The sequence below is a fragment of the Flavobacterium sp. CECT 9288 genome (assembly GCF_918731615.1).
GTDB lineage: Bacteria > Bacteroidota > Bacteroidia > Flavobacteriales > Flavobacteriaceae > Flavobacterium.
The window spans coordinates 3373943-3489285 of record NZ_OU957226.1 but is presented as its reverse complement, the minus strand read 5'-3'; the positions used below and the strand labels follow the sequence as shown (position 1 = coordinate 3489285).

Here is a 115343-nt window from a genome sequence, read left to right as displayed (position 1 = left end):
ACAAATATTAGCGTCTCTTACAAATACCATGTAATTTCCTGCTGGAACATTAGTAAAATCTCTACTAGTATTAAAAGCGGTAATTACTGAAGTACCATTGCTATCACGCAATTCATATTGATAGGCTGGAGTTCCTCCTCCGCCGGTTGCACGTATGGTTGCTCCTGTGGTACACGTTGCCGGAGTAAGTATTGCAGCAACAGCGGTTACAGCAGCAGGCGCAGTGATGTTTACTGTAAATGATTTAGAACAAGCCGTAACTGTAGAACCTACAGGACGAACCAAAACATTATATGAATTAACGCCTAATGTATTTATAACTATAGGAGAAGTTAACTGAGCAGCACTCCATGCACCACCATTATTTAATGAATATTCAAAACCAGTAGTGGCATCAAAATTTTGAGCCGTGATGGTAAATCCGCCATCAGCACCTCCTGCACAAGACACATTGCGTTGTCCATTAACTTGAGCTTCAAACGCACGACCTGTAGGTACTTCGATATTTATAGTTCTTGAGGTAACGCATGCTCGTGGCAATTGATATACTTCTATATCATCGACCGCAAAATCGATACCGTTAACTTGAGCAACTTCTAGGCGCAATACAAAATCTAAAATAGTATTATTTCCTGGATTTATTTCTCTTTCATACATGACCCATCCATTAGTTTTTGGTATTCCACCAGTAGAACTTGAAGACAAAGAAACACCTGCGGCATTTTGTAACTCAACAGTTAAGGAAGCATCTGGTTGGTTGTTCCCAACTCTTAATAAATTTGTAGCATAAAAACGAACTCTAATGGGTTGATTAGGTATAATATCTCTAATTTGTTTTCTATACAAAACTGCGTTATTTGGTATTGCATTTCCTGCATCAACAGCTAAATAACGTCCTGTAGCACTACCCGAAGTATGATCCACTGGATTATGCCAGCCACCAAATGGATTATTACGTAAACTACTTGTTACAGTATACTCTCCATTTCCAAACAATCTATTATTATTACATCTAGTAGCATCTATTTGACGTTCCCAACAAAAAGCAGGATTAATTCCAGGAGATGATGCATCAGGAGACGAAGTATTTGTATAAACGGATGAATCTCTACCAAAATCCTCAAACAACAAATTACTAAATGTAGTTACAGTAGACAATTGATAATCTATCCTTATGTCATGAGGTCCAGGGGTAACGTTTAAGAAAATATTACTTGGAGTATTAGGGTTTTGTATACCATCAATAAAATAATTATAGGTGTAATTGATATTACCTGGATTATTTACTGTAACTGTGCTTGTGGCTGTTCCGTCACAATTAAAATCAACTGGTGTAGCAATACTAATATTAGGTGGAGATGGTGCAGGATCTACCGTTACTGGAGCTTGAAAAATACAATTGTTGCGGTCTCTTACATACAGAATATAATTACCTGGCGCTTTCAAAGCATTATTTACAGTGGTCCAAGATCCTTGGTTGTCAAAACTAAATTCATAAGGCGCAACTCCTCCTTGGACATTAGTTATACGTACCCTTCCTTCGCCGGCTGGTCCACAACCTGCTAACTCAGATACCCCCGCTGAGGCTGTTAAAGCTGTTGATGGTTGGGTAATGGTAATAGGTCTCATAGGTTCCAGACACTCTACTCCATTCAATGTGTATTTTAAGATGGTATTGTAAGTCCCTGCAGCTAAACCAGAAATTAGTCCTGACGTACCATAGTTCAAGCCGTTATCTATACTATAGGTTACGGTATACCCATTATCAGCAGTCATGTTAAAATTAATAACACCTGTAGTATCACCATAACAATTTACATTAGTACCTACTGTGTTGTAGACTGGTGTAGGAACACTTGCTACGTTTATTGAAGTTGTGGTTCTACAGCCGTTTGCATCTATAATCAATAAATCATATAATCCCGCTGTAGGTGCATTTATTTGATAAGCAAATTGTGGAGTAGTAGCTCCATTGACATATATAGCATAGGGTAAAGTTCCTCCTACTGGTGCAACGGTAATCTCACCTGATTCACAAGTAAGAGATTTAGTAAGACTAACTGTAGCTGTTAAGATATCTGGCTCTCTTATCTCTATAGATCCTGTTCCAAGACAACCATCCTCTGTTGTAACTTCATAAGTGTAGGTACCTGATGTTAAATTCGGGAAATCAAAAAAGTTATTATTTGTTAAAATAGAAGAGTTTACAATAGTTCCATTTCTTCTTAAGATATATGAATATTGTCCTCGCACATCATTAGCAGCTAATCTTATGGTTCCACGATCTCCATTACATAAAGGTTGTGTTACAAACTCACTAACTGTGAAATTTCGTCTTCGGATATCAATTCCTGGTACTTCAAACAAACATGGATTTGATACCACACCTTGTTGTCTGATATAAACGGTGTAAGCTCCAGGAGTAGAAATTGGAAATACATTACTGGTTTGAAATGGACCAGTTGCATTTAAACTAAACTCATAGCCCGTTGCTGGAACACCACCCACTGTAATTTGTCCTGTGGTATTACAAATGATATCTCTAGAATCAGCTGTTGGATCTAATAAGTTTTTAAAAACATTAAAATAAAAAATATTAAAACATCCCCCTGCATAATTAAACACTACTCTAAATTGACCTGAGGTGTCGGCAGTATAATTCTGTCCAGTAGCTACTGTGGTCCAAGTACAACTGGTTTGTTCATTGGCACAATCATCTGAACCCACGGGAGGACAACTGGCTTCGTTCAAGCGTTGCCATTGAATGGAAATAGCATCGGAAACTCCTGTTGTTATTAAACGGCTGGCATTGGCTCCACACAAAAATATTTTAGGTAAAAGTTTACCATTGTTAGGACAGGTTACTGTTTGTGTTGCAAAAGGAATAACTGGGTTAGTAACTGCTGAACCTGCAGGAGAAACCGTAACAACTTGTCGTATGGTTCTACACGGAGCAGTAGCAAAATTAGTTACATAAAAGGTTCCGGTTTGAGTTACTGTAATAGATTGTGTAGTTCCTATTACTGGAGTTCCTGATGGGCTGGTTGACCATGAATAAGCATCGTATCCGTTGGCTGCAGTTAGTACTACACTGGCACCACACAACTGGTAATTTCTTGTGTAAATACAATCATCAAGACCTACTAAGAAATTGGTTGGAGCTGGAGTACCTAAAAAACACGCTCCAAAAGTAGCTAAACTTCTTTGATCATCAACCCTAATACCACTGGCTTCTCCTTGATAATCTGCAAACGCTTGATTTTGGATAGAATTAGAACATACATCACTTAATTCATTACACTCTGATACCACACGCACTTTAAAACGTATTCTATATCTAGGAGCACTAACTACGACCAAATTTTTAGGAACAGTAAAAACAATAGTTCTTGTTGCTGCAGTATAAACATAAGTAATTCCAGAATTATTAGGGACTACAATGTCATTTGGATCAAAATTAATATTAATAGGTAATACGTCGGTAATGGTAAAATTTTCGGCATTATCGTTTCCTATATTTTGAAAACCAATTGCATAATGCAATTCTTGACCTCTAGTTACATTTTGATTACCAACATCATTGGTTAAAGAAGCATCACTAAAAACCTGCTTGGTCAAAACAATGTTAGGGGCAATAATATCTAAGGCAATTGCATTAAAGTAATAAAAATACACGTCTTGACTACTCCTAAGCCCAATCAATGCGCTGGTATCATTATTGTCAATGATTACATTTCCATTATTGGGTATGTTCAAAATACCCGCATCATAACCCAGCGTATTGGAGCTGTTGGGGGTTCTATTGAGATAATTTTCAGTGAGCCCTGTTGCAGGGTCAATATAAGTTACCGAGCTATTAAAAAAATTAGTGTTAGGACGAATATCGGTTGGTACACTATTTGCAGCTGATAAAAGAGTACCATTTATAGAAAGGTTATCTCCTGGAATATCCCCATCACCCTCTAAAGCGGAGAAAGCAAATTTACCTCGAACTGGTCCCGCTGGGATTGTTCTAAAATTAGTAACTGCAATATCTAGGTTCACCGTACTACTTATCGCACTAAATCCATCGTAAGAAGTGATTGATTTTGCAGGCAATTTAGGATCTTCATATACAATGTATAACGACCAACCTGCCGAAAGACCTGTACCACCACTAGTTGTATTTGCAGGCCTATTAGTACCTTGAGCTGTAGAAACGTTTGCTAATGTATAAGTCCCCTCTGGATTTGGATTACCGGTTCCAGTCACTAAGCTAGTAACATCAGCCACACAGGCATAAGGCAAACTGGTTCCTATAGGTGTAGTTGAATTATGGATAACGGTTCCTACCACGTCATTATAACCACCAGAAGGCATTCTAAATTTCACATTGGTCACCGGAGTGGTTCCTCGTGTTACAGCACCCCAATACAAAGCAGCGTATACAATTTTATAACAAGGTGCAGAAGTGGCTACCGGATTAGGAACAACTAGATTAGCACTACTAGAATTAAAAATACCTGGAGTGGCACCGTTATCAACATTGATGTACTCCATACTAAAATCAGAGTTCAAATTGTTACCATTATAAGGATCGTTTGGATTCCTGGTAGCTGATCTCCTATTCAAAATACTATTACCTATTAGTAACATATCTCCTTTGATGTCTTGATCAAATCGACGTGTAAAAGGAACTACGTTTTGAGAAATAGACAAAAAACTTTGCAAAAACATAAAAGTAAGTAGGATTACTTTTAAAAAAGTAGTTTTTTTCATAGTAGTGGTATTTTAATGAAGTAACAATCTAGTACTCTGGGGGGAAGCTACTAGACTGTTCCTTCGTATTTATTTTTAAATTCCAATTTTAATATTCTCTAACGGCTGTTGCATTTAATACATTAATCAAAGATCCCAATCTTCATTCATGATTAATTTTCAACTTTTATAACAACCATTTTGGCATTGTACGGCTTGCTTCCTCTTGACTCTATTGTTTTAGTCGCCTCATCTAAATTATCAAAACGTGTGGTATAGATGAAATAATTAGAAGACTTCACATCAAAGAAGAAATTCACCTTATTTTCTCCTGCCGCAACCGTTTTGGTTAAGAATGCATCACGTTTTGCAACGTCTGCATGAACCGCATACACTATATAATATCCTGTTTCCACATTTTTAATGTTCTTGATAATCTGCATGTTCAACTGCTCGTTACCAAAATCAAAATCTTCTGGTTTCAATGGTGTTGCACTGAGTTTAGTTGTCTCCTTAATACGTTTTAAGGTTTCCTGATCTCTGGCAAAACGATCGTCTTCATTCTGGAAATTCGCACGCTTGATACGGCGTTTTTTCTCTATTTCTGTATCTACTTTAATTTGTTCTAGCGTAGCTAACAAGTTTTTGTTAGACAATTCCGCTTTTGCTTGCTCTGCTTTTAATTGCTCTATACTTTGCAAGTAGCTTAAAGTAAGGGCATCGTTCTTGTTTGGCACTTTTTTAATACGCTCTTCATACAATGCCTTAAAGTTACTCAATAATTGATTCTGATTTTGATTTACTATTGCAATTTCTGCTTTTAAGTTATCAAGCTCAGCATTTTGAGCAGCGGCGCTCTTAAATGGTTTTGGGGCACTCGCAATTCCTTTATCACTTAAATCGTTTTCCGTTTTTAAATCCTGGAGTTCTTTCTCTTTCAGTTTCACTTTCTCGTTCAACTGAGACAATAATTGTTGTTGTGTTTTACCGGCCATATCAAGAGTCTCGGCAATTTTATCCATTGATTTGGAATTCTCATCCTTAGGTTTATTTAGAGCGGCCAACTTAGCTTGAGCTTCGGCATCTGCTTTTGCTTTTGCGTCGGCTTCTAGTCTTGCTTTGGCCTCTGCTTCTGCTTTGGCTTTAGCTTCAGCAGCTTGTTTTGCAGCTTCGGCATCTGCTTTCGCTTTAGCATCTGCAGCTAACTTCGCTTTGGCCTCTGCTTTGGCTTTGGCTTCAGCAGCTTGTTTCGCAGCTTCGGCATCTGCTTTCGCTTTAGCATCTGCAGCTAACTTCGCTTTGGCCTCTGCTTCTGCTTTGGCTTTGGCTTCAGCAGCTTGTTTCGCAGCTTCGGCGTCTGCTTTCGCTTTAGCATCTGCAGCTAACTTCGCTTTGGCATCTGCTTCTGCTCTGGCTTTGGCTTCAGCAGCTTGTTTTGCAGCTTCGGCATCTGCTTTCGCTTTAGCATCTGCAGCTAACTTCGCTTTGGCCTCTGCTTCTGCTTTGGCTTTGGCTTCAGCAGCTTGTTTTGCAGCTTCGGCATCTGCTTTCGCTTTAGCATCTGCAGCTAACTTCGCTTTGGCCTCTGCTTCTGCTTTGGCTTTGGCTTCAGCAGCTTGTTTCGCAGCTTCGGCATCTGCTTTCGCTTTAGCATCTGCAGCTAACTTCGCTTTGACCTCTGCTTCTGCTTTGGCTTTGGCTTCAGCAGCTTGTTTCGCAGCTTCGGCGTCTGCTTTCGCTTTAGCATCTGCAGCTAACTTCGCTTTGGCCTCTGCTTCTGCTCTGGCTTTGGCTTCAGCAGCTTGTTTCGCAGCTTCGGCGTCTGCTTTCGCTTTAGTGTCTGCAGCTAACTTCGCTTTGGCCTCTGCTTCTGCTTTGGCTTTGGCTTCAGCAGCTTGTTTCGCAGCTTCGGCGTCTGCTTTCGCTTTAGCATCTGCAGCTAACTTCGCTTTGGCCTCTGCTTCTGCTCTGGCTTTGGCTTCAGCAGCTTGTTTCGCAGCTTCGGCGTCTGCTTTCGCTTTAGTGTCTGCAGCTAACTTCGCTTTGGCCTCTGCTTCTGCTTTGGCTTTAGCTTCAGCAGCTTGTTTTGCAGCTTCGGCATCTGCTTTCGCTTTAGCATCTGCAGCTAACTTCGCTTTGGCCTCTGCTTCTGCTTTGGCTTTGGCTTCAGCAGCTTGTTTTGCAGCTTCAGCGTCTGCTTTCGCTTTAGCGTCTGCGGCTAACTTCGCTTTCGTTTCGGCTTCTGATTTTGCTTTAGCTTCAGCAACTTGTTTCGCAGCTTCGGCGTCTGCTTTCGCTTTAGCATCTGCAGCTAACTTCGCTTTCGTTTCGGCTTCTGCTTTTGCTTTAGCTTCAGCAACTTGTTTCGCAGCTTCGGCGTCTGCTTTCGCTTTAGCATCTGCAGCTAATTTAGCTTTCGTTTCGGCTTCTGCTTTGGCTTTAGCTTCAGCAGCTTGTTTGGCAGCTTCAGCATCTGCTTTCGTTTTAGCATCTGCAGCCAACTTCGCTTTCGTTTCGGCTTCTGATTTTGCTTTAGCAACTGCTGCTTGTTTCGCAGCTTCAGCATCTGCTTTCGATTTAGCATCTGCAGCTAATTTGTCTTTGGTTTCCGCTTCTGATTTTGCTTTAGCTTCAGCAGCTTGTTTCGCAGCTTCAGCATCTGCTTTCGCTTTAGCATCTGCAGCTAATTTAGCTTTCGTTTCGGCTTCTGATTTGGCTTTAGCTTCAGCAGCTTGTTTCGCAGCTTCAGCATCTGCTTTCGCTTTAGCATCTGCGGCTAATTTGGCTTTGGCAACCTCTTCAGGTTTAGGTTTATTTGCAGCTTGTTTAGCAGCTTCGGCATCTGCTTTCGCTTTAGCATCGGCGGCTAGTTTGGCTTTAGCAACTGCTGCTTGTTTCACAGCTTCAGCATCAGCTTTGGCTTTGGCATCAGCAGCTAGTTTCGCTTTGTTTTCTGCTTCTGATTTTGCCTTAGCTTGCGCAGCTTGTTTGGCTGCCTCAGCATCCGCTTTCGCTTTTGCATCTGCAGCTAGTTTTGTTTTTGCATCTGCCGCAGAAACAGGAACAACTACTTTAGCCTTGGCATCAGCCAATTGTTTGGCTCTTGCTTCAGCAGCATCAGCAATTGCTTTCTCACGGTTCAATCTATTCTCTTCTGCTTTTGCTTTAACTTGTGCTTCTTTATCTTGTCTGGCTTTTTGAGCAGCATCTGCTACGGCTTTAGCCTTAGCAGCTTTTAAATCATTTTCTTTTTGTATATCTGAAGCTGATTTTTGTGTCACTTTAGGTGTTGACGGTGGATTTGGAACCGATTTAGGTTCTAATTTAGGGAGTATCGAACCTTCTTCCTCATCCTCATTACTATACTTGCCATTGAACTTGTAGGCTAAAACAATTTCATGCGAAGGTCCAAATTGAGTAAAATTACCCAATGCTTTTTCATAGTTATATTCCAAAGCAATTCTGGATGTAAGATTAAGTCCTATCCCCGCTGAAACACCGTGAAATGAATTGTAACCTGCTTGTGCCCAAACTCCGTTAGGAATACTGAACATCATTAAACCAGAAAGTATAGTTTGTTCTTTTTTAATCTCAGTACGAACAAGACCCGAAAATTTACTTCGATCAAAGAAACCATTACTGTCTATAAAACCCGTATACATTATATGTGCTTGTAGTGCTCGTTGTGGGTCATCTTGCACCATTTGTGATGTTTCTAAATTATACAGAACCGCATTGTTTAGAGCAAGTCCAAAATCAAAAAAAGCGGTTCCGTAGTTGATCCCTGGACTTACAACTAGTAATGAATTTGAAGGAACTAATCCTAATGCAGGGTCGGTATAATTACTAACTACTTTACCTGTATTAATTCCACTTTTATAAAAACCTAGATTTAAACCAAAAGTAAGATTATTGTCTTCACTGAGATATACATTTTGTGCAAAGTTGGCCACTCCACCAAATGTTGTAAGTACGCCATAATTTTGTTGAAACAATCCTATACCAATTCCTTGATTTTCACCAAAACGTCCAGAATAACTAGCCAAATAGGTTTGCGGCGCATTTTCAAATTGTACCCATTCCCGTTTGTTAAAAATGGTCGCGTATGAGTTTTGCTCCCTAGCAAAACTAAAAGCAGGATTGATTAAAAATTTATGAAACTTAAGTGAATTTCTAACTGGTATATTGAAAGAGACCACACCATTATCTTGTGAATGGATAGTCTGAAGTAAACAGAAAAAAAAACAAAAACTAAAAAAAATATTTTTCATGTTACCTAATTACTGTGATGGAACCCTTTTTAATCGTATTATCTTGTGTTGTAATGATATAGTAATAAATGGGATTCACAGATTTAAAATCCAGTTGCTCTTCTGGCCAATTATTTTGATAATTTGTAGTATTCAAAACCATTTCACCCCTTGCATTCAAGACCACCACCGATGTGTTTGTACCACTTATATATTGTTGTGGTATAATCCAAGTATCATTGATACCATCATTATTAGGACTTATTATATTTGGAATTAAAACCACATTAGGATCTACGAAAGGAAAACGGATTTCAAATGGTAATTCTTTTTTTGAAATGCAACCGGTAGTTTGTGTTATAGTTAAAGAATAATTTCCTTCTTGATTTACATTCAATGTATTTGTAGTGGCTGAAGGTATCAAAGTACCATTCAAGAACCATTCAAACGTAGGATTATTTGCGGATGTAGTTGCTACAATTTGCTTAGTTTCTCCTTCATTGATAATGGTTGTTCCTGTAACATTTAAGGAACTTGTAAAAGGTACATTTTCTAGATTGATGGCACCTGTAGAGGTACAGCCTCCAAAATCAACTCTAACTGTATAATTCCCAGCTGTAGTGGTACTATAATTTTGGCTAGTGGCACCCACGATGGCGACATCGTTTAAAAACCACTGGTAGGTATTTCCAGCTTGTGTACTTAATGTTGTTGACCCTTCTGACGGACAAAATGGATTTCCTTTGCTTGACGTAACCGTTGCTACTGTACCCGCAGCTTCTCCAACCGTAACTCTGTTAGAAAAAGAATCAGAAGTACATGTACCATAATTTGTTTCAACATAATACCTTCCTGGTGATGTAACTGTAAGGCTAGGTGTTGTGGCTATAGGCACTAAACTTGGTTCTTTGAACCATTTAAATGTTAGTGATGGATATTTTAAAGGGGAATCATTAGTTCCCGTTCCCGGATTGTCAATAGTCAATACATACGAACCACCTCTACAATACGTGGCGCTTTCATTGAAATTATTGATAGAAAATTGGGTGTCTTGTAACTTGTAATAAGCCGCGAATGCGTTAGAACTAGGACTAGTTGCTGCAGGAGCAGTACTGCGTACTCTAATTCTGAAATTTTCACCTCCCGTTGTGGTTGGAACAGCAAAAATAAAAGTTCTTGAGGAGAGTGTGGCAGAATTTGGTTTCTCTGTGAAACTAAGAGCTATTGGAGTGGAAAAACTTCCCACTCCATCGGACAGCTCTAGTATAAATTGATTTGAGGCGCTTAATGATCCCGGAGGATTGAATGAAAAACTAACCTCAAAAGTATTAAAATTACTGTTTGCACATATTTGGGTAAAACCAAGCGAAGGCTTGTTTATAGTGAATTGTGCGTGTAAGGAATTAACTGCTAATAAAAACAGCAATAAAAATAAAAATTGATAGGCTTTAAAAATAGTAGGGGGGCGTCTACATTTCATAATTAGTTTTGCATCAACATGACAGCTATAACATTACAGCATCCTTAATTAGATGCTGTAATTTTAGATAATTGTAAACGGAAATCCGGTCTTTTTTCATTGGCAAAGTCAATAAAAGTCTCTGCGTTATTACTGTTTGGAGAAAAGTAATTAAAAAGATTCGTTTGACCGTAAAAAGACTCTAAATCTTCATTATTAGAGTTGTCAACAATAAAGATGTTTCCTTTACAGTTATTAAAGTACATAGATTCTAACTTAATTCTAGCTAAGTTCTCATCATTCAATTGAATTTTACTATCCAATAAAACTGCCGGTTTGAAACCAGAAATTACAGTACGCTTACAGTTAAGTGAAGCATTTTCAGCAATATAAACGGCCTCTTTAACTAAACCTGATTCAATATCAGCATTAATATTAGCGCTGTTGTTCACAAGAGTTAAATTAGTGGCTACCACCAAAGTCTGTTTTTTAGCGAAATCTACCTCTTCTTTCTTATTGTAAGAAGCAATATCTAAACATCTTGAACCATTTTTACTTGATAAAAAAGAAGAACGAATGGCAAGAGAGTTTGTCAAGTTACTTTGAGCACCATAATTAAAACGGTAATCATCATTACTAGACTTGTATGAAACAACTTGAGATAAATTAGTATCACCACCAAAGATTTCAAATGAATTCCCTCCAGAGAAACTAATCATTATATTTTGTAGGATGGTTTTGTTTCCAACACCTGCCAAAAATAGAGAATTTAAATTTCCTCCACCTGTTGAAAGCTTTGATCCAGCAAACTCAATACGAACGTATCTCATAATACCAGAATTAGCAGCAGGATTATTACCACCGTAAGATGTTAAAGTTGGGATAAAATCTGTGTTACTACCAGTATTTACAGAAGCAACACCTCCAAATTTATTTAAAGGAGCATCACCTAATATTACTATACCACCCCAATCTCCAGCTTTTCTCAAACTGCGATTAGAAGTAAATACAATAGGATCTGTTTCTAGACCATCTGCAATGATACTAGCCCCTTTTGTAATTATTAAAGTTCCTTTGGTATCAAAGTCACCAATAATTTTGGTTCCAGGTTCAATAGTAAGCACGGCGTTGTTAGTCACATACACATTACCTTGAAGCAAATAAACATTTTTCTTGTACAATTTAGTATTTGCAGTTATGTTAACTGCTAATATTTGATTGGCTTCTCCGTAGTCTACTTTGTTCGGCTTAAACTCGGTCCAGTTATTCAACCAGTTATTAAGGCCAATAATTCCTTTTTCTTGCTGAGCGTGAGCAGCTGAGATTACCAATAGAAAAATTGTTAAAATTTTGGGGAAATTTTTCATGGGATTAAAATTTAATTATTATTATAAATTTGAATAGGAAAGAAAGTATTTATTACAATCCTTCAAATTCATGCAATGATTTCATTGTGGTTTCAAAAAACAATATAGCAGCAACTAACGTATTTTTATCGGCATAAGGCAACATTTTCTTTTGGAAATCAGTAGAAACAGTTAAAAAATCTTGTGTTCCTTGAGCTACATCTTCTAATGCTTTTTTATTTACTGCATCATTAGGAATTCCTAAATCAGAAATGGTTACTCCAGGTAGTTTTGCTAAAGCGATGTTTGGCAATATTTTAACAAGCACTCTAACACGTTCTGTGTAAAGTTCAATTAACTCTCCTTTTTGCATCGATTTCAATTGATCTAAATCGTGAAATGTTCTTATGGAAGCATCTTTACTAATTATGCTTCTTTCTACAACTTTCGCTTGTGAAAAGGCAGCACCCGTCGACATTAAAAAAAAACTTAAAACAATAACTTTCGCTTTCATAATATTATATTAAAAAAATTTATTTAAGGTAACAAATCTAAACAATTAAACTTAAAACAACATACGTTTTTATTTTTATTTTGGTTTTGGTGTTGAATTGTTAACAATTTTTGGTTAATAAGTTCCCAATGCCTTTGTTTTATTGGTTTTTTTTAATTAGAAACATTACAAATAATGTGGAGTTTGCTAATTTTCGTTCAAAACTCAAGTGCATTTAGGGTAAATTTAACATTTTTTAACAATCCATACCGTATTAAAAACAAATCAAAACGCCTGTAACCACGTATTTATACCTATATGATTCTTAAAAGTAATAAAAGTTGCTTAATTATTACGTTTTTTTAAAAAAAATCTTTAGTTGCTTCTTAGCTTTTCAACTTGTGCTTCCCTTTTAAAATAAAATATGAAAGTACAAATACATGTTACAAAGCATATTACAAAATGAATGCCAAAAAATATAAAACCCTAAAAATAAATTAAAAAAAAGTTAAAAACTCGTGTCAGCTCCCATAAATGTTAAATAAAAAAAAATTTCTTAAAATTTAAAAAATATTAACATCCTTTATTTACAATTCATTTGGTAGTGTTCATGTTCAAAAAATAAAAAATGTTTCCGCACTTGTTAAAAAGTAATTTTGAAAAACATATATCATAACAATAACTTTCTGGATTTAGAAAACCAAAAAATACAAAGTGAAGTAGGCATTATATAATGTAAAAGAATAAAGACCACTCTTTTTTAAAATTAAAAATTGAAAAATTTATGTCTCAATCATTTTCTATTATCTTTGCTTCATGCAATTTTCAGATATATTAGGGCAAGAGCACATTAAAGATCACTTGACAAAAAATGCTAGTTTGGGAAGGATTCCACACGCGCAACTGTTTGTTGGGCCTGAGGGATCTGGGACATTACCCATGGCTTTAGCTTATGCACAATACATTATTTGTAATAACACACAAGGTGAAAACGAGGGAACTAATGCAGCTTGTAACATCAAATTTGAGAAATTTGCACACCCTGATTTGCATTTTATTTACCCCACAGTTAGCACCGATGCCATAAAAGGAAAACCCAAAAGCTTAGATTTTATTACGGAATGGAGGGAATTCATAGAAAAAAAACCTTATGGAAGCTTGTTTGACTGGTACCAAATATTAGACGTAAAAAACAAACAAGGGGAAATTAGAGTTGAAGATGCACAAGAGATTTTGAAATCACTAGCTTTAAAATCATTTGAAGGAGGTTACAAAATCATGATTGTATGGATGGCTGATAAGCTGAACATACCGGCCTCTAATAAATTGTTGAAATTATTAGAAGAACCTAGTGATAAGACAGTGTTTATTTTAATTTCTGAAAACGAAGAAGATATTATACAAACCATTAGATCCCGCTGTCAAGTATTGCATTTTAATGGTTTGAGTGAGTCTACAATAGCCCAAGCCTTAGAGAAAGAATGGGAAGTTGATTCCGCAACAGCGCAAAAAATAGCACATCAAGCCCAAGGAAATTATAATAAAGCCCAGCAATTGTTGCAACCCAATAGAGAAACCGATTTTTTTGAAAAATGGTTTGTTGACTGGGTAAGAGCAGCCTTTAGGGCAAAAGGAAATGCAGCAGCCATTCAAGATTTGATACAATGGAGTGAACAAATAGCCGTTTTGGGTAGAGAAACCCAAAAGGAATTTTTACAGTTTTGTATTGAAATGTTTCGACAAGCGTTGTTGCTTAACTATCAAACACCATCTCTTGTTTACATAGAAACTAAAGTTGAGAAATTCAAACTAGAGAATTTTGCTCCTTTTGTTAACGGAAATAACATTTTTGACATTTATAAAGAACTATCAGATGCCATGTATCACATTGAAAGAAATGGAAATGCCAAAATTATCCTAACCGACTTGTCTATAAAACTAACACGATTAATCCATAAAAAATAAAACCTATGAACAACACTACTTCAATTTTAATTTTAATTTTTTTGGCTATTACCTTTTTACAATCCAGTTATGACAAACTATTTTATTGGAAAGACAATGTGGAATGGCTTAAAGGACATTTTGCTGCCACACCACTTAAAAATCAAGTACCACTAGCTTTACTGAACGTTCTTGTTCTGGAACTAATTACGGGAATATTAAGTGTAGTAGGTTGTATTGAAATGTTCATTAATGGCGGAAAAATATTTGGGTTTTACGGTGCCGTTTTTGCCTGTATCACTTTGTTAATGCTTCTTTTTGGGCAGCGTTTAGCCAAGGATTATGACGGCGCAAGAACTATTGTAATTTATTTTATGCCCGCAATTTTTGCCGTTTATTTATTGAATTAATCCATTTGTTTTGAAATAAGAACTTTTATATATGACACCAAAAAATCCATCTGAGTCTTTAACAACACTCACCGATCTTGTATTACCTAGTGAAACCAATCCCTTGAACAACCTTTTTGGAGGAGAATTGCTGGCAAGAATGGATCGTGCTGCCAGTATAGCCGCAAGAAGACATTCACGCCGAATTGTAGTTACCGCATCTGTAAATCATGTTGCGTTTAATAGAGCAATTCCGCTAGGGAGCGTAGTTACTGTTGAAGCAAAAGTTTCTAGAGCTTTTAAAAGTTCTATGGAAATATATATTGATATTTGGGTAGAGGATAGAGAATCTGGAAATAAAACCAAAGCAAACGAAGCCATCTATACCTTTGTTGCAGTAGATGACACTGGTCGACCTGTAGAAGTTCCTCAAATTGTTCCCGAAACAGAACTAGAAAAACAACGTTTTGAAGCAGCACTTAGACGCAAACAATTGAGCTTAGTTTTGGCTGGAAAAATGAATCCGCATGATGCCACAGAATTAAAGGCTTTGTTTACCTAATAACGATAAATTAGAAAATAGATTTCAAATTTTTATCGAAAGGAAAAATTGTAATTGAAAAAGAAGTATTTTTACAAGAACAATATATCAATTGCAATAATCAAATTGTGGCTGCCAAGGTACACCACTTAAATTCATAGCGTTACAAACAAAAATAGATGAAAGAAAAGGTAAAAGAGAAGATGAGTACAGAAAAAGAATCTAAATTAAAAGCGTTACAACTTACGCTTGACAAACTAGACAAGACCTACGGAAAAGGTACTGTAATGAAAATGGGAGATAAAGCCATTGAAGAAGTAGAAGTAATTTCTTCGGGATCTTTGGGAGTTGATTTAGCTCTTGGCGTAAATGGATATCCGAAAGGAAGAATCATTGAAATCTACGGACCAGAATCATCAGGTAAAACAACTTTAACGTTGCACGCTATTGCCGAAGCTCAAAAGGCAGGAGGAATTGCAGCATTTATAGATGCAGAGCACGCATTTGATAGAAATTATGCAGAAAAATTAGGAGTAGATATTGAAAACCTAATCATATCTCAACCTGATAACGGAGAACAAGCCTTAGAAATTGCTGAAAATTTAATTCGCTCAGGTGCTATTGATATTGTAGTAATTGACTCCGTAGCTGCCTTGACACCAAAAAGTGAAATTGAAGGAGAAATGGGTGATTCTAAAATGGGATTGCACGCTAGATTAATGTCACAAGCTTTAAGAAAATTAACTGGAACCATAAGCAAAACAAATTGTACAGTATTTTTTATCAACCAGTTGAGAGAAAAAATCGGAGTTATGTTTGGTAATCCAGAAACTACAACGGGTGGTAATGCCTTGAAATTTTATGCATCTGTACGATTAGACATTCGTCGTTCTACACAAATAAAGGATGGTGATAATGTTTTAGGAAACAGAACCAAAGTAAAAGTAGTTAAAAACAAAGTGGCACCGCCATTTAAAGTAGCCGAATTTGACATCATGTATGGCGAAGGAATTTCAAAAACAGGTGAGATATTAGACTTAGCAGTAGAATTTGAAATAATTAAAAAAGCAGGTTCTTGGTTTAGTTACGGCGAAACCAAATTAGGTCAAGGTCGGGATGCTGTTAAAACCTTAATTAAAGACAATCCAGAACTAGCCGATGAGCTAGAACTTAAAATTAAAGCTAGAATTAAAGAATTAGCTGGAGAATAATTTTTTAAAAACCCGATTTTTTCGGGTTTTTTTTGCTTTAAACGCAACCTTTTTATCAAAGATACCTCTATTTAAAAAAACAAATGTTTGGGCCGAAACTACAATTCAACCCAAGCCTTTGAAATAAGTGTCAAATTCTAAAAATGTAAAAAGATGAAAAAAATTATTGCTTTAACACTATTATGGGCCTCATTCCTTTCTTGTAGCCCTGACAATGATTACCCAAATTACAGTTATGAAGTATTGCCTGTAGCTAGTTATGAAGTTCCTGCCTCTTTTAAGCTAGGAGAAACCTACACCATTACACTCAAATATCAAAAACCAACTAGTTGCCATGGATATCAAGGGATTTACTACGATAAAAACCTCAACGTAAGAACCATTGGCATACAAACTGTAGTAGATAAGGATCAAATTTGTAACCAAGCTTTACCTCCAATATCAGAAGTTTCGTTTCAATTTTATGTAACCAATACGGGTTCGTATATTTTTAAATTTTACAAAGGCAAAGACGCTAATGGGGTGTCTATATTTGAAGAAAAAGAAATTAAAGTAGACAACTAAATAGAACAACAAATTGTGGGGTTAGATCAAATCATTGCAAACTGTAAAAAAAACTGTCCAAAAGCACAAGAGGAGCTGTATGGACTGTTTGCAAAAAAACTTTTTGGAATCTGCCTCAAATATTCTAAGAGTTATTCAGATGCACAAGACAATTTGCATGATGGTTTTATACTCATCTTGAATAAAATAAATCAATTTAGTAACAAGGGCTCTTTTGAAGGTTGGGCCAAAAGAGTTATGATTAACAATGCCTTACAAAAATTTAAAGACATACGGTTTTTGAATATTGTGGATACCGACTTAGCTGAAGAAGAAATTACAATTGATGATGAACCCATAGCACTGGAAACGCTACTCAAAATGGTACAAGAATTACCTGATCAATACCGTTTAGTATTTAGTCTATATGTACTAGACGGCTATTCACACAAGGAAATTGCCGAAATACTCAATATCACTACGGGCACAACTAAATCAAATTTGGCCCGAGCCCGAATGATTTTGAGAGAAAAAATAAATTCTTATACCGGTAACCCTACTAGAACAAAATACAATGCACGATAAAAAAAATATTGACCGGTATTTTCAAGAACAATTTAAGGATTTTGAAGTCCAACCTGAGCCACAGGTGTGGGAAGCTATTGAACTAAGTTTACGCAAAAAAAAGAAAAGACGAAAGGTTTTACCGTTTTGGCTTAAAATAAGTGGAATTGCGGCCTCATTATTGGTAGGGTTATTGCTAGTTCAAAAAACACAATATGCGGGTTCAAAACCTGAAATAAAGATTGTAAACCAATCAAAAGCTAGAGAAAAAGAAACGCTCCAAAAAAAGAAGTTCATCACCAAACCAAACCTCATTGATAAGGAGCCGCAACAAGTAGTGACTAACCAACAACCAAACCAAACGAATTATGAAAAAGAAACTATACGAGTTACTGGACCTAAAATCAATTCGAACCAAAAGAAGAATAAAAAGGATTATCTCGTTCATATCCAAAAAAATAATACATCGGTAAGTGATAACGCTATAAAAGATTCAGAAGGGTTAGCATTAGCACAACAACAAGATAACAGTGTCGTTGCAAAAGATATCATAGCCGTACAAAATGCGCAATCAAAGAAACAAATTACTGACACTGAAATGTTTAATAAGACGCAAGCCGTTACAAATAAAGAAGTGAGCGCTGCCATAAACACTTTGGAAGAAATTTTAAAAAATAAAAATACAACTCCAGAATCTAACCCAACAAAGGGTAACAAATGGAAAATAACACCTACTGTTGCAGCCGTATATTTAAACACAAACAGCAGCGGATCTGCACTGGATCCTCAACTGGCTCAAAATAAAAAAACGAATGACAACTCATCAAGTTATGGGATTGGTATACACTATGCTTTGAACCAAAAAATGAGCCTGCGCAGTGGTATAAACAGGTTAGCCTTAGGGTACAATACAAACAATGTGTCCTATACAGCAGGACTAAGAAATAATACCGTATCAAACATTAACTTCAGGAATTCTTCATCCATTGAAATTACTAACAACAATGGCGCTACTACCCTATCTAGTTTTGAGAAAAACTTACAAAAAAACAATGTAGGAGCACTAAACCAACAGATGAATTATTTTGAAATTCCGTTTGAAATGTCCTATGCAGTAATTGATAAAAAAATAGGAATACATCTCATTGCAGGTGTTAGTACATTACTTTTAAAGGATAATGAAGTGAGATTGGAATCTGAAGGGTTCAATGGAACCCTTGGTAGCGCAACCAATTTAAATTCGGTACACTTTAGTACTAATTTTGGCTTTGGAGTACGCTACAAACTCATAAAATCATTTCAACTCAGTTTAGAGCCCATGCTCAAGTACCAAATAAATACTTTTACAAACAACAGCAGTAACTTTAAGCCGATGGTAATGGGAGTATATACCGGAATTAGTTATGAGTTTTAGAAGATCCTGCTGCAAATAACAACAACTGATGGTAAATGGTGGAACGCACTTGATCCCGAATTTCTTTTCGATCTACACCATCAACAGCTGTAGTGGGAACGTGATGGTGAATTTTAACACGCATTAAACCTGGACTACCACTCAAAAAAGTAAATGAAAATCGTTTTTTATTATCAGGTAACGTAATAGGCACAATAGGTAGTCCGTGATCTACTGCCAGTCTAAAAGCACCGTCTTTGAAAGCATCCAATACAATAGATTCATCATCAGGGACACCGCCTTCGGGAAAAATACAAATGCTTAATCCTTGTTGAATCCTTTTTTGAGCTCTATCAAAAACTTCTAACCTACTTTTTGATGAATTTCTATCTACAAGAATACACGTTCTTTTGTAGAAAAAACCAAATAAGGGAATCTTAGAAAGTTCTTTTTTACCAACAAAAACAAACGGGTTCTTGGTAATAGCAAGCATCAGCATAATGTCAGTCATAGAAGTATGATTGGCCACTAGCATATAACTCTTGTGAGGAATTAAAGCCTGGTCTTCATCAATTTTATAATAAAAACCCATACCAAATAGGATACACTTGGCCCAAATACGAGCCATCTTAAAAAAGTAAGGATATCCGCGCTCTGACACGATAGACAATACTAAAAAGGGAAACATGACCAGAATGGGTAGTGCCATTAGAACATAAAACCAAACACGCCACAGTACCCAAAAAATAATTTTGATTGCTTTCATAGCTCCAAAAGTAAGAAATCAGATGGTAAAACGCTCCATGGAAACCTTGTGTTTTTTTATTCAAAAATTAAAACAAAGTTTTCTATGTAAATCTATTTTGCAAAAAATGCTGATTTATGAAACCGAATCGTTTATTTCTTTTCAAAAAATAAGCAAATAACAATCGGGGCTCCTTATTTTAAAATTTACAATTTTGCGGTAATAAATAAAAAACTTTGCGAACTTTGCGGGAAAAGTTAAAATCATAATGGCAAAAATACTTACCGGGGTTCAAAGTACAGGGACACCACATTTAGGAAATCTTCTAGGCGCAATTATACCCGCAATAGCACTCTCAAACAAACCCGAAAATGAATCTTTTTTGTTCATTGCTGATTTGCATTCGGTTACTCAAATAAAAGACGGAACAACACTACGAACCAATACCTACAGCACAGCAGCAGCTTGGCTGGCTTGCGGATTAAATGTAGAAAAAGTGGTATTTTACAGACAATCAGATGTGCCACAAACGGCAGAATTGTCTTGGTACTTGAGCTGCTTTTTTCCGTTCCAGCGTTTGACTTTGGCACACTCTTTCAAAGACAAGTCAGACAGGCTAGATGATGTCAATGCAGGACTGTTCTCCTACCCTATGCTTATGGCCGCTGATATTTTATTGTATGATGCCGAGTTTGTACCTGTAGGAAAAGACCAGTTGCAACACCTTGAAATCACTCGTGATGTAGCTTCAAGATTTAATCACCAAATGGGCGAAACCTTTGTGCTTCCTGAAGCCAAAATTCAAGAAGACAGCATGTTGATTCCAGGAACTAATGGTGGAAAAATGAGTAAATCAGCCAACAACATTATCAATATATTTCTGGATGACAAAGCCTTACGCAAACAAGTCATGAGTATTGAAACCGATAGTACACCACTAGAAGATCCTAAAAATCCAGATACGTGTAATGCATTTGCTATTTATGCTTTATTGGCAACAGAAGAACAATTAGCAGCAATGCGTGCTAATTATCTAGGCGGCAATTACGGTTACGGTCACGCAAAGCAAGCCTTGTTTGAATTGATTTGCGAAACCTTTAAAACCGAAAGAGAAAAATACAACTACTACATGAGCAATCTTAACGAAGTAGATGCACTTTTAAAAATAGGTGCTCAAAAAGCTTCGGCTGTGGCCAATGGTGTACTAGCCAAAGTGCGCGAAAAACTAGGATTCGAAATATAATTACCTTTTTAAAATAACCGCAGATTCGCAGATTATAGTAATTTTTAATCTGCGAATCTGCGTTGCAATACAATATATAATGGCGCAAAGTCAGAGACATTCTCGCATCAGCTCGCAGTTTTTAAGAACGTTTTTTTAGAATACTTCGAGCAGCTGGGTACGGATTATGTTTGTGGCTCATTGTTATGGGCACGGATTGCAAATCCGCCTTTACTTTGTATTAGATAAAAAACACTAAATTTATTCAAAGGAAAACAGAGGTGAACTAACAAATCCGCTAAGTATGACTTATATCGCGCATTAGTCCTCTGTCTTCTCCTTGAATCCCGTTGAATTGCTTCAAATAGAATGATAGACATCGAGGTCTAATAAAGGCTCTAAAGAAGTTCAACATTTTGTTTATCCTAAATTCAAAGTTATGAAAAACTATTTATTTTATGTAGGTATTGACATTTCAAAATCGAAATTGGATGTAGTTATTTTAGAAAAACAGTCTCCCAATGTATCTAATCATTTCATTGTAGAGAATAATTTAAAAGGAATAAAGGAAATTTTAAAAAACTTAATAAAACAGAAAGTTGATTTGACTACTGTTTTATTTTGTTGCGAAAACACAGGCGTTTATACATTTCCTTTGAGTAGTCATTTATCTGATGAAAAACTGGATTACTGGATTGTTCCTGCCATAGAAATTAAGCGTTCTAAAGGTATTTCAAGAGGTAAAAATGATAAAGCAGACGCAAAGGATATTGCTTTATATAGTATTCGAAATATTGACAAACTTAAACTTTCAACATTACCCGAAACTGCAATTCAGCAACTAAAATTACTTTATACTGAACGAGAAAAAGTGATGAAATCCTTTAAGATTTTTGAAGCGACAAAAGAGAATATTGATTTTATGCCAAAACAAGTTTACAAATCAATTTCAGGAATAAATAATAAAACTGTAAAGTTTCTAAAAACGACATTAAAAGCGATTGAAAAAGAAATGAAAGCAATAATTTCAACTGAAATTGAATTAAAAAAACAATTTGAGTTACTAAAAAGTGTTCCTGGTGTTGGAGACAAAACAGCAATCTATATGCTAATTGCTACAAGAGCATTTACGGCTTTTGATAATGCTAGAAAATTTGCTTGTTATGCTGGAACCGCCCCTTTTGAATATAGTTCGGGTTCGAGTATTAAAGGACGAACCAAAGTGAATCATATGGCAGATAAAAAGATGAAATCAATATTACAAATGTGTGCTATAGTGGCAGTGAAACATGACCCACAGCTCAAAGAGTATTATGAACGAAAAAAAGGAGAAGGTAAAAATGCGATGCTAGTTTTAAACAATGTAAAATGTAAAATTATTGGTCGCGTTTTTTCTGTAATTAACAGACAAACTCCATACATAAACACATATAAATTTGCCTGTTAATTTTTAAAACATCACTTGTTTTTTATCATAGAATGCGCGATTGAGTTTTTAAAACCTGTTAGGTCGAAGTCTTTATATAATTGTAGGAAATTATTTTTTGCGTTACTGTATTTACATTAGGGTATTGGAGTAGGCGTGAAGTCAGAGACATTCGCGCAGCAGCCCGCAGTTTTTAAGTACGTTTTTTGTTAATACTTCGTGCAGCTGGGGCTCGCTCGCACGCGAAGTTATCTTACATACTATTATTCATCTTATTTATTTTAAATTTTATTTTATCAATTGTTTCTTCTAAATGTTCTATTTCATCAGCACTTAATTTTTCTTTAAGATTAATCAAATTGAGTTTTTCAACTTGTTGGTTAAATAAGTTAATCAATTTAATACTGATAGTTTTATCAAATGAAAACAAGACAGTTATATATTGAACTAAACTTACTAAGTTACTGAGTATATTTTCTTCTTCTGGAAAAAACCAAAAGTCTTCAAATACTCGATGTGTAGCATCTTTAATCGGGATACCCTGTTCAATTGAACCGAATAAAGCTTTATAAAACGTAACTATAAGCTGATAATATTTCCAATTTCCCATTTAAAAATCTGTTAATAAAACACCGTTATTATGAATTACTTCTACCTCAATTTTTGGATACTTTTTTGAGAAAAGCTCAATTACATTACTACAGCTTGAACAGGGGGCTCTTTCTGTAAATAATTTAATCTTTCCTGTAGCATTTATATTTTTCCCGATACCCGATAGCGCATTCTATGATAAAAAACAAGTGATGTTTTAAAAATTAACAGGCAAATTTATATGTGTTTATGTATGGAGTTTGTCTGTTAATTACAGAAAAAACGCGACCAATAATTTTACATTTTACATTGTTTAAAACTAGCATCGCATTTTTACCTTCTCCTTTTTTTCGTTCATAATACTCTTTGAGCTGTGGGTCATGTTTCACTGCCACTATAGCACACATTTGTAATATTGATTTCATCTTTTTATCTGCCATATGATTCACTTTGGTTCGTCCTTTAATACTCGAACCCGAACTATATTCAAAAGGGGCGGTTCCAGCATAACAAGCAAATTTTCTAGCATTATCAAAAGCCGTAAATGCTCTTGTAGCAATTAGCATATAGATTGCTGTTTTGTCTCCAACACCAGGAACACTTTTTAGTAACTCAAATTGTTTTTTTAATTCAATTTCAGTTGAAATTATTGCTTTCATTTCTTTTTCAATCGCTTTTAATGTCGTTTTTAGAAACTTTACAGTTTTATTATTTATTCCTGAAATTGATTTGTAAACTTGTTTTGGCATAAAATCAATATTCTCTTTTGTCGCTTCAAAAATCTTAAAGGATTTCATCACTTTTTCTCGTTCAGTATAAAGTAATTTTAGTTGCTGAATTGCAGTTTCGGGTAATGTTGAAAGTTTAAGTTTGTCAATATTTCGAATACTATATAAAGCAATATCCTTTGCGTCTGCTTTATCATTTTTACCTCTTGAAATACCTTTAGAACGCTTAATTTCTATGGCAGGAACAATCCAGTAATCCAGTTTTTCATCAGATAAATGACTACTCAAAGGAAATGTATAAACGCCTGTGTTTTCGCAACAAAATAAAACAGTAGTCAAATCAACTTTCTGTTTTATTAAGTTTTTTAAAATTTCCTTTATTCCTTTTAAATTATTCTCTACAATGAAATGATTAGATACATTGGGAGACTGTTTTTCTAAAATAACTACATCCAATTTCGATTTTGAAATGTCAATACCTACATAAAATAAATAGTTTTTCATAACTTTGAATTTAGGATAAACAAAATGTTGAACTTCTTTAGAGCCTTTATTAGACCTCGATGTCTATCATTCTATTTGAAGCAATTCAACGGGATTCAAGGAGAAGACAGAGGACTAATGCGCGATATAAGTCATACTTAGCGGATTTGTTAGTTCACCTCTGTTTTCCTTTGAATAAATTTAGTGTTTTTTATCTAATACAAAGTAAAGGCGGAATTGTATTCCGTGCCCACAATCAAAGTCAAATAATACAAGTAAAAACAAAAAAGCAACAAGTAAAATTGTTGCTTTTTTGTTTTTAATTTTCCCAATGGCTCTTATTTGTAACTATTGCCAACAACGGATACAATTCAAGTAGTGGTAGATTTCAAATTCACAACACCTAACAGGTTTTAAAAACCTGTTAGGTCTAAAATAAATATATGGTTATTCCCAACTGAGAATAAGCGCAGAAAACAAAGCAGAATGTGTTTACATCGCACATTTATAAAGCTAGAAATATAACTGCTCTTGAAAATTGAAGAGAGAATCGCTTATAAATCGACCATAATTTAGTATTTGATAAAAAGTTCAAAAAGTTTTAAAAAAATATCATACTATTGTAGTAAAAATCAACAGTATATATTTTATGAAAACAAAATTACTTTTGCTGTTTATGTTTTTGACAATTACCTTGCAAGCCCAAACTAATTTGGTGCCCAATGGAAACTTCGAAAACTGGACATCCTCCTCACAACCAAATAATTGGTTCAGATCTTTTAGCGGATTAGTATTCCAAAGTTCATCTGCTCAAAATGGTAGCTCGAGTACCAAAATGCAAATTACTAGCGGTACCTTTAACTTCATCAACAGTGAATTTTTTCCGGTTGTAGCTGGTAAAACGTATCGCATTACGATGTATCACAAACTCGTTACGGGAACTTTCTCGGCCATTGACCTAAGTTTGTATCACCAACCAGGTACTTTTAAAACAGAAATTGCCAAAAAAACAGATGCGGTAACTTCAAGTACCGAGTGGAGAAAAATAGAATTTGACTACACTCCCACCGTTAGTGAATCTATTGAAGTAGATATCTGGACAACCGGTACCCTGAACTCAGAAATTTTAGTTGACAATGTTTCTGTGGTTGATGTGGCGACAATTGGTGCTGCCTATACTTTAATCCCTGATGTAAATTTTGAGAAAAAATTAATTGCATTAGGTTACGATTCAGGTACTCCTGATGGCAAGGTGTTGACTTCAAATGTAAAGGCTGTAACATCACTCACTCTTGACGCAACTACCATAGCAGATTTAACTGGTATTGAGGATTTTGTTTCTTTAGAAACATTAAAATGTAGAGGTAATAGTTCTTTGGGTAGTGGCGGAAATGGATTATTGACAAAATTAGACGTTTCAAAAAATCTAGCATTAAAAGTTTTAGATTTTGGTTATAACAAACTAACAATTTTAGATCTTTCAAAAAATATAGTTTTAACCGATTTAGATTGTAGTGTAAACCTTTTCACTGCTATTGATGTAACTAAAAATAAAAATTTAACTAAATTAAATTGTTTCTTTAATAATATTACTACAATTGATGTTTCTCAAAACACAGGACTAACTGAATTGAATTGCTCTGACAACCTACTAACAGTTCTAGACATTTCTGCAAACTTGATGTTGACTTCATTAAGTTGCGGATTTAATAAATTATCATCAATAGATGTATCAAAACATATTAATTTAAAAAATTTATTTTGTAATTATAATCAATTAACAACACTAGATCTATCAAATAATTTAAATATCAATTCATTAGGGTGTGACAACAATAAATTACTCACATTAGACATTTCAAAGAATATAGCTCTAACTTATTTTGCATGTAATAATAATTTGTTAACCACAATAGACCTTTCTAGAAATTTGGCTTTAAATACCTTATATTGTCATACTAACAAATTTACTACACTTGATCTTTCTAAAAATGTGGATTTAAATACCCTATATTGTCATAGTAACAAATTAACTACACTAGATATTTCTAAAAATGTGGCTTTATCTAGACTAGATTGTAAAAATAACCAGTTAACTAGTTTGAATCTCAAAAATGGTAAAAATACTTTACTAAATAACATAAATATAAATCTTACTAGTAACCCAAATCTAAACTGTATTGTGGTAGACGATGTTGCCTACGCCAACACCAATTGGGCGAGTAAAAAAGATACTTTTGCTTTTTTCTCACCTTATGATTGTAGCTTAACAACACTAATACCTGATGCTAAATTTGAAGACAAACTCATTGCTTTAGGCATTGACACTGATGGTAAAAATGGTGTAGTCTTAAGTTCAAGTATTGCAACTATAACTACATTAGACGTTACTAATAGTGGTATTTTAGATTTAAAAGGCATCGAAGGGTTTAAAGCTTTGACTACTTTAAATTGTTCTGGAAATCAATTGAAAAAATTAGATCTATCCAAAAACACCACGATAGCAATTTTAAATTGTGCTAATAATTCAAGTTTAACTTGTATACAGGTAGCTGATATTGCTGCTGCTGAAAAATGGAACACAACCAAAGATGCTACAGCAAGTTTTAGTTTAGATTGTACTATTTACACGTTAATTCCAGATGCTAAATTTGAAGATAAACTGATCGCACTAGGGATTGATAAAGACGGTAAAAATGGCAAAGTGGCTACTCAAAGCATAACTTCTTTAACCTCATTAAATATTGCAGATAGCAACATAACAGATTTAACAGGAATTCAAGATTTTGCTGAATTACAGTTTTTGTATTGTGAGAGAAACCAAATATCAAATTTAAATGTTTCGAATAATTTGAAATTAATTTACTTGCATTGCTTTAGTAACAAGTTAACAAGTTTGGATGTTACAAGAAATATTTTACTAGAAAACTTGGACTGTAGCGCTAACCTAATGTCAAATTTAGATGTAACCAAAAATACAGCTTTACGCTTTTTAGCCATATCTAAATTTCCAATAAATGTAGGGGATTCAGGAAAAGGAAATTTTGAATCTATAGATGTTTCTAAAAATTTGTTATTAGAAAAACTATATTGTCAACAGAACAAAATACAAACCTTAGATCTTTCAAAAAACACTAAATTAGAATATTTAGAATGTGCTGAAAATTATTTAAAGGACTTAAACGTATCGAATAATACTCTCCTAAATTATTTAGAAGTTGATAAAAATCAATTAACAACTATTGATATATCAAAAAATATTTTGTTAAGAAATTTTTCTTGTGACCAAAACAAAATAACGCGATTAGATGTCTCTAAGAATCTATTATTGACAAATATAAGCTGTAGCGCAAATCAAATAAAAAATTTAGATGTTTCAAAAAATACCAAATTACAACAATTATTTTGTGGAGGTAACCAACTTAAAAGTTTAAATTTAAAGAACGGAAATAATACTATATTAAGGTATTCAGGTTTCCTAAATAATCCTGAATTGAGCTGTATTGAAGTAGATAATGTTGATTATTCGAATACAAATTGGATAACATACAAAGATTCAAATACTAGTTTCGGTACGAACTGCACTTCATATACCATCATTGCTGATCCTAAGTTTGAAGAGGAGTTAATAGCATTAGGTTTTGATACTGATGGAAAAAACGGAAAAGTACTTACCGCTAACATCGCTACTGTAACTTCGTTGGATGTATCCAATGCAGGAATAACAGATTTAACAGGAATTGAAGACTTTACTTCTTTACAAAGTTTAAGCTGTAACAACAATCAATTAACTAAGATAGATCTAAAATACAATCACAATCTAGAAAGTTTAAATATTGCAAATAACAAAATATCAGTATTGAAAATAGTTTATAATACGAAACTTAGAGATATTCAGTGCAATGACAATTTAATCAAAACATTGGACTTCTCAATGCTAAAAAACGTAACTCAAATTTTGTGTCAAAACAATAAACTGGTTTCCTTAAATTTAAAAAACGGCAGCAATAAACTTACTAATGGACCAAGTATTAAAAATTTTACCAATAATCCAGAATTAAGTTGTATTCAAGTAGATGATGCTACCTATTCAAACGCGAACTGGGCTTTCTACAAAGATGCCTCGGCAAATTATAGTTCAGATTGTGCCTACTCCACTTTGATTCCAGATTCAAAATTTGAGGATAAATTAATTGCATTAGGCATTGATACTGATGGAAAAAACGGAAAAGTGTTAACTGCAAGTATAGAGAATGTAACAGCACTTAACGTTTCTACAAGCTCGATTACTGATTTGACAGGAATACAAGATTTTGTTTCTTTAGTTTTTTTAAATTGCAGCATCAATCAAATAACTGCTTTAGATACTTCTAAAAATTTAGCTTTGACAACATTAGATTGCAGTAATAATAAGATAACCTCTCTGGACGTTTCTAAAAATATAGCTTTAACAAAATTTAATTGTTTTAACAATAATCTTCAATCTTTAAACCTAAAAAATGGTAAAAATAGTTTACTAATTAAGGATAATATTGCTTTAAGTAATAATAGAAACTTATACTGTATACTGGTTGATGATGTCGCCTATGCTAATACAAATTGGTCAACAAGGAAAGATGCAACGGCTGGATTTAATAGCGTAGAATGTATTGCATTATCATTACCTTCAAACAATTTTGCTATTGAATCAAAAGGTGAAACTTGCCTTAATACAAACAATGGCGAAATAAACATTACTGCAACAGCAGCTTATGGCTATAGAGCAACAATAAATGCAACTCCATATACATTTACCAATAACAGTTTAAAAGTAAACAATCTAGCACCTGGAACTTATAAAGTAACCATTACTATTCCTGGTGAAAACTTTGAGCAAATCTTTACTATCAATATTCCTAAAGGGGCAACTATAACAGGAAGATTAAGTAAGGTAACAGAAAAAATTGCGGTTGAAATTGCTACAGGAACGGCACCTTATACAGTTTTCTTGAACGGAGTGGAACAATTTGAAACCAATGCTACTTCTTTTACTTTAGATGCAAAAACAAGTGGTTTACTGGAAGTAAAAACAGCCAAAGCCTGTGAAGGAATTTTTGCAAAAGAAATTGCAACACTAGAGGGAACATTTTCTGCATTTCCAAATCCAACTTCAGGAGCTTTTGAAATAGAAATACCAACAACAAACAAGGAAGTTAGTATTAGTATTTTTACTTTAGAAGGTAAATTGATCTCCAACAAAAAATACAGTGTTGGAGATGGAAAAGTACAACTCTCATTAGACGATCAACCAGCTGGGATTTATATGACTAAAGTAGAGCTTGGTACTCCTCAATTTATAAAAATTATTAAAAAATAAAAAAATGAAACGTTTTCTATATCTATCCATAGCAGGACTTATGATTGCTGCTTGTAGTAGCGGTGGTGACGAACCAGAAGTTAAAAATTCGGCTCCAACTACTCCTGGTTTAACTGCACCAGACGACAATAAACTTTGCTTAAACACCTCGGTTGTGTTTGAATGGAAACCAGCAACCGATGTTAATAACGATGTTATTACCTATCAATTGCAAGTAGCCAAAGACAATCAGTTCACTCAAATAGTAAAAACTGAAGATATTCAAGGCTTAACTAAGAGCATTGATCTGGAAAAAAATACGGCGTATTACTGGAGAGTTAAATCTACAGATAGTAAAGGTCTCTCTAGTGCGTATTCCTCAACTTACAAGTTTTACACCTCAGGAGATGCTGTAATTAACCACCTTCCGTTTGTGCCTGATTTAGTTGCACCTACTCAAAATGTGGTATTGAATACTTCAACCACTACATTAAAATGGAACGCTACTGATGTTGATGCTACTGATGTATTAACGTATGACATCTATTTTGGAACTAGTGCAAATCCTACTACAAAAATCAAGGAAAATAGTACTTCAAAATCATTTGATATTACCTTAGAATCTAGCAAAGAATATCATTGGAAAATAGTGGTCAAAGACAACAAAGGTGGAGAAACTACTGGACAAATTTGGAAATTTAAAACCAATTAACACTTTCCAATTTTAGTAAAATAGCCCCGTTTTCTGTAAAAAGAAAATGGGGCTTTTTATTTTACACAAATAAAAATATACTTTTACTCCTCACTTTTAAGATTTCCATAATCACACTGTCGTTTGCAACGAGTACTTAATTAATTAGCTTATAAAAAATCATAATGCTTACAAAGTGGATCATTCACTCTATCAATAAATTATGTACTAAATTACTAGGTTAGATAGCGGTTGTATCTCCTTTCACTATAGCTACAAAATTTAAAGGGCCTTATTGCAATTGCTACGATTAAACTTTTAACTGAAATAGGCACTCTTTGAAACAAGCGCAAAGGTGAAAAACGTCTTTTATTTTTAAAATTCAATGTTATATAAGGACTTAGACCCAACAGGTTTTAAAAACCTGTTAGGTCTAAACAAAACGTAAAGTTTTCAACATGGCTTATTCAAATTGAAGTATTGCAATACGATGGCACTATTTTTTTGTACTGAAAACAAAACGTTCTCCCCTAGCCCCGATGGAAGTGGAAATCCTTTATTTCGTGAGGGTTTTTTACCCGAATCGTAATAAAGATTGAAGCATACAGCGGGACAACTCGTGTGCTGGCCAAAAATATGCTGCTCCTAGAAAAACACACAAATATGTCCGATGGACAGGCATCGGGAATAACCTTTAAAGGATTTGACACCGTTTTAAGGCGCTGTTTGAATAAAAAAACACTCGATTGACAAGATTTATATTGCTTCGAATAATTTGCCGGGTAATGGCCTTATAACGCCTTTTAGCTCCATATTTAAGAGCATTCCTGATATTTTGTAAATAGGGAAATCACAGTGTAATGCAATAATGTCCATCAATTCTTTTCCTGTTTTTAGGAGGTAATCGTATACTTTTTGTTCGTCATCATCAAGCGTTACAAACAATTGCTTTTGTACGGGTTTAGAATCCTGCTGAATATCCCAATTTAAGATATACACCAAATCAGCGGCGCTAGTGAGTACATTTGCTTTTTGGGTTTTAATGAGGTTGTTGCAGCCTTGGCTGTATTTATCGGTAACACGGCCGGGAACTGCAAATACGTCTCGGTTATAATCATTGGCCATATTGGCCGTAATCAAAGAGCCACCTCTATCTGCTGATTCAATAACAATAGTTGCCTCAGACATCCCTGCAACAATGCGGTTTCTGCGCACAAAGTTTTCTTTGTCTGGGTTGGTAGTACTCCAAAATTCGGTCATAAAACCTCCGTTTTGTTCAACTGCAGCTACGTATTTTTTATGGGTTTTGGGATAAATTTGGTTCAATCCATGAGCTACAACGCCTATGGTTTGCAACTGAAATTCTATGGCAAGTTGATGGGCCACGATATCAACTCCATAGGCAAAACCACTCACGATTATTGGATTAAGAGGAGCCAAATCTGAGATAAATTTTCTGCAAAATTCAATACCGTATGCAGTAATTTGGCGAGTACCTACTATGCTAATTATTTTTTTATTTTTTAAGTCTATATTTCCAGATTGAAACAATAATAAGGGTCCGTCAAAGCAATGTTTGAGTCTTTCTGGATAATCTTGATCTAAAAAACTGGTTGTTTTAATGGCATTGGCTTTTAGGAATGCTAATTCTTGATTTGCCTTTTCAAATACTGATTTGTCTTTAAGGTTTTTTAATAGCGTAGCTCCAACACCATCAATGGCAGCGAGTTGGGTAGTTTTTGTTTTAAATACTTCTTCGGCAGAACCACAATGTGATAGTAATTTCTTGGCCATAATGTCCCCTACTCCCTCTACACGTTGCAGAGCTAAAATATAAAATAAATCCTGTTCGTTCATGCTAAATATTTGAAAGTGAAAAGTATAAATTTTTGGGGGAATTGTTAATAAAAATTGTGAATAAAATTTTGATAACTATTTTCATTGTATAACTTTGCTACTATGAAAATCGAAATTTACATCGCTCAGCTTTTATACCGTTATCAATGTGTAACTGTTCCTGGTTTAGGGGCATTTTTGACTGAAATTCAATCTGCGAAACTTGAGCAAGGTTCTCATTCTTTTTCTCCGCCTACCAAAAAAATAGCATTTAATGCAAATTTAAAAAATAATGATGGCTTACTAGCGAATCATATTGCGCTAGCTGAGAAAAAATCTTATGATTATGCCGTGGGCGCTATACAATATGAAGTATTCAAATGGAAAAAATCATTAGAAGAAAATAAATATTTGACTCTTAATAACATAGGTGACTTACGTTTGAATGCAGAAAACAATATAGTGTTTACCCCATTTGACCAAACCAATTACTTGACTAGTTCTTTTGGTCTAGCTGCATTTGTTTCTCCCGAAGTAAAAAGACTAGTTGAAGAAGAAGTGTTCAGTTCTGAAGACAGTACTCAAACGATTACCTTTATACCAACAGAACCTAGAACTATTTCTCCATACTTAAAATATGCAGCGGTTTTTGTACTAGGTTTAGGACTTGTAGGTAGTGTGGGTTACCCTATGTATGAAAACCAAGTAGCATCACAAACCTTATTGGTTAAAACTGCGGTACAAAAACAAGTTCAAAATAAGATTCAAGAAGCTACTTTTATTATTGAAAATCCTATACCTGCAGTAACTTTGACTGTAAAATCTTCAGAAAAAGCTACCCTTCCTTACCACATTATGGCTGGAGTGTATAGAGATCAACATAATGCTAATGCTAGTTTAAAAAATCTTAAAAAGTTAGGGTTTCCTGCTAGACGTATTGCTCCCAATAAAAATGGATATTACCCTGTTTTATACGGAAGTTATGCCACATTTGCAGAAGCTGAAAAAGCTAAAAAAGAAATCAACAATTCGCACAATCCTGATGCTTGGATTTTGATTGAATCGCTTTAACTTACACTTTATCAATAATATTAAATCCCCTAAATAGTAAAATATATTTAGGGGATTTTTTTTAAAATTAAATTTACTCTTTGTCCTTAACCACCTGAATTCAATATTAAATTGTTTATTATACCGTTACAAGTTGCTGTACTTTAATTCTAGTTTGAGCAATCAAGATTTTTATCAATTTCAAACGCAAACTAAAGTTCCAGCGGGGCAATTGCGGGTGTTCCATGTGCTCACTAATCATTATAATTGTAACCACAATCATGGCTAAATTATGACCCGTAGGCAATAACATAGGAAACAACATTAAGACCCAGCCTGCTCCTACGCACCATAAACCATGGTAGATTCCGTAAACAAATGCATCTCGTTTTGCTGCCCATCCAAAGGCTGAAAGTGTCCAATGTTCGTGACCTCGGTTCAAACATTGCTGTTTTATAGGTGAAAATTGCCAAATTATAGCTACAATCATAAAGCCCAATGCCGGTAAATAAGACATAGGAAGTAACAAATTTAACATCATGATTATTGCAATCATGAATACACCTGTTACCATCCAAATTAGTACATATCCTAAAACAAATAACAAAGCATTTAAAAAACGATTCCGCTTAAGGCTTTGTATATAAATAAGTTGTATAGGTACGATTAATTTAGGTAACATCATAGCCACAACCATTAACCCCCAGCCTAATAGCTGGGAAGAAAATGGATTCATTTCTAATAACATTTTTAAGGATCCAGCGGAAGGACCAGATGCAGAAACATGACAATGTTCCATAGTCATAATATTCCCAGGATTAACTAATAGCAGCACCCAAACAAGTAAACTGATGCTTATAATTATAAAGTTAATGCTTATTTTACTGTATTTTGATAGTTTCATACTGTCCTTTTTTGGTTTATTTGCCAGAACGGTAAATTCCTATCCTGCCTACAGTAATTTCACTATTATTAGGCAAAGGATTTGATGTTTTTATCTCGACATGGAGCGCTTCCAAAGTGAGATTGTTAGCAAGATGCAGATCATCAACAATACTCGTAATATTAAATTTAAAAGTAAGACCAGAACCTCCGTGAGCAGTATTTTTCATGGATGCCATTCGAATACCAAAAAGTGAAACTGTTTTTACTAAGGTTCCGTTTACAAATACGGATAAAAAATTAGCATTATTAGTCCCTGTTACATTCTCTAATAAAAGATAAACTTCATCAGGCATTTCGCTTAAAGATGCTTTAAGTAAGCTCTTAGAGACTGTTTTCCATGCACTCGCATCAAGAGCCACACTTGCTTGAGTTGTACCACTATTCAATTTAATAGAATTGCTACTTGCGCCAACTAGCTCAGCATTACTTTTTGAAGGCATAGGATGATCATTAGGATTTACAGTAACTCCAAGTTTAGATAAACGCAAAACGGATTTTTCAACTGCGGTAGCTGGAGGTACTTTACTGTATGAAGTTAAGGAAAGGTCATCATAAGTATAGGAGTAAAGGGCTTGATTGTAATACTTTAAATCAGTAGTGCTATTAACATCTTCAGGTGTGTAGTACCATGATTTTCCACTTGAGTCCAGTGGCATAGCAAATTGAGAATTCCCCTGCGCTCTAGGTCCATGTAACCAATTTAAGTCCTTAGGGTTTTCATTTTTTCCAGTCTCATTCCAAGCAGCCCACATACGATCAATATTGGCATGATGTAGAAAGAAAATAGGGTCTAAACCTGCTAAACCTGGATCAGCCATTAAGCCTTCATATTCCTCACTTGGAGTGCTAGTAAGACTAATTTTAACAGCACCGGTATTATCTGTTAAACCAGCACCATATGCACCCGTTAAATCGTCATTTATACAAACCTCTAATAAACCACTACTTCCATTTGGTACAATAGCTCCATCTCCTATTAAAAAAGGGGTTCCGCCATTTACTCTCCCAACTAAAGCTCCCATGGCTACATTAACCATTGGATACAGCGGTTGATTAACTGGAACAACAATATCTGGAGAACCATTAGCATCATATAATTTACCGCCATTATCATTTGGATCTGCAGTCCAAGCTCCACTCACAAAGGACACTACAACTGTGGAACTTCCTTGCACAATATTTATTCCTGTAGATTGCCAAGGTTGGTTTGCTTGCACCGTAAAATTAGTACCTGAAAAAGACCAAAATTCTGAATTTAATCCTCCAACCATACCGTGCACAAAATTATGAGGATTCATTTCTAAATCTCCAAAACCACCATTGCTATGACTAAAACCTGTTTGTGCACCACCATAATGATCGCCAAAAATAGTTATGCCTTCTTGGTCAGTAGGTGTTTGTGGATCTTCCTGTGAATCAGCACCGCTACTGTATAAAGTATCCCACTGACATTCATCATTAATAGAATTAGTCAAACCCGTTCCCACTATTAAAAATATACCGTTCGTAGGGTTACCCGTAACTCCATATCGTTCTGGTACATACAAAGGATTTGCAGTACCATCTGGCAACTCTATAGCAGTAAATGCTGGAGGAATATAGTTTTCTTCAAAAGTTAGGGATTGACTCATGTAATTCCAATACGGTAAGGCCCAATCGCTTGGTCCTCCTAACTGAACAATTGTATCTCTAAGAAGATTTTCAAGAGCTACTAAATACCCTCTATGCCATGGAGGAAAAAACCACGTTCCATGCTGACATTGATTCCAAAACAAACTAATAAAATTTTGATCTGGCAATGTACCAAGTTTTGCTGATTCTGGTATTGAACTGATTTTAGTCCAATTAGGATAACCAGATGGTGCTGAATCTGTACCAAAATCACTCGTTAGATATTCTCCATGAATAGCGGCGTAGAACCACCAACTTGTAGGATTACTAATTGGTTTCAATTTCATTGCCCCTACTGCTCTTGCATACCACAAAAGATCTAAATTCTCAAAGGTACCTCCGTTGTTCCATGCATTCGCTCTTGTAAATGTTGTCATAGTTATTTTTAGTTTAATTGATAGTTTCTATTACAGTTTTTGAACCAAACTAGCGAACGATTTAGCAAATCATATTGCCTTTTGTTGACTGCTAGATGGCCACTATTTACTGAATCATTCCTAATTTTAGTTTGATATATCAATCTCTTTCGCCTAATTTAAGAACACACCAAAAATTTAATTTGGTTTATGGGCACTCAAAACTAAAACAATTATCACAACGGTAACTGCGTATTTTTACGTGTATTTATGATACTATAAAATGAATGGAGATTTAAAAGGGTATTTTTCTTATTAAATAAATGCTCTTGCAGGTGAATTCAGAGCGTCCAAAATTTTATTCCTGGGGATTTTTTTGAGAAGCAATTCCAGCTATCCGTTACAATCTTATACGCCAAAACCCGGCGCATAAGGATTTTCACTTCTATCTGGGCTATGTTATGGTTACCTCAAGGCGTATTACTTACTTTAGGCTACTTATAAACGTTCTTTTTAAAGATATTAATTCAGAATCAAAAGAGTATCAAACTATTCGCCTTAAATCAAAAAACCTTAATTCAAGCTCGCTTTAAACATGCGCGCTTCTTCCCATGAAAATTTTTGGCCGTTTTCTTCCATTAAAGCATTTAAAGATTCCTCTTTGTATCCCGCAAAAGCTTGCTCAAGATCTTGAAGTGTTTGCTCTGATAAAACCTCTTTAATAGAAACCGCCTTGGTTTGAATCAACTTAACAAAATGAGAATAGATAGTATTTACCGTAAGTACTCGCAATGCTGCAATTTCTGGTATGCTTTTCTTTTCTACCCACAGCTCATACGTTTCTTGATAGGTAGATTTCTTTACAACAGCTGTTTTATTTTTCTTTTTGGTGTAACGCTGCACATCTTGCTCATCTTCAATTAAAGTAACATTCAATTCTTTGAACTGTTTTTGAATGGCATCCGTTTTTCTAGTAATGTATTTTTGGATTTCGTCTGAAGTTAATTTTTCTTTAGAAATGGATTCGCCTGCAACCACTGTTTCAATTAAAAGTTGGGCTTTCATTAAACGAAGTACAGCTTTTGTTTGAAATTCCTCTAGCAAAACCAACTCTTCATAATAGGCTTTTACTTTCTTGATTCGCTTTATCTCTTCTATTTTCCAAAGGATTTCAAATACCAAGTCGTCCATTGGCTTAAAAAAATAAGAAAATGCTGCTTGCACTCGAGTTGCTACATGGTTTAGATCTACCGTTTCTGGAGCAAAAAGTTTATTTAATTGATTTATGAATTTGGTAGAAGGTTCAAGTAATTGCTCAACAATTTCCATTTGTTTTTTGGCCCAAAGCGCGTGTTTTGATTTGCCAGTACTTTCTGGGTTTTCAGTATAGCTAAACTTGTGGTTGCGCCATTGTTGCGCTAAATCATTCCAATTAAAACTGTTAACTAAGTATTGATGAATGAAATTCTTAGTTTCAAAGTGCAAGGCGTTTTCTAAAACAGTATCCGAAGCTTTGTTCAAAGAATAGTCCATTACATCTTGATCGTTTGAAATACCATTCATACGTAGCGGAGAAAGCAAAATAAGCCCATTTAAGGAACGTAAACGTGATAATGCTACATAAGCCTGCCCAGGCAAAAAAACTTGCGATACATCTAGCGCTGCTTTCTCAAAAGTAAGTCCTTGACTTTTATGAACGGTTATCGCCCACGCTAATTTGATCGGGTAATGCACAAAAGTGCCTAAAACCTCTTCTTCTATTTCCTTTGTTGTGGCATTTACGGTGTACCGTATGTTTTGCCATTCGTATTTTTCAACCTCGATGGTTTTGTTTTCTTCAGGAAATAAAATTACAATTTCTCTGGGCGCGAGAGATTGTACCACACCCATCTTCCCGTTGAAATAATGTTTATCAAATGACAAATCATTTTTGACAAACATAATTTGCGAACCCACTTTTAATTTCAAATCATGCTCCACGGGGAAAATTTTATCTGGAAAATCACCCGTGATTTCCGGTTGAAATACCTGTAATTTCCCTTCAAGATCCTCAAGCGCTTGTGCGTTGATGGCATCGGCTTTGTGATTGTGGGTAGTTAAAGTGATGTAACCCTTGTTAGCTTTTAAATCAAAATTAGGTTGTACGTATTGGTTTAAGGTTTGAATGTCAAGAACGGTGATTTGATTGTTTCTCAAATTGTTCAACACTGAAATAAAAGTATCATCTGTCTGTCGGAAAATTTTTGATAATTCAATATACAATGGTGGAAACTGCTGAATAACATGGGAATGAAAGAAAAATTTGCCTTTGTAATAATTCCTTAAAGTGCTCCATTCCTCATCCCGAATAACAGGTGGCAATTGCAACAAATCCCCAATGTACAAAACTTGAACTCCTCCAAAAGGGCTATTTTTAGAACGCACTGTTTGCATCATAAAATCTATAGCATCCAGTAAATCAGCACGTAACATACTTACTTCATCAATAATTAAAAGCTCCATATTACGAATGACCGATTTTTTTAAACCGCTCATTTTAAAATGCCTACGCAAAGTAGCCTTCGTTTCAAACTTGGTACTATCAGAAAATTGTGGCGCTGAATTATCTGGAATAAAACCTCCAAAAGGCAATTGAAACATGGAGTGAATGGTAACCCCTCCAGCATTTAAGGCAGCAATGCCTGTAGGTGCAACGACTACTGTGTTTTTATGTGTAGTAGCAATGATTTCTTTAAGTAAAGTGGTTTTTCCTGTACCAGCTTTTCCTGTTAGAAAAATAGAACGTTGCGTTTGATTGATAAACCGAAGGGTGTAAGCTGCTGCTTCAGAGATAGTTTGCATTAGGCGTGTATATAAAAAGCAAATATAGTAAACGAAAATTCAATTAAAAATAAGCTGAGTAATCTAAATTCGTATTTGAAACAAATTTTTAAATTTAATCAATCTATTAGTAAACAGATAAATAGCATAGTTACATAAGCCAGATTAATCACAAGGTATTAAGCTTTGATTTACTACAAATGAATTCTTTACCGATATAAAAAAGAAAGATAGCTTTGAAATAAGAAGCAAAAAAAAGCCTTCAATCTAATTATAGATGAAGGCGATTTTTTGAATCTCGATGGTAATTATTTTTTAGCTTCTGCTTTTTCTTCCGTTTTTGCAGGAGCTTTGTATTTGTCGTTCAATGCTTTAATGATATCTTTTGTTATATCAAATTTATCTTCGGCATATAGAATAGTAGCAGCATCGCCAGTTCCATAAATGTATGCGTACCCTTTTTCTTTACCGTAAGCTTTAATAAATTTCTTTACACCGCTTACTAGTGAATCCATTTCTTTACCACTTTCAGCTTGTAATTCTTGTGATAAAGCTTGTTGCGCATAACCTAGTTGTTGTTCTCTTTTTTGCAATTCAGCCCCTTTTTTCTGAGCCCATTCTTGACCGTTAGCTTGAGCTTGTGATTGAAAGTTTGCTGCTTCTTGCTTAAATCTATTAATTTCAGCTTCTAATTGTCTTCCCTTCTCCTCTGCTTTAGATTTGAATTTGGATTCAAGATCTTTAGCCTCGGTATATTGTTTCATTAATTCAGATGTATCAACATAAGCCGTTTTTACTTCCTTAGTTGCTTCTGCTGGTTTGTTACAAGATACAAGTGCAATTGTTAAAGCAACAAGTACTAACGCTTTTTTATTCATAGTAATTTTATTTATTATTTGAGATTGGTAATTATTAAATTTTGTTGTGATTGAAAATCAATTTTTAGTAACTGTGACAAAAATATAAAAAAATAGACAGCATTGACAAAAACTTAAAAAATTAGTCATTATAATCGCTATAGTATTTACTTATGCCACTCATTTAAAAAATAATTTTAGCCTATTAAAAACAAAGCTCACAATTGATTTTAAATTAAAAATTAAAAAAAAGCGATATTCTAGAGTATTTAAACTCAAAATAGCGCCTTAAAAGCGCTTAAATTGATTTTTGGTCGTTTTTAAGCACATAAATGTGCGATGAGTACTCTAAATTTTTCTTTCCGTACCAATTTGATTTGAGTCCTGTATAAATTGCCGAAAAATAATTCATTTTCCCAGTTTTGTATTTTTCAGATAGCAAGCTCACATAAAACGCATCAAATTTCATTGGAAGTACTTTTACTAATTTCATGCTTTCCTTTTCGAAAAGCATTTTTATAGCTGTTTTCGAAAAATGCCAAAAATGAATAGGCACATCATAAGCTGCCCAAAAGGTTCCGTACTGTTCTGCATCGAAAGATTTAAAATTAGGAACGGCAACAATTAAAGTTCCATTTGGCTTAAGCAATCGTTTCAGTTCTAAAATTTGCTCCTCTAAATTAGGAACATGTTCTAGCACATGCCACATGGTAATTACATCAAAAGAATGATTTTCTAATGCTACTGTTTTTTCAACAAAAGAAACACCTTTGTTTTTCGCAATTGCTTTAGCTTTTTCACTAGGCTCTACTCCTATTGTTTGCCAACCATTTTGTTTTGCAACAGATAAAAAATCTCCTGTTCCTGCTCCAATATCCAAAATCCTTCCTTTATTTGGTTGAAAGGAATTAATCAAATCTAACTTATTTTTTAATGCAATGTTTTTTACGAAGTGATATGCTTTTTCAAATAACGAACGCTTACTGTCAGTATGTGAAATATAATCTACGCTTTCGTAGTACTTTCCTAAATTTTCCAAACTAGGTTGTGGAGACGTAATCAACATATCCAAATCTTCGTCATGATACAACTCAAAAGTTTCTTTTGAAACGGAATAATCTTTAACGGTTAAAAAATGCTTTTTGTTTGAAATATCCATTAATTAAATCTTCTTTATGTTTTGTTTTTATACTAAACCCTGAAAACATTTATAAAAGATTTCAGGGTTGGAATTATACTATTCTAAATTATCAATAACAGCAAGACTTCACGCCGTAGTTTCACGTGGAACATTTTTTAGTATTAAGTATTCAAAAGCAATAAAATAAAAGATAAAAGATCAAACTGAAAACTGCTTAGTGAATACTGAACACTTACTTAACGACCCATATAAATCAACAATACAGAAATATCACTTGGAGATACACCACTAATTCTTGACGCTTGTGAAATAGTAACCGGTCTGATTTTGGATAATTTTTGTTTGGCTTCAATAGACATAGACTTGATTTTTTCATAATCAAAATTCTCAGGAATCTTAACATCTTCGAGTCGCAACAACTTATCCGCATTATTTCGTTCCTTTTCAATATAACCAGAATACTTTACTTGAATTTCTGCTTGTTCTAAAATTTCTTGATCTAAATCGTGCTCATCAATATAAGCAGTAACTTTTTCGAATTTTAAGATATCTTCTAAATCAATTTGTGGTCTAGAGAAAACTTTAAACATTTTGTCCCCTTGCGTAATCAATGCAGTATTTTTAGATTCTAAAATAGGATTGGCTTCAGAAACAGAAATACTAGTCTCTTTAAAAAAAGCAACCATCTTTTCAGACTCTTTTAATTTATGTTCCATTCTACGCAAACGAGCTTCAGAGGCAAGACCAATTTCAAATGACATTGGCGTTAATCTAAAATCAGCATTGTCCTGACGCAATAAAGTTCTGTACTCTGCACGAGAGGTAAACATTCTGTATGGTTCCTCAGTTCCTTTGGTAATCAAGTCATCTATCAAAACCCCAATATAAGCTTCATCTCTTTTTAAAATCAAGGGCGCTTTTTCGTTAATCTTCAAATGCGCATTTATACCAGCCATCAATCCTTGAGCAGCTGCTTCTTCATATCCTGTAGTTCCATTTATTTGACCAGCAAAAAACAAACCTGAAACTAATTTCGTTTCAAGAGTATGCTTCAATTGTGTTGGCGGAAAATAATCATACTCTATAGCATAACCAGGTCTAAAAAACTTTACGTTTTCAAAACCTACAACAGAACGCAACGCTTTAAATTGAATATCCTCGGGTAATGATGTAGAGAAACCATTCACATACACCTCACAGGTATTCCAACCTTCAGGCTCCACAAAAAGCTGGTGTCTTTCTTTATCAGCAAAACGATTAATTTTATCTTCAATAGACGGGCAATACCTTGGACCTAAACTTTTGATACGACCGTTGAACATTGGAGAACGATCAAAACCTTCTCTAAGAATATCATGAACATCCAAAGAAGTATACGTCATGTGACATGATTTTTGGAAAGCCAAAGGTTTAGTGAAATCAGAATAAGAAAACTTATCTGGCTTTGCATCACCTTTCTCTTCATTCATTTTCGAATAATCAAGTGATCGTCCATCTACACGAGGTGGAGTTCCTGTTTTCATTCGGCCAGATTCAAAACCAACCGCAACAAGATCTTCAGTAATTCCATAAGAAGCACTTTCCCCTGCACGACCTCCACCAAATTGCTTATCACCAATATGAATCAATCCATTCAAAAAAGTACCATTAGTAAGCACCACAGATTTTGAACGAATCTCCAAACCTAATGAAGTTTTAATTCCTTTTACAACTCCATTCTCAATAATCAACCCACTAACCATTTCTTGATAAAAATCAAGATTTGGAGTTCCTTCAAGCATCAACCTCCATTCCTCAGCAAAACGCATTCGATCACTTTGAACTCTTGGAGACCACATAGCTGGTCCTTTTGATTTGTTGAGCATCTTAAACTGAATTGCCGTCTTGTCTGAAACAATTCCAGAATAACCGCCAAGAGCATCAATCTCTCGTACAATTTGTCCTTTTGCTATACCCCCCATTGCAGGATTACACGACATTTGCGCAATGTTTTGCAAGCTCATGGTAACCAAAAGCGTCTTCGATCCCAAATTAGCAGCGGCAGCGGCGGCCTCAGAACCAGCATGACCAGCCCCAACTACAATAACATCATATTCTTGATAAAACATTTTTATAAAAGTTTAATCCTTACGGATTGAATTTAAAAATTCAGTGTGTGTTTCACGTGGAACTAAATAAACCCTTCGTTAAATTTGTGTTCCACGTGGAACTAATTTAAAACTTTAATTTTTTTCGGTTCAACAAAGAACCGAAAAAGAAGAGTTGTGTTCCACGTGGAACGATATGGTATTAATAAAAGATTAGTGTTCCACGTGAAACATAACAATCTTTTCGTCTTCTTTATTTCTCATTAATAAAGCTTCTGAATCGCTTTTATCTTTGTATTCACAGTAATGTAGAATACCATGAGCTAAGACTCTTTTTAATTCTTGATCAAAAGTTACCTCATAATCGTTAGCGTTATCTTGAACACGTTCTATGGAAATAAAAATATCACCATTCAATTCATTGCCTACAGAGTAATCAAAACTAATGATATCTGTAAGTGTATCGTGATTAAGGTACTCAAGATTAATTTTGTGAAGGTATTCATCATCACAAAAAATATAATTTATTTCTCCTTCTTTTCTATTTTCAGAAACTATCACAGCAGAAAGCCATGCAGCATAACTATCTTCGTTGTCTAATGTGAACGTGGACTCGTAATTAAAATTGATCATTTGTTATTAAAATAAACTTGAACTTTAGTGTTAAAATTTGAGCGCAAAGGTAAGGATTGTCTATTTAAAATCTCTTTACTATTTAAATAATCTAGTAACGCAGCTGGAATCCTATTTGAACTACCGTTAAACTCTTTTTGATTGGTCTCTGATTGTCTTTTAGTATCTTCACCTTGTTCTTGAATAGCTGACTTTAATTTAAGTAGTTCTTGTTTAATATTCAGAATACGTTGCATGTTTTCATTATTGAAACCCTTATTGAGTAACTGCTTTTCTAAAGCTTTCATTTGTTCTAAGGCATTCTGACCCTTAGCTCCAATGCCTTTATTGTTAAGTTCATTTTGAAGAGACTCTCTTAACTGGCGTTGTTCTTTATAAATGTCCATTATGTCTTGAGCTTCTCCCTCACCCGATTCACCTTTTGACCCCGATTGAGATGGCTTTCCACTACTACCTGGTTTAGGGGTTTTGCCACTCTTTTGACCTTCTTTCATTTTATCGGCTAAGCCATCCATCTTTTTAATAATATCAGGAAGTTGCATTCCATCATTGCTTCCGGGTTTAGGCTTACCTTGACCCATACCCGACATCTGTGATTGCATACTGCTTAAAATAGAACTTAAAAAATCAGCTAGTTTATTAGCACTCGATACCGTGTATTGCTGATGAGAGAGTCCTTTTGCAATTTGAGCATCGGTGAAAGTGCTAAGTGACTTATCTAAATTATAAGAAACGTTTCCAATTTCCTTAGTAATGTCATCAGTAAATTTTGGATTTCTAAGTGACATCGCAAACAAACTATCATCAGCATGTTTAAACTGTTGTTTTAAATCTTGTTGGATTTTAATATTTTTATTAAACGCAGGAGAACCAGGTTTAAATTTTTTAAACTGATACATTAGGTCTTCCTGAGTCAATGAAAAAGATAACAGATTATCTAAAATTTGTCTCAACATAGCAACGTCCTCCTCCATTTGTTCTTGTTCAGCAGACTCCATTTCTTGAGCCATTTCTTGAGCCATTTGTTTCATCTTTTTAGATGCGTTCTTTTGGTTGGATTTAGCTTTTTCTTTATTATTTTTTGATAATTCAGAAATAGCTTTATTCAATTCCTCATCAACATCTTTCTTTTTAGAATCAGAATTTGGAAAAGATAAAGGTGCTTTTAATTCTTTATTCTCTTTAGACAATGCATCCAGTTCTTTCTTTAAAGAATTAAATTCTTCATTAATCTCCTTTTGATTATCCGTTTTATTGAGTTTATCATCATTAGATAAATTCTCTTGCTTGTTAGCTAATTTTGAAAGTTGTTCTTGTAATTGTTCCGCTTTCTTTTCTACGTAATATTTTTTAGTAAGCTCAACTAATTGTTCCAAACTCTTAACTTGATTCTTACTGTTTTGTTTGAATTTTTCCAATTTAGAAAACAATTGATCGTTCTGAATTTTTTCAGTTAAGGATTTTAATTCGTCTAATAACTTATCATTTTTATCTAAATCTTTCTCGGCTTTCTCTAAACGTTTTTGAAGTTCTTCTTTAAAAGCATCTTTCTTTTCCGTTTTAAATTGAGAAAGGTTTTCATTCATTTTCCTTGTGAATTCTTTCATGACAGCATCTTGCTTCATTTGACGTTGCATAAAATCATCCAATTTTTGTTGGTCTTTAAAATCAAGAATGTCCTTTTCTTTGCCTAGTTGCTGAAATTTATCTAAAGAAGAAAATTGCTTGTCTTGTTGCTTTAAAGATTTAGAAAGTCCAGAAACATTACGGGACTGCGACTCTAAAGCTTCAGCTACTTTTTCCTCTTCAGTTACTACCCTATTTGAGAAAATAGAAGACTTTGTACTTTTGAAATTATGCAAAGCATCAGTATCAAATACTTCAAAATAATACTCATAATCTACCCCTTCACTAACAGGTAGATTGCTTGGAAAGGCAAAAACAAACTGATCAAAAGAAGCTTTTTTAATAGCAATAGTTCCACGTTTAATCTGAGATGGATTCTTTCGATCATAGTAAACAATTTGTAGTTTCGAAAGTCCGTAATCATCAGATACTTGACCAATAACAAAATTCTTACTAACATTGAGACTATCTGGAGCTTTTGATACCATAATAGAAGGAAACTGATCTGCTATTGTATTAATTTCATAATTAAGCTTCTCAAAGTTAGTAACAGCAGTATTAGAAATAGTAATTTGATAATCCAGATTTCTAGAAATTCGCTTTGACAATTGGAAAGTATTATTCGATTTAACGAAAAAAGATTTTTGATTATTTTCAAAAAACGATACAGATTGTGTTTTAGAAGTGTTCAACTTCCATGTAACCAATGTGCCTTCTGGAACCATAGCATTACCAGTTCCTTTAATAATTTCAGACTTTTTATTTAGATAACTCGGAAATTGTAAATACATTTCAAAGTCGGCAATAGAGGGAACTTCAATTACATTCAATTCATAATCTGGGGATAAAACTCCATTTGCCTCCACGTGAAACAATAAGGACTGAATAGGTTTAGTAATTTTAAATGAAAACTCTCCTTGGGCATCCTGTTCCATAAAATAAGTTTCATCATTTAAGAAAACGACTATGTTTTCGGGCACTACTTTACCAACTGTTTTCATGCGTAAAGTAAAATCAGAACCTTGCTCTACTTGTAAATTCTTGTTAAGAATAATAAATTTAAATGGGGCTGGTGGCTGAAAAGGTGAACTAAAGTTAACAACACGATTTAAACTTTGAGAAATTACAGCACTGTTTCCCGTGAAATAAATAAGAAAGACAAAAACTAAAGGTGCTAAAGCTAAAGGATAATACTTAGAATTAGCTTTAAAATTTATAGCATTCCCAAAAGGAATTGGCGACAGTGTATTGGATTTTTGTTCGATAGAAGCTAAAACTAATTCCGAAGATACTGAAGATTGATCTTGAGATAGCTGTAAAAAATTGATCAATTTGTCTTGAACTTCAGAAAAATGTGTTCCAATTATAGCTGAAGCTTCCTTATAATCAATACCCGATTTTAATTTAAAAAGCTTAAAAACAGGAATCAAAATAAAGCGAAAGAACAAAAAAGCTTCTACAATGATAAATAGAACAAATAAAAAAGTTCTATAACTAGGTTTAAGCCATAAAAGGTATTCAATAAAAAGGGTAACTAAAAAATAAATTAAACCTAAACCGATAAAGAAAAGAGATCCTTTAATGAGTTCATTGGTGTAATACTTTTTAATAAAAGCTTCTAGTTTATCGTAAATAACATGCTGACTTTTAAGCATAAAATTGGTATTTATTTAACCTATAAAACTAATAATTTTAATTGATGCAGAATATCAATTTAAGTTAAATAATATACCAAAATTAGAAAAGCATATTAAAAGTATAGAATTGTATCTTTGCAATAAAAAAAATCGATGTCTAAACAAGTTCGTGTGCGTTTTGCACCAAGTCCAACAGGACCTTTACATATTGGCGGAGTTCGTACCGCATTATTCAATTATTTGTTTGCCAAGAAAAACAATGGTGTTTTCTTTTTACGAATTGAAGATACAGACCAAAACCGATTTGTTCCTGGTGCCGAAGAATATATCAAGGAAGCATTAGAATGGTTAGGAATTGCTCCTGATGAAACCATTGGTAAAAACGAAAAATTTGGACCTTACCGTCAAAGCGAAAGAAAAGAAATATACCAAAAATATGCAACTGATTTGATCAATTCAGGCAATGCGTATTATGCATTTGATACGGCAGATGCATTAGATGCGGCTAGAAAATTAGAAGAAGAACAAGGAAAAACGTTTATATACAACCATACTAACAGAGAAAAATTAGATACTTCTCTAGTAATTTCTAGTGAAGAAGCTGCAAAAAGAATTGCTGCTGGAGAACATTATGTAATACGTTTTAAAACCCCAGTGAATGAAACTTTGCATTTACATGATATTATTCGTGGTGATGTAAAATTTGAATCGAATCTTTTAGACGATAAAGTATTGTTTAAAAGTGACGGCATGCCAACGTATCATTTAGCTAATATAGTAGATGATCATTTAATGGAAACTTCGCATGTTATACGTGGTGAAGAATGGTTGCCTTCAATGCCTTTACACGTTTTATTGTACAGAGCATTTGGTTGGGAGGCACCACAATTTGCACATTTACCGCTAATCATGAAACCTATTGGTAACGGAAAATTATCAAAACGTGATGGAGATAAAATGGGTTTTCCTGTATTTCCATTAGATTGGAAAACAGAAGAAGGGGTTTCATCAGGATACAGAGAAAAAGGATTTTTCCCTGAAGCAGTCCTAAACTTTTTAGCATTACTAGGTTGGAACGACGGAACCGATAAAGAATTATTCTCATTAGAGGAACTAGTCTCCTCATTTGACTTAAATAGAGTTCACAAATCAGGAGCAAAATTTGATCCTGAAAAAAATAAATGGTTCAATCACCAGTATTTAATTAAACAAGAGGATGCAACTTTAGCAGAAGCCTTCTCCCCTATTTTAATTGAAAAAGGTTTTAATGTTAAAGAAACAAAACTTACTAAAATAGTTTCCTTGATTAAAGAACGTGCCCATTTTGTATCAGAATTTTGGGAAATGAGTGATTTCTTTTTTGTAGCTCCAACCAGTTATGATGAAAAAGCAAGCAAAAACTGGAAAGCTGAAACTCCTGCTTTAATGCAAGAATTAATATCTGTAGTGGAAGAAATTAACGATTTCAAATCTGCAAATATCGAAACCATAGTAAAAGACTGGATGACGAAAAACGAAATTGGGATGGGAAAAGTTATGCAACCATTTCGTTTAAGTTTAGTTGGCGCCTTAAAAGGCCCACACCTTTTTGATATTGTGGAAGTAATTGGAAAAGAAGAAACTATTTCAAGAATTCACAAAGCAATAGAAAATTTGTAAAAACATATAAAACGCCTTAAATTTAAGGCGTTTTTTTATGCAAAATAAAGAAAGATAAATACGATAATTTGTAAAGTATAATTTGTAAATTTATAATTAAACTAAATCAAATTATTATGAACATTGCATTAATTGTAATTTTGGTCTTTGGACTATTCATTTTGTTATCCTCATTTTTTACGGTAAAACAACAAACGGCTGTAGTAATAGAACGCTTTGGAAAATTCTTAAGCATTAGACAGTCAGGATTACAACTCAAAATTCCTATTATAGATAGAATTGCCGGAAGAGTAAATTTAAAAATCCAACAACTAGATGTTATCATTGAAACTAAAACTAAAGATAACGTATTTGTAAAACTAAAAGTTTCGGTGCAATTTATGGTTATCAAAGAAACCGTTTATGATGCCTTTTACAAATTAGAATATCCACACGATCAAATTACATCTTACGTATTTGATGTAGTTCGTGCAGAAGTTCCAAAATTAAAACTAGACGATGTTTTTGAAAGAAAAGATGATATTGCAATTGCCGTAAAAAGAGAATTAAATGAGGCCATGACAACTTATGGTTACACAATCATAAACACTTTAGTCACTGATATTGATCCAGATATACAAGTTAAAAATGCAATGAACCGTATTAATGCAGCTGATAGAGAAAAAACCGTGGCAGAATTTGAAGCTGAAGCATCACGTATTAGAATTGTTGCAAAAGCCGAAGCTGAAGCAGAAAGTAAGCGATTACAAGGACAAGGTATTGCTAACCAACGAAGAGAAATTGCAAAAGGTCTTGTGGAAAGTGTGGATGTCTTGAATAGAGTTGGTATCAATTCTCAAGAAGCATCAGCGCTTATTGTAGTGACTCAACATTATGATACATTGCAAGCCATAGGTGCCGATACTAATTCGAATTTAATATTGTTACCAAATTCACCACAAGCAGGAAGCGATATGTTGAATAATATGATTGCATCATTTTCAGCTTCTAACCAAGTTGGTGAACTGATGAAAAAAAGAAATGAAAAAGATCACAGATCGAAAAATCATAAAATAGAAAATCACAGTTCAACTGATCATTCCGATATTCAGGATAAAGAAGAATAAAAAATTAAAAGAGGCCAAGTGCCTCTTTTTTTTGTGCCATCATTTTTTTGAAACTAAAATAAAAAATAAACTCCTCACCTACTCTTTCATTTTTAATAAAATCAGAACGAAAATTTTTCAACTTTTCAAAAAAATAAATTTCACGTGGAAAAACAAAAAAAAAGTGCATTTTCAAAATTCCAACAGCCTATTGGAACAAATATGTACAAAAAGTAACTATTTTTACACCAAAACCTAATTAAAGACTCATTATTAAACGAAATTTTTAAAAACATATAAATTGATGTCTAAATAAAATTAATTGCTTAAAATTAAAATATGAGCGTCAATTTTAATAGTTAAAAATAATAATTTTAAGAAATAAAATAGATACTACTAATAATAACAAAACTCCCGATTAAAGGAGTTTTAGTATTGGAAATATCTATAATTAAAAGGTGATTTTTCTAATTTAATAAAGCAAGTACTTTTTCGTTTTTTTCTACATTTTTCAATTCTGATAATACTGCTTCAAATAAAACTAAATTATCAGCATCATTTTTCAAATTCAAAATTGCAGCCATTCGAACGGAAGCCAATTGACTTTTTAATGACATGGTATAAAATTTTTGAACCACATCTGCATCAAACGAATTAATTTCAACTTTATCAGAATATTGAACAATCAAATTAGCAAACAACAAAGCATTGTTATCATTTTTGATATTTTTGATAACCGTTTGCACTAACAAACTGTAGTTATCAACACTCTTAATGTTTTCAATAATTGGTGTTAAAAGAGCAGCTGCGGCAGTTTCATCTTTTTCCTTAACGTACTTATTCAGATCTTTTTGAGTGTTCATCAAAAGATTTTCTTCTTTTTTGCCCTTTTCTTCCCAAGCATCTTTTAATCCAACCGTTTTGTTGAAAATAATGGTCTCAACAGAAGAGTCTTTATCAACATTAAAATATCCTAAACGCTGAAATTGAAATTTATCACCCGCTTTCACAGTAGCTAAACTGGGCTCTACATATCCTTTAACGACTTGAAGTGAATCCGGATTCATAAAATCTAAGAAGTTTTTATCTTTATGACTGTCAGGAGCTTGGTCTAAAAATAATCTGTCATATAAACGAACTTCCGTTTCCAAAGCATGAGCTACCGAAACCCAATGCAAGGTGCCCGCAACTTTACGTTGGCTAGCTTCACTTCCACTTCCACTCTTACTATCTGCATCATAGGTAGCATGAATTTCAATTATTTCTCCTGAATCATCTTTTACAACGGATTCACCTTTAATGATATAGGCATTTTTTAAACGTACTTCACGACCAATACTTAATCTAAAAAATTTAGCAGGAGCATCTTCTAAAAAGTCTTCTCTTTCAATAAACAAAGTCTTTGAAAAAGGTACTTTTCTGAAACCAGCACTTTCATCTTCTTGATTATTCTCAGCATCCAGCCACTCTTCTTGACCTTCCGGATAGTTGGTAATAACCAATTTAACTGGGTCTAAAACAGCCATTACACGTGGTGCAGTTTTGTTTAAATCTTCACGTAAGCAAAATTCTAATAACGAATAATCGATGATATTTTCACGCTTTGCAACTCCGATAATTTCACAAAATTTACGAATAGAATTAGCTGTATAACCACGTCTACGTAAACCAGAGATAGTTGGCATTCTAGGATCATCCCAACCGTTTACAATGTTTTCTTGAACCAATTGAAGTAACTTACGCTTACTCATTACGGTATAATTCAGGTTCAAACGAGCAAATTCATATTGATTTGGACGCACTTTCGTATCGTCATAAATTTGATCCAAAAACCACTTGTACAACTCACGGTGCATTACAAATTCTAGAGTACAAATCGAATGTGAAATTTGTTCTATAAAATCACTTTCTCCATGAGCATAATCATACATTGGATAGATTTTCCAATCATTACCTGTTCTATGATGATGGCGATGTAACACTCTATACATCAATGGATCACGCATTAACATATTGGTAGAAGCCATATCAATTTTGGCACGTAAAACATGACTTCCTTCCGGATAATCACCATTTTTCATGCCTTCAAATAAAGTTAAATTTTCTTCAACAGAACGATTTCTATAAGGTCCATCAACACCTGGTTGCGTTGGCGTTCCTTTTTGTGCAGCCATTTCTTCAGAAGACTGACTGTCTACATACGCCTTTCCGTTTTTAATCATCGTTACAGCCCAATCATACAATTGCTGAAAGTAATCAGATGCGTAACGTTCTTCAGCCCAGTTAAAGCCCAACCATTCTAGATCTTCTTTAATCGCATCAACATACTCCTGCTCTTCTTTGGCTGGATTAGTATCATCAAAACGTAGATTAACTGGCGCATTGTACTTTAGGCCTAATCCAAAATTCAAGCATATAGACTTGGCATGGCCAATGTGCAAATAACCATTAGGTTCTGGTGGAAAACGGAAACGTAATTTATCTTGAGGAAAACCGTTCGTTAAACTGTCTTCAATGATTTGTTCTATAAAATGGAGTGATTTTTCTTCAGTTGACATCTTTTTGTTTTATTTTAGCAAAGATAAAAAAAACTTTAAGGTTTGAGTTTAATGTTTACAACGAAACCAATTAATAGCTGGGATTTCAGCAGTATCTTTATACATAAAACTAACAATCAAAAATGGGAATAATAAAACTTAAAAATATCAGAACGTTCTCTTATCACGGTTGCTTAATCGAGGAGGGAAAAATAGGATCAGACTATCTCGTTAATCTTGAAGTAAAAACAGATTTACGTAAATCAAGTATATCTGACGATTTAAAAGATACAGTAGATTATGTGCTGTTAAACCGCATTGTAGTGGAAGAAATGGACATACGATCAGATTTACTGGAGCATGTGGCGCATAGAATAGTAAATCGTATTTTTAATGAGATTGCGGCTATATCAAGAATTGTAGTTCAGGTATCAAAACTAAATCCTCCAATTGGTGGTGACGTTGAAGCAGTTACTATTGAAATGGAAGAATATAGAAATTAATTTCTGTTATTCTTAATAAAGAAAATTACTTTGTAATAGAATTATATGTTTTATTTAGAAATTGAAACTTGCATTTAAGAAATTTTATAGTACATTTGCAAACCAATTAAATATTGGCGTCGTGGCCGAGCGGCTAGGCTGGGCTCTGCAAAAGCTCCTACTCCGGTTCGAATCCGGACGATGCCTCTAAAACCTTCAAGGAAACTTGAGGGTTTTTTTGTGATTTATTTTTAGAAAAAATAAAGTAAAATAATGGTTCGAATCCATCCCGCAGCTTCGGGAGATGCCTCGAAAACCTTTAAGGAAACTTGAGGGTTTTTTTGTGATTTATTTTTAGAAAAAATAAAGTAAAATAATGGTTCGAATCTGGACTATCCACAACTAAACATCAGAGAAAATTGGAAGTGTTTTTGTGATTTATTTTTAGAAAAAGTAAGGTAAATTAAGGTTCAAATCAAGACGTAAACAATTAAAAATCAATACAATTTGGAGTTTTTTTTTATGTCATACTTATTTCTAAAATAACATATAAACATTAAGCATTTAAAAAAACTTACTTTATAAAAGTAAAATTTATTTCAACGCAATTCATACTTCCACTTTTTTTCATTTGCTTCATAATAAATACCAATAAATTGTATGTATGAAATAGGAATTTTAGAAACTGGAATTCTCCTAATTTCCCATTTTTTTACATTTAATATTAACTCAATTGCATCTTTTGCAAATTCTGATATTTGTATAGTTGGGACAATCTGAATATCTTTCTTAAGATTATAAATTGAATCATAAATTGGAATCAATTGATTTTGCATATTAGCAGATTTAAGATTACCTTCTTTATCAATTAAAAGATAAAGTCCAATATATTTATCATCATATTCTTTTTTTAGACCATTCTTAAAAATAGAATCAACAGGTGAATATGAAACAGAAAAATTGGTTCTAAATTCATTATCGTAGATAAAATCATCCAATTTTAACTTCTTAACATTATCCAACCAACGTTGATAGCTATAATAAAGAGGAGAATTAATTTGTTGTGAATTTGAACAATGTTTTGAAAAGTACAGTTCACCATCACTGGATTTATTCACATAAACTAACCACTTTTCATTAATATTTACATCCCAGTTACAGGAGGTAACATTTTTTGTATATCTAGATTCAGAAGTTAAAACAAAACTTAAATTTTTTGGGTTGTTACCATTCTTGTAATGTTTAAGAATTTTAAAGGTAATTTTATAAGTTAAATAATCTTTACTATATTTTTTAGATACTACTATACCCTCAAAAACATAGTCAGAAGTTGTAAATTCCTCTACAGTCGAAGGTACATTGCATTCACACGCAAAAATTTTTAATGAAAAAGAAAAGAATATAATAAGAATGTATAAAAATTTCATAATTATATCCTTTGTAAAATTACTTATTCTCTATTTTTTCAAATGCTTTTTTAACCAATTCTTTTTCTTCAGGAAACCAACCTTGAGTGATTAGTACTATCCCAAAAACCATCATCACTACACTTATTCCTTTTTTAATTTTAAGAATATTTACTGGTGTAAGTTTAGTTTTTAATTGTTTGGCTAACAATATCTTAAAACAATCAATGATTAAATAACTCAATATTACAGATATAAAAAAAGTTATCATTCTAGACGTTTGCATCTCCAGTTTTGGTCCCACAGATATAATAATGGCAACCCAAAAACCGAGAACGCCTATGTTGATAAAGTTGAGTAAAAATCCTTTTACAAATAGACTTATGTAATTTTTTTTGACAATTTCTTTGTCAATAAGATCGGTATTTATTTTTTGTTCTTTTTTCAATTGTACAAATGAAATAATACCGTAAGCTAACATAATAACACCACCAAAAATGAATAATGCCGGTTGGTCTTTAATACTTTGTATCAATCTGTAACTTCCTAAATACGCAATAGCAATAAAAAAAATATCTCCTAATACAACACCTAAATCAAAAACTAAAGCGGCTCTGAATCCTTTTATAATACTGGTTTCAAGTAGTATAAAAAAAACAGGACCTATCATAAAACTAAGAAATATTCCCCAAGGAATACCCGCTAAAATATCGTTTACCATTCAAAATTAAAATTTGTTGCCTGTAAATATACCAAGGATTATCTACTTTTCTTGAATTTTACCACCTATGAAAACTTCTTTATTAATTTGTTTGGGTTTACCATAAATAAAAATAGAACCTCCAGCACGAACTTTTGCATCTACGAGCGTGGTAGCATAAACATCTGCTTCACCACCTGCAGAGACACTTATGGCGGTTTGTGTGGTAATTAAATCTTTGGAACTTAAAATACCTCCAGATGTAATTACAACGTCTTGATTTGTTGCTTTTCCAGTTAAGGTAACAATTCCACCAGCATTGACTTTTACGTTTACTTTTTCTACGTTTAAATCTAAAATAACTTCGCCACCAGATGTTGCATTTACTGCTAAGCTAGTTTGTTTAAAATCATATTCACTAGAAGCATAAGCACCTTCACTAACTGAAATTTCTTCAATTTTATTAAAATATAATTTTACAGTGATGTCATTACCTGAAAGTAATTTTGGGAACGGCATTCTTATTTTTAAAATTCCGTTTTTATTTACAGTCTCTAATTCTTCAGATCGATCACCTGTAATAACAATCTTGTTTTCCGAAGCTGGAATTAATAACACTTTAATCTTATCAAAAACTCTAACTTCATCAAAATCACCCAGATTTCTAGATACTTGAGCATTCGTAATTTGACTTAAAATTACAAATACAAGTAGCACTATTTTTTTAGTCCAATTTTTAAAATTACTTTTTTGGTATTCTTGAATCTTTGATTTCATTTTTTTTTACTTAATAGGTTCACTAACTCTTCTTAAAAAATTAAAATCCAATTGTTTTTTAACTAAATCGGCATTTTTAACTTTAACGAAAATTTCATCTCCTAATTGCAATATCTTACCAGAAGTTGCTCCTGTTAATGCATATTGTTTTTCATCGAAAGTGTAATAATCATCACGTATGTCTCGAATACGAACCATTCCTTCGCATTTATTTTCGATAATTTCAACATAAATTCCCCATTCTGTCACACCCGAAATCACACCCAAAAACTCTTGATCCTGATGATCTTGCATGTATTTTACTTGCATGTATTTGATAGAATCACGTTCCGCATTGGTTGCCAAACCTTCCATAGTTGAGGAATGTAAACATTTGGTTTCATACGTTTCTTCATCTACTGATTTTCCTCCATCAAGGTAAAACTGTAACAAACGGTGCACCATAACATCTGGATAACGACGTATTGGCGATGTAAAATGAGAATAATAATCAAAAGCAAGTCCGTAATGACCAATGTTATCAGTAGAATATTTGGCTTTACTCATACTTCTAATAGCCAGTGTATCAATTAAATTTTGCTCTTTTTTACCATTAACATCCGCCATTAATTGATTCAAAGATTTCGAAATATCGCCTTTGTTTCTGAAATCAATTTTGTAACCAAACTTAGCAATTACGGTTTGCATGGCTATTAATTTGTCTTCATTAGGCTCATCATGGATTCTATAAATAAAGGTTTTCTTTTGTTTACCAATGTATTCTGCTACTTTTTTATTTGCCAAAAGCATAAACTCTTCAATCAAATGATTGGCATCTTTTGAAACTTTAAAGTAAACTCCTTGTGGTTCACCCGCATCGTCTAAGTTGAATTTTACTTCGACTTTGTCAAAAGAGATGGCACCATCAGCCATTCTCTTTTTTCTAAAAATCTTAGCTATTTCGTCCATTTTAAGCGTTGCTGCAACAATTTCTGCAGGAACTTGATAAGATGCTCCAGTGATCGAAATTTCAACGGGAATAACATCTTGTTTCGTTTCTATGATGTGTTGCGCTTCTTCATAAGCAAAACGTTGATCCGAGTAAATTACGGTTCGACCAAACCACTGGTTTACAACTTGCGCTTTATCAGTAATTTCAAATATGGCCGAAAAAGTATATTTCTCTTCATGCGGACGCAAGGAACACGCAAAGTTTGACAACACCTCAGGCAACATAGGTACTACTCTATCCACTAAATAAACCGATGTAGCACGTTGATAAGCTTCATCGTCAAGGATGGTTCCTTCTTCTAAATAATACGATACATCAGCAATGTGAATTCCAATTTCGTAATTACCATTTTCTAATTGTTTGAATGATAGTGCATCATCAAAATCTTTAGCATCTTTTGGATCTATGGTAAAGGTCAATGTATCACGCATATCACGACGATTGGCAATTTCTTCTTCCGTAATCGAAGTATCTATTTTTTGTGCATAAGTTTCAACTTCAATAGGAAACTCTGATGGCAAACCGTATTCAGCCAAAATCGCGTGAATCTCCGTATCATGTTCGCCTGGTTTACCTAAAACTTTTACAACAGTCCCAAACGGACTATCAGCACGTTTTGGCCAATCTTCAATATGCACCAAAACTACATCACCTTGCTCCGCCTCTCCTATTTTATCCTTTGGAATAAAAATATCAGTATACATTTTTGGATTAGCAGTAGAGACAAAAGCAAAATTAGCTTGGATATCAATTACGCCTACAAAATCTGTTTTGTGTCGTTCTATGACTTCAATAACTTCACCTTCAGGACGTTTTCCTTTTCTGCGGTTGTACACATATACTTTTACGATATCTTTATCTAAAGCATGATTCAAGTTTGCGGTAGGAATAAAAACATCATCCTCAAGATCTGGACAAACAAAAAAGGCTGTTTTACGACCAGTCATGTCAATTTTACCTTCGTAATAATCTTGACTAGCAGCTTTTACCAAAAATTTACCTGGTTCCGACTCAATAATCTTGTTTTGCGAGGCTAAAATTTTTAAATCTTTTATAATTTGATTTCTACTCTCTGTATCATCAAGTTCTAGCTTGGCTCCTATTTGTTTATAATTGAATGCTTTATTAGCACTTTGAGATAGTATTTTTAATATTTTATCCGTGAAATCTTTCCCTTTCTTTATCGGCTTTCTTAATCTTTTACTCATAAATCTTGTTCTTAAAAGTCTAAAATTACGAAATACTAAAGTGTTATCACTAAAATAGCGCTAGATTTAAATAAAATATAACTTTACGTAATAGTTGTATCTTTATAAAAACTATACCAATGGAAGCATTTAAAACGATTGCCATTTTCAATTATGCTCACGAAATTGTGGTCATCAAACATTTATTAGAGCAAGAAGCAATTGCTTTTTTTTTCGAAAACGAAAATCTCGTAGCAGTCGATCCGTTTAGCAGTTTTGCCTACGGCGGAATCAAACTCAAAATTCATCAAAACGATTTTGAAAAAGTGCAAGCTCTTTTGGATCACTTGAACAACAATTTGAAAATCGTTTGAGATCAATTTTAAAAATTTTTGAATTTTCTTTTTTCAAAGTTGTGAACATATATTTAAATAAACAAAAAGAAAAATTAAATTTTAAATCCTTCTTGGTTGTTATTATAGTGTGTTAATAATGGCAATAAATTTTTTAAAAATGATATTGAAAATCAGTTTTAAGATGTTATTTAGACTTATCAACATACTTATATTATATTAATCTATTGATTTTAAAATAGTTTCTATTTTTAATTAACAACGGTTGATAATTACAAATGAATTGAATTTGTAAATAAGTAATTTTTTAAAATTAGTTAATAAAGTACTTTTGAGTATTGATAACTTTTCTAAAAATTCATCAAACTAAATTAGGAATTAATAAGTCAGTTTTGGATTAGTTATTTTTTTCATTTAACCAAAAAATAGTTCTTATTTTCTATCTCAAGTTATGAACATTTTATGTTAATTTAAAGTTATCTGAATATCAAGCATTTGCATTTTGGTATTAACAATGCAAAATTTTAACATTTTAATATTACTTTTTACACTGATTTACAAGTATTTATACACTTATTAAAATTGTTAATAACTGCTAAATATTTCATTACTAAGTCTTTAAATAATATTATAAAAATGGCCTGAAAATAGTGTTTATAACAATCAATTTTAGGCAACAAACTTAGCGGTATTTACTCCTTAATAGTTGAATAGTTTCTCTAAATTTGCAACACACAACTTAAAACATACAAAATGAAAATTTCAATAGGAAACGATCACGCCGGACCAGATTACAAAAAGGCAATTGTTGAAATGCTTATCGCAAAAGGACATCAAATAACCAATTACGGAACTGATTCAGTTGATAGTGTTGATTATCCTGATTTTGGACATCCAGTAGCTACTGATGTTACAGAAGGTAAAGCTGATTTAGGAATTGTAATTTGCGGAAGCGGAAACGGAATTGCAATGACTGTTAATAAACATGCTCAAGTTCGTGCAGCTTTGTGTTGGACTAAAGAAATTGCAGTTTTAGCGCGCCAACATAATGATGCTAATATTATTAGTATTCCTGCTCGTTTCACTTCAATTCCACAAGTATTAGAAATGGTTGAAGCTTTTATTACTACTGATTTTGAAGGTGGCAGACACCAAAATCGTGTCAATAAAATAGCCTGTCCATAAAATTTTGGCTGCTTCGCAGCTTTATAATTACATCAAGCTCAGTTTTTCACTGGGCTTTTTTTATTTTCTATTGACTAAATTAATGTTTTATCACTTAAAATTCCAAAGTTAAAACATAGATAGAGCAGTGCAATTTGTAAAGTAGCAAGTAACCAAAACTTCCATAAATAGCTTTTTTTGGCTGTTTTATGTCTAAAAAGTAGCATTGCAATTCCGGAACCAAATGTTCCCCCTAGAAATACAAAACTCAAAAGAGTTAGTTCTGAGATTCTTCTTTTTTGATTTTTAGCTAAAAATTTATCGTAACCTATACTCACAAAAGCGATTAGGTTAATCATAAAAAAGAAACAGAATAAAGCAGTCATTTGATTTAAATTAAAGTCAAAGATATTATTTTAGCCTTTAGAAAATAGAGACAATGACAAATATAGATTTCATTAAAAAACAGGTTGCTACAGAGGCCATAAACATTCAAAAAACAGTTCAACTTTTACAAGAAGATTGTACGATTCCGTTTATTTCCCGTTATCGAAAAGATACTACTGGAAATCTAGATGAAGTACAAATTGAACACATTGCCAAGCTTCAAAAAGAATACGAAGCGATTGTAAAACGCAAAGAAGGGATCGTAAAATCAATTGAAGAGCAAAACGGATTAACATCTGAATTAGACAAAAAAATACAACAAAGTTTTGATTTACAAGAATTAGAAGATTTGTATTTGCCTTTCAAAAAGAAGAAAAAAACCAAAGCTGATGTGGCTCGAGAAAATGGTTTAGAACCTTTAGCGAAAATCATCATGGCTCAAAATAAAGATGATGTTGAGTTCCTAGCAACGAAATATTTGAACGATAATGTGAAGAATGAAGATGCTGCTTTGCAGGGTGCAAGAGATATTATTGCAGAATGGATTAACGAAAATATTTTTGTTCGTAAACAATTGCGTCGTTTATACGAGCGCAAAGCAACCATTACAACCAAAGTAGTAAAAACCAAAAAAGACGAAGAAGGCGCTCAAAAATTCAATCAATATTTTGATTGGTCTGAACCGTTGACAAAAGCACCTTCACATAGATTATTAGCAATGCTTCGTGCCGAAAACGAAGGTTTTATCAAATTTAAAGTCGAAGTCGATTTGGACGAAGCCTATGATATTATTGACGAATTGGTTTTAAAAGGAGACAGTCCAGCCACGCCACACGTACAATTAGCCATTGAAGACAGCTACAAACGATTGCTAAACCCTGCTATTTCAAACGAAGCTTTGCAGGAAGCGAAAGCCAAGGCTGATGCCAATTCTATTCAGGTTTTTGCTACTAATTTAGGGCAGTTATTGCTTGCGCCACCGTTGGGTGAAAAAAGAATTTTAGCTATTGACCCAGGATTTCGTTCAGGTTGCAAAGTAGTTTGCTTAGACGAAAAAGGCGATTTGATTTACAATGAAACCATTTATCCGCATGCGCCACAAAACGAAACTGCTATGGCCATGAAAAAGATAAAATCGATGGTAAATGCCTACAATATTGACGCAATTTCCATTGGAAACGGAACGGCATCTCGAGAAACCGAATTCTTTATCAAAAAAATTGCTTTTGATAGAGCGGTTCAGGTTTTCATCGTTTCAGAGGCGGGTGCCTCAGTATATTCGGCATCAAAAATTGCTCGTGAGGAATTCCCAAATTATGATGTAACCGTGCGAGGTTCGGTTTCTATCGGTCGCCGATTGAGTGATCCTTTGGCCGAGTTGGTAAAAATTGACCCAAAAGCCATTGGCGTAGGCCAATACCAGCACGATGTGGATCAAAGTAAATTGAAAGAAGAACTGGATACAACGGTGGTTCGATGTGTAAACTCTGTGGGTGTCAACATCAATACGGCGAGTAAACATTTGTTGAGCTATGTGAGTGGAATAGGAGAGAAGTTAGCCGAAAATATTGTGAATTACCGTTCAGAAAATGGTCCTTTTGAGGATCGAAAACAACTCAAAAAAGTACCTCGTTTGGGCGAAAAAGCCTTCCAGCAAGGGGCTGCTTTTATTCGAATTAAAGACGGGAAAAATCCATTGGATAACTCAGCCGTTCACCCCGAAGCTTATTCAATTGTGGAAAAAATGGCCAAAGATTTAAAGTTGAAAGTAACCGATTTGATTGCTAACAAAGAGAAAACAGCCTTAATTAAACCAGAAAATTATGTTACGGCTGAGATAGGTTTATTGACTTTAAAAGACATTATTAAAGAATTAGAAAAACCCGGTTTAGACCCTAGAAAAGCTGCAAAGGTTTTTGAATTTGATCCGAATGTAAAAACCATTAAAGACGTTAGGACTGGAATGATTTTGAACGGAATTGTCAATAACATTACCAATTTTGGTTGTTTTGTAGACTTAGGGATTAAAGAAAGTGGTTTGGTACACATTTCTCAACTCAAAGCAGGCTTTGTAAGCGACGTAAACGAAGTGGTGAAGTTACACCAGCATGTTACTGTAAAAGTAACCGAAGTAGATGAAGATAGAAAGCGAATTCAGTTGACGATGGTTTTGTAAAATAAAAAAATCCCAAAATTCAATGAAAGATATTGAATTTTGGGATTTCTAAATTTGTAAGCAGACAGTTTTTATTTTCTAGCGATTATCCAAGAGCTCATTTTATCAAGAACTTTTGGTGAAATGGTTTGCTCAATGTCGGCATATTCAGCAAAAGAACCCGTTTTACATTCCTGAAAAAGATGATTCATGCCCTGAAATTCGTAGGTTTCGAAATTTTTGTTTTTAGCCTTGGTCAATGATTTTTTTATGGCTTCCAAATTTTCTTTTGCAGGTACTTGAAAATCTAAACTTCCGTTGATTGCTAAAACAGGAATCTTTACCTTAGAAACGTATTCGTCTGGATTAAAAGCGATAAAATATCTGAACCAAGCATTTTTCATCTGTTTTTTTTCATCTTCTGCTACTGCTTCTCCTGTGGTTTTAATAAATTTGTCAAAGTCGGCATCAAAAGAGGTGCCTTTGTAATTTTTAATAAAATCAAACTTGATTCGGTTGATTTTATTGCTATTTTGAAGCTCTTCTTCACTTATTCCCGCTAGTTTTCCACCCAAGTAAATTTGTTGTACCAAAAGTTCGTTTATAGGTTGACCTGGCCCAGCCATCAACACTAAAAATTTAACGTCTTTGTTTGTACTGGCCACAATGGGAGCAATCATGCCGCCTTCGCTATGACCAATTAAACCAATGTTTTCAAAACCTTTTGCTTTTAAAAATTGTACTGCTGCATTGATATCTGTTGCAAAATTTAATGAAGTATCTTCATTACTCCCTTTTGATGAGCCACCAATTCCGCGATCGTCTAGTCGGAGAGTGGCAATACCTTTTTTAGCAAAATCATCAGCGATTACTGCAAAGGGTTTGTGGCCAAAAAGCTCTTCATCACGATTTTGTTTTCCTGAACCCGTAATCATAATCAAAATGGGCTCTTTTTTATTGAAATTGTTCGGTTCAGATAGTGTGCCAGCTAAAGTATTTTTGTCTGAAGAATTGATAAAAGTTACTTCCTCTGTTTTATATGTAAAGGGTGCTTTTGGAGTTTGTGGTCTGTTCAATTTTGGCGCAAGCCCATCACCTTTAATTTTAGAAAGTATTAATGGTAATTCCATTCCACCTTGCTTAAAAGTACCGTTAATGCTTTCATTTGTTACTTTTCCGGAGTAGGAGATTCCCAATGCAGAAAGCTCAAGTGTTAATTGATCAGCAGTGTAGCTGGTTGTATTAACTGAAATATTTGTGGCCCCTTGTTTTGGACTGTCAAGAGTTGAAATAAGTTTTTCACCTTCTTTTTTAATGTGAAAAACCAGTGGCAATTTCATTCCTTGAACGTCTAGTTCACCTTGCCAAGAACCAGTTATTTCTTGTGCAAAAATAAACTGAATGCTTAATAGTAAAATGCTTAAAATTTTAGTTTTCATAATGATTAGTTAATTAAATTAGTAGACAATAGTTTTCTAACCTTGACAAATTTTGGTTTTTGTCAAAGTAAATTTTGAAAGGAAAAGAATTTTGATTTTTTAGTTTATATCACCAATAAATTTTGGATATAAACCTGGTGAAACAATATAAAAATGAATAATAGAACTACGAATAAAATAATATGATACCATTTCTTAAAATTTGTAGCTGTTTTAAAACCATTATAAATTAAAACAAAACCGTACATCGAAATACCAAGAACTATTAAAACAGAAAAAGTAAATTGAATTAAATCAACAGTTCCCCCAATTCCTGAATTTGTTTTTAAGTTTTTAGCCAATGCGTCCATTCCGCTAAATTTTATACAAAGTAGGACAATACAATTAAGCATTTGAGAAATTAATACGGTGTTTACAATGTCAATAAATCTGGTTTTCTTATTAAGTATTAGCGCAAATAAAAATAGAAATAGTATAGCAGATAGTATACTGATACCAACGAATATAAAGGCAAATTCAATAGTTAGATTTTTATTTTCAGAAAAATGAAAAATACTATCCATTTGTGTTTTAGTAAAAAAACAAACAAAACAATTTACAATTAAAAAGACGAAACCAACAACGAACAATTGTTTCTCTGAATATCTAGAAAAAGGATTAAAAATACTTTGCCAATTCATAACTAAGATTTTAAGTTTTTAATTTTTTCAATCAAATCGTCCATTTTATTGCGCATGGTAGGATAGGAGTTTCCGGCTTGCTTTGCCATTTCTTTTATACTACCGCTGGATAAAAAAAATTCTAAAACAAAATCTTGTTCATCTCTGGTCAATTTTAAGTAAAGTGGCAAATCATAATTTCCGTTTACTTCGGTTTCACATTGATCGCATTTCATTTGACTAACACGAAGTGCATTTTCGCAACTTGGACAAACAATTGGTAATTTCATTTTAATAAAGTTAAAAATATTTTTAACAAAATTAAAATAAATTTTATGATATAAAACTTATTTTTTAAAAAATTTTATAAAAAACATTTTTTATCCCATTAATAAAAAAATATTTTAACACAAAAAAAAGCCCAAACAACAAATTTTACTTGCTGTTTGGGCTTTTTTAATAAGTTTAAATGAGTTACTCTTTAGGAGTACTTTCGTCTTTTTTACTTAAAGTCTGGCTGTCTTCTTTTGCAGCATTCTTAAATTCCTTGATCCCACCACCAAGACCTTTCATTAATTCCGGTATTTTTTTACCACCAAAAAGAAGTAAAACAACAGCAATGATTAAAATCCACTCTGAACCACCCGGCATGAAACCTAAAGTTATGTTTAAAAAATTCATATCTCTAATATTTAAATATAAGTTACAAAGGTAAATAGAAATATGCAACCTAATTTTTTTTTGCTGAGTTTTTTTGATTCAATCATCATTAAAAATTTACTAAATGTGGTATTTTTATTTTAACGGCTTGTAAAAACTAGTAAATACAAGCAATAACAATTATTGTTATATTTGTTTGATAAACAAATTCTATGTCCAAGAAAAGACTAAAACGTAAATTAATAAAGGAAAATTTATTCAATAAGAGGCGTTTAATTATCTTAAACGAGGATACTTTTGAAGAAACTTTTTCCTTGAAACTTACCTTGATGAATGTTTTTGTAGTAGCGAGTGTAGGGGCAATACTTATTATAATTGTTACTACTTTTATAATTGCATTTACTCCTTTGAGAGAGTTTATACCAGGCTATTCATCCTCAAAATTAAAAAGAGAAGCCATAGAACTTGCTTTAAAATCAGATTCTTTGTCTAAGGCTATTAAACAAAATGAGGATTATTTGAAAGGAATAAAAAAGGTATTGACCGGAAAATTAGAATACGCAAAATTCAACAAGGATTCCATTTTAGAATCGGCAACTACTTCAGATAAAGAAATAGACTTGTCCGCTACTGATGCGGAGTTGGAGTTACGAGAACAAGTTGCACTTGAAGACCAAAAAGCAAAATCATCTGGTTCTAAAACTAAAAAGTCAAACTAAAAATCTTTAAAAAGAAGCACTTACATAATGTCAATAAAATCATTTGCTGCAAAATTATTTGCACATAAAATATACCAGAAAACGCAAAAATGGGCAACAGAACCAGTTGCTACACAGCAAAAAGTATTACAACAATTAATTGCTCAAGCAAGGACTACTCAGTTTGGAAAAGACCATCATTTTGAAAGTATAAAAACCGAAAAAGACTTTGCAAAGCAAGTACCTATTCGAGATTATGAGGCGTTAAAACCTTATGTTGAACGAGTGGTACAAGGCGAAGCAGATATTCTATGGAAAGGGAAACCTTTGTATTTTGCTAAGACATCAGGAACTACATCAGGAGCAAAGTATATTCCGTTGACTAAGGAATCAATGCCGTATCATATTGAAGCTGCTCGAAATGCGATCTTGCATTACATTCATGAAACAGGTAAAGCTGATTTTGTGGATGGTAAAATGATTTTCTTGCAAGGAAGCCCGATCTTAGAAGAAAAAAACGGAATAAAACTAGGAAGGTTATCCGGAATTGTAGCGCATTTTGTTCCAAAATACCTTCAAAAAAATAGAATGCCATCTTGGGAAACCAATTGCATTGAAGATTGGGAAACCAAAGTAAACGCCATTGTAGAGGAAACGTTTCACGAGAATATGGCTGTGATTTCCGGGATTCCATCTTGGGTGCAAATGTATTTTGAAAAATTGCATCAAAAAGGAGGGAAGCCTGTGGGCGAAATTTTCAAAAACTTTAATTTGTTCATTTATGGCGGCGTGAATTACGAACCGTATCGGGCGAAGTTCGAGAATTTAATAGGTCGAAAAGTAGACAGCATTGAATTATTTCCAGCTTCGGAAGGATTTTTTGCGTATCAAGATTCTCAAAAGGAAAAAGGAATGTTACTACTGCTGAACTCCGGAATTTTTTATGAGTTTATCAAAAGTGACGAATTTTATACCCAAAATCCAAGACGTTACACAATTGGTGAGGTTGAATTGAATGTCAATTATGTTTTGATAATTTCTACCAATGCAGGACTTTGGGGGTATAATATTGGTGATACCGTTCAGTTTACGAGTTTAAAACCGTACCGTGTCATTGTATCTGGCAGAATAAAGCATTACATATCGGCTTTTGGAGAACATGTTATTGGTAAGGAAGTAGAAAGTGCGTTGCAAGAAGCTATTATTGGAACATCAATCAGAATCAATGAATTTACAGTAGCCCCACAAATCACGCCAGTCGAGGGATTACCATATCACGAATGGTTTATAGAATTTGATTCCGAAGGATCGGGAGAACCAGAAAACTTAGAAAATTTTGCGGAAGCGCTGGACAATGCCATGCGCAAACAAAACATGTATTATGATGATTTGATTGTGGGCAAGGTGTTGCAAAAAGTGGTGGTTACCAAAGTAGTTAAAAACGGTTTTCAAGAATACATGAAATCGATTGGTAAATTAGGGGGGCAAAACAAAATTCCAAGACTTTCGAATGACAGAAAGATAGTGGATTTGTTAAAAAGAGAATAAATGTCATACCTTTGCAGGTTAGAAAATAAGTAGAAAATGAAAGAAACAAAAAATATATCGCGCTCAAGAGCACAAGAATCATCGGCAGCCATTGAAAAAATGTACATTACCATGCGCCACCTTTTTAATAGAGGATTTTACAAGCCAATGGGAGTGTCAGGGGATACGCTTCGCGAGGCTTTGCTTGCGTTACGACCAGAGATTTACGGGAATATTGCCGAAGAGAAAGTAGAATTGAACGGACTTTTATACGTAATTGAACGACTTCCGGTAGGAATTGAAGAATGCCGTTTTATCAATCTTACTTCAGACGAAGGTTACTCTAAATCGCATTTTCAAGCTATTGTTCCTCCAAAAAGACGTCGTAATTGCTACCGAATTGATGAGGAGCAAATGAATGTCGAAATTACAAGAGGGCGATCAGATATTTACGATATTTTAACGCACTTGACCTTCATATTTATTGAATCGCACAAAATCAGGAACCGTGTTTTACTGGATGATGCTGGTGAGGTTTCTCGTGACTGGTACAAATTAGAACAGGCAGTTTCTCAAAAGAAAAAGCTTACGCAAGTAGAGAAAGAGAAGGCTATCTCGCATGCAGCTAACATATTAGGTAGAACTTTTGCTGAGGTTTTGGATATTTATGATGCCTTTGGTTCAGCAGCTGCCCCAGACCGTTTTTTACACGTGATTTATTGGTTAGGAAAATTAGCTATCGAAGAAATAGTTGATGACAACAAGAGAACCATCACTTTTAGTCCAATTTTAAGAGAACGTTTAGGGCACCACATTCATGGCGAAGTTTGGGCTACCAATATTAAAGAGGTTTTAAAAGAGAATCAACTTTTAGACCGACCAATTCACGTAATTAGTGCCAATATGCACAGTGTGATGAATTCGATTTTTGCAACTGAAGTTTTAAAAACGAAGTTCAAAGACAAATCGGATTTCTTTATTTATGAAGAGTTAAGTAGATCCGGAGCTGATGAGGTACGCAATCAAGTTACTGCAGTTGCAATGAAACAAGGAATGATTTCTTTGCCAGATACATCAGGAACTAATATTGATGTGCAAATTTTTGATACAGCCAAGATTAATTGGGCTAAAACCTCATTTCCTGGTGCCAAGACTGATGATAAAAAACCAGTTTTAATAGTGATGGATTATGCTTTTGGGGAACAAGCCTATGAGACAATTGACGAGTTGTTGAAACCTTTTAAGAAAGACACTTTATTAAACGTAGAATCGGTTTCTATCATGGGTAAAGCAGGAATTCTTGAAGGCGGAAAGGGTGACATCATGATTCCAAATGCGCATATAAATGAAGGAACTGCAGACAATTATTTCTTTGAAAACGAACTAACTGCTGAGATGTTTGAAGGTAATGACATTGCTGTTTTTGCGGGACCAATGGTAACTGTGTTAGGTACGTCATTACAGAACAGAGATTTATTAAAGTTTTTCCACGAGTCTACTTGGGGAATTATTGGTCTTGAAATGGAAGGTTCTTATTATCAAAAAGCCATTCAATCTGCCTCAAAAATTAGAAGAAGTGTTCCTCATGACATCAAAGTACGTTATGCCTATTACGCTTCAGATAATCCGCTTGAAACAGGAAGTACACTGGCTTCAGGTGGTTTAGGAACAACAGGTGTAAAACCAACTTACTTGATCACAATTAAAATATTGGAACAAATTTTCAACGTAAAATAATAACAATAAATGAGTACAAATGTGCCCAGTAACCAAGAGGATCAAGAAATAGATTTGAATCAGGTTTCCAAAAAAATTGGAAAATTTTTTGATTGGATTGGCACTTCTATTTTTAAAGGAATCCAGTTTTTTATTCGCAATGCAATACTGGTTTTTGTTTTGGTTCTTGTTGGTTTTGGTCTGGGCTTGTATCTAGACAAGACACAAAAAAGTTATGAGCATTCTATTATTGTTCAGCCTAATTTTGGTAGTGTAGATTATTTATATTCAAAAGTGGATTTAATTGAATCAAAAATTAAATCAAAAGACACATTATTCTTAAAAAACGTAGTTGGGATTGTTCATCCTAAACGTTTGTCAAGAATTGAGATTGAACCTATTGCTGATGTGTACAATTTCATAAAGAACACACCAGAAAATTTTGAGTTGATCAAATTAATGGCGGATAATGGCGACATCAAAAAAATTATTGAAGATAATGTGACTAGTAAAAATTATACCTATCACACTATCTTATTTGAGAGTGACCGTCAAATTTCTGATAAAGAAATAGCAGAGCCACTGATATCTTTTTTAAATGAATCGGAGTATTTTAAAAAAATTAAAAAAGTAAGTTTAAAGAATATTGAAGTCAAGATGAAGCAAAATGACACCATTATTTCTCAAATAAACAATGTATTAGGTTCTTTTTCGGCTACTGCAAATGCTACTCAAAAAAATGATAAACTAGTATATTACAATGAGAATACGCAGCTAAATGATGTCATTAAAACTAAAGATTTATTGGTGGTTGAACAAGGAATACATCAAATTAATCTTTTGGGAAGTGATAAGATTATAAAAGACGTTAGTGTAACGTTAAACATTAAAAAAATAGGTTTGCTTCATGGAAATAAAAAAATAGCACTGCCGATATTATTTATTGTATTGTTTGTTTTGGTGAATTCTTTCATGGTTTTTTATAAAAAGCAATCCTTAATTGCTATGCAAAGCAAATAGTTTGTAAATGTTGATATTGGTTATCTTAAAAACAGAAAATGAATAGTTAAACAGTTGGCATCTTGTAGATTTTTAAAAAAGTATCAATGCCGAAATCTTTAAAAAAATGAAAAAACAATTATTTTTTGCATGCATAATTTTATCAATAGTATTTAGTTCTTGCAAAAATGAGGAGAATAAAAAAGAGGAAAGTCCTGCTGAGACTGAAGCTATTAAAAACAGTTTTAAAGTAACTTTGACAGCCACAGTTACAGTTGATGATAATTTCCAGTTGTATTATAGTCAAAATGATTATGAAGCTCCTTATCAAGAAGATAATTCGGTTTGGGTATCTATAAAAGCTAATGAAAAGCCGCAAGATATAGTTTTTGTACTTCCAGAAGATGTACTTCCAAATTACATTCGAATTGATTTCGGAACCAATGAGAGGCAAAAAGAGATCATTATTCAAAATTTTAAAATGAACTATTTCAGTAAAAGTTTTGAGGCTAAAGATTCTTTGTTTTTCAACTATTTTATTCCAAATGATTGCGTTACAATTTTAGAAAAAAACAAATCAGTTGTTCAAAATATAAAGTCAACAGACGGAAGATATGATCCATTATTTTATTCAGAAAAAGCACTTTATGACCAGATTCAATTGCTTATTAAATAATTGATATTCAAGATAAAAGGAGTCACAAATTGTGGCTCTTTTTTTTGATTATATAAAGTATTGTTTTAGTTTGAAATGAATTTGAAAGAGGACTAGCACTGCTTATGTTATATTTGTAATAAATCACATCATTTTGTTTAAATCAATAGGTCTACAGGTATTTAAAAATAGTAGAATTAAAAATGGTACTATTTATGGAATTGGTCAAATTGTCAATTTGATTAGTCCGCTTGTGGTTATTCCTTATCTAATAACGATTTGTGAAAAAGAAGGATTAGGTAAAATAGGTGTAGGCTTTTCATTTGCCTTAATATGTAATGTAATTGTGGATTATGGCTCTTATATCAATGGCACCAAAGCTATTGCGATAGGTAGAAACCAAGTTGAAAGTATCAATCAGAAAATTGTTTCGATCTATGTAATGAAATTGTTTTTGCTTGCCATTTTACTATTTTTTTCCTTTCTATTGATTTGGTTTGTTCCTTTTTTTAGGCAGGAACAAGCAGTTTTCTTTTTAAGTTTATTGTATGTTTTGGGACAAGTAATTAATCCTACTTGGGTTTTTCAAGGATTAGAAAATTACAAATGGATTTCATGTATAAATATTATATCCAAATTAATTTATGTTGTGGCTGTTTTTTCTTTTATCAATAAAAAGGAAGATTACATCTATGCTAATGCTTACTTGGGAGTTGGATTGATTGTTTCAAGCGTAATTGGGTTATTTTATTTGATAAAAAAATACCATTTACGGTTTTATTCTTCGGTTTGTAAAGATGCACTAGTATTATTAAAACAAGAGTTTTCATTAACAATATCCCAGTTACTTTTGTCTTTTTATCAATATCTTCCCATCATGTTTATTAGTTATCTGGGAGGAAATGCAATGGCAGGGCAGTATAGAATTATAGACCAAATTGTAATGATTTTTAGGACTTACTTACAGATGTTCTTTAATTTTATTTATGCTGATGTTTGTTTGCAAATACATAAAAATCTAAAAAAAGGTATTATACATTGGTTGCGGTATTATGGGCTTAATTATACAGTAGTGGTACTGTTAGTAATTGTTGCATTTGTGTGTACTAAGCCTATTTTGTTGTTTTTTAATATACGTTCTAATGAGCTAGATGCAATGAATATTTTTTTTAAAATAGGTTTGATCATACCTTTGTTTATGGCAATTTCTATAGCTTTAAAACAATTGCTTTTTGCTTTAAATAAAAACAAAGAATATATCAACATTACCATTGGCTCTTCTATTTTTAGCCTGCTTGTTTTTTTCATATTTATTAAAAATGTGGGTCTTGAGGGAGCATTTTTAGCTACAATTTTTATTGAAATAGTAATTATCGTTTTATATTGTATTGTTTTGAAACCATTAATTAGATTGCAAAAATAATGATGAACTTTACTATTTATAAAAGTTTCCCGTACCAAATTTTATTCTTATTCTGTATAGTAGTTTCTTTGTTTGCAAACTATGAGCTTACTTTTGTGGTATGGTTTTTCACTTTATTGATAACCATTAAAAGAAAATATTCAGTTACTATACTTAAATATTGCGCGATCTTTTTGACTATACTTTTAGTTGCAATAGTCTCCACTTTATTTAGTAAAACGACTGTTTTTTTATTTATTAGAGACTTTACATACCTTGTAAAACCTATTATAGGATTATTAGTGGGCTATCAGCTTTGTAGGTTTGGTAGTAAGTTAGCTTTAAAGGTTTTAATTTACACAGGCCTAGCCATTTCAATACTACATTTGGTTACCTTATTTTTCACCATAATCCAATTTAGAACGTTAAGTGTTAATTTTTTGAGGCAGCAAGGTGGCTATTTTAGTGATTATGAAATCTATGTTTTAATCGTCCTTATTTTTTATAAAAACTTCAAAATTGAAATTTCAAAAAAACAAAGAACGGTTTTATTACTCATTATAGGTTTGTCTAGTTTTTTGTATTTGGCGAGAACCAACTTGATTCAATTTATTATTTTATACGTGGGTCTAAAAGGATATTTAGTATACAGCCACAGATCATTAAAAGTGATTTTATCGGTGCTTTTATTTACAATTATTGGCTATACGGCCATTGTTTATAGCAATCCAAAACGTGAAGGAAAGGGGATTCAAGCGTTTTTGTACAAAATAAAAATTGCTCCCGAAGAGGCATTTAAAACACGAATTAATAAGGATGACTGGAAAGATTTCAATGATAATTACCGCTCATTTGAAAATATTATAACTGTAAAACAAGTTTCAAATAACGGACCTCGAGCTGTACTTTTTGGGGAAGGGTTGGGGTCAACATTAAATATTGGTCGAAAAATATTGACAAATGACAATGAGTACGTTCAATACATTCCTATTGTTCATAACGGTTACATGACTATTTTTCTAAAATCAGGGCTGTTAGGAGTTATTTTGCTGCTAGTTTTCTTGATTCATTTATACAAACAAAAGAAATCTAATCTTGAGGCCGTACAAGCCATTAATTATTTATTATTGGGTTCTAGTGTTTTTTTAATTGTATCTAATTGGGTTTTTTTAGGTTTGTATTTAAAATTAGATAACAAATCAATTATAATAGGATTTTTAATTGCCCTAAGAGAGGTCATGTTAAGAGAGTATAAAAGTCAAAAAAGTAGTTTAAATGAATATTAAAAACACAACCAACATCTTTGTTGACTGTCATGTTTTTGATAGCGGTTTTCAAGGTACTAGAACGTATATTCAAGGTCTTTACAAGGCTTTGATGCAGTATGAAGATCTTCATTTGTATTTGGGTTCCAATAATCCAAAATCCTTACAAACTATTTTTGGAGATCACCCTAACGTGACGTATGTAAAATACCAGTATCATAATAAATTTTGGAGACTTCTTGTTGATATTCCTAAGATTATTACAAAAAATAAAATTGACTTTGCGCATTTTCAATACACTGTTTCGCCCGTAAAAAGATGCAAATATATCGTGACAACACACGATATATTGTTTATTGATTTTCCAGAATATTTTTCTTTTTTTAGTAGATTTATTAATACCATTTTATACCAGCAAAGCGCTAAAATGGCCGATATTAGACTCACGGTTTCTGAATATTCCAGACAAAAATTAGAGCAACATTTTGGAATTTCTGATTATGTATTAACACCAAATGCAGTTGACGGTGCTTTTTTTGAAACCTATATTAAGGAGCAAGTCAAAGCTCGAGTTGCAAATGAATTTTTGTTGAACAATTATATAATTTATGTAAGCCGCTGGGAACCCAGGAAAAATCATCAAATGGTTTTGAAGGCTTTTGTTGACTTGGAATTATATAAAAAACACCAACTTCTTTTTCTAGGTAATGAAAGTATTTCTAATCTAGAGTACAAAGAAATATTTTATGGATTATCGCCTGAGATAAAAAATCAAATAACAACCATAAACAACACTGATTTTCAAACGATGTTGTTGTTACTTAGAGGAGCAAGTGCAGCTGTTTATCCTTCATTTGCTGAGGGGTTTGGTATTCCTCCGTTAGAATCTGTGGCAGCAAAAATCCCTACAATTTGTTCTAATAAAACGGCCATGTCTGATTTTAGCTTTTTTAACGAATTTTATTTTGATCCAAATAATCAAACCGAATTTAACCAAAAATTGCTGTATATTCTTGAAAATAACACAACAGCAGAGTTTGAAAAAATGGCCAATTCAATACAAGAAATTTTTAATTGGGAAAAATCAGCAAAGGTGGTTTACCAACTTTTAAAAGAAACTACAAAGTAATTTAGTTTATTGATTTTTTGCAGTACCACTGCCAAAAAATTTGTTTTTTGTTTTCACTAAAAGGTTATAATTTTTAGCAAATTGTTTCTTTAAAAAGGACGCATCTTCTTTTGGGAACCAATCGGTGGTCCGAATTTTTTCAATTTGGCAAATATGTTTTTGGTATGCATATGTAGCAATTGAGGTTCTAAAATGCCCTTCAGGAAAATTGGTTAAATCATATCCATGTAACGTGTATGGTGCACATTGTTGAATAATAAAACGATTAAACGGAACATCCAGTTCGGCTTCTTCTCCGGTTCTTAGATCTTTTATTTTTAACTCACCCTTATATTCCTTTTTCCAGTCTTTGTTGAGGTATAATAAGAGGTTTAATTCACGGTACCAGTTGTTTTGAATGGGATGGTAATTAAAGTCTAAGTGCATATCAAGAAAGCTGTTTTTCTTTCCTTGATGCAAGCCTCCTCCATGATTTTTTGGGTCTACAAAAATAGATTTTGATGTGATATAGGATAATATTTTATTGAACCTTTCCGAGGATAAGTCTTCGTACAGTTCCTGTAATTCTGGTCCTAGTATTTTATAATTTGATTTTTCAAATTTATTATTGGCAAAAGCATAATCCCTACTTTTATTATGAAGTTCTGGAATGCTATTGTAGGCTTTTATTAGTTTTTCCTCATCACAAAATTGATCAATGATTAAGTGTGGAAACGGTTTAGCGGTTAGATACGTTAAACGGAGTGGGTTTAAATTATGTTCTAGGTATTCAAAATTGATCATAAACTGCTGAGGTGATGTATTTGTAAACAAAAATAGCTATTAATGAGCGTATTTAAATAGATTAGAATTAAATTTTAGATATCAATTCCAGTATTTGAGAGTTTTAGACTTTTAAAATCATTATTTTTGGAACTTGATTAAAAATAATGAAATGAAAATTGCAATTCTCGGAACTAGAGGAATTCCTAATAATTATGGTGGTTTTGAGCAATTTGCCGAGATTTTTGCAGTTTATCTTGCCAAGCAAAATCATGAGGTTTATGTTTACAATACTCATGATCATGTTTTTAAAGAAAAAATGTTTCAAGGTGTGCATATCATCCATAAGTACAATCCAGAACACAAAATAGGTACGGCAGGGCAGTTTATTTATGACTTGAATTGTATCATAGATTCTAGAACAAGAAAATTCGATATTATTTTGCAATTAGGATACACTAGTAACTCCATTTGGGCTTTTCTGTTACCCAAAAAATCTATGATCATCACCAACATGGATGGAATGGAGTGGAAGAGAACTAAATATTCTGCAAAAATTCAAAGATTTTTACAATTTGCCGAGAAAAGAGCTGTAAAAAGTAGTGATTTTTTAATAGCAGATTCTATTGGAATACAAAAATATCTTAAAGAAAAGTACAACAAAGAGTCTACGTACATAGCGTATGGAGCAGCACCATTCTGGAATTCAAATGAGGAGTTACTCTTACCTTATAACTTAGAGAAATATACTTATGACTTACTTATAGCTCGGTTTGAACCCGAAAATAATTTAGAAATGATTCTGGATGGAGTAGCCGCTTCAAAAAATGATAGACCGATAGTTGTTGTGGGTAATAGCAACAATAGTTTTGGTAATTATTTAAAACAAAAGTTTAAAGACAATCCTAGAATACGATTTATAGGTGGCGTCTATAACAAGGAACATTTAGATAATCTTAGGTTTTTTTCATCGCTTTATTTTCATGGTCATTCCGTGGGTGGTACTAATCCGTCGTTGCTAGAGGCAATGGCTGCAAAAGCATTAATTGTAGCTCATAGGAATGAATTTAATCAAGCCATTTTAAAAGAGAATGCTTTTTATTTTTCCAATGCTAAAGAGGTTCAAAAACTAAGAGAAACAGTTCATAAGAGTCATCATAATCAAATTGTTCAAGATAACTTTAATACCATAATTCAGGAATTTAATTGGAATAAAATAAATGAATCCTACCTTACCTTATTCAAAAAAAGTCTTTCATAAAATTGAAGAATTGTGGCAAAATCAAACACTATTGGTTTATCTTTTAGCTGCAATGCTCATGACGCTTCCGTTGAAACACAACATCGGGAGTATGACTTGTATAATTTTTTTACTGGTTTGTTTTTCTAAGGCTAAAAAAGCTAATTTTTCAATTTCAAAAGTTGAAATACTTCCAATGCTCCTTTATGTATTAATGGTGCTTTCCTTACTATGGACCATTGACGTTCACGCTACAAAGGCCGGATTACAAAAGGAAATATTGGTTTTATTAATTCCCATTGCTTTTTGCTTTTTACCCCATTTAAATCAAGAGTTAAAGCATCGGGTTTTTAAAATTTACAGTTTCTCAATGGTGTTTTTTGCCATTTTTTGTTTAGCAAAAGCAGTCCTTAAATTTAGCAGTTCAGCAGATTTTAGCGTGTTTTTTTATCATGAATTGGTTACTGTTAGCCTTAATGCAATATATGTTTCGGGGTTTGCTTCATTTGGGATGTTCTATTTTTTGGTCCAAAAAAACAAAACAATTTTTGATCAATTAGCATTGGTAATACTAGTTGTATTTGTGTTTTTATTGTCATCAAAGAATATTATAATTTGTGATTTTATTTTGGTCATGGTGTATCTTTTCTTTTTTTCTGGATTTTCTAGAAAAACAAAAACTGCAATACTTGTAGCCATTGTTTTGATAACAACAACCTGTATAGCATCAATAAAACCAATAAGAGACCGGTTTATGATTGAGTTAAAAACCATACTGGTTGATAGTTCTTTAAAGGAAGGATCTGAGGAAACTAAAAATTCAATCTATAGCATTAGTTTAAAACAAGCTTGGAGCCAAGAGCAGTTTCAAGAGAATGACTTTTTTCCAGGGGCTGCTTTTCGGGTTTATCAAACGAGGATTTTTATAGAAATGCTTCAAGAAGAAGGTATTTTTTTTACCGGATTCGGATTAGATGCTGCTCAAACTAAAATTCAAGATAAAGTCAAGGAACATCATTTGCACCACAGTTATGGAGTATATAATTTTCATAATGAATATGTACAAATTTTTTCTGAAATTGGTTTTTTGGGTATTTTAATTCTGGTTTGTATGTTGTTTATTTCCATTAGAAATGGAATTAGAAACAAAGATTTTGTGCATATCGCTTTTTCGGTAACAATGATAGTGTTATTTTTGACCGAATCCTTTTTGAGTAGACAAAGAGGAATAATTTTCTTTATTGTATTGTACTGTTTGTTAAACAAAGTAAATCATAATAAAGAACAGAACTTATTGTAATGAAAAGAATACTTATCACCGGAGCCGCAGGATTTTTAGGATCACATCTTTGTGACCGTTTCATAAAAGAAGGCTACCATGTTATTGGGATGGATAATCTCATTACGGGAGATTTAAAAAATATTGAGCATCTTTTCAAATTGGAGCAGTTTGAATTTTACCATCATGACATCACCAAGTTTGTTCATGTCCCTGGAAATTTAGACTATATTTTACACTTTGCATCGCCTGCAAGTCCTATTGATTATTTAAAAATCCCTATACAAACCTTGAAAGTAGGTTCCCTTGGTACTCATAATTTATTGGGTTTAGCCAGAGTAAAAAAAGCTAGAATCCTTATTGCATCTACTTCTGAAGTGTATGGAGATCCATTGGTACACCCACAAACAGAAGAATATTATGGCAACGTAAATACCATAGGACCTAGAGGAGTATATGACGAAGCAAAACGCTTTCAAGAATCCATAACTATGGCATATCATACCTTTCATGGCGTAGAAACCAGAATTGTTCGAATTTTTAATACCTACGGACCAAGAATGCGCCTCAATGACGGTCGTGTTATTCCTGCTTTTATTGGTCAAGCTATTCGCGGCGAGGACTTAACTATTTTTGGCGATGGCATGCAAACCCGTTCTTTTTGCTATGTTGATGATCAGGTAGAAGGTATTTTTAGATTGTTGCATTCGGATTATGTTTTGCCTGTAAATATTGGAAATCCAGACGAAATTACTATTAAAGATTTTGCCGAAGAAATCATTAAACTTACAGGTACCAATCAAAAAGTGGTGTACCATCCGTTACCAATAAACGATCCATTACAGCGACAACCTGATATTACGAAAGCCAAAGAATTGCTTGGTTGGGAAGCTAAAGTAGGCCGTGCCGAAGGAATGAAAATCACATATGAGTATTTTAAATCTTTATCTAAGGAAGAACTTTCAAAAGAAGAGCACAAGGATTTTTCTAAATATATTTTTTAGTTCATTTACCTTTCTTTTAATCTAATGAAGTGAAATAAAAGTTCTAGATTAATTTCTTTATATAAGATTCGCAACGGCTTGAGCTTGCCTACTTGCTATTTTAATTTGTATCCTATTGAAAACAAAAACAGGAAGATATTCGGGCTACATTCGTCCCTTTTCATTTGCCATTGATTTATTGATAATCAATGTCTTACTATGGTATATGACTGATTTTCCTGTAAAGACACCTTTTTATTTTGTTATCATAAGTATAAGTTGGTTTATTATTGCTGCCAGTTTGGGTTTTTATGAGGTTTACAGGTATACTAAAGTGATTTCTATATTAAATTGTGCCTTAAAACAAGGAGTTGTATTTTCTCTTTTTTGTCTTGCCTTAGCCTTTTACGACTCCTATAATTCTAGTTTTGAAAGCATTGGGTATTTTACTCTACTGTCACTATTTATCATTTTAATTGTCAAACTGGCTATTTATTATTTTCTAAAAAAATATAGGCTATTGTATGGTGGAAACTTTAGAAAAGTAATTTTGATTGGTAATGAAAAAAGTACTGAACCTTTACAACATTTTTTTACAGAGAACCCAGATTATGGGTACAAACTTGAGCGTGTTTTTGAGCTTGAAAAAAATAAGTCTAAAACCCTCAAGGAAAGTTTTGAGTATGTACTGGAGCATCAAATAGATGAATTGTATTGTTCTATGAGTGATTTAAACCAAAACCAAATTAATGAAATTGTTTATTTTGCCGATAATAATTTGAAGACATTAAAGTTTATTCCCAGCGAAAAACAAATTCTTTCGCGGAATTTCACATTTGAATATTACAATTATATTCCTGTAATATCATTGCGTAACATTCTACTTGATGATACTTTGAACAAGGTAATTAAACGTGTTTTTGATATTGTTTTTTCATTAATCATAATTGCAGGAGTGCTCTCATGGTTGACACCCATATTGGCTATATTCATTAAATTGGAGTCAAAAGGGCCTTTGTTTTTTATCCAAAAAAGAAATGGATTGAATTACAAAGAATTTTTTTGTTATAAGTTTAGATCAATGGAACTTAATGATGAAGCCCATTTGAATCAAGTATCAAAAAACGACATTAGAGTTACTAGGGTAGGTCGTTTTATAAGAAAAACAAGTATTGACGAATTACCACAATTTTTTAATGTGTTACTGGGCGAAATGTCAGTAGTAGGACCTAGACCACACATGGTAAGTCATACCCAGATGTATGCGCTTACTGTGGATAAATTTATGGTACGTCATTTTATAAAACCTGGTATCACTGGACTCGCTCAAACAAAAGGTTTTAGAGGAGAAGTGGAGACTGATAAGGACATTATCAACAGGGTGAAATATGATATCTTTTATATGGAAAATTGGTCTATTTTATTAGATATTAAAATCATTTTTTTGACCATTTACAATACGATTCGGGGCGATAAAAAAGCATATTGATATGAAAAACAATTTAGTATCTATCCTAATGCCCTGCTACAATTCAGAGAAGTATATTCTTGAAGCTATTCTTTCAGTACAGGAACAAACACACACAAATTGGGAATTGATTCTAGTTGATGATTGTTCAAGTGATAGCACTGTATCTATTGCTAAAACAATTGCAAATCAAGACAACCGAATACGTATTTTTAAACTTTCTACAAACTCAGGAACAGGTATTGCTAGAAATACAGCTTTATCAAAAGCCACTGGAGATTACATTGCTTTCTTGGATGCTGATGATAAATGGAAACCCAATAAGCTAGAACTACAATTGCAATTCATGCAGCAGCATAAATTACCATTTACTTTTTCTTTTTACGAATGTATGAATGAAGCAGGAACATTGTTAAACAAACGCGTCGAGGGACCCATACAGCTTACTTACAAGCAACTGTTCTTCTGCAACTACATAGGCAATCTCACTGGGATTTATGATGTTTCTTTCTACGGAAAAATTCCTATTTCTCATTCTAGAAAAAGACAAGACTGGATGATGTGGCTTACCATCCTAAAACCTATAAAAAAAGTGCGGCCGGTTCCAGAAAGTTTAGCGTTATATAGAGTAAGGGACAACTCTATTTCGGCTGGTAAAATGGCTTTACTTAAACATAATTTTGCAGTATATCGTTCTTTTCATGGATACAACATCATACGGGCATTATTGTTCATGTTAGTTTTCCTGTTTACGCAATTTTTAGTCAAGCCGCGCTACACAAAAAAATTATAGCATAGAGGTAAACTGTTTTAGTTTACCTCTATTGGTTCTATCTAAGTTATTTTTTCGGACGAATGTAATGCTCAAATTAGGTTCTAAATATAAAGAAATGGCAGCTTCAATTTTTTTAATTTGATTGGGAACTAGTTCTTTTTCACTTACATAATCAATTTCAAAACAATCTAATTTAGTTTGTTTGATGGTAAATTCTTTTACATTTCCATCATCTTCAATGATACTTTTAGTCACGTAATAAAATGTAAGTCCTGCTGATTTTTTTCCGCTTGGTAAAACAACCACATCATTAGAGCGCCCTATCAATTGTTGTAAAATGGGTTTTTGTAAAGTGCTTTTTTTATCCAAAATGCCAATATCTCCAATATCATACCGTATAAACGGATGCGCTTTATTGTACAAAGAGGTGATGACAACACGACCAGCTTTACCATAAGGAACCGCTTTATTATTTTGGTCTAAAATTTCAACAAATAAGTTTTCAGAGTTTATTTGCCAAAGCCCTTCAGGATTTTGAAACGCAATCAAGTCTAGTTCAGAGGTACCGTATTCATTGACAATAGGAACTCCAAGTTGTTTTTCTAATAAAATTTTATCGTCATCAAAAAGCATTTCAGAGGTAACCATACATACCTTTAAACTAGGACAAACACTGGTTAATACAATATTTTTTCGTTGTAAAAATTTAGCAAACAAAACAATAGCGCTGGTATACCCATTGATGTAATCAAATTTTTTTTGGCTAAAGGTTTTCAAAATCCTTTCTAAAACAACATCTGACAAATCAAATACAGAAAACCGGTATCGATGACTCAAGAAATCTTTGAACCGTTCTTTTTTATTTCCAATAAAATCCATCGGGATGCCATAAAACCGGGCTTGGTATGAAGTATTAAAATCAATGCCATACCAACCAAAACGGTACATGTTTGAAGCCCAAGTCAAAGCATGAGAATAATTGTCTTTTGCAAATATAAATGGAGTACCGCTAGAGCCAGACGTTTTGTTTGTATAGCAGTTTTTTAAAGTATAACCCCTAGAAAGTCTTTCTTGAAGTGGTTTTTGTAAATTTTGTTTGCTCAAAATGGGTAAATCATCCCAGTTTTTATAATTTTTTGTACCTACAAGTTTACTGTAAAACGGATTGTTTTCTAAATGATACAGAACAATTTCTCGTTTCTTTCTCTCAATAAATTGCTCATGTTCTTGCGGTGTATGTGCAATTATTTTTAGTAATTCCTGCTTTGCTTTACGAATAGGAAACCCGTTCCATTGCAGTGCTATATCAAATAATCGAAACATTTTTAAGGAGTATTGTGTAATCAAAAATAGTATTTATGTCTTACTTATTAGTCGCTTTGGGGAAGTTTTTACTATTTAATTGTTTTTTGAGTTCAAAACCAATTATTTTTGCACGACAACTAAAAACAACACACATGACAATTTTACTACTCGGTTCTGGCGGAAGAGAGCACGCATTTGCTTGGAAAATGGTTCAAAGCCCATTATGCGAAAAACTTTTTGTAGCTCCTGGAAATGCAGGAACTGCAGCCATTGCAACCAATCTTGCTATGAGTCCAACTGATTTTGAAGCCATAAAAGCATTTGCAATTCAAGAGAATGTGGGCATGGTGGTTGTAGGTCCTGAGGATCCATTGGTAAAGGGGATTTATGATTTCTTTTTAAATGATCCAGCTTTATGTCATATTCCTGTTATTGGTCCTTCAAAAATAGGCGCTCAGCTAGAAGGGAGTAAGGAATTTGCAAAGGAATTTTTAATCAAACACAACATCCCAACGGCTGCTTATGATAGTTTTACAGCCGAAACCGTAGAACAAGGATGTGAATTCTTAGAAAGATTGCAACCTCCGTATGTTTTAAAAGCAGATGGTTTGGCCGCTGGTAAAGGCGTTTTAATCATTCAGGATTTGGCTGAAGCCAAAGATGAACTAAGAAACATGCTTGTACATCAAAAATTTGGTGTAGCCAGTTCAAAAGTAGTTATCGAAGAATTTCTGGACGGAATAGAATTGAGCTGTTTTGTACTCACAGACGGAAAAAGTTATAAAATATTGCCAACTGCTAAAGATTACAAACGCATTGGCGAAAGCGATACAGGACTCAACACAGGTGGTATGGGAGCTGTTTCTCCAGTTCCTTATGTAGATGCTGTTTTAATGGAAAAAATAGAAACACGCATTGTAAAACCTACAATTGATGGTTTTCAAAAAGATGGAATAGCTTACAAAGGTTTTGTTTTCATAGGGCTAATCAATGTTAATAACGAACCTATTGTTATTGAATACAATGTAAGAATGGGAGATCCAGAGACAGAAGTAGTAATCCCAAGATTACAAACTGATTTGGTTGAATTATTTTTGGCTGTAGCTAATGAAAAACTAGACGAAATCAACTTAGAAATTGATCCAAGAAGTGCCACTACTGTGATGCTAGTATCTGGAGGTTATCCAGAAGATTTTGAAAAAGGAAAAGTAATTACGGGACTAGAAAACGTTCAAGATTCTATTGTATTTCATGCTGGAACTAAGCTAGACCAAGGAGCAATTGTTTCAAATGGGGGTAGAGTGCTAGCCATTACATCTTACGGGAATGATTTTCAAGAGGCCATAAAAAAATCTTACCAAAACATAGACAAGCTACATTTTGATAAGATGTATTTTAGAAAAGACATTGGAAATGATCTTAAATAATAAAAAGAGCTCTCAATCTCAAACTAGAGGTTGAGGGTTCTTATTTTAAGAAAGAGTGAGCCGTAGTATCTTGATTTTCTGTTCCTGCATCATTAAAGATTTGCAATTGTTTGATCCAGTACACCATTGCAGCTGCACAAATAATCATGAAAATCCAGTTGATAGTGTTAGCAACAAACCATGAGCTAAGCTCTAAAGAACGTAAAAAATCTAGAGGAGCAAATAAAATGTCTACAAATAAGTATTGTATTCCTTCGAAAAATGCTTTCATAATATATAAATTGATTTAAGTAATTGTTTTGTAAACACGATACTAACGAATGTTTTTTAAAATAAAATAATCTTTATTAACAAGCAGGGTTTACTTTTTAAACAAGTATTATATTTACAAACACAAAAGTATAAAATATCCTTATGATAACAAGTGTTTTTAAAAAATCTACACCATTAAATTTTTCATTGGTTGTAATTTTTATGCTGGTTTTCTTTTTAGTAGTACAATTCCAGGAAACTTCTTGGATGACATCTTATTTTTTAATGTTTAAAAAAGGGGTATCTTTTTGTTTTATAGTTGCTTCGGTATTTTTAACTGATTTTATTGCCAAAAGAAATGGCTTGAGTAAAGATAGTACTTTTACTACATTTTTCTTTTTGTTATTCTTGTTATTTTTCCCAAGTATTTTTGACAATATTAATCTCATTATTGCCAATTTTTTTCTGCTTTTAGCCCTTAGGAGATTAATCTCTTTACAATCATTAAAAGCATCAAAAGAGAAAATATTTGATGCTTCGTTGTGGATTTTCCTTGCTACGTTATTTCATTTTTGGAGTATCCTTTTTATAGTATTGGTTTTTATTTCTATCATTTTTCACGTAGCCAGAGACTATAGAAATTGGATTCTACCTTTCATAGCTTTCTTTGTTACCGGAATCATTTTCTTGTTGTTTACAACAGTGTTTCAAATTGATAGTTTGGCTTACATTACAAAAAGTATGAGTGTGAATTTTGCATTAGATTATTTTACAAGCAATTATCAAAACGGGGCAATGTCTATTTATGCAACTATTGCTTTGTTTTTTATAATCTCTATGTTTGCTAGTTTGTCTAGTAGACCTCAAATACTACATACTTCTTATAAAAAAGTGGTGGCTTCTTTCTTTTTAGGAGTTATTATTTATGTAATTTCAGATCATAAAAGTAATGATTTACTCCTTTTTACTTTTGCTCCCCTAGCCATCATGGCAACCAGTCATATTGAAATACCACAAGAAAAATTAAAACAAGAAATTGTAGTTTATGTGATGATTGCCTGCAGTATGTTTACTTTTTTTACACAATTATAATTTAATCCCATAGGCTAAATCACCTGCATCTCCTAGTCCTGGAATGATATAGCTTTTCTCATTTAGTTTTTCGTCTAGTGAGGCCACCCATAAGTGGCAGTTGTTTGGTAGTTGCTCTTGTAAGTACGCAATTCCCTCTGGAGCGGCAATAACCACAGCAATATGAATTTCTTTTGGGGTACTATTTTCCATTAATTTATTGAAAACAGCTACCAGTGATTGTCCTGTAGCAAGCATAGGATCTACTAGAATTAGATTCTTTCCGTTGAGGTCAGTAATGGCTTGGTATTGCACCAAAATATCAAAAGCTTCATCATTGTTTGGGTGGTGCCGGTAAGCTGATACAAAACCGTTTTCGGCCTGATCAAAGTAATTTAAAAAACCTAAATGCAATGGTAAACCTGCTCTAAGTACTGAACATAATACGAGTTGATCTGCTATTTCAGTAGTTTTTTTTATTCCTAGAGGTGTTTGGATTTCAATATTAGTATACTCTAAATTTTTACTTAACTCGTATGCTATTATTTCACCAATACGTTCAATATTTCTTCGGAAACGCATGCTGTCGTTGTGTACAGTAACATTTCGAATTTGCCCTAAAAAGTGATTAAGGACACTGTTTTCCTCTGATAAATAATGAATTTGCATGGTTGTTTTTTTCGAATTAAACTTAGTACTTATTTTTTATGGTATAAAAGTATAAAAAGTATCTTTGTGTTTTAATATATAAAGATATGTTTTCAAAATTAGCCTACTCAGTCTTCGAGCAAAGCATCAAGGATTATCACCAGTTTGATAATGTTGATCAACCTATAAACAATCCTTTCCCAAAGGATAAATTTGAACATTTATTGTATCACAAAAACTGGATTGACACCGTTCAATGGCATTTTGAGGATATTATTCGTGATCCAAATATTGATCCAGTTGCTGCCTTAACATTGAAAAGAAGAATTGATGCTTCTAATCAAGAGCGTACGGATATGGTGGAATATATTGACAGTTATTTTCTTCAAAAATACAGTCATGTGGTTGTTAAAGATCATGCAAAAATCAATTCAGAAAGTCCTGCTTGGGCGTTTGACCGTTTGTCTATCTTGGCTTTAAAAATTTACCACATGCAAGAAGAAGCTAATCGTGACGAGGCTTCACAAGATCACAGAGATAAATGTCAGGCTAAATTAAATGTGTTATTAGAGCAAAGAACAGATTTGTCAACTGCAATTGATGATTTACTTACTGATATTGAAAATGGAGATAAATTCATGAAAGTGTACAAACAAATGAAGATGTACAATGATGATGAATTGAATCCTGTTTTATACCAAAATAAAAAATAACAAAGATATTTTGAACCATTAAGGTATTAAGAAAATTAAGTGAAACTTACTGAACCTTAATATTTTAATGGTTTTAAAAAATATTTAATTGGCAATTAAAGCTAGACTTATTGTCGTTGTGGGACTCTAATAGATTAAAATGTGCTTCGACAGTATTTAAGGAAAATAGTAGAAACTTAAAAATTCTTAATGCCTTAATGGTTTAAAAAATACTTAATTGTCAACTACTATCAAACATATAAGTTCCTATAAGATTGGTAATTCTAGAAAAAACCTTAACTTTTCTTAATTCCTTAATGGTTTATAAAAATAATTAATTGTCAACTTCTATCAAACATATAGCCGTCATGAGACTCTCTGCAATGGGAGATGTCGCCATGACGGTTCCTGTTGTAAGAGCTCTGGTAAACCAACATCCACAACTTAAGATTACGGTTATTTCTAGACCTTTTTTCAAACCTTTTTTCGAGGGAATCCCAAACCTTACTTTTTTTGCTTTTGATGAAAAAGAGAGACATAAAGGATTTCTTGGATTGTTGCGTTTGTTCCAAGATTTGAAAGGTTTACAAATTGATGCTTTCGCTGATTTGCACAATGTTTTGCGTTCTAAAATTATCCGAAATCTTTTTGCCTTGAGCGGAAAAAAAACAGCCTCAGTAGATAAAGGAAGAGCAGCAAAAAAAGCATTGACCCAACCCGAAAATAAAGTATTCCAACAACTGCCTACGATGTTTGAAAGACACGTAAAAGTTTTTGAAAAACTTGGTTTTACCGTTGATCTAACCCAACCTGAGTTTCCTGAAAAAGCAGTTTTGAGTCCTGAAATTGAAGTATTAATTGGAAAAAATTACAAGAAATTAATCGGAATTGCTCCTTTTGCACAATACACTTCAAAAGTATATCCGCTCGATTTAATGCAACAAGTAATTGATCAATTAGCATTAGATACAACCCAAATCATATTGCTTTTTGGCGGCGGAGCGCATGAAATTGAACAATTAAATGCTTTAGCGTCACAGCATAAAAATGTAGTGGTAGTAGCTGGAAAAATTAAATTTCAGCAAGAATTACAGCTTATTAGTAACCTAGATGTAATGCTTTCTATGGACTCTGGCAATGCGCATATTGCAGCCATGCTGGGCGTAAAAGTGATCACACTTTGGGGCGCAACGCATCCGTATGCAGGATTTTTACCTTTTAACCAACCATTTGAAAACGCATTAACCGCAGACAGAAAACAATTTCCTATGTTACCAACTTCGGTTTACGGCAATAAAAATGTGCCAGGTTACGAGGATGCTATGCGAACAATTACTCCTGAAACGGTAGTTGCCAAAATTCAAAAAGCACTTTAAATTTCCACACAAGCTTTTTGCAATTGTTTTTATCATTTCCGATTGCGAAAAAAAAGCCTTTTCACGTAAGAAAAACTTTAACACATTTATAACAATTCGTAAAGATTACGTAGTACGAATAATACTATTTTTGGTTCGTCTGCGTTGTAAGTAACGAAACTAAAATTTAGAGTTAGCAGTAAAGTGTTACGATACTAGTTTTTATTTGTTTCAAAACGCATTAACCAAAAACCAACTAGTATTTATGTCAAACTTTAGGGTAACTCTTGCCATTTTATTTTTTGTAACCTTTACAGCTTTTGCCCAAAAAAGCAAAGTATCAGGAACATTAACCGCCGGAAGCGAAAAAACACCTATTTACAATTCGGTAATCGCGTTATTAACGCCGGTCGATTCGGTGCTTTATCAATTTACACGTTCTGATAAAGACGGTAAATTTTTATTGAACAATGTAAAACCAGGCAGCTATATCTTGATGACTTCTCACAGTCAATATGCTGATTATTTGGATGATATTACTTTAACCGAAACAGACCGAAACTTAGGCAACATCAACTTAATGAGTAAAATGGAATTGCTCCGAGAAGTGGTCATTAAAACGGGTTCTATTAAAATAAAAGGCGATACAACCAGTTACCGTGCTAGCGATTTTCAGGTAGATGCTAATGCTAACGTAGAAGAACTTTTAAAGAAACTACCCGGAATTCAAGTGGATAAAAACGGAACAATCAAAGCCATGGGCGAAACCGTTGAAAAAGTTTTGGTTGATGGCGAAGAATTTTTTGGTGATGATCCAGGTATGGCGGTAAAAAATTTACGTGCCGATGCTATTAAAGAAGTGCAAGTTTTTAATAAAAAAAGCGATCAAGCTGAATTTACAGGAATTGACGACGGCGAGACTAAAAAAACCATCAATCTCAAGTTGAAAGAAGACAAAAAGAAAGGCTATTTTGGTAAAATTGATGGAGCAAATGAACCCACGGCCTATAATGATTCACGTAACAACAGTAATATTTTAGTGAGCAATTTTAAAGGAAAAAGAAAATTATCAGCTTTTTTATTAAACGGTAATACGGGCCAAGATGGTTTAAGTTGGGAGGACAGTGATAAATTTGGCGGTGGTGACGGTAATGTAAGTATGAACATGGATGATGATGGTAATGTGAGCTATGAGTGGACCGGTGGTGAAAATGATGACGAGCCATATGTAGATACTCAAAATGGATTTATTAAAAATACCAATGCGGGTTTGCAATACAATAACAAATGGAACGACAAACACAGTTTAAATTTGTCTCCTAAATACAACCGACAAAGTTATCAAAACAACAGTAGCCGAAATACGCAAACCCAAGTAGGCGACACGCAACTCAATCAAAACAGCTCAACGGTAAGTAATGTAAACAGAGATAATTTTAAAGCAAACATAGTTTATGATGTTAAAATTGACTCTATTAATACTTTAAAGGTTACGGCAAAAACTAATTTTTATACTACCGAAAGTGACGAATTTACTAACGGAGATACTAGAGGAAACGATGGTTTGCTGCGCAACAGACAAGAGCGTATGTTTACCACAAATTCTGATAAGCAAGCCCTTTCTGCAAGTGTTTTATTCAAACATAAATTTGCAAAACCACGTAGAACCTTGTCTGTAAATAGCAGTTGGAACACATTAAACAGCAACTCTAATAATTTCTTGAAATCAAGTAATGAAAGCTACGAAGGCGGAGCTTTGGCTTTTAGTAATGAAGTAGATCAAAATAAAGTAGGCGAGAAAAACACACAAAATGTGAGTATAAACACGACTTATACAGAACCTTTGGGTAAAAAGATGGCTTTGCAATTGTCGTATCAAATTACCAATAACAGCGGCAATAGTAATTTTATCACCTATGATTTCTCTGATTTGAGCGGACGTTATGATGTAGTTGTTGATTCCTTATCCAATCAATTTGAGCAAAACATTACAACACACAAACCTTTAATTAAGTTGAGTTACAATGCAAAAAAGATCACTTACAGTTTTGGTAGTGGTTTTGGTTTTACTTTTTTTGATTTACAAGATTTATCTCAAAACAAAGAGTATAACCGCAGTTTTACTAACTTTTTCCCGTCGGCAAACCTTTCATATAAATACAAAAGCAATAGTAACCTGCGTTTTAGCTATCAAGGAGCTACAAGACAACCTACTATTGATCAGTTGCAACCGCTTCGAAATAACCAAGATTTTTTCAACCAAGTTGTGGGTAATCCAGATTTGAAACAATCATTTACGAACAGTTTTAATGTTACACATAGCACCTATAGCATTTTAACCGAAACCAATTTTTTTCAGAGTGTATCTTTTAGAACAACTGCAAACTTGATTTCTTTTAATAGAGATATCGATCCAGAAAGTGCAAAAACAGTAACGACTCCTATAAATACCAATGGAAATTTTTCGGCAAACGTTTATATGGGTTATGGTTTTAAATTAAAAAAATTAAACCTTTTTGTTAATTTGAATCCGTCTCTTAATTATAACAGATCTGTAAATAGCATCAACAAACAAATTAATAATTCGGATAATTTGAACTCTAGTTTTGGTCTCTATATTAACAAATCGAAAGAAAAAAAATACGATTTAACTTTGAGCAACACCTTCTCAAACAGTCGTAATAGTACTTCACAGAACGATCAAGTTAGGTCTTTTAATACCAATGAGCTAGGTTTTAGAGCAGGTGTTTATTTAACAGAAAAATGGAAAATTGAATCTGATTACAATTGGTACGCCCGTCAAAAAACACTTGAATTTCAAGACCAACTTTCTAACCAACTTTGGAATGCAAGGTTACAACGCACTTTTAAGAAAGAAGAGTTCACTGCTTATTTCTTGGTGAGAGATATTTTGAATCAAAACGTGGGAATTAATCGATTTATCTATGAAAATACGATAGGTGAGGAGCGTAACGACAGATTGAAACGATATGCTATGATTGGGTTTACATGGAATTTTAAAAATAAAAACGTAGAAGAAAAAAAATAGAATAAAAGAAAGCAATTTTCTTTAAATCATAAAAAAATACAACACTATGAAAACCTATTATGTATACCTAATGCTACTTGTATTTACAGCCAATAGCTTTGCGCAACAGTTTGTAGATAAAGCGGTTATTGAATATGAAGTGAGCACCAACCTTAAAAAAACAATGAGTAATGACAGTTGGAATGAGCAAATGAAAGAGAGCATATCTGATCTTAAAATTTCGTATTACAACTATACGTTTGACAATAATAAAAGCTTATTTAAATTTGACCGATGGAGTCCAAAAACTAAAATTCCGAATTACGAAAAAGAGGCAGACGAAGAGAATATTTGGTTTTTTGATTTTGCGAATCGCAAGATGAACGTTCAAAAACAAATTGTAGGAACCAATTTTGTAATAGCAGATAGCATTCCTAAAATTGAATGGAAAATTACAAATGAACATCGTGAAATTGCGGGTTACAATTGTAGAAAAGCTGTCGGCAAAATTTTTGACGAAGTATATGTTTTTGCTTTTTACACCGATGATATCACTATTTCAGGAGGTCCGTGCACTATAAATGGATTGCCAGGAATGATTTTAGGTTTATCAATACCGCGTTTGTACACCTCGTATATTGCTACCAAAGTAGATTTAAAAATAAAAGATCCAAGTATCATTCAACCTATAGCGGCCAAAAAAATGTATGATTTGAATGGTCTTAAAACTTTGATTGAGGAAAAAACAAAAGATTGGTATACGTATGGGGAAGATAAGGAAGAAAATAAGCGTCAAAAAAACCTGTTTTTGTGGAATGCTTTCTTGTAATGTTTTGACTGTAGATTAAATATTGCATTTTAAAATATTGAGTTTTAGAACACGATCAACTCTAAAATCATTTTTTTTATCTTGACAATACTTTAAAATTTACTGTTATATGATATTTGAAATAAAAAAGTATCAAGTTGTGAATATCTTGCACGAATTATTTTAAAGGGATTATTAGTGTTAAGAGTTGATAATGTTCATTGGAACCACTAAGAAAATTTAGGTTTTTTTAAAGTATTTATCAATGAACTAAGCTGAATAATTTCATCAGTTCGTTTATTTTTTCAAGTTTGTAACAACTTATGAAAAGGATATTTTAAATTCTATCGATCATTTGATTTTATAAAATAAAACAACTTAGAATTATAGTACTCAAATCTAATTAGGTAAAACTTTCGGTGAGATTTATTAGCTTGTTTTTTTATAATTTTTGTTGATTAGATTCCAATAAATCATCTCATTTTCAATACTTATCTTGGTGAAGTTAAATTTATGTAGAAGATTTATTGAACTAATATTTTCTGTTAAGCAATTTGCTGTAATTTCTTTAATTTTTTCGTTGGAGAAAGCCCATTTTATTATTTCTCTTACGGCTTCTTCTGCAAAACCTTTTCGTCTTTCTTCCTTGATTATGCCATATCCAATATCAATATTTTCTTTTTTATCGTTAAATCCTTTAAATCCTAAATCTCCAATGATTTCCTTTGTGTCTTTCTTGATTATCATCCAAGATTCAAAACCTGTTGGATAGCCTACTTTGGTTAAATTATTAACAATTCTTGGCAAAGTATCTAAAACATCCATGTCTGGCCAACTTTTCCCTTTTTGATAGTTCCATTTTTCTAAATCACTAAAATCATTATTTAAAATATTTTGACAAAATGCAATTGTAAATGGTTTAAGTATTAAATTTTTAGTTGTCAGTTGTTCAATTTCAATTTTTTTAATTTTCATGTTTTAATGCAAGATGATAAGGTAAATAAATATAATGTCTGACCTACCTTATAGGATTTAAAGAAGAATTACTTGTAATAGACTATTAAGTCTACTAATATACTAAAAATCTCAACTCCCTAAAACAAAAAAACTTCCCTTTTCAGAGAAGTCCTTGTTATCGTATAGACTGTTTTAAACATCATCATAATCTACATAAATAGTGTCTGATGTAGGATGCGCTTGACAGGTAAGTATCAAACCATCGGCAATTTCTTTATCCGTAAGGATAGAATTCTTAGACATTTCAGCAGTTCCAGAGGTAACACGAGCCAGACAGCTACTGCAAATTCCGCCTTGGCAAGAGTATGGAGCATCAATTCCTTGTTTTAAAGCGGCATCTAGAACGGTTTGTTTTTGCGACATTTCAAAAGTAGTCTCTTCGTCATCAACCAAAACAGTAATTTTTGAATGACCGCCCAATGATTTTTCGATCTTATTTTCTTTGGTTGACGAAGCAAACAATTCAAATTTAATATTTGATTCTTTTACATTGTGCTCTTTTAAAACTCCAGAAACGGTATTGATCATTTCCTCAGGTCCGCACAAATAGAATTTAGAAAACTCAAGTTCTTTGTGTTTTGTATTTAAAACAAAATTCACACTTGATTTTTCGATACGACCAAACAAAGCATTTTCAACGTTAGCTTGACTGTACACATAATGCACAAACAAACGACCTACATATTGCAATTGCAAATCGTGTAACTCTTTGTAAAAAATAGTGTCTTCAGGTGATTTGTTACCATAAACCAAAACAAAAGTGCTGTTAGGTTCGTTGTGTAAAACCGATTTTAAGATCGACATCACGGGTGTAATTCCACTTCCTGCCGCAAAAGCTGCGTAGTTGCGTTGGCGATCAGCCTGAGGTTCAAATGTAAATTTCCCTTCCGGAGTTCCTACTTCAAGAACATCACCCGCTTGTAGTTTGGTGTTGGCAAATTGCGAAAACAAACCATTAGGAACGGCTTTAACAGCAATTCGAAGTTCATCACTATCAGGCGAAGAACAAATAGAGTAGGCTCTGCGAATTTCTTGACCGTCAAGCGTTAGTTTTAAGTTCAAATATTGACCAGCAATAAAAGCATAATTGGCTTTTAATTCTTGTGGTACGTTAAAAAGTATGGAAACTGCATCTTTAGTTTCGCGTTTTACTTCTTTTATAATAAGTTTTAAAAAAGACGACATGTGATAATTTTTTTTACAAAGATACTAAAGTCAATAGGTAAGTTAAATTAAAGTAATTGAAAATTTACATACCTAGAAGTGTTATGTATAAGAATCTTATGTATATTTGTTTTTCCAAAAGAAAATGAAAATGAAAAACTCACAATTGTACAAAGGGAGTCTGAATACTATTATCATGAAATTGCTGGAAGAAAATGGCAAGATGTACGGCTATGAAATCACTCAGAAAGTAAAAGCGATTACGGCGGGTGAACTCAATATTACCGAAGGCGCTTTGTATCCTGCCTTGCACAAACTTGAGGCCGAAGGAATTTTGGATGTTGAAATTGAAAAAGTTGACAACCGCATGCGCAAGTATTACAAACTAACCGAAGCAGGCGAGAAGGAAACCGTTAATAGACTTTCAGAACTCGAGGATTTCATCAGAAACATGCAGAGTTTAGTGAACCCTAAGCCTAGTTTAGAATTTTAATTTTTTCAAGATGAAATTAACCACCGAACAAATAGCCCAAATAGAAGAAACTTTAGTTTTAAACGGTCTTGTTTATCAAGATGTGAAGCTAGAAATAATTGATCACATAGCATCAGAAATTGAAGAAAGAATGAGTCAGGAAGAAATTTCATTTGACAGGGTCTGTAAATCAGTTTTTGAGAAATGGAAAAGTGCACTGGTAATTTCTTCAAGTTATGCTTGGTTAGGAGCTTTCTTTAAAGCACCTCAATTTGTAGTAGACAAATTAGTCGCTTATTCTAAAAGAGAGGCTTTACATGTATTTTTTTCAGTTCTTGTTTTCGGGTCTCTACTAGCTTTTATAGTTTCAAATACTTTTCAAAAAGAAACCTTTAAAGCTATTAGTTTAGCTTTACAAGGAGTTTATACCCTTTTGATGGTATGTACCAGTATAAGTATGTTCTTGATTTGGAGATCTACAATTAAAACTATGTACGGAAGATTGTTTCTTTTTAGAGGTTGGCTCGTTTTTTTATTTTGTTTTCAGTTTAACATTTATAATGATCCATTAAAGCATTTTGATGCTAATAATTCTTTTTTGCGAACTGTAGTAAGTTGTTTACTATTATGTACTCCATTTGTGTACTCTTTTTTTCAATTAATGTTAGCTAGTGAACATTTTAAAATCGAAAAAAAATTGAAATTAGTTTAATCTTTATTTTATGAAACTAACCACCGAACAAATAGAATACGTCTCTAATTACATCAAATCTTTAGATATCAAATGGTATGAATTGCAAGTAGAATTCACAGATCACATGGTTACTAGTATGGAGGAAATTTGGGAGAAAGACCCTGAACTTACTTTTCATCAAGTGAAGCAGTGTGCTGAAAGTAAGTTTGTAGGGTATTCAAGTTTTAAATCGATTCAAGAAGAACGAAAAGGTATTTTACAAAAGGAATACAATAGAAGTCAACGAAAAATGATTGCGGAATTTTTAAAATTACCCAAAATTATTGGAAGCATTCTGTTAGGAATACTCGCTTACCAAGGTTCTTTTTACTTTGAGAAACCTAGTAAGTACTTAGGATTATTATTTGCATTGTTATTAGTTTTTATAATTCCAGGATTGTATAACTTCATCAAGAATTATAAAATGGAAGTAAAACGTTTTTTAGCAGTAAGTTACTATTCTTTAAGTTTAACAGTTTCGATGATTTTCCCTAATATAGGAATCAACCTAACTAATGTTTTTAAAGAAGAAATCCCGCAGAATCATCTTTTGTTCATATCGCTTATTTGTTTTTGGGTCGTTGGACTTTTGTTTTGCGCAACAGGAGTCTATCTTGATATAAAACATGTAGCAAAAGTTAAAAAACAATACCAACTGAATTAATCTTTAGAAGATGAAACTAACCACTCAACAAATAAACCAACTTTATCTTTTTACCCGCCAACATTATGTGGAATACTATGATTTGCAAACAGAATTAGTAGATCATTTGGCAAACGCTATCGAAACCGAATGGCAACAAAATCCTAAATTGACTTTTGACGAAGTCTTGAACAAAGAATTCAAAAAATTTGGGGTTTTTGGTTTCATGAGTGTTGTAGAAAGTCGCCAAGCTGCTTTGGGCAAAAAATACAATAGTATCGTTTGGGAACATTTTAAAGAATTTTTTGGCATCCCTAAAATTGTCTTAACACTTGCAATGACTTTTTTATTATTTATCATTTTAAAAATAAGTTCGTACCAAGAGTGGACTATAATTGGTTTATATCTTGCATTGTTTGGTTTTACGATTTATGAAATGATTAAATCAAAGAGGCTAAGAAATAAAAAAAAGAAATCGCAACAAAAAAGATGGTTGTTTGAAGAAATTATCAATCAATATGGCGCTTTTTCAGGTGCCATACTTCTACCGTTCAACATTATTTTACAAATATTCAATCGTATTGATACTCATATAACAAATGATTATTTTTTACTAGCAATATGCTTTGTTTTAGTATTATTATCAGTCAGCCTTTTCATTATTTTTAAAATAATTCCTTCCAAAACACAAACCTACCTAGAACAAACCTACCCAGAATATAAATACGAAAAATTGTAACATTTTTTTATTTCGATCTACTTACTAGCAAACCAAAAAAACCAAAAGATGATTTCAAAATTCCTTTATCTCGAATGGAAGGCTTTCACAAGGTCAGCATCCTTCGCATCTAACTTGGCACTAAAAATCCTGATGGGTTTTGTAGCGGCTTATTTTATTTTAATATTCCTAGGAGTAGGGGTAGGAGCATTTTATATCCTGAAGAAAATGAAACTAGATCCTGTGGTAGCGGTAAATCAATTCCTATTTTACTATGTAATCATGGATTTAATTATCCGCTTGATGCTTCAAAAAATTCCAGTGCTCAATATTCGCCCTTTGTTGATTTTCCCCATCAATAAATCAACTATTGTTCATTTCTCTCTAGGGAAAACTATTTTGTCTTTTTTCAACATTATTCATGCCTTCTTTTTAATTCCTTTTAGTATAGTATTACTTATAGAAGGATATGATCCTGCATCAGTTGTCTTTTGGTTCTTGGCCGTTTATTCTTTATTCTATTGTAATAATTTCATCAACATATTGTTGAGCAATAAAGATAATTTATTTGCCATATTTTTAGGAACAACAGCTGTTTTAGGAGGATTGCATTACTATGGCATATTTGATATTACAGCTTATGTAGCTCCGTTGTTTAATGCACTTTTCAATACGTATTGGGCATTTTTAATACCAGTTGTAGCACTAGTTGTTTTGTATTATGTAACCTTTCAATATTTCAAAAAGAACTTGTACCTAGACGCAGGTTTATCTAGTAAACACGATGAGGCCAAAACAGAAGAGCTAACTTGGTTGAACCAGTTTGGATCCATCGGAACTTTCTTGAAAAATGATATCAAATTGATTAAAAGAAACAAACGGTCTAAAACTACGGTTGGACTTAGCGTTATGTTTCTTGTTTACGGTTTGCTATTTTTTAGTAATGCAATTCCTATGTACAGCAATCCTACCATGAAAATTTTGGGCGGGATTATAGTTTCAGGTGGATTCTTAATTACTTTCGGACAATTTGTGCCGAGTTGGGATAGCTCGTATTACCAGCTCATGATGACACAAAATATTCCGTACAAAGGCTATTTGAGTTCAAAATGGTGGTTAATGGTAATTGCTACCATTGTTACTACAATTATTGCTTCGTTCTATCTTTATTTTGGTGTACAAGTTTACTTAACCATTATTGTGGGTGCCATTTATAACATTGGTGTCAACTCACATCTTGTATTATTAGGAGGAGCGTACACTAAAACACCTATTGATTTAAGTTCAGGAAAAGGTGCTTTTGGAGATAAAAAAGCCTTCAATGTAAAAACCATGCTCATCTCCATACCACAATTAGGATTACCTGTATTATTGTATTGGCTTGGGTCTAAATATGGCAGTCCAACTATAGGTTTAGCGCTAGTAGCAGCCCTAGGTGTAATAGGTTTTGCATTCAAAGAAAAAGCATTTTCATTGATTGAAAAAACATATAAATCAGAAAAATACGCTACCATAGCGGCTTACAAACAAAAAGGATAAGATTCATAAAGATAATTTAATGCAATGGTGCTTAATTTTCTTAATCCCTTAATGGTTTAAAAAATAGATTAAGCAATTCAAGCAACAACAAACCAACCTATAAAACTTCAAAAAATGATACAAGTAAACAACTTATCAAAAACATATAACGGAACAACCGTATTAAAAATAGACTCATTAGAAATAAAAAAAGGCGAAAGCTTTGGCTTAGTAGGAAACAACGGCGCTGGAAAAACCACTTTTTTCAGTCTGCTTTTAGATTTGATCCAGCCCTCAACAGGAAACATCATCAACCATGGCGTACAAGTCAATACCAGCGAAGCCTGGAAACCTTTTACAGCATCGTTCCTAGACGAAAGTTTCTTGATAGGATACCTAACTCCCGAAGAATATTTTTATTTCATTGGCGATTTACGCGGTCAAAACAAAGCCGATGTTGATGCTTTACTCGCCAAACACGAAGAATTTTTCAATGGCGAAATCCTTAAAAACAAAAAATATTTACGCGATTTATCAAAAGGAAACCAGAAAAAAGTAGGCATCATTGCCACTCTTATTGGTAGTCCCGAAGTAGTGATTCTAGACGAACCGTTTGCTAATTTAGACCCAACCACACAATTCCGATTGAAAAAAATCATCAAAGATCTAGCCGATGATCCTAACGTGACCGTGCTTGTTTCCAGCCATGATTTGCAACATACCGTTGAGGTTAGTGACAGGATTGTAGCCATGCACAAAGGAAACGTGGTCAAAGACATTCAAACATCACCAGAAACCTTACAAGAATTAGAGCAGTTTTTTGCCGTATAAATTCAGCAGAACAGTTCTAGATAAAATAGACAACGCTAATTCGATAAATAGATGCTCCAAGGTTTGTATCTACTAAATGAATTAGCGTTTTCTTTTGGGCGTAACCCTCAGTCTCGTTCAGTAAAACGAGACCTCGGGTCGGGCTTTTCGCTCTATCTTTATTTTTTTAAAGAAAAAAAATAAAGGATGCCGCTGCAATCCCTTACGCACACACATTAACCAAATAAAGCATCATAATTTTCACGTTATCAAAAAGAAATGTATTTTTACAAGTTCATATACTAAAAGGTGTATTTCATAGTTAATTGATAAAAACGTTTTCCATTGAAAATCAATATATTTAAAACATTATCTCTCGGGTTACTTCTTACTTTTTTTGTAGCCTGTTCTACAAAAAAAGATACCTTCATTTCTAGAAATTCCCATGCCTTAAGTACTGAATACAACATCCTTTACAACGGACAAATAGCCTTAGACAAAGGCATAAAAACTGTCAACGATAACAGTGATGATAATTTTTGGAATATTCTACCCATAGAAAAAATGCAAATTTCCGAAGAGTTTTCAGCGTCAAATAAAGCTAAAAACCCTGATTTTGAATTGGCCGAAACCAAAGCGACTAAGGCCATTCAAAAACACTCTATGAACATTAACGGCAGAGAGAAAAACATGCAAATAGATGAGGCCTACCTCATGCTAGGTAAAGCGAGATACTATGATCAAAGGTTTATTCCAGCTCTTGATGCATTCAATTACATTCTTTACAAATATCCTAACAGTAGTAAAATTTACGAAGCTAAGATTTGGCGTGAAAAAACCAATATGCGTTTGGGGAATGACCCACTCGTTATCAAGAATATTAGCAAATTACTAAAGGATCACGAAGTAAAAAAACAAGTTTTTGCAGATGCAAATGCCCTTTTGGCTTCATCTTTTTTAAATCAAGAACAAAAAGATAGTGCTGTGGCCAAGTTAAAACTAGCCATAGATTTCACAAGAATTAATCAAGAAAGAGCAAGATACCGTTTTATTTTAGGGCAGTTATATCAAGAGTTAGGACATAAAGATAGTGCCGTAGCAATGTACCAAACAGTCATTGACATGAACAGAAAAGCGGAGCGCAAGTTTGTTATTCAAGCACAGGCAAAAAAAGCAACACTTTTTGATTATCAAAAAGGAGATGTAGCATTGTTCACTAAAACCTTTGACAAATTAATAAATGACCGAGAAAACCGCCCATTTAAAGATTTGATTTTTCATCAAATGGCTTTATTTCATGACAAGCAAAACAACCAAGAACAAGCAGTTGTGTTGTATAATGAATCCTTAAAATCAAATTCTAAAGATCCTTACCTAGTAGCTTCAAACTATAGAAATCTGGGTAATATGTATTTTAGAAATACAAAATATCCTATTGCAGCTAAGTATTATGATAGTACGCTGGTAAAACTTAATGATAAGACTAGAGAGTTTGCAAAAATCAAGAAAATTAGAACAGATCTTGATGAGGTTATTTTATATGAAACCATTGCCAATAGAAATGACAGTATCCTGCGGGTGGTAGCCATGAGTACACCAGATAGAATTGCATATTATGAAAAACACATTGCGGTACTCAAAGAAAAGGAAGAACAAAAACGAATACTAGAAGAAAAAAACAAACGCATTGCTGACAATATAGCGGCAAATTCATCGATTAATTCACCAGATCCAGCTACAAATTTAAGCCCAGTTCTCCCTGGAGGAAGAAACGCTATGCTTCCGCCATCAGGTAACGCACCTATTTCACAACAAGCGCTCAGCACCTTTTATTTTTACAATCCCAATACAGTAGCTTTTGGAAAAGTAGAATTTAAAAAAAATTGGGGTGATAGAGAAGCCATAGGCAATTGGAGAATGCTAAAAGCTACCTCAAATGCAAGTTCAGCAAACGGTGATACTAATTCGCCACTTACAAGCGCAGCAGGAGAAACAACTACAGCCGTTGCGGAGCAATTCACTACTGATTTTTACATCAAGAAATTGCCTACTGAACAAGCCGACTTGGATAAGTTAAATAAAGACCGAAATGAGTCATACTATCAATTAGGAATAATCTACAAAGAGAAATTCAAAGAAAATCAATTGGCAATAGCCAAGTTAGAGCAATTACTTTTAAACAATCCTGAGGAAAAACTAGTATTGCCATCACTTTATAATTTGTATAAATTATACCAAATTACCGATGTGAGTAAAGCAACAGCTATAAAACAAAAAATAGAAACTCAATTCCCTAATTCACGCTATACTCAAATTATAAGCAATACCAGCTCAAGTTCAGTAGCTGTAGAGGAAACTCCAGAAACAACGTATAACAAATGGTATAGAATTTTCCAGAATGAAGAGTACGTAACAGTATTAGAAAACATAGACACATTAATTACACAATTTTCAGGTGATGCTATAGTGTCAAAATTTGAATTGCTTAAGGCCAATACCATAGGTAAACTAAGAGGAGTAACGGCTTTTAAAAATGCGTTGCAAGATGTTGCTGACAATTATCCAAATAGCGAAGAAGGTAAGAGTGCAGTGCTTACTTTAAAAGAGCAAATTCCATTTTTAGAAAAAATAGATTTCAAGACAACAGAAAGCGGTAAGTGGAAAGTATTGTACACCGTAGGGAAAAAAGATGCCGAAGCCACTAAACTCTTAACGGATAAATTAACCAAATTTATAAAAGATAACGATCTAACTGTATTATCTTTCTCATTTGATGTCTATAATGAAAAAGAAAATTTCATCACAATCCACGGATTTAATTCTAGTGCATTTGCAACGAACATCACAACAAAAATACTAGCATTAAAACCTACTGGGAATGTGCCAAATGCCATTGTGATTAGCAATGATAATTATAAAGTAATTCAAATTAAAAAAAATCTTGAGGCTTATTTAGGTCTAAAAAAATAAACTATGTTTGATAAAAAGCAAAAACCATACACTGATCTTTTAGGTAAAACAAATAGAATTGTAGAAGCTACAACAATCACTGGAGACATATCCTCTAAGGCTGATTTTAGACTAGATGGAAATTTAATTGGCAATTTTCATTCAGAGGGTAAAATTGTTATTGGTCCCTTGGGTAGTGTAAAAGGAGACATAATTTGTAAAAGTGCTGATATTGAAGGAAAATTTGAAGGTAAAATTCAAGTAACCGAACTTTTAAACATTAAAGCAACCGCACGTATTAATGGTGAAGTACTTGTAGGGAAACTTTCTGTAGAACCCGGAGCTGATTTTACGGCTACTTGTACCATGAAAATGATGAATACAAGTCAAACACCAAATGACAGTGAAAAAGGAACCAAAAAATAGTAATGTTAATAAGTGGCTATTATTTATGGGAATCCCTTTTCAAATGGGGATTGTCATTTTTTTATTCACTTATTTAGGAATATGGCTGGACGGAAAATATACTCATGGAACAACCCCTTGGTTTACTATTGGGCTATCTTTATTTTCTGTTTTTGTAGGACTATATAATGTCATACGTCAGGTGAACAACATTAATAAAAATAATAAATGAGCAAATTAATTACGTTTTTAAAATATTGTATACCCTTTACTATACTATTGTATTTTGCACAGCAATATGCAACAACGACTTTAGGATCTCAACACGATTTTTTTTACACAACTTGGAGTATCTATTTGTTTCAATTTGTATCTTCTTTACTCCTATATATAATACTGCTTTTTGTTCATTCAAAATTCCCTGAATATACAGGGTTTGCTTTTATGGGTATTACGTTTTTTAAAATGATGGCATCGGTTGTTTTTTTAATACCGTTGATTCAAGCAGAGGGGAGAGAAACTAATTTAGATATCGCTGCATTCTTTATCCCGTATTTCCTATTTTTGTTTTTTGAAACTGTATTTTCAATACGATTGATAAATAAAAGATAAGTTACTTGAAAATAATGCAATCCGATTGTAAAATTCATTTTTTAAAATCATCATTATAATTTTCAATTTTCAATTAAATATGTACCTTTGCAAAAAATTTTAAAAACGTTAAATCAGATACTCAATTAATAATGGTAATTTCAAAAAAATCACTTCAATTCCTGTTAGTAACTTTTCTAGCGTGTATGCCATTGGTTACTTTCGCAAATGCAAACGCGGATAGTCTTCAAAACCATACTGAAAGTGCAGCTACAGTTGCAGCGCCACATGGAGAATCGGGTCATTCTGAGAAAAAAGAATTTAATGCTACAGAGCTTATTAATGACCACATAGGGGATTCTCATGAATTTCATATTGCTGATTGGAATGGTCATCCTATAACATTTTACTTGCCTGTAATTTTATGGACTAATAATGGTTTAGAAATTTTTTCATCAGAGCAGTTTCACCATGATAATGATGGGCACCACATAATTGATGTAAACGGTCAAAAACTGGTACGTCATGAAGAAGTGATTTATTACGCAGATAAATTTGAAACACTTACAGAAGCTCAAAAAGATTTAGGTGGTTTTGAATTTGATGCTAGACCGCTTGATTTTTCAATCACTAAGAATGTTTTTTCAATGTTAATGTCGGCTATCGTTTTGTTTATTTTATTTTTAATAGTAGCACGTTCTTACAAGAAAAACCAAATGGCACCTAAAGGCATTGCTGGTTTCTTAGAGCCACTTGTAACTTATGTGAGAGATGAAATTGCAATTCCTAATATTGGAACAAAAAAATACGCTAAGTTCATGCCGTATTTATTGACCATCTTCTTTTTTATATGGATCAATAACTTAATAGGTTTAATTCCGTTTTTCCCATTTAGCTCTAACTTAACTGGTAATATCTATTTTACTTTTGTATTAGCATTTATCACCTTTATAGTAACAACATTAAGTGGTAATAAGGATTATTGGGGACACATATTAACGCCACCAGTACCTAAAGCATTATATCCAATTATGATTCCTGTAGAAATCATTGGTATGTTGACAAAACCTTTCGCGTTGATGATTCGTTTGTTTGCTAACATCACAGCAGGGCATATTATCATCTTGAGTTTAATTTCATTAATTTATATTTTTGAAACGGTGTGGGTATCGCCTATATCTGGAGCTTTTGTATTATTCATGAGTGTTCTAGAAATGTTAGTTGCTGCTTTGCAAGCGTATGTATTTACATTGTTATCAGCATTGTTTATTGGTCAAGCTGTTGCTGAACACGACCATCATTAATTTGAGTTTTATTAATTATTAACTATATAAATTTACTATTATGGTATTAGCTGGAATTGGAGCTGGATTAGCAGTAATCGGAGCAGGTCTAGGAATTGGAAAAATTGGTGGTTCTGCAATGGATGCTATCGCTCGTCAGCCAGAAGCTGCTGGAAAAATCCAAACTGCTATGATTATCGCTGCTGCACTTATTGAGGGTGTTGCACTTTTCGCAGTAGTAGTTGCGTTAATCGCAAAAGCAAATTAAATCCTAAAATTTCCTGTGGCGGTTGGCTACAGGAAGTTTTTTTATTGAAAAACAATTTTATTAAATATATAAGAATATGAAATTAACTTCACCAGAAAGTTTAATATTTTGGACCACAATTATATTTGTAGTTTTCTTTATACTACTTAAAAAATTTGCTTGGGGTCCTATTTTAGGAGCTGTAAAAAGTCGTGAGGAGTCTATCAACAATGCATTAGCATCTGCTGAGTCAGCTCGTCTTGAAATGCAAAATCTTACCGCTAGTAATGAGCGTATTTTACAAGAAGCGCGTTTAGAACGTGATGCTATGTTAAAAGAAGCTCGTGAAATGAGAGATAAAATGATTGCTGATTCTAAAGCCGATGCGCAAGCAGAAGGTGCAAGAATGATTGAGCAAGCAAAAGTTGCTATTGCAGCAGAAAAAAATGCGGCAATGGCTGAATTGAAATCTCATGTTTCTACATTATCTTTGGACATTGCAGAAAAATTATTAAAAAGCGAATTATCTAACAAAGAAGCTCAATCTAAACTAGTTGAGAACATGTTAGGAGACGTAAAATTAAACTAACATTATGTCAGGAACTAGAGCAGCAATTCGTTATGCGAAAGCAATTTTAGAAATCGCACAGTCAAAAGGTGTGGCTGATGCCGTTAATGCTGATATGAAAACTATTGCATTGACTGTTACAGAAAATCTAGAATTGAAAAACTTTATTGAAAATCCAACTTTAAAAGTTGATCAAAAACAAAGTGCTTTACTAGAGGTTTTTGCTGATGCAAATTCTGTGACTAAAAGTTTATTTCATTTGTTATTTGAAAACAAAAGATTCGAAATTTTAGGTGCTATAGCATTAGAATACAATGGTTTGTTTGATACAATGAACGGAGTTGAAGTAGCAACTGTTACTACTGCTGTTCCTATGGATGAAGTTTTAGAGGCCAAAGTTTTAGCTAAAATAGCTACTTTGTCTGATAAGAAAATTACAATTATCAACACTGTAGATCCTGCTATTATAGGAGGTTTTATTATTAGAATAGGTGACAAGCAGTACAATGCTGCAGTTGCAAACAGATTACAAATTTTAAAAAGAGAATTAAGTAACTAAATTCTAACAATGAAAAAAATTATATTTTTATTAATCCTAGGTACATCGTTATTTTCTTTTAGTCAGAAAATAAAAGAAGATGATGATCAGATTTTATTTGATAATGTTGCTGTTGCGAAAGTTGAAAAGGACAAAGCAGGTACGCAGTTTAAATATACTTCAATTAATAATGCCAATGCTATCATTGCAACATTGAAGACACATAAAATTGATGCTCAGAATTCTAAAAGTTGGTTAATTGTTACAAATTTAGATGGTACAAAAACTGCAGAAGTAGATTTTGTTCTAATGTCTTTTACATTGAATTATAAAAAAGCTGTTGCAGAAATCCTTGCCAAAAAGTACAATATTTTAACTACTAATGGTGTAGAGAATCTTGATGCTTTTTTTGCTGAAGAGCGTCCAAGTATTTCAGCAGAGATTGAAAAATTGAAGGAATCTGCCAAGGATTTGGAAAAAGACCTAGCGGCAATGAACTATCAAGTTTTTCGAAAAGATAAATTGATTTTTTCTGGTGTTGTTCCTGCAGATGCTTTTACAGATAGGTATACCCAAGAACAAAACAAAGAGTTCATGTCAAAAGTGGTAGCTAAATATGATGTTTCTATGAAACAAAATAGTTCGCCATATCCTGTTTTAAATGTTGAAATAGCATCTTTAAGTGGTAGAGTATTAGTTCAAGCTGTCGAGAGAGGCGGAAAAATGGTAGTAGCATTAGTTGAATCGGATAAAACCTTTACTTATGTTCCAACTGCCAAAATCAATAATGCGGATTTGGCTTCTTCTGAAAGTTTTGTAAAAGAATTAGTTGATTTATCATACGTTAATGGTCAAAAATACATGACTTTAATGGAGGCTGAAGTTCTTTTAAAGGCAAGAGAAGCTGATAAAACGGCTAAATTAGACGCTGCTAAATTAAACTCATCTAATATTTACGACAAGAAAGGGTATGTAATTGATCAAAAAGGTGAAAAAGTAGAAGGTGTACTTTCTATTGATTTTGAAAAAATTGCAATCGCTAATTCTTCTAATGGCATGGTCGATTTAGATGGTGTTGGGAAAATATTAAAAGTGGTAGCTAAAAATGAAAAAGGCGATTTTAAATATTACAGTTTTAAAGCAAAAGAGAATGTCCTTTTTAGCATTGTAAATGATGATAATTCTGAGACAAAGTATCGAGCTTTATTAGCCAAAGTTGAAGAGGTTGCAGCACCAAAAGATAATTCTGCACTTGATTTAGGTGCTATGGCTGGACTTTCTTTAGCTTCTGCTTCATGGAAATATTTTAAAGAAGTACAGATTACAGATAAGATGAGTATTTTCCAAGACGTACCTTCAAATTCTTATGTAATTAAAATACCATCACAGGAAAAAGGTTTTCAAATCCTAATTAAAAAAGGTAAAGAAGAGAAGTTTTTTACTAAGTTAAAAGAGTATATCGGTGGTTCTGTATCTAGTACTGACATAGAAAAAATTGATTACAGTAATATTAATGGTTTAAAAGATTTAGTTGATTTATATTCTAAATCAATATAAAAAAATAGGTAAAAATAATTATTATGGCGGAAATTAAACCTGCTGAAATTTCAGCAATATTAAGAAAGCAAGTAGAAGGTTTTGAATCTGGTGCTACACTAGAGGAAGTAGGAACTGTACTTCAAGTTGGAGACGGTATTGCTCGTATTTACGGGCTTTCAAATGTGCAATATGGTGAGTTAGTTGAATTTGAAAACGGACTTGAAGCTATTGTATTGAACCTTGAAGAAGACAATGTGGGTGTGGTACTTTTAGGACCATCTACAGGAATCAAAGAAGGATCTACTGCAAAAAGAACACAACGTATAGCTTCTCTTAAAGTAGGAGAACAAATGGTAGGACGTGTAGTAAACACACTTGGTTTTCCAATTGATGGAAAAGGACCAATAGGTGGAGACTTATACGAGATGCCATTAGAAAGAAAAGCTCCTGGAGTAGTTTTCCGTCAGCCAGTTACTGAGCCATTACAAACAGGTATTAAAGCAGTAGATGCAATGATTCCAGTAGGTCGTGGACAACGTGAGCTTGTTATTGGTGATCGTCAAACAGGTAAATCAACAGTTTGTATTGACACCATTTTAAATCAAAAAGAATTTTACGATGCTGGAAAACCAGTATTTTGTATCTACGTAGCTATTGGACAAAAAGCTTCTACTGTAGCAGGAATTGCTAAGATGTTAGAAGAAAAAGGTGCTATGGCGTATACTGTGATTGTTGCTGCAAATGCATCTGATCCAGCTCCAATGCAAGTATATGCTCCTTTTGCAGGTGCTGCAATTGGAGAATATTTTAGAGATTCAGGTCGTCCGGCTTTAATTGTTTATGATGATTTATCTAAACAAGCGGTTGCTTACCGTGAGGTTTCTCTTTTATTAAGAAGACCACCGGGACGTGAGGCTTATCCTGGAGACGTTTTCTACTTACACAGCCGTTTATTAGAGCGTGCTTGTAAAGTAATTGCTGATGATGGAATTGCTAAAAACATGAATGATTTACCAGATTCATTGAAATCAATTGTAAAAGGTGGTGGTTCATTAACTGCTTTACCAATTATTGAAACTCAAGCTGGTGACGTTTCTGCATACATCCCAACAAACGTAATTTCTATTACTGATGGTCAAATTTTCTTAGATGGAGATTTGTTTAACTCTGGGGTTCGTCCAGCGATTAACGTAGGTATCTCGGTATCTCGTGTTGGAGGAAATGCACAAATTAAATCAATGAAAAAAGTGGCGGGTACTTTAAAGTTAGACCAAGCACAATTCCGTGAATTGGAAGCGTTTGCTAAATTTGGTTCTGATCTTGATGCTGTTACTTTAAACGTAATTGAAAAAGGAAAAAGAAACGTTGAAATCTTGAAACAAGGTTTGAATGATCCTTATACTGTAGAAGATCAAGTTGCTATTATTTATGCAGGATCAAAAAACTTGTTGAAAAACGTACCTGTTTCTAAAGTTAGAGAATTTGAGAAAGATTTCTTAGAATTCTTAAACGCTAAACACAGAGGAACTCTTGATGCGTTGAAAGCAGGAAAATTGACTGACGAAATTACAGATGTAATTGAAACTGTTGCAAAAGAATTATCAGCAAAATATAACTAATTTAGTGAAAAGTGAAAAGTGAATAGTATAACTGTTCACTTTTTACGATTCACATTTCACTATACACAAAATGGCAAATTTAAAGGAAATCCGTAATAGAATTACTTCCGTTTCATCTACGATGCAAATAACATCTGCAATGAAAATGGTTTCTGCAGCAAAGCTAAAGAAAGCACAAGATGCAATCACAGCTATGCGCCCTTATGCCGAAAAATTGACAGAACTGCTACAAAATCTTTCTGCTACTTTAGAAGGTGATGCTGGTGGTGAATATACCACACAACGTGAGATTAAAAAAGTATTATTAGTTGTTGTAACTTCAAATAGAGGTTTAGCTGGAGCTTTTAATACTAACGCCATAAAAGAAGCGAAAAATCGTGCTGAATTCTATGCAGGAAAACAAGTAGATGTTTTTGCTATTGGTAAAAAAGGTAACGATGTATTGAGCAAAACTTTAAACGTTGTAGGCAATCAAAGTACTGTATTTGATGATCTTACTTTTGACAAGGTAGCAAAAATTGCTGATGAGTTAATGGAAAAGTTTGTGGCTGGTGAGTATGATAAGATTGAGTTGATCTACAACCAGTTTAAGAATGCTGCTACACAAATTGTTCAAACAGAGCAATTCTTGCCGTTAGCATCTTTAAAGGCTAATGCTGCTGAAGCTGCTGGTGATTATATTTTTGAACCATCAAAAGAAGAAATTGTTTTGACCTTGATTCCTAAATCATTAAAAACTCAATTGTATAAAGGTATTCGTGATTCTTTTGCCTCTGAACATGGAGCACGTATGACTGCAATGCACAAAGCAACTGATAATGCAACGGAATTGAGAAATCAATTGAAATTGACTTATAATAAAGCACGTCAAGCTGCAATTACCAATGAAATCTTAGAGATTGTAGGTGGAGCAGAAGCTTTAAAAGGATAGTAATTATTACGCACATAAAAAAAGAGCCAACATTATGTTGGCTCTTTTTTTTGTGGTTAGCTTTTCTTTTTGAATGTTTTAACTGGTTTTTCTGTACTTGTTATGACTAGGGACGTACCCATAATGGAGTCAATTTGTTTTTTATCTATAGTCTCTAACCAAGAATATTTTATTGTTTTTATATTTTGCCAGGGATTTGTACTTACTGTTTTTTCAATTTCAGGTAAAGCCGTTTTACCTTTTTTTTGGGCGTAAGATGTTGTAGTGAATATGGCGAAGCATATCAAAAAGTAGATGTATTTTTTCATTTTTTTTGTACTGAAATAGCTATAATTTTATTTCAAATAGTATGCCAATTCGTTATTTAACCTAAAGTTTCTGTAATAAAATTCTCGACTAGTTTCCAGTATAGTATGATTATTTTCAGTAGAAGTGTGATCATTTTATTTGATTTTTAGTTATAGTATTTTTATGATGATCTTATTAGTATTCTTTAGATGTGAAAAACGAAGTATTTCTATACGAATTTTAAGGTATAAAATATAATTTAACTTCAAAGTCTATAGGGTCATTTATGATAGATCTAAAATGAAGTTTATGGATTCAGTTCCTTTTTTGAGTCTGATTGCTTCCTTTTGTATGTTTCATAGCTTGCTAGTGCTACTGAAAAAAAGAGTATTAAAAAGATTTGTTCTGTGTCCAATAGTTTGTAGATGACGATGTTTTTTTCATCTTTAAAAAAATTTCGTATAAGTAAAATGAACACAATTAGAATTGTATTTTGTAACGTTTGAGTAATAAAGTATTTCATTAGTTGTGGGCTTTTAAACTTAAGTAAACTAATAGGAACTGAAAAGTATACTTTTCAAACAAATTTTGTAGGTAGTAGGTTCTTGAGGTCAGAACTTAAATATATCGATTTAGTTTTGTCAAATCGTTGGCTCTCATTTTAAAATATATCATTATAAACACTGCAGGAATAAAGAATCTATAGCCTCTGTATATCCAGATATTAACTGGGAAAGAGAATAATTTGTAGGTGTCTCTGATCTCAATTAAGGAATAAATTAAGTTTATGGTAAAGAAAATTCCAAAGAATAAATAAAAGTTTTTGGTTAGTTTCATTTTTTAGTGATTGTTAGGTAGTGTTCCCATTAGTCCAGCCATAAAATTGGCCCAATCAGAAATTATCTCAACTGATGCAGCAATAAGCACAAAAAGTGCAGTAAAAGTCGGTTCTTTTATAGTTTTTACTTTTGCACTATTTAGTTGATCTAAAAATGGTTTTAAATTCATTTTTTAAATTCTTTTTTTAAAAAAGTTTCTCGAGAACTTTTATGCTCATTTTTTAATGGAGATTGTAGCTTTATAAACTCCATGCTCTGTATTTTTTTTAAGGGTTACCTACCAGCTGAATTATTCCCTTTTTTTGATAAAGCTTATATTTTTTGACTATCGTTTTATTTTTTAATGCTTTTCATTTCTGAGGCCAAAACTAGGATTGTTGTTGACGATGTGCAAATTCTTGTTATCGGAATTCACGGAATTCCGATAAGTTATATTTTTAAAATAATGAAAATCAAGACAATACAAATAACCTAGAAATGTAGTTTTTTACAGCATTTTAATTTATATAATCTACTTTTGTGCTAAACCAAACTACAATGACTAACCAACAATTTTTAAAAATAGTGCTTTTGGGACTGTTTCCTTTCTTTTTATGGTCACAAACATTATCTGACAAATCTTTATTGCCATACGATACTATAGACAATAATTATTTTAAAGACTAAGGGGATGCTAAAAGGCAATTAGCGTGGGCTAAAGTTTATCTAGATAAAGCTAAAAAAGAGAATAAAGCAATCCGAAAAGCTAGAGGCTATTATTTATACGCCATTCTTTATTATGAAGATCAACCACTCAAAGCGATTCAATATCTAGATAGTGTAATAAAATATTCAAAAATAGAACCGAATAAATTTTTTCCTGCTGCGGCTTATTGCGAAAAAGCGGGCTTATTAGTGGATTTACGAAAATTTGATGAAGCGTTACTAAATTTTAACTTGGCAGAACAAGTAGCTTTAAAAACAAATATTGATTATTATTATATGGTTCGTGACTATATTGGAACTACGAAATCAGAAGAAATGGGAGAAGTTGAGGAAGCCTTACAATTGTACCATGAAAACTATAAATATTACAAAACGAAAGATTATCGAGGGGATTACTACTCTTATTATTACCAAAACACCATATTTGGATTAGCAGATTGCCATAAGTCTTTAAAGCATTCTGATTCTACTTCCTATTATAATGCTTTGGGTTATAAAGAAGCGACAATTACTAAAAACAACGAATTACAGTTAATGTTTACTTTGAATGAAGGAGCCAATCAGGTAGATAAAAGAAATTTTAGAGCTGCTCTAGATAGTATCAATAAAGCATTACCTGGTTTAATCAAAGTTAAAAATACAGGAAATGTTTTAGCTTCGTATTTTTATTTAGGGAAATCTTATGCAGGTTTAGGAGATAAATTATTAGCGGTTCAAAATTTTATAAAAGTGGATTCTATGTACCGCGTTAGAAAAAAAATTACACCGGAATTTGTAGGAGGTTATTCTTATTTGATTGAGTATTACAAGCAGACTGGAGATAAACAGAATCAACTAAGATACTTAACAACCTACATGGAAATAGATAGTGTGTTGCAAAAAAATTATAAACACTTGAGTAAAGTTTTGCGCAATGAGTACGATACCCCGCACTTAATTGCAGAAAAAGAGTCCTTAATACAATCTTTGGAAAAAAAGCAGTCTGCTTCATATATATGGATTGTACTTTTAGTTGCGGGTGTTGTAGGATTGATTGCCTACCAATTTTACTTAAAAAAACAACATCAAAATCGATTTGAAGCAATTCTGAATCCAGCCATATCTATTGAAGAAAACAGTACTGTTTTAGAAACGCAGCTTACCACGCCTGATGGAAAAGAAAATCAAGTACAACAGAGTTTATCAAATGAAATTGTACTTGAATTACTGGAAAAATTAACAGGGTTTGAAAACGATAAAGGCTTTATTGAAAACACAATTTCTATTCAAAAACTGGCTTTACAACTCAACACCAACACTAAATATTTGTCTAAAGTTATTAATGAACAAAAAGGAAAAACGTTTGTACAATATATTAATGAGCTCCGAGTAAATGAAGCAGTTTTGCAATTGCAAACACAACCTGTTTTACAAAATTATACCATAGCTTCCTTAGCAAGTGAGTTTGGTTTTAATTCGGCGGAAGCCTTTTCGGCTGCTTTTTATAAAAAGTATAAAATCAAACCTAGTTTTTTTATCAAAGAGTTGAGTAAAACGAGAGCTAGTTAAAAGTCTTAAAATAAGCAAATAGAATTTTAGATAGCGGAATTCACGGAATTCCAGTAACAACTTTACATTTCTATTTAAAGGAATCGTTCAACTTTAATACATTTGAACCATTAAAATTACCTTAACTATGAAATCATTGCCGCTTTTTTATTTTACTTGTTTTGTTTTTATTGCAAATTTTGTAAGCTGTTTTTCTCAAGAGAACGCCACAAGGGATCATTCAATCACTACAACGAAGGATAGTTTATTAAATAATTGGTTTCAGAAAGATTACTTGCAAGACGGTATACCTGGAATTTCTCTAAATAAATGGTATGGTCAAAATACCACAAAGCAAAAAAAGAAGGATATAATTGTAGCCGTTATTGATACTCAAATCGATTTAAAACACGAAGATTTATTGGGTCAAATTTGGACTAATACAAAAGAAATAAATAATAATGGTATTGACGATGACAATAACGGTTATGTTGACGATGTAAACGGTTGGAATTTTGCTGGTACTAAAAGTGGTGGCTACATAGTTTGGGGGAATTTTGAATTTGTAAGAATCATAAGAGAATGGAATTCTAGATTTAAAGATAAAAAGGAGAATCAGATAGCATCAAATGAACTTTATGATTATAGAGAATATCAGAGAGCATTGCAATTATTTGAGACTCGGAATGCTGATTATAAAAACTGGTTAGAAAATCAAAAATATAGTATTTTAACTTATCCAATAGCTAGAGATAGTTTAAAGCATTATTTTCCGAAAGAGGACTATACTTATAAGCAATTAGATAGTCTTTACAATAAATATAAAATAAATGATAAAACATATAGACAAAGAAGAGAGGACAAGGACTATGATATAGGAGCAATGGTTGGTTTTTTGAAGCGAAAATTTGATTTAAACGAAAATACTTTAGAAGATATTATAGAGACTAAAATACAGGTAGATTCGATAGTTAACAAAAATTTGAACTTAAATTTTAATGAACGTGAAGCTCTAGGGGACAATGCTTATGATCTACAAAAAGGTTATGGTAATAATTTAGTTAGTAACAACAAAGTTGGTCATAGAAAAATTCAAGATCATTGCACAAAGGTTTCAGGAATTATAGCAGCAAATAGAAATAATGATTTTGGAATTAATGGAATTTCAGAAATGGTAAAGATAATGCCTTTAAATATTTCTTACTCTGGCGATGAACACGATAAGGATATTGCAATGGCAATTTATTATGCGGTTGATAATGGAGCGAAAGTCATCAACATGTCTTTTGGAAAAGAATTTTCTTTGCATAAAAAATGGGTAATAGACGCTTATAAATATGCCGAAAAGCATGATGTTTTGCTGGTTCATGCTGCAGGGAACAATAGTTTTAATGTTGATGAAAATCCATATTATCCTAGTGATGTTGATTATGAAAACCCAGATGAAGTTGTAGAAAATTTTATAACAGTGGGTTCAATATCTCAAAAAATAGATAGTAATTTTGTGTCTGAATTCTCTAATTATGGCAAAAAAAATGTGGATTTATTTGCTCCTGGAGATAAAATTTATACAACAACTGCAGGAAATAGTTATGTGTATGATTCAGGAACTTCACTTGCTACACCTATGGTTTCTGGAACAGCGGCTTTGATTTGGTCGTATTTTCCTAAACTTACAGCTAAGGAAGTGAAACAAATTATTCTGGAATCCGGAACTGCTTACGAAATTGAAGTTTTGATCCCTGGTGGTGAGGGTAAAAAAGCTAAATTTTCTGAACTCTCTAAATCAGGGAAAGTATTAAATATCTATAACGCGATGCAACTCGCAGAAAAAGTGAGTAAAAAATAAAGAATTTATAACTCCTGTCTATTTTATTTGACTTTTTTCCAAAAAAATACCCCCAAATAGTGTCTAGCTTTTTGGAGGGAGTTAATGTACTCTTTCAAATCCCTTTTTTAGATTAGAAGTGTAAAATCGGTATCTACAAACTAAGGTATCAAACGTTCCGAACGAAGTTTTGCAAAAAGTTCATAGAAGCAATCTTCGGTATTTTTAAAAACGAGAAAACCTAGTTTTCTACTTTTAGACATATCTGTATTTACTTCTATAGGTCGTCCTAAGTCAAGATCAGTATGCCAAGGCGAAGCAAGTTGGTTAAGATCCATTGCTTTAAGCCCATTATCAGTAGCGATTTTTTTCCAAACTTCGCTATCTTGTTGCATTTGTTGTTCCAGAGGATGCATAGTTCCATCATATCCTTTTACTTCGAGTCCAAATGAATCTCCTATTTTTTTCCAAAGCCATTTCCATCGAAAAAAGTCGCCATTGACTACATTGAAAGCTTCGTTAAATGCCTGCTCAGTTGTAGAAGCCCAAATTAAATGTGCTGCTAATACTTCAGCATCGGTTACATCTGAAAGTCCGTTCCATTGTGCCTCTGAACCTGGCCATTGAAATGGTTTGCCAATTGCTTTGCAAATACTAGCATAGACAGCAAGTGTTGTACCCAAGTTCATTAGGTTTCCTACTGCTTTTCCAATTACTGTATGCGGACGGTGAATGCTCCACGTAAATCCATCTCGAGCAGCAGCAGCATAGACTTCATCTTCTTGTGCGTAATAAAAATTATCGATGTCTAAACGCGGTTGTTCTTCCCTAAACGGAGTTTCGGGCAAAAAACCTTCTTTGGCGTAAGCCTCAAATGGCCCCAGATAATGTTTGAGTCCTGTTACTAAAGCTACGTGTTGCACTGATTTTTTAGAAGATAAAACATCTAATAAATTCCGAATCATTAAGCTGTTTACTCGTATATTTTCGAGTTCAGAATCTTGACGCATCCAGGTTGTAATGTATATGTGTGTAGGCGTTATATCTTGCAAAGCTAGTTTTAAACTGTCAAGATCCAATAGATTTGCAACTACGGGTTGCAATCCAGTAATGTCTTTGCTTGGGTTGCGGGCTAATCCATACGTTGTCCAACCTTTGTTTATTAGTTGCTGAGAGAGTGCGCTTCCCGTTATTCCGGTTGCTCCTACTACAAGTGCTATATTTTTCATATTCGTATTTTTAAATTTGTAGGTACAAAATTCAGCAATACAGTTAGGAAAGCAAAGGATCTATATCACATAAAACAAGTGACATAGATCACATTAATGTGAGAGTCTGCTTAAGGTTTCGCGAGAAATTCCGAGGTAGGAGGCTACTAAAGTTTTAGAAAGACGCTGAATCAAGTTTGGATATAATTGAATAAATTGGGTATAGCGCTCCTCTGAATTTTTGCTCATTAATGAAAGAACTCTATTTTGAAGGGCAATAGAACCTGCCGTCATTTTTTGTAAAAAAAAGAATTCGATTTTCGGTAGC

General features: G+C 33.1%; 95 protein-coding genes and 1 tRNA gene (2 of these 96 running past the window's edge). 58 read left to right on the top strand and 38 right to left on the bottom strand.

Annotation, left to right across the window (positions count from 1 at the left end; translation table 11 throughout):
- From LQ189_RS15405 to LQ189_RS15385, 5 genes are all read right to left on the bottom strand, one after another.
- Positions 1-4758 carry the start of a T9SS type B sorting domain-containing protein gene (locus tag LQ189_RS15405; RefSeq protein ID WP_230158398.1) on the bottom strand. 12939 nt of this gene lie to the left of the window's left edge, so the window shows 4758 of its 17697 coding nt (coding positions 1-4758); it begins with the start codon at positions 4756-4758; its stop codon lies off the left edge, out of view.
- Between the two features lie 152 nt (positions 4759-4910).
- Complete coding sequence (locus LQ189_RS15400; RefSeq protein WP_230158396.1) at positions 4911-9008, bottom strand: PorP/SprF family type IX secretion system membrane protein; 4098 nt, start codon at positions 9006-9008, stop codon at positions 4911-4913.
- A gap of 1 nt (position 9009) precedes the next feature.
- A complete protein-coding gene (locus tag LQ189_RS15395) occupies positions 9010-10467 on the bottom strand; it encodes a gliding motility-associated C-terminal domain-containing protein (protein ID WP_230158394.1) in 1458 nt (485 codons plus the stop codon).
- Positions 10468-10511: 44 nt separating this feature from the next.
- Positions 10512-11813 (bottom strand): hypothetical protein, encoded by a 1302-nt coding sequence (locus tag LQ189_RS15390; protein WP_230158393.1) that lies wholly within the window; start codon positions 11811-11813, stop codon positions 10512-10514.
- Positions 11814-11865: 52 nt separating this feature from the next.
- Positions 11866-12306 carry a hypothetical protein gene (locus LQ189_RS15385; RefSeq protein WP_230158391.1) on the bottom strand — a complete coding sequence of 147 codons (441 nt, stop codon included), beginning with the start codon at positions 12304-12306 and terminating at the stop codon, positions 11866-11868.
- A gap of 795 nt (positions 12307-13101) precedes the next feature.
- Between LQ189_RS15385 and LQ189_RS15380 the strand changes: the two genes are divergently transcribed.
- The 7 genes from LQ189_RS15380 (at position 13102) to LQ189_RS15350 (ending at position 18891) form a co-directional block, all read left to right on the top strand.
- Positions 13102-14250 (top strand): DNA polymerase III subunit delta', encoded by a 1149-nt coding sequence (locus LQ189_RS15380; RefSeq protein ID WP_230158389.1) that lies wholly within the window; start codon positions 13102-13104, stop codon positions 14248-14250.
- 5 nt (positions 14251-14255) lie between these two features.
- Positions 14256-14639, top strand: coding sequence for a DoxX family protein (locus LQ189_RS15375; protein WP_086454888.1), 384 nt, complete (start codon positions 14256-14258; stop codon positions 14637-14639).
- A 31-nt stretch (positions 14640-14670) separates the two neighbouring features.
- Entirely contained in the window at positions 14671-15180 is a 510-nt protein-coding gene (locus LQ189_RS15370) for an acyl-CoA thioesterase (protein ID WP_086454887.1), read from the top strand.
- Between the two features lie 182 nt (positions 15181-15362).
- On the top strand, positions 15363-16370 hold the full coding sequence (gene recA / locus LQ189_RS15365; protein ID WP_086454890.1) for a recombinase RecA: 1008 nt from the start codon (positions 15363-15365) through the stop codon (positions 16368-16370).
- 153 nt (positions 16371-16523) lie between these two features.
- Positions 16524-16934, top strand: a complete 411-nt coding sequence (locus tag LQ189_RS15360) for a hypothetical protein (protein ID WP_230158387.1) — start codon at positions 16524-16526, stop codon at positions 16932-16934.
- A gap of 15 nt (positions 16935-16949) precedes the next feature.
- Positions 16950-17498, top strand: coding sequence for an RNA polymerase sigma factor (locus tag LQ189_RS15355; RefSeq protein ID WP_086454885.1), 549 nt, complete (start codon positions 16950-16952; stop codon positions 17496-17498).
- Positions 17488-18891: a PorT family protein gene (locus LQ189_RS15350; RefSeq protein ID WP_230158385.1), complete on the top strand. Its 1404-nt coding sequence runs from the start codon at positions 17488-17490 to the stop codon at positions 18889-18891. Before LQ189_RS15355 ends, LQ189_RS15350 begins: the two co-directional genes overlap by 11 nt.
- Here LQ189_RS15350 and LQ189_RS15345 read toward each other — a convergent pair.
- Positions 18875-19636, bottom strand: a complete 762-nt coding sequence (locus LQ189_RS15345; protein WP_230158383.1) for a 1-acyl-sn-glycerol-3-phosphate acyltransferase — start codon at positions 19634-19636, stop codon at positions 18875-18877. The genes LQ189_RS15350 and LQ189_RS15345 overlap by 17 nt on opposite strands.
- 247 nt (positions 19637-19883) lie before the next feature.
- On the opposite strand from LQ189_RS15345, the gene trpS reads away from it, so the two are divergent.
- Both trpS and LQ189_RS15335 read left to right on the top strand, forming a co-directional pair.
- Positions 19884-20858, top strand: a complete 975-nt coding sequence (trpS, locus tag LQ189_RS15340; protein WP_230158381.1) for a tryptophan--tRNA ligase — start codon at positions 19884-19886, stop codon at positions 20856-20858.
- 418 nt (positions 20859-21276) lie between these two features.
- On the top strand, positions 21277-22284 hold the full coding sequence (locus LQ189_RS15335) for an IS110 family transposase (protein ID WP_230158378.1): 1008 nt from the start codon (positions 21277-21279) through the stop codon (positions 22282-22284).
- A gap of 232 nt (positions 22285-22516) precedes the next feature.
- Here the strand turns inward: LQ189_RS15335 and LQ189_RS15330 are convergent, their stop codons facing one another.
- The 3 genes from LQ189_RS15330 to LQ189_RS15325 are packed head-to-tail and all read right to left on the bottom strand — an operon-like array spanning position 22517 to position 24086.
- Positions 22517-22873 carry a hypothetical protein gene (locus tag LQ189_RS15330; protein ID WP_230158380.1) on the bottom strand — a complete coding sequence of 119 codons (357 nt, stop codon included), beginning with the start codon at positions 22871-22873 and terminating at the stop codon, positions 22517-22519.
- The gene (locus LQ189_RS16320; RefSeq protein ID WP_370634898.1) at positions 22874-23020 is read right to left on the bottom strand and encodes a deaminase domain-containing protein; all 147 of its coding nucleotides are present in this window, start codon (positions 23018-23020) and stop codon (positions 22874-22876) included.
- Between the two features lie 58 nt (positions 23021-23078).
- Positions 23079-24086, bottom strand: a complete 1008-nt coding sequence (locus LQ189_RS15325; RefSeq protein WP_230158378.1) for an IS110 family transposase — start codon at positions 24084-24086, stop codon at positions 23079-23081.
- A gap of 628 nt (positions 24087-24714) precedes the next feature.
- Between LQ189_RS15325 and LQ189_RS15320 the strand changes: the two genes are divergently transcribed.
- Entirely contained in the window at positions 24715-29421 is a 4707-nt protein-coding gene (locus LQ189_RS15320) for a T9SS type A sorting domain-containing protein (protein WP_230158376.1), read from the top strand.
- Positions 29422-29425: 4 nt separating this feature from the next.
- Positions 29426-30112: a fibronectin type III domain-containing protein gene (locus tag LQ189_RS15315; protein WP_230158373.1), complete on the top strand. Its 687-nt coding sequence runs from the start codon at positions 29426-29428 to the stop codon at positions 30110-30112.
- A gap of 735 nt (positions 30113-30847) precedes the next feature.
- On the opposite strand, the gene dprA is transcribed toward LQ189_RS15315, so the two are convergent.
- Positions 30848-31948, bottom strand: a complete 1101-nt coding sequence (dprA, locus tag LQ189_RS15310) for a DNA-processing protein DprA (protein ID WP_086453532.1) — start codon at positions 31946-31948, stop codon at positions 30848-30850.
- A gap of 102 nt (positions 31949-32050) precedes the next feature.
- Between dprA and LQ189_RS15305 the strand changes: the two genes are divergently transcribed.
- Complete coding sequence (locus LQ189_RS15305) at positions 32051-32998, top strand: SPOR domain-containing protein (protein WP_230158371.1); 948 nt, start codon at positions 32051-32053, stop codon at positions 32996-32998.
- A gap of 118 nt (positions 32999-33116) precedes the next feature.
- Here the strand turns inward: LQ189_RS15305 and LQ189_RS15300 are convergent, their stop codons facing one another.
- The 8 genes from LQ189_RS15300 to LQ189_RS15265 form a co-directional block, all read right to left on the bottom strand.
- Positions 33117-33881, bottom strand: coding sequence for a DUF2182 domain-containing protein (locus LQ189_RS15300; protein ID WP_230158370.1), 765 nt, complete (start codon positions 33879-33881; stop codon positions 33117-33119).
- A 16-nt stretch (positions 33882-33897) separates the two neighbouring features.
- The gene (locus tag LQ189_RS15295) at positions 33898-35970 is read right to left on the bottom strand and encodes a tyrosinase family protein (RefSeq protein ID WP_230158369.1); all 2073 of its coding nucleotides are present in this window, start codon (positions 35968-35970) and stop codon (positions 33898-33900) included.
- Positions 35971-36522: 552 nt separating this feature from the next.
- Positions 36523-38790 carry a helix-turn-helix domain-containing protein gene (locus LQ189_RS15290; protein WP_230158368.1) on the bottom strand — a complete coding sequence of 756 codons (2268 nt, stop codon included), beginning with the start codon at positions 38788-38790 and terminating at the stop codon, positions 36523-36525.
- Positions 38791-39077: 287 nt separating this feature from the next.
- The gene (locus LQ189_RS15285) at positions 39078-39647 is read right to left on the bottom strand and encodes an OmpH family outer membrane protein (RefSeq protein WP_230158367.1); all 570 of its coding nucleotides are present in this window, start codon (positions 39645-39647) and stop codon (positions 39078-39080) included.
- A 277-nt stretch (positions 39648-39924) separates the two neighbouring features.
- Positions 39925-40785, bottom strand: coding sequence for a bifunctional 2-polyprenyl-6-hydroxyphenol methylase/3-demethylubiquinol 3-O-methyltransferase UbiG (locus LQ189_RS15280; RefSeq protein WP_230158366.1), 861 nt, complete (start codon positions 40783-40785; stop codon positions 39925-39927).
- A 218-nt stretch (positions 40786-41003) separates the two neighbouring features.
- The gene (mnmG, locus tag LQ189_RS15275; protein WP_230158365.1) at positions 41004-42875 is read right to left on the bottom strand and encodes a tRNA uridine-5-carboxymethylaminomethyl(34) synthesis enzyme MnmG; all 1872 of its coding nucleotides are present in this window, start codon (positions 42873-42875) and stop codon (positions 41004-41006) included.
- A 192-nt stretch (positions 42876-43067) separates the two neighbouring features.
- Entirely contained in the window at positions 43068-43487 is a 420-nt protein-coding gene (gene ybeY, locus LQ189_RS15270; protein WP_230158364.1) for an rRNA maturation RNase YbeY, read from the bottom strand.
- Complete coding sequence (locus LQ189_RS15265) at positions 43484-46768, bottom strand: DUF4175 family protein (RefSeq protein WP_230158362.1); 3285 nt, start codon at positions 46766-46768, stop codon at positions 43484-43486. The genes ybeY and LQ189_RS15265 overlap by 4 nt, the downstream gene beginning before the upstream one ends.
- 135 nt (positions 46769-46903) lie before the next feature.
- Between LQ189_RS15265 and gltX the strand changes: the two genes are divergently transcribed.
- Together gltX and LQ189_RS15255 are read left to right on the top strand one after the other, a co-directional pair.
- The gene (gene gltX, locus LQ189_RS15260) at positions 46904-48409 is read left to right on the top strand and encodes a glutamate--tRNA ligase (RefSeq protein ID WP_230158359.1); all 1506 of its coding nucleotides are present in this window, start codon (positions 46904-46906) and stop codon (positions 48407-48409) included.
- 116 nt (positions 48410-48525) lie between these two features.
- A complete protein-coding gene (locus LQ189_RS15255; RefSeq protein WP_230158357.1) occupies positions 48526-49515 on the top strand; it encodes an SPFH domain-containing protein in 990 nt (329 codons plus the stop codon).
- 446 nt (positions 49516-49961) lie between these two features.
- On the opposite strand, the gene LQ189_RS15250 is transcribed toward LQ189_RS15255, so the two are convergent.
- Positions 49962-52052, bottom strand: a complete 2091-nt coding sequence (locus tag LQ189_RS15250; protein ID WP_230158355.1) for a glutamine--tRNA ligase/YqeY domain fusion protein — start codon at positions 52050-52052, stop codon at positions 49962-49964.
- 122 nt (positions 52053-52174) lie between these two features.
- Here LQ189_RS15250 and folB point away from each other — a divergent pair, with 122 nt between their 5' ends.
- Complete coding sequence (folB, locus tag LQ189_RS15245; RefSeq protein ID WP_086455422.1) at positions 52175-52534, top strand: dihydroneopterin aldolase; 360 nt, start codon at positions 52175-52177, stop codon at positions 52532-52534.
- A gap of 115 nt (positions 52535-52649) precedes the next feature.
- Positions 52650-52720, top strand: a tRNA-Cys gene (locus LQ189_RS15240).
- Positions 52721-53112: 392 nt separating this feature from the next.
- Here the strand turns inward: LQ189_RS15240 and LQ189_RS15235 are convergent.
- From LQ189_RS15235 to rnr, 4 genes are read right to left on the bottom strand one after another with little or no spacing between them, the layout of a single operon-like run.
- Positions 53113-53940, bottom strand: a complete 828-nt coding sequence (locus LQ189_RS15235; RefSeq protein WP_230158353.1) for a hypothetical protein — start codon at positions 53938-53940, stop codon at positions 53113-53115.
- Positions 53941-53959: 19 nt separating this feature from the next.
- Positions 53960-54640, bottom strand: coding sequence for a LysE family translocator (locus LQ189_RS15230; protein WP_182651981.1), 681 nt, complete (start codon positions 54638-54640; stop codon positions 53960-53962).
- 42 nt (positions 54641-54682) lie between these two features.
- Positions 54683-55396 (bottom strand): head GIN domain-containing protein, encoded by a 714-nt coding sequence (locus LQ189_RS15225; protein ID WP_230158352.1) that lies wholly within the window; start codon positions 55394-55396, stop codon positions 54683-54685.
- A 6-nt stretch (positions 55397-55402) separates the two neighbouring features.
- The gene (rnr, locus tag LQ189_RS15220) at positions 55403-57595 is read right to left on the bottom strand and encodes a ribonuclease R (protein ID WP_230158351.1); all 2193 of its coding nucleotides are present in this window, start codon (positions 57593-57595) and stop codon (positions 55403-55405) included.
- Positions 57596-57714: 119 nt separating this feature from the next.
- Between rnr and LQ189_RS15215 the strand changes: the two genes are divergently transcribed.
- A complete protein-coding gene (locus LQ189_RS15215) occupies positions 57715-57948 on the top strand; it encodes a DUF2007 domain-containing protein (protein ID WP_230158350.1) in 234 nt (77 codons plus the stop codon).
- 732 nt (positions 57949-58680) lie between these two features.
- Complete coding sequence (gene rpiB / locus LQ189_RS15210; protein WP_086455338.1) at positions 58681-59112, top strand: ribose 5-phosphate isomerase B; 432 nt, start codon at positions 58681-58683, stop codon at positions 59110-59112.
- A 74-nt stretch (positions 59113-59186) separates the two neighbouring features.
- Here rpiB and LQ189_RS15205 read toward each other — a convergent pair whose 3' ends face one another.
- Positions 59187-59477, bottom strand: a complete 291-nt coding sequence (locus LQ189_RS15205) for a DUF1294 domain-containing protein (protein WP_230158349.1) — start codon at positions 59475-59477, stop codon at positions 59187-59189.
- A 53-nt stretch (positions 59478-59530) separates the two neighbouring features.
- Here LQ189_RS15205 and LQ189_RS15200 point away from each other — a divergent pair, with 53 nt between their 5' ends.
- Positions 59531-61654 (top strand): Tex family protein, encoded by a 2124-nt coding sequence (locus tag LQ189_RS15200; protein ID WP_230158348.1) that lies wholly within the window; start codon positions 59531-59533, stop codon positions 61652-61654.
- A gap of 71 nt (positions 61655-61725) precedes the next feature.
- Here LQ189_RS15200 and LQ189_RS15195 read toward each other — a convergent pair whose 3' ends face one another.
- From LQ189_RS15195 to LQ189_RS15180, 4 genes are all read right to left on the bottom strand, one after another.
- Complete coding sequence (locus LQ189_RS15195) at positions 61726-63072, bottom strand: S9 family peptidase (protein WP_230158347.1); 1347 nt, start codon at positions 63070-63072, stop codon at positions 61726-61728.
- 104 nt (positions 63073-63176) lie between these two features.
- Complete coding sequence (locus LQ189_RS15190; RefSeq protein WP_230158345.1) at positions 63177-63422, bottom strand: hypothetical protein; 246 nt, start codon at positions 63420-63422, stop codon at positions 63177-63179.
- 332 nt (positions 63423-63754) lie between these two features.
- The gene (locus tag LQ189_RS15185) at positions 63755-64021 is read right to left on the bottom strand and encodes a DUF2089 family protein (RefSeq protein ID WP_078210777.1); all 267 of its coding nucleotides are present in this window, start codon (positions 64019-64021) and stop codon (positions 63755-63757) included.
- Positions 64022-64205: 184 nt separating this feature from the next.
- Positions 64206-64412, bottom strand: coding sequence for a twin-arginine translocase TatA/TatE family subunit (locus LQ189_RS15180; RefSeq protein ID WP_305070129.1), 207 nt, complete (start codon positions 64410-64412; stop codon positions 64206-64208).
- Positions 64413-64603: 191 nt separating this feature from the next.
- Here LQ189_RS15180 and LQ189_RS15175 point away from each other — a divergent pair, with 191 nt between their 5' ends.
- From LQ189_RS15175 to LQ189_RS15140, 8 genes are all read left to right on the top strand, one after another.
- The gene (locus LQ189_RS15175; RefSeq protein WP_230158343.1) at positions 64604-65110 is read left to right on the top strand and encodes a peptidase; all 507 of its coding nucleotides are present in this window, start codon (positions 64604-64606) and stop codon (positions 65108-65110) included.
- 27 nt (positions 65111-65137) lie between these two features.
- Positions 65138-66637 (top strand): GH3 auxin-responsive promoter family protein, encoded by a 1500-nt coding sequence (locus LQ189_RS15170; protein WP_230158340.1) that lies wholly within the window; start codon positions 65138-65140, stop codon positions 66635-66637.
- A gap of 36 nt (positions 66638-66673) precedes the next feature.
- Positions 66674-68353, top strand: coding sequence for a hypothetical protein (locus tag LQ189_RS15165; RefSeq protein ID WP_230158338.1), 1680 nt, complete (start codon positions 66674-66676; stop codon positions 68351-68353).
- 9 nt (positions 68354-68362) lie between these two features.
- A complete protein-coding gene (locus LQ189_RS15160; protein WP_230158336.1) occupies positions 68363-69352 on the top strand; it encodes a hypothetical protein in 990 nt (329 codons plus the stop codon).
- Positions 69353-69458: 106 nt separating this feature from the next.
- Positions 69459-70007 (top strand): hypothetical protein, encoded by a 549-nt coding sequence (locus LQ189_RS15155; RefSeq protein WP_230158334.1) that lies wholly within the window; start codon positions 69459-69461, stop codon positions 70005-70007.
- A 133-nt stretch (positions 70008-70140) separates the two neighbouring features.
- Positions 70141-71409, top strand: coding sequence for an oligosaccharide flippase family protein (locus LQ189_RS15150; RefSeq protein ID WP_230158332.1), 1269 nt, complete (start codon positions 70141-70143; stop codon positions 71407-71409).
- Positions 71410-71582: 173 nt separating this feature from the next.
- Positions 71583-72674, top strand: coding sequence for a hypothetical protein (locus tag LQ189_RS15145; protein ID WP_230158330.1), 1092 nt, complete (start codon positions 71583-71585; stop codon positions 72672-72674).
- Positions 72664-73782 (top strand): glycosyltransferase family 1 protein, encoded by a 1119-nt coding sequence (locus LQ189_RS15140; protein ID WP_230158328.1) that lies wholly within the window; start codon positions 72664-72666, stop codon positions 73780-73782. The genes LQ189_RS15145 and LQ189_RS15140 overlap by 11 nt, the downstream gene beginning before the upstream one ends.
- Positions 73783-73788: 6 nt before the next feature.
- Here LQ189_RS15140 and LQ189_RS15135 read toward each other — a convergent pair whose 3' ends face one another.
- Complete coding sequence (locus tag LQ189_RS15135; protein WP_230158326.1) at positions 73789-74595, bottom strand: 2OG-Fe(II) oxygenase; 807 nt, start codon at positions 74593-74595, stop codon at positions 73789-73791.
- A 121-nt stretch (positions 74596-74716) separates the two neighbouring features.
- Between LQ189_RS15135 and LQ189_RS15130 the strand changes: the two genes are divergently transcribed.
- The 5 genes from LQ189_RS15130 to LQ189_RS15110 all read left to right on the top strand — a co-directional run bounded on the left by LQ189_RS15130 (position 74717) and on the right by LQ189_RS15110 (position 80307).
- The gene (locus LQ189_RS15130; RefSeq protein ID WP_230158323.1) at positions 74717-75805 is read left to right on the top strand and encodes a DUF1972 domain-containing protein; all 1089 of its coding nucleotides are present in this window, start codon (positions 74717-74719) and stop codon (positions 75803-75805) included.
- The gene (locus LQ189_RS15125) at positions 75765-77084 is read left to right on the top strand and encodes an O-antigen ligase (RefSeq protein ID WP_230158322.1); all 1320 of its coding nucleotides are present in this window, start codon (positions 75765-75767) and stop codon (positions 77082-77084) included. Before LQ189_RS15130 ends, LQ189_RS15125 begins: the two co-directional genes overlap by 41 nt.
- On the top strand, positions 77084-78067 hold the full coding sequence (locus tag LQ189_RS15120) for a UDP-glucuronic acid decarboxylase family protein (protein WP_086453063.1): 984 nt from the start codon (positions 77084-77086) through the stop codon (positions 78065-78067). The genes LQ189_RS15125 and LQ189_RS15120 overlap by 1 nt, the downstream gene beginning before the upstream one ends.
- Positions 78068-78182: 115 nt before the next feature.
- Positions 78183-79535: an exopolysaccharide biosynthesis polyprenyl glycosylphosphotransferase gene (locus LQ189_RS15115; protein WP_230158320.1), complete on the top strand. Its 1353-nt coding sequence runs from the start codon at positions 78183-78185 to the stop codon at positions 79533-79535.
- Between the two features lies 1 nt (position 79536).
- Complete coding sequence (locus LQ189_RS15110; protein ID WP_230158319.1) at positions 79537-80307, top strand: glycosyltransferase family 2 protein; 771 nt, start codon at positions 79537-79539, stop codon at positions 80305-80307.
- Here the strand turns inward: LQ189_RS15110 and LQ189_RS15105 are convergent.
- Positions 80302-81612, bottom strand: a complete 1311-nt coding sequence (locus tag LQ189_RS15105; protein WP_230158318.1) for a phenylacetate--CoA ligase family protein — start codon at positions 81610-81612, stop codon at positions 80302-80304. The two genes, LQ189_RS15110 and LQ189_RS15105, sit on opposite strands and share 6 nt — an antisense overlap.
- Before the next feature lie 134 nt (positions 81613-81746).
- On the opposite strand from LQ189_RS15105, the gene purD reads away from it, so the two are divergent.
- Positions 81747-83021, top strand: coding sequence for a phosphoribosylamine--glycine ligase (purD, locus tag LQ189_RS15100; protein ID WP_230158317.1), 1275 nt, complete (start codon positions 81747-81749; stop codon positions 83019-83021).
- A gap of 40 nt (positions 83022-83061) precedes the next feature.
- Here purD and LQ189_RS15095 read toward each other — a convergent pair whose 3' ends face one another.
- Positions 83062-83292 carry a uracil phosphoribosyltransferase gene (locus LQ189_RS15095; protein ID WP_086453059.1) on the bottom strand — a complete coding sequence of 77 codons (231 nt, stop codon included), beginning with the start codon at positions 83290-83292 and terminating at the stop codon, positions 83062-83064.
- A 143-nt stretch (positions 83293-83435) separates the two neighbouring features.
- Between LQ189_RS15095 and LQ189_RS15090 the strand changes: the two genes are divergently transcribed.
- Positions 83436-84365 carry a DUF6427 family protein gene (locus LQ189_RS15090; protein WP_086453058.1) on the top strand — a complete coding sequence of 310 codons (930 nt, stop codon included), beginning with the start codon at positions 83436-83438 and terminating at the stop codon, positions 84363-84365.
- Here LQ189_RS15090 and upp read toward each other — a convergent pair.
- A complete protein-coding gene (upp, locus tag LQ189_RS15085) occupies positions 84360-85013 on the bottom strand; it encodes a uracil phosphoribosyltransferase (RefSeq protein ID WP_230158316.1) in 654 nt (217 codons plus the stop codon). The genes LQ189_RS15090 and upp overlap by 6 nt on opposite strands.
- Before the next feature lie 86 nt (positions 85014-85099).
- On the opposite strand from upp, the gene LQ189_RS15080 reads away from it, so the two are divergent.
- The 4 genes from LQ189_RS15080 (at position 85100) to LQ189_RS15065 (ending at position 90896) form a co-directional block, all read left to right on the top strand.
- Positions 85100-85705: a DUF4254 domain-containing protein gene (locus LQ189_RS15080; protein ID WP_230158315.1), complete on the top strand. Its 606-nt coding sequence runs from the start codon at positions 85100-85102 to the stop codon at positions 85703-85705.
- 347 nt (positions 85706-86052) lie between these two features.
- Positions 86053-87060: a glycosyltransferase family 9 protein gene (locus tag LQ189_RS15075; protein ID WP_230158314.1), complete on the top strand. Its 1008-nt coding sequence runs from the start codon at positions 86053-86055 to the stop codon at positions 87058-87060.
- Between the two features lie 244 nt (positions 87061-87304).
- Positions 87305-90088 carry an outer membrane beta-barrel family protein gene (locus LQ189_RS15070; protein WP_230158312.1) on the top strand — a complete coding sequence of 928 codons (2784 nt, stop codon included), beginning with the start codon at positions 87305-87307 and terminating at the stop codon, positions 90086-90088.
- A gap of 46 nt (positions 90089-90134) precedes the next feature.
- A complete protein-coding gene (locus LQ189_RS15065; protein ID WP_230158310.1) occupies positions 90135-90896 on the top strand; it encodes a GLPGLI family protein in 762 nt (253 codons plus the stop codon).
- Between the two features lie 408 nt (positions 90897-91304).
- Here LQ189_RS15065 and LQ189_RS15060 read toward each other — a convergent pair whose 3' ends face one another.
- Both LQ189_RS15060 and LQ189_RS15055 read right to left on the bottom strand, forming a co-directional pair.
- Positions 91305-91850: a GNAT family N-acetyltransferase gene (locus LQ189_RS15060; RefSeq protein ID WP_230158308.1), complete on the bottom strand. Its 546-nt coding sequence runs from the start codon at positions 91848-91850 to the stop codon at positions 91305-91307.
- 174 nt (positions 91851-92024) lie between these two features.
- A complete protein-coding gene (locus LQ189_RS15055) occupies positions 92025-93077 on the bottom strand; it encodes a ferredoxin--NADP reductase (protein ID WP_230158306.1) in 1053 nt (350 codons plus the stop codon).
- 130 nt (positions 93078-93207) lie between these two features.
- Here LQ189_RS15055 and LQ189_RS15050 point away from each other — a divergent pair, with 130 nt between their 5' ends.
- The 17 genes from LQ189_RS15050 (at position 93208) to atpG (ending at position 108620) form a co-directional block, all read left to right on the top strand.
- Complete coding sequence (locus LQ189_RS15050; protein ID WP_086453071.1) at positions 93208-93549, top strand: PadR family transcriptional regulator; 342 nt, start codon at positions 93208-93210, stop codon at positions 93547-93549.
- 10 nt (positions 93550-93559) lie between these two features.
- Entirely contained in the window at positions 93560-94240 is a 681-nt protein-coding gene (locus tag LQ189_RS15045) for a hypothetical protein (RefSeq protein ID WP_230158304.1), read from the top strand.
- A gap of 10 nt (positions 94241-94250) precedes the next feature.
- Complete coding sequence (locus LQ189_RS15040) at positions 94251-94925, top strand: hypothetical protein (RefSeq protein WP_230158302.1); 675 nt, start codon at positions 94251-94253, stop codon at positions 94923-94925.
- Between the two features lie 10 nt (positions 94926-94935).
- Positions 94936-95643 carry a hypothetical protein gene (locus LQ189_RS15035; RefSeq protein WP_230158301.1) on the top strand — a complete coding sequence of 236 codons (708 nt, stop codon included), beginning with the start codon at positions 94936-94938 and terminating at the stop codon, positions 95641-95643.
- Positions 95644-95691: 48 nt separating this feature from the next.
- Positions 95692-97161 (top strand): DUF5687 family protein, encoded by a 1470-nt coding sequence (locus LQ189_RS15030; protein ID WP_230158300.1) that lies wholly within the window; start codon positions 95692-95694, stop codon positions 97159-97161.
- 114 nt (positions 97162-97275) lie between these two features.
- On the top strand, positions 97276-97971 hold the full coding sequence (locus LQ189_RS15025) for an ABC transporter ATP-binding protein (protein WP_230158299.1): 696 nt from the start codon (positions 97276-97278) through the stop codon (positions 97969-97971).
- Positions 97972-98295: 324 nt separating this feature from the next.
- A complete protein-coding gene (locus LQ189_RS15020; RefSeq protein WP_230158298.1) occupies positions 98296-100920 on the top strand; it encodes a tetratricopeptide repeat protein in 2625 nt (874 codons plus the stop codon).
- Between the two features lie 3 nt (positions 100921-100923).
- Positions 100924-101325 carry a polymer-forming cytoskeletal protein gene (locus LQ189_RS15015; protein WP_144889975.1) on the top strand — a complete coding sequence of 134 codons (402 nt, stop codon included), beginning with the start codon at positions 100924-100926 and terminating at the stop codon, positions 101323-101325.
- Entirely contained in the window at positions 101297-101536 is a 240-nt protein-coding gene (locus tag LQ189_RS15010; protein ID WP_086453042.1) for an AtpZ/AtpI family protein, read from the top strand. Before LQ189_RS15015 ends, LQ189_RS15010 begins: the two co-directional genes overlap by 29 nt.
- Positions 101533-101916 (top strand): hypothetical protein, encoded by a 384-nt coding sequence (locus LQ189_RS15005; RefSeq protein ID WP_230158296.1) that lies wholly within the window; start codon positions 101533-101535, stop codon positions 101914-101916. The genes LQ189_RS15010 and LQ189_RS15005 overlap by 4 nt, the downstream gene beginning before the upstream one ends.
- A 131-nt stretch (positions 101917-102047) precedes the next feature.
- The gene (atpB, locus tag LQ189_RS15000) at positions 102048-103199 is read left to right on the top strand and encodes a F0F1 ATP synthase subunit A (protein WP_230158294.1); all 1152 of its coding nucleotides are present in this window, start codon (positions 102048-102050) and stop codon (positions 103197-103199) included.
- 40 nt (positions 103200-103239) lie between these two features.
- Positions 103240-103446: an ATP synthase F0 subunit C gene (gene atpE / locus LQ189_RS14995; RefSeq protein WP_230158293.1), complete on the top strand. Its 207-nt coding sequence runs from the start codon at positions 103240-103242 to the stop codon at positions 103444-103446.
- Positions 103447-103522: 76 nt separating this feature from the next.
- Positions 103523-104014, top strand: coding sequence for a F0F1 ATP synthase subunit B (locus LQ189_RS14990; protein WP_230158292.1), 492 nt, complete (start codon positions 103523-103525; stop codon positions 104012-104014).
- A 4-nt stretch (positions 104015-104018) separates the two neighbouring features.
- Positions 104019-104552: an ATP synthase F1 subunit delta gene (atpH, locus tag LQ189_RS14985; protein ID WP_230158291.1), complete on the top strand. Its 534-nt coding sequence runs from the start codon at positions 104019-104021 to the stop codon at positions 104550-104552.
- Positions 104553-104561: 9 nt separating this feature from the next.
- Positions 104562-106088, top strand: coding sequence for a hypothetical protein (locus tag LQ189_RS14980; RefSeq protein ID WP_230158290.1), 1527 nt, complete (start codon positions 104562-104564; stop codon positions 106086-106088).
- 23 nt (positions 106089-106111) lie between these two features.
- The gene (gene atpA, locus LQ189_RS14975; protein ID WP_086455040.1) at positions 106112-107689 is read left to right on the top strand and encodes a F0F1 ATP synthase subunit alpha; all 1578 of its coding nucleotides are present in this window, start codon (positions 106112-106114) and stop codon (positions 107687-107689) included.
- A 70-nt stretch (positions 107690-107759) separates the two neighbouring features.
- Positions 107760-108620: an ATP synthase F1 subunit gamma gene (atpG, locus tag LQ189_RS14970; RefSeq protein ID WP_230158289.1), complete on the top strand. Its 861-nt coding sequence runs from the start codon at positions 107760-107762 to the stop codon at positions 108618-108620.
- 56 nt (positions 108621-108676) lie between these two features.
- Here the strand turns inward: atpG and LQ189_RS14965 are convergent, their stop codons facing one another.
- Positions 108677-108928 (bottom strand): hypothetical protein, encoded by a 252-nt coding sequence (locus LQ189_RS14965; protein WP_230158288.1) that lies wholly within the window; start codon positions 108926-108928, stop codon positions 108677-108679.
- Positions 108929-109748: 820 nt separating this feature from the next.
- On the bottom strand, positions 109749-109916 hold the full coding sequence (locus LQ189_RS14960) for a hypothetical protein (protein ID WP_230158287.1): 168 nt from the start codon (positions 109914-109916) through the stop codon (positions 109749-109751).
- A gap of 368 nt (positions 109917-110284) precedes the next feature.
- Between LQ189_RS14960 and LQ189_RS16270 the strand changes: the two genes are divergently transcribed.
- From LQ189_RS16270 to LQ189_RS14950, 3 genes are all read left to right on the top strand, one after another.
- A complete protein-coding gene (locus LQ189_RS16270; protein WP_255667903.1) occupies positions 110285-110413 on the top strand; it encodes a hypothetical protein in 129 nt (42 codons plus the stop codon).
- Positions 110414-110641: 228 nt separating this feature from the next.
- The gene (locus LQ189_RS14955; protein WP_230158285.1) at positions 110642-112000 is read left to right on the top strand and encodes an AraC family transcriptional regulator; all 1359 of its coding nucleotides are present in this window, start codon (positions 110642-110644) and stop codon (positions 111998-112000) included.
- A gap of 127 nt (positions 112001-112127) precedes the next feature.
- Complete coding sequence (locus LQ189_RS14950; RefSeq protein ID WP_230158283.1) at positions 112128-113828, top strand: S8 family serine peptidase; 1701 nt, start codon at positions 112128-112130, stop codon at positions 113826-113828.
- A 140-nt stretch (positions 113829-113968) separates the two neighbouring features.
- Here the strand turns inward: LQ189_RS14950 and LQ189_RS14945 are convergent, their stop codons facing one another.
- On the bottom strand, positions 113969-115036 hold the full coding sequence (locus LQ189_RS14945; RefSeq protein WP_230158282.1) for an SDR family oxidoreductase: 1068 nt from the start codon (positions 115034-115036) through the stop codon (positions 113969-113971).
- 93 nt (positions 115037-115129) lie between these two features.
- On the bottom strand, positions 115130-115343 hold the 3' portion of the coding sequence (locus LQ189_RS14940; RefSeq protein WP_230158281.1) for a Crp/Fnr family transcriptional regulator. Its footprint extends 350 nt past the window's final position; only the last 214 of its 564 coding nucleotides appear in the window; its start codon lies beyond the right edge, outside the window; its stop codon occupies positions 115130-115132.

Excerpts from the sequence above, each read along its gene's own strand:
- LQ189_RS15400 (WP_230158396.1), bottom strand. The coding sequence starts at position 9,008 with ATGAAAAATATTTTTTTTAGTTTTTGTTTTTTTTTCTGTTTACTTCAG.
- LQ189_RS15395 (WP_230158394.1), bottom strand. The coding sequence starts at position 10,467 with ATGAAATGTAGACGCCCCCCTACTATTTTTAAAGCCTATCAATTTTTA.
- LQ189_RS15390 (WP_230158393.1), bottom strand. The coding sequence starts at position 11,813 with ATGAAAAATTTCCCCAAAATTTTAACAATTTTTCTATTGGTAATCTCA.
- LQ189_RS15385 (WP_230158391.1), bottom strand. The coding sequence starts at position 12,306 with ATGAAAGCGAAAGTTATTGTTTTAAGTTTTTTTTTAATGTCGACGGGT.
- LQ189_RS15380 (WP_230158389.1), top strand. The coding sequence starts at position 13,102 with ATGCAATTTTCAGATATATTAGGGCAAGAGCACATTAAAGATCACTTG.
- LQ189_RS15375 (WP_086454888.1), top strand. The coding sequence starts at position 14,256 with ATGAACAACACTACTTCAATTTTAATTTTAATTTTTTTGGCTATTACC.
- LQ189_RS15370 (WP_086454887.1), top strand. The coding sequence starts at position 14,671 with ATGACACCAAAAAATCCATCTGAGTCTTTAACAACACTCACCGATCTT.
- recA (WP_086454890.1), top strand. The coding sequence starts at position 15,363 with ATGAGTACAGAAAAAGAATCTAAATTAAAAGCGTTACAACTTACGCTT.
- LQ189_RS15360 (WP_230158387.1), top strand. The coding sequence starts at position 16,524 with ATGAAAAAAATTATTGCTTTAACACTATTATGGGCCTCATTCCTTTCT.
- LQ189_RS15350 (WP_230158385.1), top strand. The coding sequence starts at position 17,488 with ATGCACGATAAAAAAAATATTGACCGGTATTTTCAAGAACAATTTAAG.
- LQ189_RS15345 (WP_230158383.1), bottom strand. The coding sequence starts at position 19,636 with ATGAAAGCAATCAAAATTATTTTTTGGGTACTGTGGCGTGTTTGGTTT.
- trpS (WP_230158381.1), top strand. The coding sequence starts at position 19,884 with ATGGCAAAAATACTTACCGGGGTTCAAAGTACAGGGACACCACATTTA.
- LQ189_RS15335 (WP_230158378.1), top strand. The coding sequence starts at position 21,277 with ATGAAAAACTATTTATTTTATGTAGGTATTGACATTTCAAAATCGAAA.
- LQ189_RS15330 (WP_230158380.1), bottom strand. The coding sequence starts at position 22,873 with ATGGGAAATTGGAAATATTATCAGCTTATAGTTACGTTTTATAAAGCT.
- LQ189_RS15325 (WP_230158378.1), bottom strand. The coding sequence starts at position 24,086 with ATGAAAAACTATTTATTTTATGTAGGTATTGACATTTCAAAATCGAAA.
- LQ189_RS15320 (WP_230158376.1), top strand. The coding sequence starts at position 24,715 with ATGAAAACAAAATTACTTTTGCTGTTTATGTTTTTGACAATTACCTTG.
- LQ189_RS15315 (WP_230158373.1), top strand. The coding sequence starts at position 29,426 with ATGAAACGTTTTCTATATCTATCCATAGCAGGACTTATGATTGCTGCT.
- dprA (WP_086453532.1), bottom strand. The coding sequence starts at position 31,948 with ATGAACGAACAGGATTTATTTTATATTTTAGCTCTGCAACGTGTAGAG.
- LQ189_RS15305 (WP_230158371.1), top strand. The coding sequence starts at position 32,051 with ATGAAAATCGAAATTTACATCGCTCAGCTTTTATACCGTTATCAATGT.
- LQ189_RS15300 (WP_230158370.1), bottom strand. The coding sequence starts at position 33,881 with ATGAAACTATCAAAATACAGTAAAATAAGCATTAACTTTATAATTATA.
- LQ189_RS15295 (WP_230158369.1), bottom strand. The coding sequence starts at position 35,970 with ATGACAACATTTACAAGAGCGAATGCATGGAACAACGGAGGTACCTTT.
- LQ189_RS15290 (WP_230158368.1), bottom strand. The coding sequence starts at position 38,790 with ATGCAAACTATCTCTGAAGCAGCAGCTTACACCCTTCGGTTTATCAAT.
- LQ189_RS15285 (WP_230158367.1), bottom strand. The coding sequence starts at position 39,647 with ATGAATAAAAAAGCGTTAGTACTTGTTGCTTTAACAATTGCACTTGTA.
- LQ189_RS15280 (WP_230158366.1), bottom strand. The coding sequence starts at position 40,785 with ATGGATATTTCAAACAAAAAGCATTTTTTAACCGTTAAAGATTATTCC.
- mnmG (WP_230158365.1), bottom strand. The coding sequence starts at position 42,875 with ATGTTTTATCAAGAATATGATGTTATTGTAGTTGGGGCTGGTCATGCT.
- ybeY (WP_230158364.1), bottom strand. The coding sequence starts at position 43,487 with ATGATCAATTTTAATTACGAGTCCACGTTCACATTAGACAACGAAGAT.
- LQ189_RS15265 (WP_230158362.1), bottom strand. The coding sequence starts at position 46,768 with ATGCTTAAAAGTCAGCATGTTATTTACGATAAACTAGAAGCTTTTATT.
- gltX (WP_230158359.1), top strand. The coding sequence starts at position 46,904 with ATGTCTAAACAAGTTCGTGTGCGTTTTGCACCAAGTCCAACAGGACCT.
- LQ189_RS15255 (WP_230158357.1), top strand. The coding sequence starts at position 48,526 with ATGAACATTGCATTAATTGTAATTTTGGTCTTTGGACTATTCATTTTG.
- LQ189_RS15250 (WP_230158355.1), bottom strand. The coding sequence starts at position 52,052 with ATGTCAACTGAAGAAAAATCACTCCATTTTATAGAACAAATCATTGAA.
- folB (WP_086455422.1), top strand. The coding sequence starts at position 52,175 with ATGGGAATAATAAAACTTAAAAATATCAGAACGTTCTCTTATCACGGT.
- LQ189_RS15235 (WP_230158353.1), bottom strand. The coding sequence starts at position 53,940 with ATGAAATTTTTATACATTCTTATTATATTCTTTTCTTTTTCATTAAAA.
- LQ189_RS15230 (WP_182651981.1), bottom strand. The coding sequence starts at position 54,640 with ATGGTAAACGATATTTTAGCGGGTATTCCTTGGGGAATATTTCTTAGT.
- LQ189_RS15225 (WP_230158352.1), bottom strand. The coding sequence starts at position 55,396 with ATGAAATCAAAGATTCAAGAATACCAAAAAAGTAATTTTAAAAATTGG.
- rnr (WP_230158351.1), bottom strand. The coding sequence starts at position 57,595 with ATGAGTAAAAGATTAAGAAAGCCGATAAAGAAAGGGAAAGATTTCACG.
- LQ189_RS15215 (WP_230158350.1), top strand. The coding sequence starts at position 57,715 with ATGGAAGCATTTAAAACGATTGCCATTTTCAATTATGCTCACGAAATT.
- rpiB (WP_086455338.1), top strand. The coding sequence starts at position 58,681 with ATGAAAATTTCAATAGGAAACGATCACGCCGGACCAGATTACAAAAAG.
- LQ189_RS15205 (WP_230158349.1), bottom strand. The coding sequence starts at position 59,477 with ATGACTGCTTTATTCTGTTTCTTTTTTATGATTAACCTAATCGCTTTT.
- LQ189_RS15200 (WP_230158348.1), top strand. The coding sequence starts at position 59,531 with ATGACAAATATAGATTTCATTAAAAAACAGGTTGCTACAGAGGCCATA.
- LQ189_RS15195 (WP_230158347.1), bottom strand. The coding sequence starts at position 63,072 with ATGAAAACTAAAATTTTAAGCATTTTACTATTAAGCATTCAGTTTATT.
- LQ189_RS15190 (WP_230158345.1), bottom strand. The coding sequence starts at position 63,422 with ATGGACGCATTGGCTAAAAACTTAAAAACAAATTCAGGAATTGGGGGA.
- LQ189_RS15185 (WP_078210777.1), bottom strand. The coding sequence starts at position 64,021 with ATGAAATTACCAATTGTTTGTCCAAGTTGCGAAAATGCACTTCGTGTT.
- LQ189_RS15180 (WP_305070129.1), bottom strand. The coding sequence starts at position 64,412 with ATGAATTTTTTAAACATAACTTTAGGTTTCATGCCGGGTGGTTCAGAG.
- LQ189_RS15175 (WP_230158343.1), top strand. The coding sequence starts at position 64,604 with ATGTCCAAGAAAAGACTAAAACGTAAATTAATAAAGGAAAATTTATTC.
- LQ189_RS15170 (WP_230158340.1), top strand. The coding sequence starts at position 65,138 with ATGTCAATAAAATCATTTGCTGCAAAATTATTTGCACATAAAATATAC.
- LQ189_RS15165 (WP_230158338.1), top strand. The coding sequence starts at position 66,674 with ATGAAAGAAACAAAAAATATATCGCGCTCAAGAGCACAAGAATCATCG.
- LQ189_RS15160 (WP_230158336.1), top strand. The coding sequence starts at position 68,363 with ATGAGTACAAATGTGCCCAGTAACCAAGAGGATCAAGAAATAGATTTG.
- LQ189_RS15155 (WP_230158334.1), top strand. The coding sequence starts at position 69,459 with ATGAAAAAACAATTATTTTTTGCATGCATAATTTTATCAATAGTATTT.
- LQ189_RS15140 (WP_230158328.1), top strand. The coding sequence starts at position 72,664 with ATGAATATTAAAAACACAACCAACATCTTTGTTGACTGTCATGTTTTT.
- LQ189_RS15130 (WP_230158323.1), top strand. The coding sequence starts at position 74,717 with ATGAAAATTGCAATTCTCGGAACTAGAGGAATTCCTAATAATTATGGT.
- LQ189_RS15125 (WP_230158322.1), top strand. The coding sequence starts at position 75,765 with ATGAATCCTACCTTACCTTATTCAAAAAAAGTCTTTCATAAAATTGAA.
- LQ189_RS15120 (WP_086453063.1), top strand. The coding sequence starts at position 77,084 with ATGAAAAGAATACTTATCACCGGAGCCGCAGGATTTTTAGGATCACAT.
- LQ189_RS15110 (WP_230158319.1), top strand. The coding sequence starts at position 79,537 with ATGAAAAACAATTTAGTATCTATCCTAATGCCCTGCTACAATTCAGAG.
- LQ189_RS15105 (WP_230158318.1), bottom strand. The coding sequence starts at position 81,612 with ATGTTTCGATTATTTGATATAGCACTGCAATGGAACGGGTTTCCTATT.
- purD (WP_230158317.1), top strand. The coding sequence starts at position 81,747 with ATGACAATTTTACTACTCGGTTCTGGCGGAAGAGAGCACGCATTTGCT.
- LQ189_RS15095 (WP_086453059.1), bottom strand. The coding sequence starts at position 83,292 with ATGAAAGCATTTTTCGAAGGAATACAATACTTATTTGTAGACATTTTA.
- LQ189_RS15090 (WP_086453058.1), top strand. The coding sequence starts at position 83,436 with ATGATAACAAGTGTTTTTAAAAAATCTACACCATTAAATTTTTCATTG.
- upp (WP_230158316.1), bottom strand. The coding sequence starts at position 85,013 with ATGCAAATTCATTATTTATCAGAGGAAAACAGTGTCCTTAATCACTTT.
- LQ189_RS15080 (WP_230158315.1), top strand. The coding sequence starts at position 85,100 with ATGTTTTCAAAATTAGCCTACTCAGTCTTCGAGCAAAGCATCAAGGAT.
- LQ189_RS15075 (WP_230158314.1), top strand. The coding sequence starts at position 86,053 with ATGAGACTCTCTGCAATGGGAGATGTCGCCATGACGGTTCCTGTTGTA.
- LQ189_RS15070 (WP_230158312.1), top strand. The coding sequence starts at position 87,305 with ATGTCAAACTTTAGGGTAACTCTTGCCATTTTATTTTTTGTAACCTTT.
- LQ189_RS15065 (WP_230158310.1), top strand. The coding sequence starts at position 90,135 with ATGAAAACCTATTATGTATACCTAATGCTACTTGTATTTACAGCCAAT.
- LQ189_RS15060 (WP_230158308.1), bottom strand. The coding sequence starts at position 91,850 with ATGAAAATTAAAAAAATTGAAATTGAACAACTGACAACTAAAAATTTA.
- LQ189_RS15055 (WP_230158306.1), bottom strand. The coding sequence starts at position 93,077 with ATGTCGTCTTTTTTAAAACTTATTATAAAAGAAGTAAAACGCGAAACT.
- LQ189_RS15050 (WP_086453071.1), top strand. The coding sequence starts at position 93,208 with ATGAAAAACTCACAATTGTACAAAGGGAGTCTGAATACTATTATCATG.
- LQ189_RS15045 (WP_230158304.1), top strand. The coding sequence starts at position 93,560 with ATGAAATTAACCACCGAACAAATAGCCCAAATAGAAGAAACTTTAGTT.
- LQ189_RS15040 (WP_230158302.1), top strand. The coding sequence starts at position 94,251 with ATGAAACTAACCACCGAACAAATAGAATACGTCTCTAATTACATCAAA.
- LQ189_RS15035 (WP_230158301.1), top strand. The coding sequence starts at position 94,936 with ATGAAACTAACCACTCAACAAATAAACCAACTTTATCTTTTTACCCGC.
- LQ189_RS15030 (WP_230158300.1), top strand. The coding sequence starts at position 95,692 with ATGATTTCAAAATTCCTTTATCTCGAATGGAAGGCTTTCACAAGGTCA.
- LQ189_RS15025 (WP_230158299.1), top strand. The coding sequence starts at position 97,276 with ATGATACAAGTAAACAACTTATCAAAAACATATAACGGAACAACCGTA.
- LQ189_RS15015 (WP_144889975.1), top strand. The coding sequence starts at position 100,924 with ATGTTTGATAAAAAGCAAAAACCATACACTGATCTTTTAGGTAAAACA.
- LQ189_RS15010 (WP_086453042.1), top strand. The coding sequence starts at position 101,297 with ATGACAGTGAAAAAGGAACCAAAAAATAGTAATGTTAATAAGTGGCTA.
- LQ189_RS15005 (WP_230158296.1), top strand. The coding sequence starts at position 101,533 with ATGAGCAAATTAATTACGTTTTTAAAATATTGTATACCCTTTACTATA.
- atpB (WP_230158294.1), top strand. The coding sequence starts at position 102,048 with ATGGTAATTTCAAAAAAATCACTTCAATTCCTGTTAGTAACTTTTCTA.
- atpE (WP_230158293.1), top strand. The coding sequence starts at position 103,240 with ATGGTATTAGCTGGAATTGGAGCTGGATTAGCAGTAATCGGAGCAGGT.
- LQ189_RS14990 (WP_230158292.1), top strand. The coding sequence starts at position 103,523 with ATGAAATTAACTTCACCAGAAAGTTTAATATTTTGGACCACAATTATA.
- atpH (WP_230158291.1), top strand. The coding sequence starts at position 104,019 with ATGTCAGGAACTAGAGCAGCAATTCGTTATGCGAAAGCAATTTTAGAA.
- LQ189_RS14980 (WP_230158290.1), top strand. The coding sequence starts at position 104,562 with ATGAAAAAAATTATATTTTTATTAATCCTAGGTACATCGTTATTTTCT.
- atpA (WP_086455040.1), top strand. The coding sequence starts at position 106,112 with ATGGCGGAAATTAAACCTGCTGAAATTTCAGCAATATTAAGAAAGCAA.
- atpG (WP_230158289.1), top strand. The coding sequence starts at position 107,760 with ATGGCAAATTTAAAGGAAATCCGTAATAGAATTACTTCCGTTTCATCT.
- LQ189_RS14965 (WP_230158288.1), bottom strand. The coding sequence starts at position 108,928 with ATGAAAAAATACATCTACTTTTTGATATGCTTCGCCATATTCACTACA.
- LQ189_RS14960 (WP_230158287.1), bottom strand. The coding sequence starts at position 109,916 with ATGAATTTAAAACCATTTTTAGATCAACTAAATAGTGCAAAAGTAAAA.
- LQ189_RS16270 (WP_255667903.1), top strand. The coding sequence starts at position 110,285 with ATGACTAACCAACAATTTTTAAAAATAGTGCTTTTGGGACTGTTTCCT.
- LQ189_RS14950 (WP_230158283.1), top strand. The coding sequence starts at position 112,128 with ATGAAATCATTGCCGCTTTTTTATTTTACTTGTTTTGTTTTTATTGCA.
- LQ189_RS14945 (WP_230158282.1), bottom strand. The coding sequence starts at position 115,036 with ATGAAAAATATAGCACTTGTAGTAGGAGCAACCGGAATAACGGGAAGC.